Source organism: Streptomyces yangpuensis, from assembly GCF_001005295.1.
GTDB classification, from domain to species: domain Bacteria; phylum Actinomycetota; class Actinomycetes; order Streptomycetales; family Streptomycetaceae; genus Streptomyces; species Streptomyces yangpuensis.
The window spans coordinates 227406-319057 of sequence record NZ_LBMK01000008.1; the positions used below are offsets into that span (position 1 = coordinate 227406).

Annotated in this window: 88 protein-coding genes, 2 pseudogenes and 1 riboswitch (1 of these 91 only partly in view); of the genes and pseudogenes, 58 read left to right on the plus strand and 32 right to left on the minus strand. The window is 72.7% G+C overall.

Annotated features, from left to right (window positions below; all coding sequences use genetic code 11):
* The 3 genes from AAT21_RS30205 to AAT21_RS30215 all read left to right on the plus strand — a co-directional run.
* Positions 1–312: the 3' portion of a cofilin family protein gene (locus AAT21_RS30205; RefSeq protein WP_046780129.1), read on the plus strand. It extends 93 nt beyond the left edge of the window; 312 of the gene's 405 nt are visible here — the last part of the coding sequence; its start codon lies off the left edge, out of view; it ends in the stop codon at positions 310–312.
* Positions 313–388: 76 nt separating this feature from the next.
* Positions 389–724 (plus strand): divalent-cation tolerance protein CutA, encoded by a 336-nt coding sequence (gene cutA / locus AAT21_RS38500; protein WP_046780130.1) that lies wholly within the window; start codon positions 389–391, stop codon positions 722–724.
* The gene (locus AAT21_RS30215) at positions 721–1386 is read left to right on the plus strand and encodes a class I SAM-dependent DNA methyltransferase (RefSeq protein WP_046780131.1); all 666 of its coding nucleotides are present in this window, start codon (positions 721–723) and stop codon (positions 1384–1386) included. Before cutA ends, AAT21_RS30215 begins: the two co-directional genes overlap by 4 nt.
* A gap of 237 nt (positions 1387–1623) precedes the next feature.
* Here the strand turns inward: AAT21_RS30215 and AAT21_RS30220 are convergent, their stop codons facing one another.
* Positions 1624–2415: an SDR family NAD(P)-dependent oxidoreductase gene (locus AAT21_RS30220; protein WP_046780132.1), complete on the minus strand. Its 792-nt coding sequence runs from the start codon at positions 2413–2415 to the stop codon at positions 1624–1626.
* A 178-nt stretch (positions 2416–2593) separates the two neighbouring features.
* Between AAT21_RS30220 and AAT21_RS30225 the strand changes: the two genes are divergently transcribed.
* The gene (locus AAT21_RS30225; protein ID WP_046780248.1) at positions 2594–3169 is read left to right on the plus strand and encodes a TetR/AcrR family transcriptional regulator; all 576 of its coding nucleotides are present in this window, start codon (positions 2594–2596) and stop codon (positions 3167–3169) included.
* A gap of 34 nt (positions 3170–3203) precedes the next feature.
* Here AAT21_RS30225 and AAT21_RS30230 read toward each other — a convergent pair whose 3' ends face one another.
* Together AAT21_RS30230 and AAT21_RS30235 are read right to left on the minus strand one after the other, a co-directional pair.
* Positions 3204–3839, minus strand: coding sequence for a VOC family protein (locus AAT21_RS30230; RefSeq protein ID WP_046780133.1), 636 nt, complete (start codon positions 3837–3839; stop codon positions 3204–3206).
* A 139-nt stretch (positions 3840–3978) separates the two neighbouring features.
* Positions 3979–4515, minus strand: coding sequence for an NUDIX hydrolase family protein (locus AAT21_RS30235; protein WP_107081430.1), 537 nt, complete (start codon positions 4513–4515; stop codon positions 3979–3981).
* Positions 4516–4725: 210 nt separating this feature from the next.
* Here AAT21_RS30235 and AAT21_RS30240 point away from each other — a divergent pair, with 210 nt between their 5' ends.
* Complete coding sequence (locus AAT21_RS30240; RefSeq protein WP_046780135.1) at positions 4726–5946, plus strand: cytochrome P450 family protein; 1221 nt, start codon at positions 4726–4728, stop codon at positions 5944–5946.
* A gap of 103 nt (positions 5947–6049) precedes the next feature.
* Positions 6050–7012 carry a helix-turn-helix transcriptional regulator gene (locus AAT21_RS30245; protein ID WP_046780136.1) on the plus strand — a complete coding sequence of 321 codons (963 nt, stop codon included), beginning with the start codon at positions 6050–6052 and terminating at the stop codon, positions 7010–7012.
* 28 nt (positions 7013–7040) lie between these two features.
* Here AAT21_RS30245 and AAT21_RS30250 read toward each other — a convergent pair whose 3' ends face one another.
* The 4 genes from AAT21_RS30250 to AAT21_RS35025 form a co-directional block, all read right to left on the minus strand.
* Positions 7041–7415 (minus strand): STAS domain-containing protein, encoded by a 375-nt coding sequence (locus AAT21_RS30250; protein ID WP_052758061.1) that lies wholly within the window; start codon positions 7413–7415, stop codon positions 7041–7043.
* Positions 7416–7937: 522 nt separating this feature from the next.
* Positions 7938–8747 carry a peptidoglycan recognition protein family protein gene (locus AAT21_RS30255; RefSeq protein WP_046780137.1) on the minus strand — a complete coding sequence of 270 codons (810 nt, stop codon included), beginning with the start codon at positions 8745–8747 and terminating at the stop codon, positions 7938–7940.
* Between the two features lie 824 nt (positions 8748–9571).
* Positions 9572–10024, minus strand: a complete 453-nt coding sequence (locus AAT21_RS30260) for a hypothetical protein (RefSeq protein ID WP_235439277.1) — start codon at positions 10022–10024, stop codon at positions 9572–9574.
* Between the two features lie 593 nt (positions 10025–10617).
* Positions 10618–11367 carry an ASCH domain-containing protein gene (locus tag AAT21_RS35025; RefSeq protein WP_063838163.1) on the minus strand — a complete coding sequence of 250 codons (750 nt, stop codon included), beginning with the start codon at positions 11365–11367 and terminating at the stop codon, positions 10618–10620.
* Between the two features lie 429 nt (positions 11368–11796).
* On the opposite strand from AAT21_RS35025, the gene AAT21_RS30270 reads away from it, so the two are divergent.
* From AAT21_RS30270 to AAT21_RS30295, 6 genes and pseudogenes are all read left to right on the plus strand, one after another.
* Positions 11797–12378, plus strand: a complete 582-nt coding sequence (locus tag AAT21_RS30270) for a dihydrofolate reductase family protein (RefSeq protein WP_046780138.1) — start codon at positions 11797–11799, stop codon at positions 12376–12378.
* Positions 12379–12702: 324 nt separating this feature from the next.
* Positions 12703–13167: a DUF2199 domain-containing protein gene (locus AAT21_RS30275; protein ID WP_046780139.1), complete on the plus strand. Its 465-nt coding sequence runs from the start codon at positions 12703–12705 to the stop codon at positions 13165–13167.
* 192 nt (positions 13168–13359) lie between these two features.
* A pseudogene (locus tag AAT21_RS40105) lies at positions 13360–13871 on the plus strand (NUDIX domain-containing protein).
* A 436-nt stretch (positions 13872–14307) separates the two neighbouring features.
* The gene (locus AAT21_RS30285) at positions 14308–15006 is read left to right on the plus strand and encodes a helix-turn-helix transcriptional regulator (RefSeq protein WP_046780140.1); all 699 of its coding nucleotides are present in this window, start codon (positions 14308–14310) and stop codon (positions 15004–15006) included.
* Between the two features lie 32 nt (positions 15007–15038).
* Positions 15039–15575, plus strand: coding sequence for a DUF3291 domain-containing protein (locus AAT21_RS30290; protein ID WP_046780141.1), 537 nt, complete (start codon positions 15039–15041; stop codon positions 15573–15575).
* Positions 15576–15634: 59 nt separating this feature from the next.
* Positions 15635–16051 carry a response regulator transcription factor gene (locus tag AAT21_RS30295; protein ID WP_157879819.1) on the plus strand — a complete coding sequence of 139 codons (417 nt, stop codon included), beginning with the start codon at positions 15635–15637 and terminating at the stop codon, positions 16049–16051.
* Between the two features lie 144 nt (positions 16052–16195).
* Here AAT21_RS30295 and AAT21_RS30300 read toward each other — a convergent pair whose 3' ends face one another.
* Positions 16196–17320 carry a nucleotide disphospho-sugar-binding domain-containing protein gene (locus AAT21_RS30300; RefSeq protein ID WP_046780143.1) on the minus strand — a complete coding sequence of 375 codons (1125 nt, stop codon included), beginning with the start codon at positions 17318–17320 and terminating at the stop codon, positions 16196–16198.
* A gap of 385 nt (positions 17321–17705) precedes the next feature.
* Between AAT21_RS30300 and AAT21_RS30305 the strand changes: the two genes are divergently transcribed.
* The 7 genes from AAT21_RS30305 (at position 17706) to AAT21_RS30335 (ending at position 23255) form a co-directional block, all read left to right on the plus strand.
* Positions 17706–17951, plus strand: a complete 246-nt coding sequence (locus AAT21_RS30305; protein ID WP_030959959.1) for a protealysin inhibitor emfourin — start codon at positions 17706–17708, stop codon at positions 17949–17951.
* A 174-nt stretch (positions 17952–18125) separates the two neighbouring features.
* Positions 18126–19613: an RNB domain-containing ribonuclease gene (locus tag AAT21_RS30310; protein ID WP_046780144.1), complete on the plus strand. Its 1488-nt coding sequence runs from the start codon at positions 18126–18128 to the stop codon at positions 19611–19613.
* Positions 19614–19671: 58 nt separating this feature from the next.
* Complete coding sequence (locus tag AAT21_RS30315; protein WP_046780145.1) at positions 19672–20532, plus strand: hypothetical protein; 861 nt, start codon at positions 19672–19674, stop codon at positions 20530–20532.
* A gap of 141 nt (positions 20533–20673) precedes the next feature.
* Positions 20674–21039, plus strand: a complete 366-nt coding sequence (locus tag AAT21_RS30320; RefSeq protein ID WP_079026062.1) for a hypothetical protein — start codon at positions 20674–20676, stop codon at positions 21037–21039.
* A gap of 232 nt (positions 21040–21271) precedes the next feature.
* Positions 21272–21730, plus strand: coding sequence for a nuclear transport factor 2 family protein (locus tag AAT21_RS30325; protein WP_235439278.1), 459 nt, complete (start codon positions 21272–21274; stop codon positions 21728–21730).
* Positions 21727–22626: an NmrA family NAD(P)-binding protein gene (locus AAT21_RS30330; RefSeq protein ID WP_046780146.1), complete on the plus strand. Its 900-nt coding sequence runs from the start codon at positions 21727–21729 to the stop codon at positions 22624–22626. The genes AAT21_RS30325 and AAT21_RS30330 overlap by 4 nt, the downstream gene beginning before the upstream one ends.
* A gap of 14 nt (positions 22627–22640) precedes the next feature.
* Complete coding sequence (locus AAT21_RS30335; protein WP_046780147.1) at positions 22641–23255, plus strand: TetR/AcrR family transcriptional regulator; 615 nt, start codon at positions 22641–22643, stop codon at positions 23253–23255.
* Between the two features lie 31 nt (positions 23256–23286).
* On the opposite strand, the gene AAT21_RS39475 is transcribed toward AAT21_RS30335, so the two are convergent.
* Both AAT21_RS39475 and AAT21_RS30345 read right to left on the minus strand, forming a co-directional pair.
* The gene (locus AAT21_RS39475; RefSeq protein WP_052758063.1) at positions 23287–25458 is read right to left on the minus strand and encodes an amidohydrolase family protein; all 2172 of its coding nucleotides are present in this window, start codon (positions 25456–25458) and stop codon (positions 23287–23289) included.
* An 84-nt stretch (positions 25459–25542) separates the two neighbouring features.
* Positions 25543–26319, minus strand: coding sequence for a type 1 glutamine amidotransferase domain-containing protein (locus AAT21_RS30345; protein WP_046780148.1), 777 nt, complete (start codon positions 26317–26319; stop codon positions 25543–25545).
* 203 nt (positions 26320–26522) lie between these two features.
* On the opposite strand from AAT21_RS30345, the gene AAT21_RS30350 reads away from it, so the two are divergent.
* The 17 genes from AAT21_RS30350 (at position 26523) to AAT21_RS30430 (ending at position 48694) form a co-directional block, all read left to right on the plus strand.
* Positions 26523–27524, plus strand: coding sequence for an AraC family transcriptional regulator (locus AAT21_RS30350; protein ID WP_046780149.1), 1002 nt, complete (start codon positions 26523–26525; stop codon positions 27522–27524).
* 169 nt (positions 27525–27693) lie between these two features.
* A riboswitch (guanidine-III (ykkC-III) riboswitch) is annotated at positions 27694–27757 on the plus strand.
* 226 nt (positions 27758–27983) lie between these two features.
* Positions 27984–28274, plus strand: a complete 291-nt coding sequence (locus AAT21_RS36255) for a WhiB family transcriptional regulator (protein WP_235439279.1) — start codon at positions 27984–27986, stop codon at positions 28272–28274.
* Positions 28275–28300: 26 nt separating this feature from the next.
* Positions 28301–29083, plus strand: a complete 783-nt coding sequence (locus tag AAT21_RS30360; RefSeq protein WP_157879820.1) for a hypothetical protein — start codon at positions 28301–28303, stop codon at positions 29081–29083.
* A gap of 403 nt (positions 29084–29486) precedes the next feature.
* Positions 29487–30971, plus strand: coding sequence for an aldehyde dehydrogenase family protein (locus tag AAT21_RS30365; RefSeq protein WP_046780151.1), 1485 nt, complete (start codon positions 29487–29489; stop codon positions 30969–30971).
* 14 nt (positions 30972–30985) lie between these two features.
* Entirely contained in the window at positions 30986–32545 is a 1560-nt protein-coding gene (locus AAT21_RS30370; protein ID WP_046780152.1) for a GMC family oxidoreductase, read from the plus strand.
* Positions 32542–33705 carry a quaternary amine ABC transporter ATP-binding protein gene (locus AAT21_RS30375; RefSeq protein WP_079026064.1) on the plus strand — a complete coding sequence of 388 codons (1164 nt, stop codon included), beginning with the start codon at positions 32542–32544 and terminating at the stop codon, positions 33703–33705. The genes AAT21_RS30370 and AAT21_RS30375 overlap by 4 nt, the downstream gene beginning before the upstream one ends.
* A gap of 52 nt (positions 33706–33757) precedes the next feature.
* Positions 33758–35821 (plus strand): ABC transporter permease subunit, encoded by a 2064-nt coding sequence (locus AAT21_RS30380; RefSeq protein ID WP_046780153.1) that lies wholly within the window; start codon positions 33758–33760, stop codon positions 35819–35821.
* Position 35822: 1 nt separating this feature from the next.
* Positions 35823–36809, plus strand: a complete 987-nt coding sequence (locus AAT21_RS30385; protein ID WP_046780154.1) for an ABC transporter substrate-binding protein — start codon at positions 35823–35825, stop codon at positions 36807–36809.
* A 322-nt stretch (positions 36810–37131) separates the two neighbouring features.
* Complete coding sequence (locus AAT21_RS30390) at positions 37132–37737, plus strand: hypothetical protein (protein WP_046780155.1); 606 nt, start codon at positions 37132–37134, stop codon at positions 37735–37737.
* A 240-nt stretch (positions 37738–37977) separates the two neighbouring features.
* On the plus strand, positions 37978–38706 hold the full coding sequence (locus tag AAT21_RS30395) for a hypothetical protein (protein WP_046780156.1): 729 nt from the start codon (positions 37978–37980) through the stop codon (positions 38704–38706).
* Between the two features lie 176 nt (positions 38707–38882).
* Complete coding sequence (locus AAT21_RS30400; protein WP_046780157.1) at positions 38883–40004, plus strand: LLM class flavin-dependent oxidoreductase; 1122 nt, start codon at positions 38883–38885, stop codon at positions 40002–40004.
* Positions 40001–40663, plus strand: coding sequence for a CE1759 family FMN reductase (locus AAT21_RS30405; RefSeq protein WP_046780158.1), 663 nt, complete (start codon positions 40001–40003; stop codon positions 40661–40663). The genes AAT21_RS30400 and AAT21_RS30405 overlap by 4 nt, the downstream gene beginning before the upstream one ends.
* A 136-nt stretch (positions 40664–40799) precedes the next feature.
* The gene (locus AAT21_RS30410; RefSeq protein ID WP_046780159.1) at positions 40800–44354 is read left to right on the plus strand and encodes a hypothetical protein; all 3555 of its coding nucleotides are present in this window, start codon (positions 40800–40802) and stop codon (positions 44352–44354) included.
* Between the two features lie 174 nt (positions 44355–44528).
* The gene (locus AAT21_RS30415) at positions 44529–46088 is read left to right on the plus strand and encodes an MFS transporter (RefSeq protein ID WP_052758064.1); all 1560 of its coding nucleotides are present in this window, start codon (positions 44529–44531) and stop codon (positions 46086–46088) included.
* A 46-nt stretch (positions 46089–46134) separates the two neighbouring features.
* Entirely contained in the window at positions 46135–46575 is a 441-nt protein-coding gene (locus AAT21_RS30420) for an SRPBCC family protein (RefSeq protein WP_046780160.1), read from the plus strand.
* A gap of 113 nt (positions 46576–46688) precedes the next feature.
* Positions 46689–47321: a hypothetical protein gene (locus tag AAT21_RS30425; RefSeq protein WP_046780161.1), complete on the plus strand. Its 633-nt coding sequence runs from the start codon at positions 46689–46691 to the stop codon at positions 47319–47321.
* Positions 47322–47446: 125 nt separating this feature from the next.
* Positions 47447–48694: a M20 metallopeptidase family protein gene (locus AAT21_RS30430; protein ID WP_046780162.1), complete on the plus strand. Its 1248-nt coding sequence runs from the start codon at positions 47447–47449 to the stop codon at positions 48692–48694.
* A gap of 61 nt (positions 48695–48755) precedes the next feature.
* On the opposite strand, the gene AAT21_RS30435 is transcribed toward AAT21_RS30430, so the two are convergent.
* Positions 48756–49970: a hypothetical protein gene (locus AAT21_RS30435; protein ID WP_046780163.1), complete on the minus strand. Its 1215-nt coding sequence runs from the start codon at positions 49968–49970 to the stop codon at positions 48756–48758.
* 204 nt (positions 49971–50174) lie between these two features.
* Here AAT21_RS30435 and AAT21_RS30440 point away from each other — a divergent pair, with 204 nt between their 5' ends.
* The 6 genes from AAT21_RS30440 to AAT21_RS30465 all read left to right on the plus strand — a co-directional run bounded on the left by AAT21_RS30440 (position 50175) and on the right by AAT21_RS30465 (position 56731).
* A complete protein-coding gene (locus AAT21_RS30440; protein WP_046780164.1) occupies positions 50175–52754 on the plus strand; it encodes a molybdopterin-dependent oxidoreductase in 2580 nt (859 codons plus the stop codon).
* Positions 52751–53722, plus strand: coding sequence for an FAD binding domain-containing protein (locus AAT21_RS30445; RefSeq protein WP_046780165.1), 972 nt, complete (start codon positions 52751–52753; stop codon positions 53720–53722). The genes AAT21_RS30440 and AAT21_RS30445 overlap by 4 nt, the downstream gene beginning before the upstream one ends.
* 237 nt (positions 53723–53959) lie before the next feature.
* The gene (locus AAT21_RS30450; RefSeq protein ID WP_235439280.1) at positions 53960–54589 is read left to right on the plus strand and encodes a ribosome-inactivating family protein; all 630 of its coding nucleotides are present in this window, start codon (positions 53960–53962) and stop codon (positions 54587–54589) included.
* Between the two features lie 82 nt (positions 54590–54671).
* Complete coding sequence (locus tag AAT21_RS30455) at positions 54672–55502, plus strand: hypothetical protein (protein ID WP_046780167.1); 831 nt, start codon at positions 54672–54674, stop codon at positions 55500–55502.
* A complete protein-coding gene (locus AAT21_RS30460; RefSeq protein WP_235439281.1) occupies positions 55499–56275 on the plus strand; it encodes a class F sortase in 777 nt (258 codons plus the stop codon). The genes AAT21_RS30455 and AAT21_RS30460 overlap by 4 nt, the downstream gene beginning before the upstream one ends.
* 162 nt (positions 56276–56437) lie before the next feature.
* Positions 56438–56731, plus strand: a complete 294-nt coding sequence (locus tag AAT21_RS30465; RefSeq protein WP_046780168.1) for a WhiB family transcriptional regulator — start codon at positions 56438–56440, stop codon at positions 56729–56731.
* Between the two features lie 56 nt (positions 56732–56787).
* Here the strand turns inward: AAT21_RS30465 and AAT21_RS30470 are convergent, their stop codons facing one another.
* On the minus strand, positions 56788–57078 hold the full coding sequence (locus tag AAT21_RS30470) for a hypothetical protein (protein WP_046780169.1): 291 nt from the start codon (positions 57076–57078) through the stop codon (positions 56788–56790).
* Positions 57079–57722: 644 nt separating this feature from the next.
* On the opposite strand from AAT21_RS30470, the gene AAT21_RS30475 reads away from it, so the two are divergent.
* The 3 genes from AAT21_RS30475 to AAT21_RS40110 are packed head-to-tail and all read left to right on the plus strand — an operon-like array spanning position 57723 to position 59252.
* Positions 57723–58250, plus strand: a complete 528-nt coding sequence (locus AAT21_RS30475; protein ID WP_046780258.1) for a DoxX family protein — start codon at positions 57723–57725, stop codon at positions 58248–58250.
* A 26-nt stretch (positions 58251–58276) separates the two neighbouring features.
* Complete coding sequence (locus AAT21_RS30480) at positions 58277–58879, plus strand: TIGR03086 family metal-binding protein (RefSeq protein ID WP_046780259.1); 603 nt, start codon at positions 58277–58279, stop codon at positions 58877–58879.
* 37 nt (positions 58880–58916) lie between these two features.
* The gene (locus tag AAT21_RS40110; RefSeq protein WP_046780170.1) at positions 58917–59252 is read left to right on the plus strand and encodes a DUF2716 domain-containing protein; all 336 of its coding nucleotides are present in this window, start codon (positions 58917–58919) and stop codon (positions 59250–59252) included.
* Here the strand turns inward: AAT21_RS40110 and AAT21_RS30490 are convergent.
* Entirely contained in the window at positions 59242–60372 is a 1131-nt protein-coding gene (locus AAT21_RS30490) for an NADH:flavin oxidoreductase (RefSeq protein ID WP_046780171.1), read from the minus strand. The genes AAT21_RS40110 and AAT21_RS30490 overlap by 11 nt on opposite strands.
* Positions 60373–60569: 197 nt before the next feature.
* Here AAT21_RS30490 and AAT21_RS30495 point away from each other — a divergent pair, with 197 nt between their 5' ends.
* Complete coding sequence (locus tag AAT21_RS30495; protein ID WP_235439288.1) at positions 60570–61037, plus strand: MarR family winged helix-turn-helix transcriptional regulator; 468 nt, start codon at positions 60570–60572, stop codon at positions 61035–61037.
* 149 nt (positions 61038–61186) lie between these two features.
* Here AAT21_RS30495 and AAT21_RS37830 read toward each other — a convergent pair whose 3' ends face one another.
* Positions 61187–61399, minus strand: coding sequence for a hypothetical protein (locus AAT21_RS37830; protein WP_157879821.1), 213 nt, complete (start codon positions 61397–61399; stop codon positions 61187–61189).
* A gap of 390 nt (positions 61400–61789) precedes the next feature.
* On the opposite strand from AAT21_RS37830, the gene AAT21_RS30500 reads away from it, so the two are divergent.
* Both AAT21_RS30500 and AAT21_RS30505 read left to right on the plus strand, forming a co-directional pair.
* Positions 61790–62122 (plus strand): hypothetical protein, encoded by a 333-nt coding sequence (locus tag AAT21_RS30500; protein ID WP_046780172.1) that lies wholly within the window; start codon positions 61790–61792, stop codon positions 62120–62122.
* A 76-nt stretch (positions 62123–62198) separates the two neighbouring features.
* Positions 62199–66557 carry a CHAT domain-containing protein gene (locus AAT21_RS30505; protein ID WP_046780173.1) on the plus strand — a complete coding sequence of 1453 codons (4359 nt, stop codon included), beginning with the start codon at positions 62199–62201 and terminating at the stop codon, positions 66555–66557.
* Between the two features lie 103 nt (positions 66558–66660).
* On the opposite strand, the gene AAT21_RS30510 is transcribed toward AAT21_RS30505, so the two are convergent.
* Positions 66661–67671 carry a helix-turn-helix transcriptional regulator gene (locus tag AAT21_RS30510; protein ID WP_046780174.1) on the minus strand — a complete coding sequence of 337 codons (1011 nt, stop codon included), beginning with the start codon at positions 67669–67671 and terminating at the stop codon, positions 66661–66663.
* Between the two features lie 93 nt (positions 67672–67764).
* Here AAT21_RS30510 and AAT21_RS30515 point away from each other — a divergent pair, with 93 nt between their 5' ends.
* Positions 67765–68163 carry a VOC family protein gene (locus AAT21_RS30515; RefSeq protein WP_046780175.1) on the plus strand — a complete coding sequence of 133 codons (399 nt, stop codon included), beginning with the start codon at positions 67765–67767 and terminating at the stop codon, positions 68161–68163.
* Positions 68164–68509: 346 nt separating this feature from the next.
* On the opposite strand, the gene AAT21_RS30520 is transcribed toward AAT21_RS30515, so the two are convergent.
* Complete coding sequence (locus AAT21_RS30520; protein WP_046780176.1) at positions 68510–68926, minus strand: hypothetical protein; 417 nt, start codon at positions 68924–68926, stop codon at positions 68510–68512.
* Between the two features lie 474 nt (positions 68927–69400).
* A complete protein-coding gene (locus AAT21_RS30525; protein ID WP_235439282.1) occupies positions 69401–69676 on the minus strand; it encodes a pentapeptide repeat-containing protein in 276 nt (91 codons plus the stop codon).
* A 591-nt stretch (positions 69677–70267) separates the two neighbouring features.
* On the opposite strand from AAT21_RS30525, the gene AAT21_RS30530 reads away from it, so the two are divergent.
* Positions 70268–70594, plus strand: a complete 327-nt coding sequence (locus AAT21_RS30530; protein ID WP_046780178.1) for a GYD domain-containing protein — start codon at positions 70268–70270, stop codon at positions 70592–70594.
* Positions 70595–71037: 443 nt separating this feature from the next.
* Here the strand turns inward: AAT21_RS30530 and AAT21_RS30535 are convergent, their stop codons facing one another.
* Complete coding sequence (locus tag AAT21_RS30535; protein ID WP_046780179.1) at positions 71038–71763, minus strand: dienelactone hydrolase family protein; 726 nt, start codon at positions 71761–71763, stop codon at positions 71038–71040.
* A 324-nt stretch (positions 71764–72087) separates the two neighbouring features.
* Here AAT21_RS30535 and AAT21_RS30540 point away from each other — a divergent pair, with 324 nt between their 5' ends.
* The gene (locus AAT21_RS30540) at positions 72088–73542 is read left to right on the plus strand and encodes an RNB domain-containing ribonuclease (protein WP_046780180.1); all 1455 of its coding nucleotides are present in this window, start codon (positions 72088–72090) and stop codon (positions 73540–73542) included.
* 61 nt (positions 73543–73603) lie between these two features.
* Here AAT21_RS30540 and AAT21_RS38505 read toward each other — a convergent pair whose 3' ends face one another.
* Positions 73604–74110, minus strand: coding sequence for a pyridoxamine 5'-phosphate oxidase family protein (locus AAT21_RS38505; RefSeq protein WP_046780261.1), 507 nt, complete (start codon positions 74108–74110; stop codon positions 73604–73606).
* Positions 74087–74698, minus strand: a pseudogene (locus AAT21_RS39920) (VOC family protein); the annotation flags it as partial. The pseudogene AAT21_RS39920 and the gene AAT21_RS38505, both read right to left, overlap by 24 nt.
* Between AAT21_RS39920 and AAT21_RS30550 the strand changes: the two are divergent.
* On the plus strand, positions 74601–77543 hold the full coding sequence (locus AAT21_RS30550; protein WP_046780181.1) for an ATP-binding protein: 2943 nt from the start codon (positions 74601–74603) through the stop codon (positions 77541–77543). The pseudogene AAT21_RS39920 and the gene AAT21_RS30550 sit on opposite strands and share 98 nt — an antisense overlap.
* Before the next feature lie 75 nt (positions 77544–77618).
* Here the strand turns inward: AAT21_RS30550 and AAT21_RS30555 are convergent, their stop codons facing one another.
* The 8 genes from AAT21_RS30555 to rpmG all read right to left on the minus strand — a co-directional run bounded on the left by AAT21_RS30555 (position 77619) and on the right by rpmG (position 81651).
* Positions 77619–78074: an iron chaperone gene (locus tag AAT21_RS30555; protein WP_046780182.1), complete on the minus strand. Its 456-nt coding sequence runs from the start codon at positions 78072–78074 to the stop codon at positions 77619–77621.
* A gap of 290 nt (positions 78075–78364) precedes the next feature.
* Entirely contained in the window at positions 78365–78658 is a 294-nt protein-coding gene (locus AAT21_RS30560; protein WP_052758065.1) for a hypothetical protein, read from the minus strand.
* A 228-nt stretch (positions 78659–78886) separates the two neighbouring features.
* The gene (locus AAT21_RS30565) at positions 78887–79291 is read right to left on the minus strand and encodes a type II toxin-antitoxin system PemK/MazF family toxin (RefSeq protein WP_046780183.1); all 405 of its coding nucleotides are present in this window, start codon (positions 79289–79291) and stop codon (positions 78887–78889) included.
* A 69-nt stretch (positions 79292–79360) separates the two neighbouring features.
* Positions 79361–79636: a hypothetical protein gene (locus tag AAT21_RS30570; RefSeq protein ID WP_046780184.1), complete on the minus strand. Its 276-nt coding sequence runs from the start codon at positions 79634–79636 to the stop codon at positions 79361–79363.
* A 79-nt stretch (positions 79637–79715) separates the two neighbouring features.
* Complete coding sequence (gene rpsR, locus AAT21_RS30575) at positions 79716–79952, minus strand: 30S ribosomal protein S18 (protein WP_030965497.1); 237 nt, start codon at positions 79950–79952, stop codon at positions 79716–79718.
* A 102-nt stretch (positions 79953–80054) separates the two neighbouring features.
* Positions 80055–81197 carry a CobW family GTP-binding protein gene (locus AAT21_RS30580; protein WP_046780185.1) on the minus strand — a complete coding sequence of 381 codons (1143 nt, stop codon included), beginning with the start codon at positions 81195–81197 and terminating at the stop codon, positions 80055–80057.
* On the minus strand, positions 81194–81442 hold the full coding sequence (locus AAT21_RS30585) for a type B 50S ribosomal protein L31 (protein ID WP_046780186.1): 249 nt from the start codon (positions 81440–81442) through the stop codon (positions 81194–81196). Before AAT21_RS30585 ends, AAT21_RS30580 begins: the two co-directional genes overlap by 4 nt.
* 44 nt (positions 81443–81486) lie before the next feature.
* Complete coding sequence (gene rpmG / locus AAT21_RS30590; RefSeq protein ID WP_030772340.1) at positions 81487–81651, minus strand: 50S ribosomal protein L33; 165 nt, start codon at positions 81649–81651, stop codon at positions 81487–81489.
* 67 nt (positions 81652–81718) lie between these two features.
* On the opposite strand from rpmG, the gene rpmB reads away from it, so the two are divergent.
* Both rpmB and rpsN read left to right on the plus strand, forming a co-directional pair.
* On the plus strand, positions 81719–81955 hold the full coding sequence (rpmB, locus tag AAT21_RS30595) for a 50S ribosomal protein L28 (RefSeq protein ID WP_046780187.1): 237 nt from the start codon (positions 81719–81721) through the stop codon (positions 81953–81955).
* Positions 81955–82260, plus strand: coding sequence for a 30S ribosomal protein S14 (gene rpsN / locus AAT21_RS30600; RefSeq protein ID WP_046780188.1), 306 nt, complete (start codon positions 81955–81957; stop codon positions 82258–82260). Before rpmB ends, rpsN begins: the two co-directional genes overlap by 1 nt.
* Before the next feature lie 531 nt (positions 82261–82791).
* On the opposite strand, the gene AAT21_RS30605 is transcribed toward rpsN, so the two are convergent.
* Entirely contained in the window at positions 82792–83373 is a 582-nt protein-coding gene (locus AAT21_RS30605) for a hypothetical protein (protein ID WP_157879822.1), read from the minus strand.
* A 446-nt stretch (positions 83374–83819) separates the two neighbouring features.
* Here AAT21_RS30605 and AAT21_RS30610 point away from each other — a divergent pair, with 446 nt between their 5' ends.
* Positions 83820–84752, plus strand: coding sequence for a class I SAM-dependent methyltransferase (locus AAT21_RS30610; RefSeq protein WP_046780190.1), 933 nt, complete (start codon positions 83820–83822; stop codon positions 84750–84752).
* Between the two features lie 106 nt (positions 84753–84858).
* Here AAT21_RS30610 and AAT21_RS37835 read toward each other — a convergent pair whose 3' ends face one another.
* Positions 84859–85155 carry a hypothetical protein gene (locus AAT21_RS37835; RefSeq protein ID WP_157879823.1) on the minus strand — a complete coding sequence of 99 codons (297 nt, stop codon included), beginning with the start codon at positions 85153–85155 and terminating at the stop codon, positions 84859–84861.
* Positions 85156–85565: 410 nt separating this feature from the next.
* On the minus strand, positions 85566–86198 hold the full coding sequence (locus AAT21_RS30615; RefSeq protein WP_157879824.1) for a hypothetical protein: 633 nt from the start codon (positions 86196–86198) through the stop codon (positions 85566–85568).
* A gap of 465 nt (positions 86199–86663) precedes the next feature.
* On the opposite strand from AAT21_RS30615, the gene AAT21_RS30620 reads away from it, so the two are divergent.
* Both AAT21_RS30620 and AAT21_RS30625 read left to right on the plus strand, forming a co-directional pair.
* Positions 86664–88004, plus strand: coding sequence for a DUF4241 domain-containing protein (locus AAT21_RS30620; protein WP_046780192.1), 1341 nt, complete (start codon positions 86664–86666; stop codon positions 88002–88004).
* A gap of 424 nt (positions 88005–88428) precedes the next feature.
* Positions 88429–88911, plus strand: a complete 483-nt coding sequence (locus tag AAT21_RS30625) for an RICIN domain-containing protein (protein WP_157879825.1) — start codon at positions 88429–88431, stop codon at positions 88909–88911.
* Between the two features lie 258 nt (positions 88912–89169).
* Here AAT21_RS30625 and AAT21_RS30630 read toward each other — a convergent pair whose 3' ends face one another.
* Entirely contained in the window at positions 89170–89913 is a 744-nt protein-coding gene (locus AAT21_RS30630; protein ID WP_046780263.1) for an ATP-grasp domain-containing protein, read from the minus strand.
* 219 nt (positions 89914–90132) lie between these two features.
* Between AAT21_RS30630 and AAT21_RS30635 the strand changes: the two genes are divergently transcribed.
* Positions 90133–91578, plus strand: a complete 1446-nt coding sequence (locus tag AAT21_RS30635) for an SDR family NAD(P)-dependent oxidoreductase (RefSeq protein WP_046780194.1) — start codon at positions 90133–90135, stop codon at positions 91576–91578.
* The last annotated feature ends 74 nt before the right edge of the window (positions 91579–91652 follow it).

Genomic DNA, 91652 nt, shown 5'->3' on the forward strand with positions numbered 1-91652 from the left:
CCGGACTCCCCGGATGCCGACCTGTTCCCGGAGCTGGAGGGCAACCTGACCCATGACGAGCTGGTGCAGGCACTGCCCTCCGACGAGCCCCGGCTGGTCGTCCACGTGCTGTCCTTCGCCAGCCCGGAAGGCACCCGGAGGAACGAGCTCCTGCTGATCTTCTGGATGCCGCCGGCGGCCGGTGAGCTGGAGGAGGCCTACGCGGCCGGCTTCTCCACCCTGAAGGAGCAGCTCGCCGACGTCCACGTCCACCTCACCGCCAGGCGCGCGGACCAGCTGGCGTACCGAAGGCTGGTGGCCCTGGCCGGCTGAGAGACCCGCTGAATGCCGTGCTGCGCAGGCGAGTTCCGGCAGTAGGGTGGGGGCCTACCGATCGAGGAGGACCGGCGTGGCGGGCATAGTGATCGCGCGGACGACCGTGAACGACGAGGCGAAGGCCTACGAGATCGCGCAGGGCGCGGTGGAGGCCAGGCTGTCGGCCGCCGCCGACGTCGAGGCGCGGATGACGCTCTTTCACTGGGACAACGGGACTCTGCGACACGAACGCGGCTACCGGGTCTCCTTCACGACGGCCACGGAGCGGGTCGCGGACCTTGAGGCATGGGTGCACGAGCGGCACCCGTACCGCGTGCCCCAGTGGATCGTGCTCCCCGCCGCCGGGACCACGGAGGGATACCTCGCCCGGGTGGTGAAGGAGACCGCCTCGGGCCGGTACTCCTCGTGACCGAACGCCCCGCGCACCTCCGGGCGACGTCCGACGCCTACGACGCGGTCGTCGCCCTCTACGCGGATCTCGCCCGCGACTGGCTCGACGGCGTCCCGCTGGACCGCTCGGTCATCGCCGCGTTCGCCGACCTCGCGCGGACCGGCGGCGGGCCCGTGGCCGAGCTGGGATGCGGTCCGGGATACGTCACGGCGCACCTGCGCGACCTGGGGCTCGACGTCTTCGGCGTCGACCTCTCGCCCGGCATGGTCGACTTCGCCCGCGCGACCCACCCCGGCCTGCGCTTTCGCATCGGGTCGATGGACGCCCTGGATCTGGCCGACGGCGCGCTCGGCGGCATCGTGTCCTGGTACTCGGTGATCCACGCCCCACCGGCGGAACTGCCCGCCTACTTCGCGGAGTTCCGCCGGGTGCTGGCCCCGGGAGGGACGCTCCTGCTGGCTTTCTTCGAGGCCGAGGGCGGTCCGGTGACGGCGTTCGACCACAAGGTCACGACCGCCTACCGATGGCCGGTCGACGACCTCGCGGAGATGGCCCGCGAGGCCGGGTTCGCGGAGATCGGGCGGATGCTCCGGGAGCCCGGCAGTGAGGAGCGCTTCCGCCGCGGCCACCTCCTGATGCGGGCGGGGGACCCCGGTACCGGCGACCGGACGCGAGCCTGAGCCAGGCCGCGCGCGCGGCCGTGCCCCGCGGCCTCCGGGCGGTGGGCCGGTGAAAACCACGGGCCCCGGCGGGCCCGGCCCCGTACCCGTTGCTCGGACCGTGTTCGCCCGGCACAGCAGTGCTCTCCGTTTGCGGGGGGACGGCATGGAGGCGCGGGGGCCGGCGGCGGGGCCACGGGTGAGTGCCGTCCAGCGGTGTCCTGTCCGGCCGGGGGGATCCCGGCCGGACAGGCACCCCTACCGGCGTGAGCGCTGGGCGTCGACGATCTGCCGCACGGAGCCGTCGACGTCCATCCGGGCCTGGATCCGCTCGGCGAAGCCGGGGAACTGCCCGGCTATGGCGCTGAGTACCCGCAGTTCCGGCGGCGCGACGTTGACCTCGCACAGGTCCCGGCGGACCGCCCGGACGACGCCGTCGGCCACCTGGCTCGGCGTGACCGTCCGGATGCCGTTCGGGGTGGTGGCACCGGTGGCCGCGAACATCCCGGCGTCGCGGACGAAGCCGGGCTGGACCAGGGACACCCCCACGCCCGTGCCCCTGAGCTCCTGGCGCAGGGCGAGGGCGAACCCGCGCAGCCCGAACTTCGTGGCGTTGTACAGGGAGGTCGACTTGGTCGCCGCCTTGCCGGAGATGGAGCCGACCAGCACGATGTGGCCGCGGCCGCGGGCCACCATGTGTTCGGCGAGCAGCCGGGACAGCAGCACGGGCGCCCGCAGGTTCACGTCGAGGGCGCGGTCGAGTTGCTCCTCCGTGTAGTCCAGGAGGTCGCCGCTGGCGGGCAGGGCGGCGTTCGCGACGAGGACGTCCGTGTCGGCGCAGGTCTCGGCGAGACGTACGACGTCGGACCGGACGGCCAGGTCGGCGACCACGGCCCGGGCCCCGCAGGCGTCCGCGGCGGCCGTGAGGGCGGCTTCCTGCCGGCCGGTGACGGTGAGACGTGTCCCCTCCGCGGTCAGGCGTCCGGCCAGGGCGGAGCCGATACCTCCGGTGGCTCCGGTCAGCAGAACGTTCGATCCGGACATCTTCACGACGACTCCCGTACGGCGTAGCGGCGTTGCGACGGTCTTCACCTGTTCGTTCGAACGAACAGTATCGAACAGTAGGGACCGCCGCGTTGCTTGTCCACACCCCGGCCGGCTCCGGCCGGCCCCGGCCACCGGGGCCCCGCAGGGGAGAACACGGAGGTCCATGGGGCAGAATGCGAACATGCCCGACGCATCCGCCACCCGCCAGAGCATTATCGACGCCGTACTGCGGATCATCGGGCAGGACGGCATCGCGGCCGTCACCAACCGGCGGATCGCCAAGGAGGCCGAGGTCTCCCTCGGCTCCGTCACCTACCACTTCGCCACCCAGCACGAGCTGCTGCGCGAGAGCCTGCTGCACTTCGTGGCCGAGGAGACCCGGCACTTCACGGCGCTCGCCGACGAATGCTCCGGCGAGCACTTCGACATCGGCCAGGCGGCCGAGGTGGTGGCGCAGGTCGCGGGCGGCAACGCCTTCGACAGCCGCCACATCGCGCCCTTCGAGCTGTACGTCCAGGCCGGCCGTGACGAACGGCTGCGGACCGCCGCAGCCGAGTGCTTCGCCGCCTACGACCTGCTGGCCGCCCGGATCCTGACCCAACTGGGCGTGCCGGACCCCGAACGCCTGGCCGGCGTGGCCGTGGCCCTCGTCTTCGGCCAGCAGTTGCGCCGACTGGCCACCGGCGCCCCCGCCGAGGAACTCGTCGACACCCTGCTGATCCTCACCACGTTCACCCCGGCGTCGCCCCAGGCGTGAAGCGTGCCGCTCCGGTGGCGCGGCCGTGCCCCGGTCAGATCGTGACCGGGCCCTTGGCGGTGGCGAACTCGACTGCGACCAGGCCGGGTTCCTCGTCCTCGACCCAGGTGACGTCGATCTGGTCGAGGGGGTGGTCGGCCGGTTCGCCGAGGAATTCCGCGATGGAGGCGGCGTCGCCGGCGATCGAGACCCCGTGGATGGTGGTGGAGGTGCGCGGGTCGGCGCTCGGGCGCTCCTCGTCGGGGACCAGCCACTGCAGGAAGTAGGGCAGTTGCGGGTCCTCCATCAGCTCCAGCAGGCCGATCTGCTTCCACCTCAGGTCGAATCCGTCGGGACGGACACGGTGGCCCTCGGACGAGGTGCGGCCGAGGCGGGCCTCGACCGGGGTGATGTCGTCGACGGAGACCACCCAGCCGAGCCAGCCGCCGCCCTCGGCGGCGCGGCGGGCGACCGCCCGGCCGAAGGGTGCGCGGTCGGCGGCGGGGTGGTCGAGTGTGGTGACGACCTCGACGTAGGTGCCGCCGCTCAGCGGGAGGATGAAATTACGGGTGCCGAATCGCGGGTGCACGCCCCCGTCCACGAACCCGGCACCGAGGGCCGACCCGATCCACTGGACGGTCGAGACGAAGCTGTCGCGGGCCACGGCATAGGACACATGATCAAGTCGCACCGCGCCATCATTACCCGGCAACCCGCACAGATCGCTGCGCCACGCCCGCCGCGGCCGTACCGGCCGTGCCCGCGCAGCCCCGCGGGCCACCGTCCTCGTGCGGACGGCGGCCCGGCCGGACCACCGGCGCGGGACGTTCTCAGAACGTGTGCCCCACGTGCGCCAGGGCCTGCTTCAGCAGCACCGCGTGGCCGCCCGGCATCTCGCCCTGCACGGCGGCCGAGGCCGCTTCCTGCGGACTGAACCAGACCAGGTCCAGAGCGTCCTGCCGGGGACGGCAGTCACCCGTCACCGGGACCACGTAGGCCAGGGACACCGCGTGCTGGCGGGGGTCGTGGAACGGCGTGATGCCGGCCGTCGGGAAGTACTCGGCCACCGTGAAAGGCTGCAGGGAGGCCGGGACCAGGGGCAGGGCCACCGGGCCCAGATCCTTCTCCAGGTGGCGCAGCAGCGCGTCACGGATCCGTTCGTGGTGCATGACGCGGCCGGACACCAACGTCCGGTTGATCGTCCCGTCCGTGCCGATCCGCAGGAGCAGTCCGATGCTGGTGACCTCGCCGGTTTCGTTCACGCGCACGGGAACTGCCTCGACATACAGGATCGGCATCTGGGCCCTGGCCATGTCCAGCTCGTCACTGGTCAGCCAGCCGGGCGTAGTTTCGGTCATGTCAGCCATTTCTTGATCATACTTTCCGGAGCGGGCCTTGGCCCAGATCACGTGTCCCTCGGAAATGGACCGGCCGTCAGGCCGGTGTCGGAGCGGGCGGTTGACGAGCTGTCATGCAGGACCACGGGTCGTCCGCCATGACCGAAAAGCTGCATTCGTGGAGACTGGGGCGCATATCCTCACTTCCCATGGCTACGGCGACGTATTCCTGGAGGCACGATGAGTGAGCGGCCCGTCCTTCTCCCCTACGCCGACCCGGCTTTCCTCGCGAACCCCTTCCCGCTGTACCGGAAACTGCGCGAGGAGGGCCCCGTACGTCGCGTCGTCATCGCGGGCGGCCTCGACGCCTGGCTCGTCACCCGCTACGAGGACGCCCTCGCGGCCCTGTCCGACACCCGTCTCAGCAGCGACGTACGCGACGCCTCCGACCCCCGGCTCCTGGCCCAGCTCCCCCAGACCGAGCGCGAGTCGATGCTGAGCAACATGCTCCGCAGCGACCCGCCCGACCACACCCGGCTGCGCCGACTGGTCTCCAAGGCATTCACCGCCCGAAGGGTCGCGGAACTACGGCCCCGCGTCCAGGCCATCACCGACCGGCTGCTGGACCGCATCGCTCCGGCCGGACACGCCGACCTCGTCGCGGACTTCGCCCTGCCGCTTCCCGTCACCGTCATCGGCGAACTGCTCGGCGTTCCGGCCGACGACCGGCACGACTTCCAGCGCTGGACCGACCGCATGATCATGCGGGGCGCCGAGCCACCGGACCCCGCCGTGGTGAACGAGGCCTGGCAGCACATGCGCGCCTACGTCACCGACCTCATCCGGGCCAAACGGGCCCAGCCCGGCGACGACCTGCTCAGCGGCCTGATCACCGCCCGCGACGAGCAGCGGCGGCTCAGCGAGGACGAGCTCATCGCCATGGTGTTCCTGCTGCTGGCCGCCGGCTACATCACCACGGTCAACCTGATCGGCGGCGGCATCGCCATGCTGCTCGCCCACCCCGCACAGCTCGACCTCCTCCGGGCCGACCCCGGGCTCCTGGGCGACGCCGTCGAGGAGTTCCTCCGCTACGACGGCCCGGTCAGCCCCGGCATCGCCCGCTTCGCCCGCGAGGACGTCGACATCGCGGGCGTGAGCGTCCCGCGCGGCGCGACCGTCCTGATCGCCTCGGCCATCGCCGACCGCGACCCGGCACGCTTCCCCGACCCCGACCGCCTGGACATCACCCGGCAGGACAACGCGCACCTCGCGTTCGGACACGGCGTGCACTACTGCCTGGGCGCGCCGCTCGCCCGGCTGGAGGGCCACATCGCCATCGGCAGCGCGCTGCGCCGGCTTCCCGGACTCGCGCTCGCCGTGGCCCCCGACGAGATCCCCTGGCGCCCGGGCGGACTGCGCGGCCCCCTGAGCCTCCCGGTCACCTTCGACGCCGGCACCTAGCCGGTAGCCGGGGACCGGCCACGGCATACTGGAGGCGCTGGAAGTGCTGGAGGCGGCGACATCCGACGGCAGGCCGTGCCGGGGGCCGGCGAGGGAGGGCACGATGGCGAACCTCTTCTTCGAGAGCGGCAACCTGGAGGCCACGGAGGCGTTCCTGTCCGCCGCGTACACCCCCATGCAGATCGGCGGCCGCCCCGCGGACAGCCGGGCGCGGATCGCCCGTACCGAAGCCGGCGGACTGAGCGTGGACCGCCTCTCGTTCGGCTACACGATGGGCTACGACGCGGGCTGCCTGGGCAAGGTGTGCCTGGTGTCGATGCACAGCGGCACCATCGTGGACACCACCGACGGCCGCGAGGAGGTCTACGGGCCCGGCGAGACCTTCCTCCTCGCCCCCCACGACCGGCCGTACGCGGGGCAGGTGCGCGAGGCCCGGTACACCATCACGATGTTCGACCCCCGCCTGCTGGCCCGGGTCGCCCCCGGCTCCGGCGGCGGCGACGTACGGATCACCGGAGCCCGGGCCGTCGGCCCGGCGGAGAACCGGCGGCTCGGCGCTGCCGTCGCCTACCTCCGCGACCACGTCCTCGACGAGAGCGCCGTGGCCGACGGCCCCGACCGGCTGCTGCTCTCGACGGCCGCCCAGCACCTGGCGGCCACGGTCCTGCACACGCTGCCGAACACCGCCCGCGGGGACGCGGCCGCCCCGCGGGACACGCGCGACGCACACAGCGACACCCTGCGCCGCGCCGTCTCGTTCATCGAGGCCAACGCTCACCGCGACATCACCCTGGCCGACATCGCCGCCTCCGTCCCGGTCACGCCGCGCGCGGTGCAGTACGCCTTCACCCGGCACGCCGGTACGACCCCGCTCGGCCACCTCCGCCGGGTCCGGCTGGCGCGGGCCCACGCCGAGCTCCGGTCGGCGGACCCGGCGGATCCGTCCGGCACCGCCACCGTCGCCGGTATCGCCGGACGCTGGGGCTTCGCCCACCAGGGCCGCTTCGCCGCCGTCTACCGGCAGGAGTACGGCGTGGCGCCCTCCGTCACGCTCAGGTCGGGCTGAGCGGCGACGCTCACCGCACTCACCGCACTCACCGTGCGCCGCCCGCCGGCCCATAGGAGTCCCCGGACACGGAGAGGTCGAACAGCCGGTCGGTGCCCGTGATGCACAGCAGACGGTGGAACTGCGGGCCGGGATCGGTGAGCGTCAGGGTCCGCCGGTTCGACTCGCACAGCGCCCGCGCGTGGAGCAGGGCATTGAGTCCCGCGGAGTCGCAGAAGTCGAGGCGCGCGAGGTCGACGACCACCCGCGGCGGAGCACCGGGAGTGGCGCACGCCTCCACGAGCGCCGTGCGCAGGGGTCCGACGTGGTCGAGGTCCATGTCCCCGGTGAGGGTGATGACGCTGCGGTCGGCGCGTGTGGCCAGCGTGACGCTGTGCGGACCGCGGGCGGCCAAGGGGTTCATCTCGTCCTGCCTTCGGGTACGCGGGCGGACCTCGGCAGTGGCCACCCGCCCCGACGTTATTCGCCCCGGTGGCCGAGCACAGCCCCGTGAACGAAGGGACGGAGGTGTTCGCTCAGTGGACAGGCGGCGGACGGCCGGGTAGGCAGGTGGCGGACGGGCGGGGTAGGCCGTGTACTCGGCGCGTGCCCTCAGCGGGTGTCGTCAGCGCCTGTGGTCAGGGCCTGCCATTGACCGTGGCCCGCACCTCGGTGAGCCGCTGCGCCCGCACCGGTGGCGCGCATCGCACCGGCCAGGTCCGCGCGGCGCTGTATGCCGGCCGTCCGCGGACAGGGTCCGGCACGCCGGCACGCCGGCACGCCGGCACGCCGTTCGCTTCCGGTCGGGGAAGCCTCGCCGGTGAGAGGGGGCGAAGCCGGTCCGGGCGCCGCCTGCGCGCAGTGCGTCCTGGGCCAGGGGGACGAGCCGGGTGGCACCGACGACGGTCCGGGCCGGGGCCCGGACCTCGCACGGGGAGGCGTCCCGTCAGGGCAGCAGACCGGCCGGGAGGTACTCACCGAGTGTCGCGGCCGGGGGCCGGCCGGTGGTCTGGCGGACCAGGTCCCACACCGGATCCTCGTCGGGGTTGGGCTCCGGTTCCGACAGGGGCGTGCCGAGGCGGGTGGCCACGTCCCGGCGAAGGGCCGGCAGCAGGGCGTACAGGCGGTCACCGGGGCAGGCGGTGGAGTTGAAGTCGCGGTGGCCGTAGATCTCCGACGCGGGCAGGCCATAGTGGTCGCAGATATGGGCGCACAGGTCGGCGAGCGCCGCGTACTGCGCCGCGGGCGGGGCCTGCGAGGTGTAGGTGCCCTCGTTCTCGATCCCGATCGACACCGTGTTCTGCCCGACGCAGTGCGCCGCGCGTACCTGACGCCGGCCGGAGTTCAGTTCGGCCAGGCTGTTGTGGCGGCCCTCCAGCACGAACGCCCCGCGGCTGACGGTGAAGTGCTGCCCGGTGTCGATCCAGCCCTGCGCGTCCATGTGGTACGTCTGGATGGCCCGGGCGAGGGCGATGGCGCGCTGCCTCGAATAGTCCGTCACGTTCGCTGTCGCCGTGTGATGGACGATGATCCGCTCCGGGCGGTTGGCGAGGACGACGACGGGCTCGGACGCGGCCCGCGCCCCCCAGGCGGCGCAGCCGATGATCTCCGGGCCGGCGGCCGAGTACGCGCGCCCGGCCGCGGCGACGGGCAGCGCCGCAGCGGTGGCCAGGGCGAAGGCGCCCGTGAGGACGGACCGGCGGGTGTACCGGCTCGCGGCGGTCGCCGGTGGCTGGTGCGATGCGGGGAGGGTCATACGGTGCCCGTTTCCGTAGGAGGCTGCCCATTCAAGGGAGCCCGGCCGCCCGGGGCGTGCAGACACACCGAACGCCCCCCGGACTCACCCCGACCGGCCGCCGTCGCGCACCGGGCACCCCCCTGCGCCCTGGCGGCCCCAGCGGGCCCAGCGGCCCGATCGGTGCCGCGCGGTTCGGCCTCGGGGCGCCGACGCCACCCCCCGGCCGAACGCCCGCACCTCCAACTCGCCTCCTCTGCCCGGGACAACGCCATGGACAGCCGAACGGCCCGCGCACCCGCCGCACCTGCGCAGGAGGTGGTGGAGCTCCCCCTGGAGGCGCGACGGAAACGGTGTTCTTCAGCACCGACACGGGCTCGCGCGGACTGCTGCGCCGTCCGGCAGCGCGCGGCCCGGTGAGGGGTGGCTCGTACGGTGTGCCGTACGGCGTGTCCAACGCCGCCCGACGGGGACGGCCCGGCCCGGCTGGCCACCGTGACCGTATGAGCAGACATCCATCGGTGCCGTTGGGCGGGTACGGCATCCGCTCCGCCCGGCCCGCCGAGTCGGGCGCCGTCGCCGCGCTGCCGGCCCGGGCCTTCGCCGAGGACCCGGTCATGGTGTGGATGGTCCCGGCCGCCGACCGCGAAGGCAGGATCGCCCGCTGTTTCCGGCTGGCCCAGCGTCAGCAGCGGCCGCGCGCCGGCGCCCTCCGCGTGGCGGCGACCCGAGACGGGCGGCTCTTGGCCGCCGCGCTGTGGTCGGGGCCCGGCTGCTGGAAGACCTCCGCGGTGCGGGAGCCGGCGGCGCTGGCCCCGTACGCACGCGTTTCCGCCCGCGCGCGCTCAGGTCTGGCACTGCCTGGTCGCCGCCGCGGACCAGCCGCTCCAGGCGGCGCCGCCGGCCCGGGCGTGCACGCGGATCTCGACCTTCACGGGGCCGCACACCCGGGTGCTGCTCCCCACTTCGAGAGGGCCGACGGACTCGCCGGCGCGGACGTGGGTGCGACCACTGCCCAGCTTCTCCCAGTGACCGCCGTCGACGACGCGGAAGAAGGCTTCATAGGCGACGTCGACCCCCTTCGTCCCGGTGTTGCGCGCCTTGATGTACGCCGTGATCTCGCGCGTGGGGAACCTGCCGACGGAGCCGCGCTCGGCGCTGACGCACCCGTTGAGGGCCACCCGGCCGGTCGAGGTCCCGCCGCCGCAGGCGATCGCCGCGGCGTCGGCGGTGGCGGGGACCGCCAGTACGGTCAGCGCGGCTGCGGCCAGGATCGTTCCGATGCGCCTCAGCTGCAATGTTCCGTGCCCTTCTTCGAGTCTGCTCTCCCTGTACAGACCGTGGCTCGTCCCCGGGCGAGAGCGGCAGGGCCCGTTGGATCTTCCCCCCCGAACGGGTGCAGGCCCCGTCAGGCCGCCTGGCGCCCGCCCCGCCCCGCGCGACGAGGGGCAGCCCGACGGAGCTCGACGCCACCGTCCCGCCACCCGGTGGGGGCCGTCCAGTGGGGATGGGAATGCAATCGGCAGGACAAAACGATCAGCCGCCGCCGCAGCGCGGTGACGCCACCCCCGGCAGGCACCTGCGCGAGCGAGGCGTACGTACGCAGCCACGCCTCCTGCAGGTCGACGAGGTCATCGGGGAAACGGCACGAGGGCAGGCGGCGACCGGCGGTGGCGGGAACGACCGCTTGGAGCGTGCGCGGCCCACTTGACGGGCAGCCGGCCGCTCCTCGGCGCCACCGGGACGGGCACCGGCACCGGCAGGGGCAGCGGCATCGAGGAGCTGGCGGAGGGTGCTTGCCTGAGGTGGGGCTGCCTGAAGCGGCGGGGACTCCGTGCTCCTCGTCACCCTGCGGTCCAGCCTTCGCAGGTGCCTCCGCGGGGCGAGTGGTTCAAGCGGCGTCTGCCTCGTTGATCTGGAAGGTGATGACGTCGACTTCGTCCGTTCCCGCCAGATCGGGGTAGTGGCCCTTGAGGCATTCCCGGAGTTCGGCTGCGGTCGTCAGCCCCTCGGCTCGGGCGTCCTGGTGGGTGAGGTCGCTGACCAGGCAGTGCCTGATGTCGGTCACCTCGGCCGACAGGACGACTTCGGGGTCGCTCTCGAACACCAGCCGTGCCGGCCCGAGCTGGGCCGGGTCCCGGAAGCGGGTGGTCTTGGTCTTGGCGCCGGAGCGGACGGCTTCGAGGTAGCGGGGGTTGAACCGGATGATCGGGGGACCGGCCGTCTCGGGGTCTTGGCAGAGCGACGGGTCGAGACCGTTCATGCCGTCCCAGGTCCATTGCTGAGACAGCGGCACCAGGTCGGCGGCGAGAACGGACCTGAGCCCCGCGGGTGTGGGCACGATGACGCGCATGGTGGGGTAGTAGTCGACGAAGACCTGCCGATCGCGCCCGCACGGGCCTATGACCCCGCGCCCGTGGTTTCCCACGGCAACGATGCAGCGCATCTGGCGGGCGCCCTGGGCTCGTGCGGCTCCCAGAGCCACGAGTTCGGCGCAGGGGCCGCCGGTGAAATGGTAGAGGTTCACGCCGGCGAACATCCGGTAGTCGGCGGCCATGACCGCGGCGCCCATCGTGTGGATCCCGTCTTCGTCGGGCCCGGCGTCGGTATGCGCGTCTATGGTGCGGCGTGCCAGCTCCACGAGCTCACGCTCGTCATCATCGAGAGCTCGCGCGGAGGGCGGTACGTACACGGTCTGAGCCTTTTTCTTCCGTCAGCAGTCGCCGAAAAGCATTCCACGCCACGCAGCTGAGCTCCACGGGATTTCGGCAGCGGCGGTGTTCTGGGCGCCCGCAGCATCGGGGGATGTGAGGTCCAGCAGCCGCAGACCCTGATCCGGCAGCCCGGCCAGTCCGCCCCGCCCGTTCTTGCTTTTGTGTCCGGCTCCGACCGCAGCCGCGCAGCGACCGGCCCGTACAAGAGATCGTCTGCATTTCCTGGACCGGCCGGTGAGCAGCCGTGCTTGGGTCCGTCGGGCCGATTCCGAACCGGGATGTGCCCGCCGATGGATTTACAGGAGGGGCGGCTCACGACTCGCTAATTTGGGGCCCCCGAAGCAGAGGAGAGGCCCGTGGGCAAGGTGGTCATGTACAGCTCGGTGTCGGTGGACGGCTTCGTCGCCGACGAGAATGACCAGCCCGGACCGCTGTTCGACTGGTTGGTCAGCGGTGACGTCCCGTTGGACGAGAGCGGCGCGCTGAAGGTGTCGCAGACGTCATTCGACTACACCCGGCCGTACTGGGACCAGGTCGGGGTCACGATCGCCGGCCGCCGCGTCTTCGACCTGACGGACGGTTGGGACGGAAAACCGCCGAGCGGGATCGATCACGTGGTCGTCGTGTCGCACCGGCCCATGCCCGAGGGCTGGGACCCCAAGGCGCCGTTCCACTTCGTCGACGGCGTCGAGGCAGCCGTCGCCAAGGCACAGGAGCTTGCGGGCGATCGCATCGTCGAGGTCGCCGCTGGCGACGTCGGTGGCCAGGTGCTTGCCGCGGGCCTGGTCGACGAGGTGCGCATGGACGTCGTACCCGTCGTGTTCGGGTCCGGCAGGCGCTACTTCGGGTCGGTCCACGCGCAGCACCTGTTGGAGGATCCTGACGTGGTGATTCAGGGCAACCGGGTACTTCACCTGCGCTATCAGGTGCGCCGTTGACCGCTCTGAGCGGGTACGGGGAACACACCACCGCGAACGGTGACACAAGCCGGGGCCTCCGGCGCCGGCGCGCATCGCTGTCCCCGGACGGGCAGCCGACGCCGATTGCCGAGTGACCCGAGGACGGCATGTGCGGCCAACTTCACGGTCAACGCCTTCCCGGACGGAAGCGCCGCATCGGCGACGCCGATGGCACAGGACAACTGAGCGCGAGAGTCGGCCTGCAGGGAGGTGGGAGCGGAGCCGTCGCTAGGCTCCAGCACTATGACCAGTGATCGCGGATTCGCCTGCGCTTGTTGCGGGGCTCACCACCCTGAGCTGCCGATGAACTACACCGCCGAGGCCCCGGCCGTGTGGGATCCGTCCTTCGCCGAGGCCGACGACTGTCTGCTGTCCTCGGACCAGTGCATCATCCGCGGGCAGCATTACTTCGTCAAAGGCATGATCGAGATACCGGTCATCGGCAGCGGCGAGGTGTTCTCCTGGGGCGTCTGGGTCTCGCTCAGTCGCGAGAACTTCTCCCGGGCGGCAGATCTGTGGGACACCCCCGGCCGCGAGGCCGAAGAGCCCTCCTTCGGCTGGCTCACCACCGATCTGCCGGTCTACCCGACCACGACCCTCAACCTGAAGACGCTCGTCCACACGCGCCCTGTCGGCGAGCGCCCCTTCGTGGAGCTCGAGCCCACCGATCACCCTCTCGCCGTCGAGCAGCGTACGGGGATCACCCTGGACCGGGTGCGGGAGATCGCCGCAGCCGTACTCCACGCCGGCGACGGCGAGCGGCGGTGAGGACCGACAGGGCGGAATCGCCCATCCCGGTCGGGCCCGCCGGGCTGTGCCGCAGAGCCCAGCGGTTCGTTGAAGCGGAGGGCATCCGCCTCCACAGGCAGGACATACGCTTGCGTTTTGCAGTTCTACCGTGATGCGAGGTTGCACAGGGCGGTTGGATCTGGCATTCGGCTGCCTGCGATCGTGAAGTGCATGAATGAGTTCGTGGAGCACGTTGACGAGCAGGACCGGGTCCTGGCGGTCGTCAGCCGCGGTGATGCCGTTCGTCACGGCTGGTTGCATCGCATCGCTGTGACGGTGTACAGGGATCGCGCGGGGAGGGTCCTCGTGCATCGCCGCTCCGAAGGGGTGTCACGGTTCCCAGGGCACTACGAGGTGGTGGCCGGCGGCGCTGTCACCGCAGGCGAGTCCTATCAGGAGGCCGCGGCCCGTGAACTGGCCGAGGAGCTCGGCATCCGGGTACCGGTCCGCTTCATCGTGAGTTCCTGAACCACGGGGGCCTCAGCCCCCACTGGCTCGCGGTCCATGAGGCCGTCGTACTCGCCGACCTGAAACCCGACCCGGACGAGATCATGTGGCACAGCTGGCTGTCGGAGTCCGAACTCCGCCAGTTCATGCGGCAGCACCCGTTCACTCCGGACAGCCTCGAAACTCTGAGCCGCTATCTCACCGCCGTGTCCGGGGCCGTCGAAGATGCGGAGTAGGTAGGCGCTGCTGTGCCGCCAGTAGCGCAGGAAGACCTTTCGCGTCGCTGGTGACGATCACGGACGGGCGCAGCTTCCAACTGCACTGGGCATCCATGAGATCCGAACACACCAGCCCTTTGAGCTGCAACTTCGAGTTGGCGGTGGCTCAGTGCGCCAGCCCGTAACGTCGCGTTCCAGGCCGCGAGTCGGGCGGGGTTGCGGTGGTGGAGGAGGCGGCCGAGCAGTACGGCGTTCAGTGCCCCGGGCAGGGTGCAAGCGGCTGCCGCGAGCGCCACCCAGACGGCGCGGTCAGCGGCCGGCGCCAGTTCGATCGCCAGCCAGCCAGCCAGCCAGCCGACCGCCACCACGGCCATGCCGTCACCCAGCGCGGAGACGGCGAAGCCCGGTAGCACCGATTTCTATCTCCAATCTGCGTTGTTTCTAGAATGGCTGCATGAAGGACATCGACGTGATCGCGGTGCTGCAGGATCCGGTGCGCCGTCGGCTGTACGAGTACGTGGCGGCTCAGGGACGCGAGGTCGGCCGCAACGAGGCCGCCGAGGCGGTCGGGGTGGCGCGGACGCTCGCCGCGCACCACCTGGACCGGCTGGCCGAGGCGGGGCTGCTGGAGAGCGGTAGTCGGCGCCTGACCGGACGCTCGGGGCCGGGGGCGGGCCGTCCGGCCAAGGTGTACACGCGGGCCCTGGTCGAGCGGTCGGTCTCGCTGCCCGCCCGTGACTACCGCACCGCCGCCGAGCTGCTCGCCGAGGTCGCGGAGGAGGCCGGACTGGATGCCGGGCTCTGCGCTGCCGCGCGTCGCCGGGGCGAGGCCCTTCGTGGCGCGGCGGCGCCCTGCGGGGACCTTGCGGAAGCCATGGGGCTGCTGGCCGCCCGCGGCTACGAGCCGCACATCGAAGCCGGCGAGGAAGGCGAGGGCGGTGAGGGCGGTGAGGGCGGCCTCGGGGGTGTCGTGCGGATGCGCAACTGCCCGTTCCACACCGTCGCCGAGCGCTTCCCGCCGCTCGTCTGCGGTATGAACCTCGCCCTGCTGGAAGGGCTGATCGGTACCGACGGCCCGGTCCGTGCCCGCATGGACGCCCGGCCGGGGGAGTGCTGCGTGGTGGTGGAGGTTTCTAAAACCAATGAACATTGACATAGAAATGGACGGCGTGCTGGGATGAGGTCATGACCAAACCCACGCGGGCCGCCCACCTCGCCCAGCTGAACGTCGCCACGCTCCTCCACCCCATCGACGACCCGCGCATCGCGCCGTTCGTGGAGGCGCTCGACCCGGTCAACGCCGCCGCCGACGGAGCGCCCGGCTTCGTATGGCGCCTCGTCGGGGAGGGGGAGAGCGACGCCACCGGCCTGCGCCCGGCGGGCGAGGACGTCATCGTCAATCTGTCCGTGTGGGAGAGCCAGGAGGCGCTGTGGGACTTCGCCTACCGCAGTGGGCACCTGGAGGTGATGCGGCGGCGCCGCGAATGGTTCGAGCGGCACGTCGAGGCGCACATGGTGCTGTGGTGGGTGCCCGCCGGCCATCTGCCGACCGTCGGTGAGGCGCTGGACCGGCTGGCCGAGCTGCGGGAGCACGGGCCGTCCCCCCGCGCCTTCACCTTCGCCTCCTCGTACACCGCCACCGAGGCCGCCCGGCACCTTCCGCCCGCGCAGACCGTACGGAGCCTGCGTCCGGAGCCGGCCGACGAGTCGGCGGCGGTCTGAGTCAGGGCTCCCGCCCCTCCCGGGTCGCCCCGCGGTACGCGGGACAGCACCATGGGAGGGTGATGACCGTCCTGGTGGTCGGCGTGCCCGACGGCGAGCAGCTGGAGCTGCTGCGCTCGGGCATCCAGCGCAACCCGCACTTCCAGGTCGTGTCGCACGCCGACGACCCCGCGGTCGCTCTCGCGCACGCCCGCGTCCTGCTCCCCGACATCACCGTCCTGGCCCTGCCCGCCGGGCTCGACAGCATCGACTCGGACGCGGGGGTCCTGCGGGTGTTCCGGGGAGTGAGGGATCTGGACCCGCCCAGCGGGGTGGTGCTGCGGACCGCCGCCACCCGGGTGCCCCGTGCGGTGTCGGGCCTGATGGTGGAGGGAGCCGTGCACATCGTGCGCGAGGGGGACCACGAGGCCCTGATGCGGGCCCTTCGTACGATCGGGCTGCGCCGGGCCAGCTGTGACCCCGACGAGATGCCCTGACCCGGCCACGCGACGCCTCCTGACCTGGCAGCCGCCTCCTCGTCACCGGCGCGGCGCCGTCGGCCTGGGCCCGGGCAGGGGAGCACCTGCCCGGGCCTCGTCATCAGCCCTCCGGGATTCCGTGGCGTCGCGGAGGGCGGCGCCTCAGGCGGAGGTCAGGGCCTCCAGGGCGGGGACCGTTTCGGCCGGGGTCGGCAGGGCGGCGTTCTCCGCGCGGAGGCGGTCGGCGCCCTCGCGCAGGGCCGGGTCGGATATGAGCCGGGTGAGGAGTGCGGTATCGACCTCGTCAGAGGCGGAACGCAGGGCGGCGCCGGTCGCGGTGAGGGCGTCGGCGTTGATGAAGTGGTCGGCGCCCTGCGGGAGCAGGAGCTGGGGCAGGCCGGCCTGGAGGGCGGTGAGCAGGGTGCCGGAGCCGCCGTGGTGGACCAGTGCGTCCGAGGCGGTCAGCAGCTCGGCGAGCGGGACCCAGGGCAGCGCGCGCACGTTGTCCGGGAGGGTGCCCAGCGGCGTGATGTCGGCGTCGCCCACGGCGAGCAGGAACTCGGCGTCCACCGACGCGGCGGCCTCGATCAGACGGACGATGGCGTTGACGCCGTCCATCTCGGTGAGCACCGTGCCCAGGGTGACGGCCACGCGCGGACGCGTGCCGCGGCGGAGCAGTCCGACGGGGACGAAACCGCCGCCGTTGTACGGGAGGTAGCGCATCCGCAGGCCGCCCGGGTCGCCGCCGAGTGAGGCGGGGACGATGTTCAGCGCGGTGGGCTCGGCCGGGCCGTCCACGCCGAACGTCTCGTACGCCTCGGTGAAGTTGGCGGCGAGCCGGCCGACCATGTCCTGGCCGGAGGTCACGCCGAAGTTCTGGATCACCGACGGGATCTTGAGCTTGGCCGCGACCAGCGGGGCCGACGCCTGGAAGGAGTCGTAGACCAGCAGGTCGGCGCCCCAGCTGTCGGCGACCTCCAGCAGACCGTCCACGGTGGACCGGGACAGGAGGGCGAAACCGTGAGCCGCCCTGTCGAGGATCTGGTCGGAGGTCAGGTCGGGCGCGACGTAACGTACTTCCTCGCCCTTGTTCTGCTGCTCGAACGCCTCCTGGATGGTGCGGCCGTCGCCTATCTCGACGATCGGGAAACCTGCCTGGCGCAACTGGTGCAGTGGCGGCGAGCCCGCGAACAGTACTTCGTGCCCGGCGGCACGTAAGGCCTGCGCGGTCGGGATCATCGGAAAGAGGTGCCCGGCCGAGGCCGGGCCGGTGAAGAGGATGCGCACGGTGTCTCCTTGCCCATGGATCTGCCCGGTCGGGGACGAGCCGTGCGGGCCCGCCCCCCGGTTCCACCCGATGAACTGATGGGAGGGCAGCCGGTGTTCCCCGTCGGTGATCGATATTCGGACGTTCCCGGAAAGGACAGTGTGAGTGACGGCCTCCGGATGCCTCACATGGCTTGAAGAGGGTGGTCAGCACTGGCGTCTGCCGCGCGGGACGCGGCCCGAGAGCGAGCGCTCGCGCTGAGGCGTCGGCCGCCGCACGGCGCTTTCCGGCCGTTCCCCCGGACCGGCGCCCGCCGGGTGACAGCGCGCCGGTGTTCGGGGCATGCGCGGCAGTGGCTGCGATGCGCAGACCGTACGACTCACCAGCGAACAGGAAGGAACGGCCATGCTGATAACGGTCACCCGCTCCGGAGGCTTCGCCGGCGGCCTGGAGAAGCTCAGCGCACTCGACACGTCCGGGCGCCCGGACGCGGCGGATCTGGAGGAGCTCGCCCAGCGGGCCGTCGCCCCCGCGCCCGACGGCTACCGCTACCGGATCACCGTCGACGACGAGGTGCTCGACCTCCAGGACCCCTGCCTGTCCGACGCCCAGCGGACCTTGATCCGTACCGTCCTCGGCGTGGGCGCCTGACCCGACGACGAGGGCCGGGCCGCCACCCCGCACCGAGCAGCGACCGGCCGCCCCGCCGGGACCCCCGGACGCCCGACGCGTCGTGTCCGGCCGACGCGCGGTGTGCCCGGCCCTGCTGCACCCGGACGGGTCGCCCGCCGTGCCGGCGGGCGACCTCCGCCCTACGCTCGGGGCATGCCACGCCGCCCGATGCGCATGTCCGAAGCGGCCAAGGCCGCGCTGGCCACCGCCTTGAAGAAGCTGCGGACCGACCTGCAGGCCCCCTCGGTCTTCCCCGATCCCGTGCTCGCAGCGGCCCAAGCCGCCGCCCGAGCGCCCCGGCTGCCCGACAAGGACGCCACCGACCTGCCGCTCTTCACGATCGACCCGCCCGGCTCGAAGGACCTCGACCAGGCCATGTACCTGGAGCGACGGCCTGGTGGAGGGTTCCGCGTGTACTACGCCATCGCCGACGTGGCCGCCTTCGTCACCGCGGGCGACGCACTGGACGCCGAGGCCCGCAAACGGATCGTCACCCTCTACTTCCCCGACGGCAAGGTGCCGCTGCACCCGCCCGTCCTCTCCGAGGGCGCGGCCAGCCTGCTGCCGAACCAGAAGGTCCCCGCCCTGCTGTGGCAGCACGACCTCGACGCCCACGGCGAAGTGATCACGTCGTCCGTGAGCCGCGCCCTGGTGCGCAGTACGGCCAAACTCGACTACGCGGCCGTCCAGCAGGCCATCGACGCCGGCACCGCCGCCGAGTCCGTTGCCCTGCTGCGCGACATCGGAACCCTGCGCGAGGCCGTCGAGGCCGAGCGGGGCGGCATCTCGCTCAGCCTGCCGGACCAGGAGGTCACCGTCGAGGACGGATCGTTCCGGCTGAGCTACCGGGCCGCACTGCCCGTGGACGGCTGGAACGAGCAGATCTCCCTCATGACCGGTATGGCCGCGGCCAGGATGATGCTGGACGGCGGCGGCCCCGGAATCCTGCGGACCCAGGAGCAGGCCCCGACCCACGAGGTCACGCGACTGCGCCACATCGCCCAGGGTCTCGGCATCGACTGGCCGCACCACGTCTCGTACGCCGAACTGATCCGCTCCCTCGATCCGCACCAGCACCGGCACGCGGCCTTCCTCCACGAGGCGGCCGGTGCCCTGTTGCTGAAATCGGTCTACAAGTCCTTCCGCGACCACGAGCACATCCCCGCACAGACCGTCCATGCGGCGATCGCGGCACCGTACACGCACTGCACGGCGCCGCTGCGGCGGTTGGTCGACCGGTACGCCGGTGAACTGTGCGTGGCCGCGAGCGCGGACCGGGAGCCGCCCGAATGGGTGCTCGCCGCCCTGGCCGACCTGCCGGGCCGGATGGAGAAGGCCAAAGGGAACGCGGCGGACCGGCAATCGGTGGATCTGGTGGAGGCGGCGCTGCTCATGGACCGGGTGGGGAGTACCTTCGACGCGGTGGTGATCGACACGGACGCGGAACTGGCGCAGCCGAACCCCCGGGAGGGCCAGGTGCAGCTGGCGGAGCCCGCCGTGCTGGGCAGGGTCGCCTCGGCTGCCGTCGACCTCGAACTCGGCGCGACCGTCCGGGTCCGGCTCGAACGGGCCGACCCTGCCTTCCCCGACAAGAACAAGCGGGTGCTCTTCAGCCTGGCCCAGGCCCAGGCCCAGGACTGACCGTCCGCCCGGAGACCCTCGGCGGCGCCCGCGCGCGGGGCTGTCGTAGCGTTCGGGCATGAGTACGCCCCCGCCCCAGCAGAACCCCGGCCCGTACGGGTCCCCGCAGCCCCCGGCCCCGTACGGCGGCCTGCCGTACGCCGCGCAACCCCCGCAGCCGCAGCCCCACCCCGGGCACCCCTACCCGGGGCACCAGCCCTACCCGGGGCACCAGCCCTACCCGCCGCAGCAGCCGTACCCCGGCCAAGGCGCCTGGGGGCAGCCCCCGATGGGTCCGCCGCAGCGCAGGAACCGGACGGGCCTGGTGATCGGGATCGTCGCGGCCTCGCTGGTGGCGCTCGGCGTCCTCGGTTTCGGGGCGAGCCTGCTGACCGGAGGCGGGGGCGGCTTCCCCGAGGCCACCCACAAGCTCGTCGTCCCCAAGACCCTTCTGGACGGCAAGTACACGCTGGACCAGGACCTTTCGGCCACTGCGGGCGAGGATGCCCTCAAGGGCACCTACGACTCGAAGATCCGCGACCCGAAGCCGGTCGTCGGCCAGTACAGCGCCAAGTCCCCACAGGGCACGGGCGCGCTGGTCGTCTCGGGGATGTACGGCCGGTTCAAGGACCCGGCCGGGGCCCGCAGGAAGATGCTGGCCGGCGCCGGTGACGCCGAAGGCGCGACCGTGGCCGTCCCTGCGAAGGACATCACCCCGAACGGTTCCGACATCACCCTGTCCTGCCAGGTGCTGACCATGAAGCAGGGCGCAGCGGGTGGCTCCCTGCCCATATGCGCCTGGGCGGACGAGAACACCGGTGCCTCGGTCGGTTTCGTGACGCCGGAGACCGCGCAGCAGGAGCCCGCTGCCATCGACCTCGCGAAGTTCGCCGAGGCCACCCTCAAGGTGCGCGCCGAGGCGCGGCAGCCGATCGGCTGACACCGGCGCTAAACGATCGCAGAGTTATGCCCAAAAGGTGACTTTCTGGAGCCTCGGCGGGTCGGATAGCAATGACGCGGCGCCTGGTACGGCCTGCCGACGGTCGGCGGCGATCCCAGTGCACCGAGGAAGGAACGTCCCGTGATCCGCACCCGTTACGCCGTTGCCCTGGCCACCATGGCCGTCACCGCCCTGGCCGTCACCGCAAGTCCCGCCTCCGCGGCGCCCGGTGACACGGTCAACATGTGCGCCAGCGCGCTCACCCCGGACGGCTGGGTGGACGTCCAGTGGTGGAACAGCGCCGGGTGCGGCTCCGGCTTCACGCCCAACATGAAGCAGATCAAGGACCTGAGAGGCTACCCCGTCGGCACCCAGGTCAACGCCTGCGCGTCGACCTGGCCGCCCGCAGGCTGGACCATCGTCAGTACCTACTACTCGAGCGGCTGTCGCTACTCCGCCGTTCCCAGCTTCAACCCCAACACCTGGACGCTGAAGCGCACTTCCTGAGCCCGCCGAAGGCCGTGGCCGACCCGCTCCCCGGGTCGGCCACGGCCTTTTCCGTGCCCAGTCCGTCCTCTTCCCGTCCCCTCCTCCACTGTCGGCGGTGTCGCTGTGCTTGCTAAGCGGACCGACGGTCCGTAAGGTCTTGGTCATGCGGACTGGCGGTCCGCTTGGGATTCCCGCGGGCCGCCACGCCGAGCAGAAATCGCCGCCACGCCGACGGAACGGAAGCCCCCTCATGACGACCCCCACGGAGCCCATGGAGCCCGCGGAGCCCATGGAGCCCGCGGAGCTGTACCGCCACGGCCTGCGCCTGCTGCTGGAGAAGGACGTCCCCGCCTGGGTCGACCTGTGGGACGCCCGCGGTGTCCTCGAATTCCCCTTCGCCCCGGCCGGTTGGCCGACCCGCCTCGAAGGCAAGGCCGCGGTCGGCGCGTACATGCGCGACTACCCCGACCACATCGACCTGCACGACTTCCCGGACGTGACGATCCATCAGACCATCGTCCCCGAGACGATCGTGGTCGAGATGCGGGGCGTCGGACGCCTGGTCAGGACCGACACCCCCTACGACATGACCTACGTCGCCGTGGTCACGGTCGAGAACGGGCTCATCACTTCCTACCGCGACTACTGGAACCCCCTCGCCGCATCCCTGACCGGCGTCGGCGCCGCCCTCACCGGAGAGAACCGATGACGACCACCCACGCCACGCTGGTCATCGGGGCCACCGGCACCACCGGCCGCCGCGTCACCGCCGGACTGATCGCCGCAGGACGCCGCGTCAAGGCCGCCAGCCGGAACGCCACCCCACTGGCGGGCGCCGACGGCGTCCGCTTCGACTGGCACGACCCGGCGACCTGGGCCGGAGCCCTGGACGGGGCCGACCGCGCCTACCTCGTCCCGCCCACCGGTTCTCCCGACCCCGCCGCGGTCATGCTGCCCTTCCTCCACCGGGCCCGTACCGCCGGCGTATGCCGCGTCGTGCTGCTCAGCTCCTCGGCGATCCCTTCCGGCGGCCCGGCCGTCGGCCGGGTGCACGAGCAACTGCCCGCCCTGTTCGAGGAGTGGGCGGTGCTGCGGCCGTCCTGGTTCATGCAGAACTTCACCGGCGCCGCCCCTCACGCGCGCACCATCCGCGACGACGGCGCCATCCTCACGGCGTCGGGGGACGGCCGTGTCGGATTCGTCGACGCCGAGGACATCGCCGCCGTCGCCGTACACGCCCTGACCGCCGAACAGGCTCCGAACACCGACCTGATCCTCACCGGGCCGCAGGCGCTCAGCTACGCCGACGTCGCCACGGTCATCACCGAGGTCACCGGCCACACCGTCGTGCACCGGCAGCTGACCTTCGAGCAGCTGCGCGACCGCTGGGCGGCCGAGATCCCGCTGGAGTTCGCCACTCTGCTCGCGGCCATGGACCGCGCCATCGCCGCAGGCGCGGAGGACCGCACCTCGGACACCGTCGAGCGCCTCACCGGGCGCCCCCCGGGCACCCTCCGCGCCTTCGTCGAACGGGAGGTGCAGCCGGCCATGGGCCGCCCGCACGCACCGGCCGAATATCATTCCCGAGGGCCGGAGCGGCCGTAGACCGAGGAGGACCCGTGGCCCCACGAGCGGAGCGTACGGAGCGTACGGAGCGCGCGGACGCCCAGCGCAACCGAGAAGCCGTCCTGGCGGCCGCCGACGCCCTCTTCGCCGCGAGCAGCAGCCCCCACAGCGTGTCGATGGACGACATCGCCGCAGCCGCCGGCGTGGGCAAGGGCACCCTCTTCCGCCGCTTCGGCGACCGGGCCGGCCTGATCGCCGCCGTGATCACCTCCCGCCTCGAACCGCTGCAGCGCGCGGTGCGGGAGGTACAGGAACAGACCGGTTACGCCCCGCGGCAGCAGGTGCTCGACCTCCTCGACACCGCCCTGACGTTCAAGATCGAGAACCGGAACCTCATGTCCGCCGCGGAGGACGCCGGGATCAGCAGCCCATACCGGGCCGGGCACTACGGATGGTGGCACGAAACGCTGCGCGCGGCGCTCGACCGGGTACCGGGCGTCCACGACCCGGACTTCACCGCCCACGCCCTGCTGGCCGCGATCCGCGCCGACCTGGTGACGCACCTGATCGACGAACGGCAGATGTCCCCCGACGGCTTGCGCTCCGCACTCGCCGCCCATGTCGCCGACGTCCTCGGCGGCAGCCCACCGGAGCCCGGCCGTTCTTGAGGACAGTCCGGGGTCCGGTGGGTGACCGCCGTCAGCCGGTGCCGGGCCCGGCAGCCGGCATGACGTGGCCGAGCAGACCCTCCCGCACGTACGGCCCCTCGCAGTCGGCCCGGTTGGAGACGAAGTGGTCGAAGACGGACGGTATGTAGCACCGGTAGAGGGGGACCGAGCCCGGCACCGCCTTCGTGTACACGTACCCGACCGCGCCCAGGGGCTGTTGACCCTCGCAGCCCGGGTCCGGCGTCAGCAGCGAGTGGTTCGCCGCCTTGCACTCGTAGATCCGGACCGCGCCCGGTGCCGGGTCCCGCAGCACCTTCCAGACCGCCTCATGGGTGAAGCCCGCGGGCAGCGCCCGTGAGGAGGCCAGATGCCCGGCGTGCGGGCGGTAGCCGCGGACCAGGGGCTCGTAGGGGGTGGCGTGGTCGCTCGTACGCTCCCACATGCGCAGATAGCCCTCGGCGCCCCGCATCAGCTCGTCCACCACGTCCTGGCCGCCCGTGACCCGGATGTCCTCGATCCAGTCCGGCACGAGACCGTAATGCGCGCCGCCGCCGTCCGTGTTGACGTCCCAGACGCGCGAGCCGGTGACCTGCCGGTCGAGGACCGAGTCGCCGTCGGCACTGCGGAACGGATAGCGGACGGGATCGCCCGCCGCGGCCCGTGGACCGGGCAGCCAGGCGAAGCCGTTCATGTCGGTGCCGATGCCGTAGCCGGCACCGTACCGGGCGCGCAGGGCGGCATGCTCCCGCGCCTCCGCGGCGAACGCGGGGGCCTCGTACATGTGGCCGGTGATGAAGCCGCCCAGACGGTAGACCCGCTCGGTCCAGTTCTCGTCCATCCAGCCGTGGGTGGACAGGACACCGGAATAGCGCTCGGCTTCGAGAATCCGCAGAGCCTGGCCGGCGGCCTTCACGCTCATGTGGTCGATCTCCAGCATCATGCTGCGCTTCATCATGCCCAGCACCGCGTACTCGCCCAGCGCCGTCAGGCCCCGGCGGTTGCACTGGGCCTGCGCCGCCTGCAAGGAGGCACCGTACTCCGGGAGTTCCACCCCTTCCGGCAACGCGCCGCGGATCCTTGCCCGCGCCGCGGCGTCCGCCTCCGCGTCGCCCTCTGCGCCCACCGTGCCCGCTGTGCCCGCCGCGTGTGCGTGCGACGCGCCGGCGTCCGCCGGGTGCTCGGCCTGTGCTGCGGCGAGGCCGAACCCGATCGGATTGTCGTGTTCAGGGCCCGGGCAGGGCTCCGTGCTCCAGAAGGTGCCCGTCGACAGGAACTGGCCGACGTTGATGGCCATGCCCTGGGTGCCCGAGTCGAACCGGACACCGCACAGGGCGTTGTCGAACTTGTGGCACAGGAACATGCTGCGCACACCCAGGCCGTGCAGCTCGTCGAGGCCGCGGTCGATGTCGGCCATGGTGCAGCGGGCGCCGTCCAGCACCTGCTTGCAGCCGAACGGTTCCGAGGTCTCCACCCCGAGGACGACGGCGAGCTTGCCCTCCTGGATGACCCTGCGTGCCTGGTCGGGTTCGGTGACGACCCGGAACCAGCCCTTGCCCGGGCCGCCGTACATGGCGTCGACGTAGTCCTGCAGCTCGTACGTCTTGCGGATCTGGAGCCTGATCGCGGTCATCTCGTCACAGCCGCGGTCCTTGAAGAAGTACAGCGAGCAGATGACCCCGTTGGTGACCATGTCGTTCACCAGGATCCGCTGCCCTCCCCGCCAGGCCCGCTCCACCCACGCGTAGTACGTCTGCTGGTGGGTGGAGGAGTCGTGGCCCGGCCAGTCGCGGAAGGTCGGCCAGCCGTTCGGGTCGTGCCGGCCGTCACCACCCTTGGTGATCATGTCGAAGAGGGCGAGGACACCGTTCGGGTAGTGCTCGGGGCAGTCCTTGAGGGCGTCCGCCGCACCGCCCGTGGAGAAGACCTTCCCGCAGACCAGCCGTCCGCCGAAACCCTCGTCGGACATCAGGTGAACGTGCCCGTCGACATATCCGCGGACGCGGCCCTGCGCGTCGGTCCCGGTGAACGGCTCCCCGGTGACGTTGACCTGCGAGTCCGGGGCCGGGCGCGCCACGGGCTCCCACCACCGCGAGCCGGCCGAGCCACCGGCCGCCGTCGCGGGGCCGAGCGCCAGCGCGACCAGCGCGAGGACCAGGCCGATCAGAAGGTACCGGCCTCGTCCCGATGCTCTTCGTCCAGTCATCCCCATCTCATCCCCATCCCTTTCACGAAGCGTGCCCGACACTGCGGAGATGGTCTTGGGCGGCTGTCCGGGCCCCGGCAGGGCTCAACCCGCGCGGTCCGCCGTTCCCGCCGCCGCGTGCGCGCGGACCAGCGCGCGGTAGTCCGCCGCGAGGCGGTGGCAGTCACCCGGCCACCGCGCCGAGACGTAGTTGCCGTCCGTGACGGTGAAGCCGCGCCCGGGCCGGGCGGCGGTGTCGCGCAGGGGCAGCGGCGGACCGGCGAGGAAGTGCCGCGGATCGGCGAGCGCCGCCGTGACCTCCTGCTGCACGGTGGTCCGGTACGTGCGGTAGTAGCGCCCCAGCCACAGGCGGGTGAGGTTCCACCCCGTCAACTCCAGCAAGGACGTAAGGGCCGTCGTCCGCCTGCCGTGGAGGACCGAGCGCCCCGTCGCGGGATCCTTGGCCCGGGCGGCGAGCAGCACCCCGTGGCAGACGGCTCCCACCGGCAGCCCCCGGACGAAGATCCCGGCGAACAACCGCTGGGCGGTGGCGTCCTCGAGGAGCGTCCGCATGCCCGGTGCGTGACCACCGGGGACGAAGAGGCCCGTGACGGCGGCCGGATCGACGTCCGCGTACGAGCAGGGGGCGAGGAACGACGGGTCCTCGGTGAGGCGCCGGTATGCGGCCAGCTCGGCCCGGCGGGTCATCAGCCAGGGCGACAGCCAGGCGAAACCGAGGTCCGTGAGCCGGGGATCGGCGAGCGCGACCTTTCCGTCAGGGGTCGCGAAGCGCACCTCGAAGCCGGCGTCCCGCAACGCGGCCCAGGGCACCGCCGCCTCGGTGGGGTCGTAGTCGCCCGCGGGGAGCAGGAAGAGAATCACGGCGTACTCCTCTGGTGTCCGAAGGACGACGCTAAGAGCGGCCCGCCGCGCCGTCATTGACCCCCACGGCCAAGGCGTTGACTCCCCGGACCGGCCCCTCCACGTCCCTCCCCGTGTCTTTCTGTCCCTCCCCGTGTCTTCCCGCGCCGGACGGCCCGCGGACACTCTTGACGGGGGTGGTGCGCACGCATTGACTGACGGCCGTGTCCACCGCCGAGCCGCCCTCCGTCACAGCGTCCTACGCCCACGCCGTCCTGAGCGCGTCGGCCGGGGGCGGCGGCGGGTCCGGCCCCTGGGCCCTGCCCACGGACCGGCTGGAGTACGGCGAGATGCGCGCCCTGTGGGACGGGGTGCTCGCCTCCGGGGACGCGGGCCCCCACACCGGCCTGCTGGTCGGCGACCGCATCCGGCCCGACGGCCTGCACATCCTCGGCCACCTCGTCCTCACCTGCGCCAGCCTCGCGGAGGCCGCGGAGGCGGCCGAGCGCTACCACCCGCTGGTGAGCCAGGCGGGCACGGTGACCCTGGAGCGCCAGGGCGGCGTCGGCCGGATCGGCTACCGGCCGACCGTCGGACCGTCCGCCATGCACCCCCAGCAGGTGGAAGCGGTCGTCAGCAGCATGGTGCGGGCGGCCCGCTGGATCGTGGGCGACGACTGGACACCCCTGGCCGTGTCGTTCGCGCACCCCCGCGCGGGGGCCGCCGAGCCGTACGCGCGGGTGTTCGGCTGCGCCGTCGCCTTCGACGCCGCGGAGAACGCGATCACGGTCACGGACGAGGACCTCGACCGGCGCCGCCCCGTCCACGACCCGGTACTCAACGCCCTGCACCGGGCCTACGCCGACCGTCTCCTCGCGCGGCTGTCCGCGGCCGGGACGGTAGCCGGGGGCGTCCGGCGATGGCTCGACCGGGCCGCGCTGGAGTGCGCGAGCCCCGAGGGCCCGGCCCAGCAGCTCAACCTCAGTGTCCGCAGCCTGCGCAGGGCCCTGCACACCGAGGGCACGTCGTGGCGCGCCCTCCTCGATGCCGCCCGCCGCGCCCGGGCCCGACGGCTCCTGGAGACCACCGACCTGCCGCTGGACCGGATCGCCCCGCTCGTCGGGCTGAGCGGTGCGACGGCCCTGGTCCGGGCCTTCACCCGGTGGGAGGGCCTGCCGCCGGGGGCGTACCGCAGCCGGTTCCGGGCCGACACCCCGCGGTGCTAGTGCTGTGACCGGAAAGGTTCACCGGGGCACGGCGCCCGGCACGGCACCTCGCCGCGTTGTCGGACCACGCAAGTACGTCCNCCAGTACGAGACGTGGCCCTCCGCCTTGCGATGCACCGCACCGGACACCGCGACCCGGCAAACCTTTCCGGTCACAGCACTAGATTGTGCGGCGGCCGGATCCCAGGCCCCGGACGAGATGCGCCGTACCCGGTTACGCACGACGACGCGCGAGGTGCTGCCGCACGAGCGGCACCGCCCGCTGTCCGCACCCGGGCAGCGTCCTCGTCGAGCAAGACGGGCCGTACGGCCGGCACGTGGTGCGCGTCGACTCCCGGGCAGGTACGTACTGGCGCCTGTGACCCGGGGAACCGACGGCGCATGGACGCGCTCGTTCCGGTGATACGCGCCGGAACAAGGCGGTCACGACGGACCGCCCCTGCCGGAAGGAACCCGGGCGTGACCGACAACTCCCGTACGGACGTACTCCTCGACCCGCGGCTCCTCGACCCCCGGCACGACGCACCACTCGACGGACCGTGCCGCTCCGGGGCGCGGGATGTCTTCGAGCCGGCCGTGAACGAGAGGGCCGAGGCCGTCCGGGAGCGCGAAGAGGCCGCCAAGGCGGTCTGCCGCCGGTGCCCGGTCCGGCTCCCGTGCCGCCGCCACGCCCTGGCCGACCGGATCCCGCACGGCGTGCGCGGTGGCCTCACCCCGGACGAGCGCCACCTCCTGCTGGTGAACACCTGAGGCGTGTCCGGCCGTACGATCGGCGGATGCCCCGACGACCATCCTCGTCCCGCCCCTCCGTATGCGTCGACGTGCCCGACGGGCACGGGGTGATCGAGGTCGTCGGCGACGAAGGCGGCAGCCTGCTCCTCCTCGCGGGGGATCCGGCGGTCCTGGAGGCCAACGACGGCTGCGGCAGCCTGGGTTGGCTGGCCGCCCGCGCGGGAACCGGGGGCCCCGGGATCTCCGAGGTCAAGTACCTCACCGAGTGGCTGGGCGCCCCCGGCCTCGTGCCCGACCCGCGCACCGGCCGGGCCGAGCCGCCGGATCCGGAGTGCCTGCGCCCGCTGCTGTCCCTGCTCGTCCCCGGGCGGTACGTGGTGAGCGCCGGGCTCGCCCCGCACGACCTGAGGGTGGTCCACCCGCGGGCCCGCCGGGTCGAGACCTGGTACGCCGAGGAGGACCTGGCACTGGTGACCACGGACGCGTGGCCGCCGCGCGACCACCGGGCGGTACGGGCCTACGGCGACCGCATCCGCGCCGGGGAGGCCGCCGGGGGTGCCACCGCGGGCGGCCTACCGGCCCTGGTCGCGCTGTTCCCCACTGCCGGGAGCACCGTGGGATATCTCCTCGACGGGCACCACAAGCTCGCCGCGTACGAGCGGGCGGGCACGCCTGCGCTGGTCATCCGTCTGACCCCGCAGCAGCCGCGGCCCGTCCGGCAGGACGACCTCGACCGTGTCCGGGCGGCTTTCACCGACGGCATGCCCCGAGCCGGGGGCGACGCGCTGGGCGCTGTCCTCTCCGCCCTGTGGGCCGGGGCCGCCTGACGGTGGGCCGTCCACCCGTCCGGTCCGCGCGGAGGCCCTGACGGGGGCGCCGTCGGCCCCTGCGTACTGCCCTGGCCGCTGCCGCCGAGTCCCTGGCCGTCGCGGAGACCGTCGGCCCACCATGGCCGGCCGGGCTGCGAAGGGCCGGGCGAAGGGGAGAGCGTGCCCCGCCCCTCCCGGGCCGGCCGCCCCGGCCGCCCCCGGCGGTCCCAGGGCCTCGGCCGTCCCGGCCCGGGAGGGGTGACGCAGGCTCCGCGGCCCATCTCTCCGCGGAGCCACGGGGAGTGACTCCCGTCACTTCCAGTGACCGTTGGGACATGTCTTCCGAGGAGCGGGGCAAGCGCGCCCGAGCAGCACCACCGCGGGGAAGCCGCGGTGGCCGGAATCGGAGGTACAGCGCGTCGTGTCCGAGCAGACGACCATCCACATCGCGGGAACGTGGCGTTCCGCGATCTCAGGAGCCACCCGAGAGGTCCTCGACCCGGCGGACGGCACAGTCCTCGCCGTCGTCGCCGAGGGCGGCACCGCGGACACCGACGCGGCCGTCAGCGCCGCCCGCTCCGCCTTCGACGGCGGGGAGTGGCCCCGGACCCCCGTCCTGGAACGGGCGGCCGTCCTGCGCCGCACCGCCGTCCTGCTCCACCGCGACCGCGAACGCCTCGCCCTGCTGGAGAGCCGCGACGCGGGCAAGACCCTGGAAGAGGGCCGGGTGGACGTGAACTGCGTCGCCGACGCCTTCCTCTACTTCGCCGACCTCGTCTCCGGCGAGAGCGCGGGCCGCGTCGTGGACGCGGGCACCCCGGACGTACACAGCGTCGTCGTACACGAACCCGTCGGGGTCTGCGCGCTCATCACCCCCTGGAACTACCCGCTCCTCCAGGCCTCCTGGAAAATCGCCCCCGCCCTCGCCGCGGGCAACACCTTCGTGCTCAAGCCCAGCGAGATCACCCCGCTGTCCACCGCGGCCCTCATCGGCCTGCTGGTCGAGGCCGGCCTGCCGGCCGGCGTCGCGAACCTGGTCACCGGCCCCGGCGACCCCGTCGGCGCGCGCCTCGCCGCCCACCCCGACGTCGACCTCGTCTCCTTCACCGGCGGTCTCACCAGCGGCACGAAGGTGATGCGCGCGGCCGCCGACTCCGTCAAGAAGGTCGCCCTCGAACTCGGAGGCAAGAACCCCAACGTCGTCTTCGCCGACGCCTGCGCCACCGAGGAAGGCTTCGACACCGCCGTCGACCAGGCCCTCAACGCCGCCTTCATGCACAGCGGCCAGGTCTGCTCCGCGGGCTCCCGGCTCATCGTCGAGGAGGGCGTCGCCGGGCGTTTCGTCGCCGAACTCGCCCGCCGCGCCGACCGGATCCGCCTCGGCCGCGGCACCGACCCCGGCGTCGAGTGCGGTCCGCTGGTCTCCGCCGCCCAGCGCGAACGCACCGAGGAGTACGTGGCCTCCGCCCTCGCCGAAGGAGCCGTGCTCCGATCCGGCGGCGTACGCCCCGACGGCCCCGGCTACTTCTACCGGCCTACCGTGCTCGACCGCTGCCACCGCGGGATGCGCGTCGTACGGGAGGAGGTCTTCGGGCCCGTCCTGACCGTCGAGACCTTCCGCACCGAGGCCGAGGCCATCGCCCTCGCCAACGACACCGAGTACGGCCTCGCCGGAGCCGTCTGGACCTCCGACCCCGGCCGCGGCCGCCGCGTCGCGGGCCGGCTGCGCCACGGCACCGTCTGGATCAACGACTTCCACCCCTACCTCCCGCAAGCGGAGTGGGGCGGTTTCGGCAAGTCCGGCACCGGACGCGAACTGGGCCCCTCGGGCCTGGCCGAGTACCGCGAGACCAAGCACGTGTACCAGAACCTCGCCCCGCGCCCCGTGCGCTGGTTCGCGGGCTGAAAGAGGAGCACAGCATGACCACCCCCACACACCACCCCACCCCCGCGGAGCACGAGTACGACTACGTCGTCGTCGGAGGCGGCACCGCCGGCTCGGTGATCGCCTCCCGCCTGACCGAGGACCCCGACGTCACCGTCGCCGTCATCGAGGGCGGGCCCAGCGACGTCGACCGTCCCGACGTGCTCACCCTGCGCCGCTGGATGGGCCTGCTCGGCGGCGAACTCGACTACGACTACCCCACCACCGAGCAGCCCCGCGGCAATTCGCACATCCGCCACAGCCGCGCCCGCGTCCTCGGCGGCTGCTCCTCGCACAACACCCTGATCTCCTTCAAGCCGCTCCCGTCCGACTGGGACGAATGGGCCCAGGCGGGGGCCGAGGGCTGGCACGCGGCCGCCATGGACCCGTACTTCGACAAGCTCCTCAACAACATCGTTCCGGTGGCCGAGAAGGACCGCAACGCCATCGCCCGCGACTTCGTCGACTCCGCCCAGAGCGCCCTGGGCGTCCCGCGCGTCGAGGGCTTCAACCGCAAGCCCTTCCACGAGGGCGTCGGCTTCTTCGACCTCGCCTACCACCCCGAGGACAACAAGCGCTCCTCCGCGTCGGTGGCCTACCTCCACCCCGTCATGGACGAACGCCCCAACCTCCACATCCTCCTGGAGACCTGGGCCCACCGGATCGAACTCGACGGCACCCGGGCGCGCGGAGTCCGCGTACGCGCCGCCGACGGTACGGAGTCCCTGGTCACCGCAGGCCGTGAGGTACTGGTGTGCGCCGGCGCCGTGGACACCCCACGCCTGCTGCTGCACTCCGGCATCGGCCCGCGCGCCGACCTGGAGGCCCTCGGCATCCCGCCGGTCCACGACCTGCCCGGGGTGGGGGAGAACCTCCTGGACCACCCCGAGTCGGTGATCGTCTGGGAGACCGACGGCCCGATCCCGGAGAACTCCGCGATGGACAGCGACGCGGGGCTCTTCGTCCGCCGCGACCCCGAATCCGCGGGACCGGACCTGATGTTCCACTTCTACCAGGTCCCCTTCACCGACAATCCTGAGCGCATCGGCTACGAACGGCCCGCACACGGAGTGTCGATGACCCCCAACATCCCCAAGCCGCGCAGCCGCGGCCGCCTCTACCTCACCAGCGCGGACCCCGAGGTCAAACCGGCCCTGGACTTCCGCTACTTCACGGACGAGGACGACTACGACGGCCAAACCCTGGTGGACGGCATCAAGCTGGCCCGGAAGATCGCCGCGACCGAGCCGCTCGCCGGCTGGCTGGGCCGCGAGGTGTGCCCCGGGCCGGAGATCACCGGCGACGAGGAGCTGAGCGCGTACGCCCGTTCCGTCGCGCACACCGTCTACCACCCGGCCGGCACCTGCCGGATGGGCGCCGCCGACGACCCCGGCGCCGTCGTCGGCCCGGACCTGAAGATCCGCGGCCTCGAGGGCATCCGCATCGCAGACGCCTCCGTCTTCCCGACGATGCCAGCCGTCAACCCGATGATCGGAGTGCTCATGGTGGGAGAGAAAGCCGCCGAACTGCTGGCCCGGGACGGTGGTACCCGATGAACACCACCCCCGGCACCACCCCCGGCACGAGCTCCGCCCCCACCCCCGGCACCACTCCTGCCCCGTCCGTCACCGCCCCCGCCGGTGAGTCCGCCGGCGCCCCGGCCGGGTCCACCGTCTTCTCCGTGGACGGCCTCTGGAAGGTCTTCGGCCCCGACAAGGCCGCCGCGAAGGTCCCCGGCTCCGCCGACGCCGACCTCCCGGCCGCCGACCTGCGCGAGCGCACCGGCTGCACCGCGGCCGTCCGGGACGTCAGCTTCGACGTCCGCAAGGGCGAGGTCTTCGTCGTGATGGGCCTGTCCGGATCCGGCAAGTCCACCCTCGTACGCTGTCTCACCCGCCTCATCGAGCCGACCTCCGGAAGCCTGACCATCGACGGCGAGGACGTCCTGGCCATGGACGCCACCCGGCTGCGCGCCCTGCGCCGCCACCGCGCCGCCATGGTCTTCCAGCACTTCGGCCTGCTCCCGCACCGCACCGTCCTCGACAACGTGGCGTACGGACTGGAGATCCAGGGCGTCGGCCGCGGGGACCGCCGGACCAGGGCCGCCGAGCTCGTCGCCAAGGTCGGCCTGGACGGACTGGAGGACCGGCGCCCCGGCCAGCTCTCCGGCGGCCAGCAGCAGCGCGTGGGCCTGGCCCGCGCCCTCGCCGCCGATCCCGAGGTGCTGCTGTTCGACGAGCCGTTCAGCGCCCTCGACCCCCTCATCCGACGGGAGATGCAGGAGGAGGTCGCCCGGCTCCACCACGAGGAGGGCCGCACCATGGTCTTCATCACCCACGACCTCGCCGAGGCACTGCGCCTGGGGGACCGGATCGCCCTGATGCGCGACGGCCGCATCGTCCAGCTCGGCACGCCCGAGGAGATCGTCGGCTCCCCGGCCGACGACTACGTACGGGACTTCGTCCGCGACGTCCCGCGCGAGCAGGTGCTCACCGTCCGCACCGCGATGCGCCCCGCCGTCGCGGGCGAGGCCGAACAGGGCCCCGCACTGGGCCCCGCCACCACCGTGGTCGAGGCCATCCAGGCCGTCGCCCGCAGCGGCGGACCGGCCCGTGTCGTCGACCACGGCCGCTGCCTGGGCGTCGTGGACGACGCCGGGCTGCTCGCCGTCGTGGCCGGGCTCCCGGCCACGCCCGGACGGGGGGTGGCGGCATGACCCGCGCCGGCCGTCCCCCGACCCCTGTCCCCGACGCCCGGAGGTGGTGCGCATGACCGCGTCCCCGACCCACACCCAGGCCGGCTCCCGGGCCGCGGTCCCCGCGCAGACCCGGAGGTCCGCCGCACGACCCGCCGGCCCGGCTCCCTCCCGTACCGCGCCCGCCGCCGCGGCCCGGCCCCGCAGAGCATGGCGCGGCCCGGTCGCGAGCCGCGCGTTCCTGGTGCCGATGGGCGTCGCCGTCGCCCTGCTGATCCCGCTCGCCGTGGCCTTCCCCGGGGCCGGCAGCTGGCCCGCGGCCCTGGCCGTGGACCTCTCCGGCCCGCTCGGCCGCGCCGGCGACTGGATCATCGACCACCGCGACAGCCACCCGCTGTTCCTGTACCTCTTCGGCCACGTCAGCAACGCCGTCGTGGTGTCCGTCCGCGCCGTGTACGTGCTCCTCCTCGCCGCCGGCTGGACCGGGGTCACCGCCCTGGCCGCCCTGGTCGCCTGGCGCCTCGCCGGTACCCGGCTCGCCCTGACCTGCGCCGCCGCCTTCGCCGCCTGCGGGCTGCTCGGCATGTGGGTGCCGACCATGCAGACCCTCGCGCTGATGGTCGTCGCCGTCGGCGCCTCCGTCGTGCTCGGCGCCCTGCTGGGCCTCGCCGCGGGCCTCTCCCCGCGCGCCCACCGCCTGCTGCGCCCCGTACTGGACACCATGCAGATCCTGCCGGCCTTCGCCTATCTGCTGCCGATGGTGCTGGTCTTCGGCATCGGCGTGCCCGCCGCCGTCCTCGCCACCGTGGTCTACGCCGCCCCGCCGATGGCCCGCCTCACCGCCCTCGGCCTGCGCGAGGCCGACGCGGGCGTCATGGAGGCCACCGCCTCGCTCGGCGCCACCGGCCGCCAGCGGCTGCTCACCGCCCGCCTCCCGCTGGCGCGCCCGCAGCTCCTCCTCGGCGTCAACCAGGCCATCATGACCGGCCTCTCCATGGCCGTCATCGCCTCCGTGATCGGCGCGGGCGGCCTCGGCGACCGCGTCTACCAGGCCCTCGCCTCCGTGGACGTCGGCGCCGCCCTCGCCGCCGGCATCCCGATCGTGCTGCTCGCCGTCGTCCTCGACCGCACCGCCGACGCCGCGGGCCGCCGGCTCGGCGCCGAACCCGTACCCGTCAGCGAACAGCACCTGCTGCGGCGGGTGTTCTCGGGCTGGTACGGCCGCCTCCTCACCCTCCTCGCGGCGGTGGCCGTCGCCGTCGTCGGCCGGATGGCCGGCACCTCCCTATGGCCGGAATCCTGGACCGTCTCCCTGGCCGAGCCGGTGAACTCCGCCGTCGCCTGGATGACCGGCCACCTCTACTCCGGTGTGCCCGTCGTCGGCGGCACCGCCGACTGGGCCGCCCGCTTCACCGGCTGGGTCCTCGACCCGCTGCGCGCCGGGCTCCAGGCCGCCCCCTGGTGGCTGCTCCTGCTCCTGGCCGGCGCGCTCGCCCTGCTCGCCGGCACCTGGCGTACCGCGCTCACCGCGGTTCTGGCCCTCGCCGCCGTCGGGGTGCTCGGCGTGTGGGAAGCCTCCCTGGACACGCTCTCCCAGGTCCTGGCCGCCGTGACCGTGACCCTCGTCCTCGGCTTCGCGATCGCCGTGGGAGCCGCCCGCAGCGCCCGGGCCGAGCGGCTGCTGCGGCCGGTCCTGGACGTCTGCCAGACCCTGCCGCAGTTCGTCTACCTCATCCCCGTGGTCGCGCTCTTCGGCGTCGGCCGCGCCCCGGCCGCCGCGGCCGCGATCGTGTACGCCCTGCCCGCCGTCGTCCGGATCACCGTCCAGGGCCTGCGCGAGGTGGACCCGGCCGTCGTGGAATCCGCCCGCTCGCTCGGCGCGACCCGCTCCCAGCTGCTGCGCCAGGTCCAGCTGCCGCTCGCCCGGCCCGCGCTGCTGCTGGCCGTCAACCAGGCCGTGGTGCTGGTGCTCGCCGTCGTCATCATCGGCGGCCTCGTCGGCGGTGGCGCGCTCGGCTACGACGTCGTCCTCGGCCTCGCGCAGGGCGACCTCGCCACCGGCCTGGTGGCCGGCGCCGCGATCGTCTGCCTCGGCCTGCTCCTCGACCGTGTCACCCAGCCCGCGAAGGAGGCCTGACATGCGCGACACGCACCACGGGCGGCCGCTGCGCCGCCGCCGCGGCGCGGCCCTCCTCGCCGCCGCGACCGGACTCGCCGTCCTCACCGGCTGCGGGGCCGCGGACATGACCCGCCAGACCTCCCCGTACGCGGCGGCACAGGGCGCGAAGACCGTCACCCTCTCCGTCCAGTCGTGGGTCGGCGCCCAGGCGAACACCGCCGTCGCCTCCTACCTCCTCGAACACGAGCTGGGCTACCGGGTCGACACCGTCCAGGTCGACGAGGTGCCCGCCTGGGACGCCCTCAGCCAGGGGCGCGTCGACGCGATCCTGGAGGACTGGGGCCACCCCGAACAGGAGAAGCGGTACGTCGAGGGCAAGAAGACCATCACCCGCGGCGGGGACCTGGGGGTCACGGGCCACATCGGCTGGTTCGTCCCCACGTACTTCGCCGAGGCCCATCCCGACGTCACCGACTGGAAGAACCTCGACAAGTACGCCGACCGGCTGCGCACACCGGAGAGCCGCGGCAAGGGCCAGCTGCTGGACGGCTCCCCGTCCTACATCACCAACGACAAGGCGCTGGTGAAGAACCTGGACCTGGACTTCGAAGTGGTCTTCGCGGGCTCCGAGGCCGCCCAGATCACCCAGATCAAGCAGTTCGCCAAGGAGCGCAAGCCCTTCCTGACGTACTGGTACGAGCCGCAGTGGCTCTTCGAGCGCGTCCCGATGACCGAGGTGAAGCTGCCCGAATACACCGAGGGCTGCGCCGACGACCCCGAGAAGGTGGCCTGCGCGTACCCGCACACGCCGCTGCAGAAGTACCTCAACACGCGCTTCGCGGAGTCGGGAGGCAAGGCGGCCGACTTCCTGAAGAAGTTCCACTGGACGAAGGACCAGCAGAACGAGGTTTCCCTGATGATCGCGGAGGAGAAACTGTCGCCCCAGCAGGCGGCGAAGAAGTGGGTGGAGCGCAACGAGAACGTCTGGAAGCCCTGGCTGACCTGACCACCCCGAGCCGTCCCTCCCCCGGAGGCAGGGCACACCCCGCCCGCCGGCGAGGCGCGGCAGGCGGAGGTCCGGCTCGCCCGCCCCGTCGGGCCGCCTACGCCATGCCCTGAGCACCCCCACAGCCCCTGCCGGCGCTTCGCCCGCGGGGGCTGTGCGCTGCGCCAAGTCGGCAACGTCTTGTGGAACGGGCCGGGGGACACCCGGGGACGGGGCGGGGGCGAAGTACGGTCGAGCGACCGGCCGGGCCACGCCCTCGGCAGTCGACGGCTCCGGCCGGGGCCGGCCCTCTGCGATGCCGTGACCGGAACAGGAGCAGCCGTTGCTTCTCTACGCCCAGACGCCCGCGCGCCGGAACCGCCAGATCCTCGCGGACCTGATCGCGGTACTCCTGATCGCCGTCGCGGTGAGGTTCGCCCTGGCCGTCCACGAGGCGATCATGCTGCTGGCCGAGCCGGGCCGGAAGGTGGAGAGTTCCGGGGACAGCCTGGCCGCGGCCCTGGACGACGCCGGGGAGACGGCCTCACGGGTGCCGCTCGTCGGCGACCTCCTGAAGACACCGTTCCGGTCCGCGTCCGACGCCGGCAGCGGCCTCGCCGACGCCGGTGAGTCGCTGCAGGACATCGTCGGACAGGTGGCGTTCCTGGCCGCGCTCGGCCTGATCGTCGTCCCCGTGGCCTTCGTGCTCCTGCTGTGGCTTCCCCTCCGGCTGCGCTGGATCCGTCGCACCGCCGCCATCCGCCGCCTCCTCGACGCTCCCGGCGGCGCGGACCTGCTCGCCCTGCGTGCCCTCACCGGGCCGCCGGGCAACCTCGCCTCGATCCCCGCCCCGCCCGGCGGCCTCGCCGATGCCTGGCGCCGCGGCGACCGGCAGGCCATCTCCGCTCTGTCCGAGATCACCCTCAGGCGGGCGGGCCTGCGTCCCTGACGGCCGCGGCGGCCGGGCGCGGCCCCGGTCCGGCCCGCGGCCGCCGGGGCCGTCCGCAGGGCGTGAGGCAGCGCCGTCGGCCGTCTGGAAGGATCACCGGCTACGGTGCCCTTGATCGCCGTTCTCCCGGCCGCCCGGGCTGCGCCGCCGCGGGGAGCACGGTCCGGCCGTCGCGCGTTGCACGGTCGAAGGGTGCGATGCGTCGTACCCACCGCACCACCGAGCGACGAGGAGGATCTGATGAGCGTGGCCGACGGGGGGCGGCAGTGGCCGGACGAGGTCAGCGTCGAGAACGCGAGGGCGACGCTGCTGCAGCTCCTGGCCCGGGCGGGGGTCCCGTCCGATGACGCACGGCAACTGATCGGGCTCCTGGAGGCGGGCGCGCTGGCTCTCGCGCACGAGGAGCTGAGCGGCGGCCGGATCGCCGCGGGGGAGAAGGACGAGCCCTACGAGTCGGGCCGGCTCGACGGTGCCCGGGACGTCCTGGAGGAGCTCGGAGCCGTCGCCGAGCGGACCCTGGTACGGGCCGTCGGAGCGGCAGGGGAGCAGGGCACGGCGGGGGAGCGCCCTCGGGCCAGACGCATGGAGGTGGAACGGGCCCGGGTGGCGGTCACACCGCTGTACCTGTCGTTCACCGAGGTCTCGGAGCTGGATCCGGAGGTGACGGACGAGGTCCTCGCCGCCGTCCTCGGCACGATGAGCCCCCGGCAGCGGGCGGGATACGCCGGCCGGCTGACGGATTTCGCCGCGGACCACCAGGCCCGGCTGGAGCGGATGTTCGCCGGCTACGGACCGGGGAGCGCCATCACGATGCACGGCCGCTATTCGCTGCTCCACTCCGCCACGAGCATCGCCGTGCTGGAGCGGCTCGCCGCCGCGCCGCGGGAGCTGCGCGAGGAGTGGGACGCCGTGGAGCTGCCGCCTGCGTGGCTGGACGGGCTGACGACCGCCTGGAACGCCCCCGCCTGACCCGCCACCTGACCGCCGTCGCGTCGCGGCGAACGCGGTCGTCGTCACCAGCCGCCCGGGCCGTCCCGCCGGGCGGCTTCTCGTTGTGCCGGGCCGTTGGGCCGTCGGGAATACCTCGGCCGCACCCCCCGTTCCCGGGTATAGTTGAATCGTAAACAATCTTGGGAAGGGGAGCCATGCGGTTCGGGATCTTCACAGTCGGTGACGTCACGGCCGATCCGACGACCGGACGCGTGCCCAGCGAGCACGAACGCATCAAGGCGATGCTCGCCATCGCGCAGAAGGCCGAGGAGGTCGGCCTCGACGTCTTCGCCACCGGCGAGCACCACAACCCGCCGTTCGTCCCCTCCTCGCCGACCACGATGCTCGGCTACATCGCCGCACGCACCGAGAACCTGATCCTGTCCACGTCGACGACGCTGATCACCACGAACGACCCGGTGAAGATCGCCGAGGACTTCGCGATGCTCCAGCACGTCGCGGACGGCCGCGTCGACGTGATGACGGGCCGCGGCAACACCGGACCGGTCTACCCCTGGTTCGGCAAGGACATCCGCGACGGCATCGACCTCGCCATCGAGAACTACGCCCTGCTGCGCCGCCTCTGGGACGAGGACGTCGTCACCTGGAAGGGCAAGTTCCGCACGCCGCTGCAGTCCTTCACCTCCACCCCCCGCCCCCTCGACGGCGTCGCGCCCTTCGTATGGCACGGCTCCATCCGCTCGCCCGAGATCGCCGAACAGGCCGCGTACTACGGCGACGGCTTCTTCCACAACAACATCTTCTGGCCGGCCTCCCACACCGAGCAGATGGTGAACCTCTACCGGCAGCGCTACGCCCACTACGGACACGGCACCCCCGAACAGGCCATCGTCGGCCTCGGCGGCCAGGTATTCATGCGCAAGAACTCGCAGGACGCGGTGCGCGAGTTCCGTCCGTACTTCGACAACGCGCCCGTCTACGGCCACGGCCCGTCCCTGGAGGAGTTCACCTCCCAGACGCCGCTGACCGTCGGCTCCCCGCAGGAGGTCATCGAGCGGACGCTCTCCTTCCGGGACTACGTCGGCGACTACCAGCGCCAGCTGTTCCTGATGGACCACGCGGGCCTGCCTCTGAAGACCGTCCTGGAGCAGCTCGACCTGCTGGGCGAGGAGGTCGTCCCGGTGCTGCGCAAGGAGTTCGCGAACATGCGCCGGGCCGGCGTACCCGACGCGCCGACGCACTCGGCCCGGGTCGCGGCCGCCGCCCAGGAGACCACGCAGGACGCGAAGGACATGAAGGAGGAGACGCAGGCATGAAGATCGTCGTCGTATCGGCCGGGCTGAGCTCACCCTCCTCCACCCGGCTGCTCGCCGACCGGCTCGCGGCCGCGACCCTGCAGCACGTGGACGCCGAGACCGAAGTGATCGAACTACGGGAGCTGGCGACGGAGATCGCCCAGCACTTCGTCACCGGGTTCCCGCCCGCCAGGCTGGCCGCCGCGCTCGACGCGGTGGCCGCCGCGGACGGTCTGATCGCCGTGACGCCGGTGTTCGCGGCCTCCTACAGCGGCCTGTTCAAGTCCTTCTTCGACCTCATCGACAAGGACGCCCTCACCGGCAAACCGGTGCTCCTCGGCGCGACCGGCGGCACGGCCCGGCATTCCCTGGTCACCGAACACGCCCTGCGCCCGCTCTTCACCTACCTGCGAGCGCTCGTCCTGCCGACCGCCGTCTACGCGGCCTCGGAGGACTGGGGCGAGGAGGGACTGGCGCAGCGGATCGCGCGTGCGGGCGCCGAACTGGCACGGTTCACCGCCCCCGCCGCGGTTCCCGGCGCGGGCACCGCCCCCGACGTCGACACTGCCGCCGCGATCGCGCCGCGTTCGCCGACCGGGGCGATCACGTCGGTGGATCCGGCGGACGGCTTCGTGACCGTGCCGTTCGAAGAGCGGCTGGCCGCGCTGCGCGTCCCGTAACCGCCGCAGCCCCTCCTCACCGCTGCCCGCTGCCCGCCGCCCGCCGAACCCGGGCGGTGGGCAGCGGGCGGACCGGGGCCGGGTGCCCCGAAATTCGATGGGGCCGAGGCCACCCCGTCGGGCACAATGCCCAGCGATGATCTCGACCGCAGACGAACTGCTCGCCGCCCTCGCACCCCTGCCGCACGCCGCCCGGCTCCGGTACACCGCCGTCACCGCCCACCGGCTGGCAGCCCGGAACGGAGCCCTGCGGGACCTCCTCACCGCCCTGGACGCGCGCGGCCCCTACGAGCGCCGCCTCGCCGCACTGGCCGCCCTCACCGGCGGTGAACTCGGGCACCTCGCCGCCCGGCTCGGCGACAGCGACCCCGTCGTCCGCCGGTACGCGCTGCGCGGCGCCCGCCGACTGCCCGTCCCGGACGCCGCCGTCGAGGCCGCGTACGACGACGCGCCCGCCGCGGTCCGGGCGGACCTGGCACGACTGCTGCGCGACGGACGACGCACCCGGCTCGCGGAGCGGCTGGCCCTCAGGGCGCGCACCGCGTACGGCGACCGGGACGCCGCCCGCCTCCTGCCGGGCTGCTCGCCGCAGTTCGCGGCCGCGCTGCTGCCCGAACTCGCCGGGGCGCTCGCCTTCGAGGACTGGGGCGTACTGGCCGCCCGCCACCCCGCCGCCGTCCTCGACCACGCGGAACGCGAACTCGCCGGGCTTCCCGCGCAGTTGCGTGAAGTCTGGTGGAAGCAGCACGCCACTGCCCTCGCTGCCGCCCTGCCCGCCGCCCCGGAGCGGGTCCTGGACCTGCTGGAACGCCACGGCCCGGACAACCTGCCCGATCCCGTGCACGGCGGGTTGGGCCACCTCGTCGCGGTGGACGCCGAGCGCGTCGCACGCTGGTACGCCGACCCCGCGCGGGCGGGGGCACGGTGGGAACGGACACCCGGCCCGGCCGTCATGCGGCAGCTGGTGAAGGCCGACCCGCCGTCCCTGAACCGGCTCGGGGCGCGGTGGTTCCACCGGGGCGCCTTCACCACCCTCCTGCGGTCGATGCCCCCGGCACGCCGCCCCGCCTTCGTGGACGCCGTCGTCGCCGCGGCCGGTCCCCGCCCGAACGTCCACGTGCACGAGGAGGTACTCGCCCTCCTGCCGGCCGCCGAGCGGCACGCCCGGGCCCGCGCGGCGATCGAGGGGCTCGGCACCGGAGGCGACAGAGGCTGGGGCCTGTGGGGTCCGCTCTCCCTGCTGCCGCCCGCCGAGGCCCGCCCAGGACTGCTGGCCGCCCTCGGTACCTGCGACGCGGACGACCGCGGCTCCCTCTGGGCGCAGCTGAGCCTCAACGCCGGCTACACCCGCGACCCGGAAGAGGTGGCCGAGATCCTCGCGCTGGCTGCGGGCCGGCTGGTCAACGAGCGCGACCCCGTACGCCACGATGCCCTCGCCGCCTTCGCCGATCTGCCCGCACCGCTGCTCGTACGCGCCCTCGGGGCCGGCGCACCCGCCGCCGGCCGCAGCGGGGCCGCGTCGCTCGAACGACTGTGCCTGGACGCCCTGCGGGCCCGGGACTGCTCCGAGGGAACCCGGAACACCCTCCGGACCCTGGCCGTGACCCTGCTCGGCACCGCCCCCGGTACGCCGGCCGGTTCCGCCGCCCTGCGGAGCGCCGTACGCATGCTGGAGGCGCTGACCGCGCACACCGGCACCGTGGACCTCGGACCTGAGGGCAGCATCGCGCGCACCGGCGCGATCCGCGCGGCCCTCGACGCCCTCGGCCCGTGGCTGGACCGTGCCACCGCCCAGGGGGACATCGCGCCGCTGCTCGCGTTCGTCACGGCCTGCGGCCGCCGTGCGCACCGGATCCCCGAACTCCGGCACCGCCTCGAACAGGCCCTCCGGACGTGCCCGGACACCCACTTCGGCGACGTCGCCGAGGCCTGGCTGGCCGACCCGGCGACCCGCGGCGCCCGCGTCACCGAGCTGCTGGCGCGGGAGCCCTCCGTGGTGTTCCTGCCCGCGGTGCTCGCCGTACTGGCGGCCGAGCGCACCGACCTGCTGGACTGCGCTCTGCCCGAGGCCCCGCCCCCGGGCGGCCGATTCCCGGCGGCCGGCACCGCCCGGCCGCTGCCCCCCTTCCGGTACGCCGACCGGTGGCTGCCCCGGCAGCAGGAGGCCGCGGTCCGGCTGGCCGCGGCCGTCGTGGCCGACACCGGCCGCGGTCTCGACGAACGGGCCGCGCTGCTGCGTGCGGTGGCGCCGGTGCCGGAGTACGGGCGTGCCCTGCTCCAGCGGTACATCGGCCAGGCCGGCCACTCCGCCTCCGGCCGCTCCGAGTCCGGCGCTGCCGAGTCCCGCCACTCCGCCTCCGGCCGCTCCGGGTCCGTCGCCGCAGACCCTGCCGACGCCACGTCCCTCGATGCCGAGTCCGCGCCGACGGCCCTGACAGCAGTCCTGACGGCAGCGGCCCTGGACGCCTCCGCCCACCTGCACGACCCGGCCTCCGTCCTCGGCGCCCTGCTCGACCACGCGGGGGACGACAGGGCGGCGGCCGCCTGGTCCGCAGCCGGCCGTGCGGCCGCCCACGCCCGTCCCAGCCGCGTCGAGGCCGTGCTCCGTGACGTCCTGACCCGCGAGAGCGGGGTGAAGGTGACCGTGCGGAAGGCGGCTGCCCGGCTCGCCGTCGGACACCTCGCCCCGGGCGCCTCCTCCGCGCTCCTGTCCACCGTCGCCCGTACCCCGGGCGTCCATCAGGATGTGCACGCCACGGTCGTCGGCCTGGCCCCGGCGCTCCTGCCGGACGAGGACATGTGGGCGCTCCTGGAGTCGGCGGCCGCCCACGGGCCCGACGTCGCCCGGCGCGCGCTCCTGGACCGGGGCCCGACGGCCCTCGCGCCGGCCCACCGGTCCCGCTACGGGGAACTCGTCGCCCGACTGCCCCTGGTCGCCGAGGAATGCACGGCGAACGCAGCCCTGGGCGTTCTCGAGTACTGGGCGCCCTACGCACCCGCGGCCGGCAGAGTGCTGGCGGACGTCTACACCGACCTCGCATCGCCCCTGAGCGAATGGCGGGCGCGGTCCGGACTGACGCAGCTCGCCCAGTCCGAACTGCCGCACCCGCTGGGTGGCGTGGCTCCGGGCAGCCTCCTCCACGGCGTGGTGGAACGGCTGCTGGCCCTCATCGCGGCCGGAGAGCCGGAGGGCGGCGGACCCGGTGGTGACCTGCCGGCCCGCCGTCGCCTGGACTCCCTGCTCGCCTCATGGATCCGCGACCACCGGATGTGCGCGGCCCTGGCCCGCCGGCTGGCGAACGAACCGCAACTCACCGCCACCCGCACCGCCCTGCTCGTCCGGGCCGTCGACCTGGCGGGGCCCGAGCCGGACATCCTCCTCGCGCTCCGCGAGCTGGCCGCGGCCATCGGGGACCGCCCGGTCCTCGCGGGCCGGGTGGCGGAGGACCTCAAGTCCGCACACCGGTACGGCGAACCGCTCGCCGCTCCCGCCGCCGCCCTCGCCGCGACCGGTTCCCTGGGCGGCGACGGCGGACTCGTCGAAGGCCTCCTCGCCGTCGGCCTGGCCACGGCACTCGGCATCCGCCACAACTGGCCGGAGACCTGCCGCGCCACCGTCGTCGCGCTGCGCCGCCACCCCGAACCGGAGGTCAGGGAGACGGCGTACGCCACGGTCCTCGACGGCCACTGAACCCGCGTCGACCGGCGTCGACCGGCGTCGACCGGCGTCGCCCGCCGCGGCAGGCGGGCCGTCGGCGCCGGCGGGTGCCGCCTCAGGCCGGTGCACAGGTGCGGACAGGAGTGGACAGTCACCGCCCCGGCCGGGCATGGAAAGTGGACACCGCCCGCCGTGAGGCTGTGCGCCATGAACCTTGGACGTACGAAGGACACCCCGGCCGCCCCGCCCCGCCCGGGGCCCGCACTCGCGGCGCTGGCCGCCGCGCAGTTCACCGTCATGCTCGCGACCTCGATCGTGAACGTGGCCCTGCCGCAGATCCGGGCCGGGGTGGGACTGTCGGACGGCGGCACCACGTGGGTGGTCAACGCCTACGGGCTGGCGTTCGGGGCGCTGCTCCTCGCCGGGGGCCGGGCGGCCGACCTCCTCGGCCGCCGCCGGGTGCTGATCGCAGGCCTCGCCCTGTTCGCCGGGGCCTCGCTGGCGGCGGGACTCGCCGCCACGCCGACGCTGATGATCACCGCCCGCGCCGTGCAGGGTCTCGGCGCCGCCGTCATCGCCCCGGCCGCGCTCGCCCTGGCGATGGACCTGTTCCCGCCCGGCCCCGCCCGGGGGAGGGCCCTGGGGGTGTGGGGAGCGGTCTCCGGTGCGGGAGGCGCGGTCGGTGTCCTGCTGGGCGGCGTACTCACCCAGGCGTGGGGCTGGCCATGGGTCTTCCACATCGCCGCTGTGGGAGCGCTGCTGGTTCTGGCCGCGGTGGCGGTGTCCGTGCCGCGGGGAACCGGCCGGGGGACCGGGCGGTTCGACCTCCCGGGGACGGTCACCGTCACCCTCGCCCTGACCTGCCTGGTCTGGGCGCTGACCAGCGCACGCGCCCTCGGCTGGACGAACGCCGGAGTGCTCGGCTCCCTCCTCGCCGCCGCCGTACTGTTCGTGGCCTTCGCCGTCGTCGAACGCCGCCGGCCGGACGCGCTGATCCCGCCGAGGCTGTTCGCCACCGGCCAGGTCGCCGCGGGCAATGTCCTGATGGCGCTGCTGGGGTCCGTGTGGATCGCGCTGTTCTTCTTCCTTCCGCTCTACCAGCAACAGGTCCTCGGGATGAGCCCCCTGACGACCGGCGCCGGCCAACTTCCCCTCGCCGTGGCCAACATGCTCGGCGCCGTCGCGGCACCCCGGATCTCCCGGCGCATCGGCGCGACCGCCACCGTGGTCGCGGCCCTGCTCACCGAGGCCGCCGGAATGCTGTGGCTGTCCCGGATGACCGCCGAGGGGACCTACCTCGTCGACATCCTCGGCCCGAGCGTCCTGGTCGGTCTGGGCCTGAGCGTCGCCTTCGTCCAGCTCACCGCACTCGCCGTGGACGGCGTCGCCCGGCAGGACGCGGGCCTGGCGGGCGGCCTGGTGAACACCACCCGGCAGGTCGGCGGCGCGATCGGCCTCGCCGCCCTCGCCACCCTGGCCGGCTCCGTCACCGCCCACGCGTCCGGCCACCAGCCCCCGCTCGAAGCCCTCACCGCCGGCTACCGGACCGCCTTCGCGGTCTCCGCCGCGATCCTGGCGGCCTCCGCGCTCCTCGCCCTGCCACTCACCCTCACCCGCCAGGCCCGCAGCGCCCGCTGTGCGCTCGTCCCGTGCCGCACGCCCGCAGCCGCGCCGCCGCCCCCACAGGGCGGGACGCCCCAACCTGCTTCAGGCCCCGCTCCCACCCCCGCTCCCACCCCCGGGCCGGCCTCCGCTCCGGCCCTCTGACCCGGAGCCCGAAGACCCCGCCCGTTCCCGAAAGACAGGACACCGCATGCACTCCATCGACACCACCGCCCCCGTCGTCGTCGGCCTCAGCACGCTGGTCGACGCCCCCCTCGCCACCGTCTGGTCGCTGCACACCGCCGTCGACGACTGGCCGGCCTGGAACGCCGGCATCGAGCGGGCGCACCTCGACGGCCCGTTGGCGGTCGGCACCCGCTTCACCTGGCTGACCCACGGCATGACCATCACCTCCACCATCCGCGACATCGTCCCCGGAAGGCGGATCGTCTGGGACGGGACCGTTCAGGGCATCGTCGGCATCCACGTCTGGACCTTCGAACCGACCGACGCCGGTGTGGTCGTCCACACCGAGGAGTCCTGGAGCGGCGACCCCGTCGACACCGCCGTCGATGAACTCACCATGGCCCTCCGGACGTCCCTGCAGAGCTGGCTCGACTGCCTCAAGGCACGCGCCGAACATCCCGCATGACGCCTCCACACCTGCCGACCGCGAAACCGCCGGGCACCCGACGCGCTCCAGGAAACCAAGGCCAAGGCCCCGACCCCGCGCACATCCGTTCCTCACCCCCGGAGAACTCCACCGTGACCACTACCGCCCCCGCCACCCTCCCGCCGGCCGAAGCCGGCACCACCGCGACCAGCCGAGCGGGCGAGGTCGACAGCCGCGCCGCGTACGCCGGCTTCGGACTCGCCTATGTGCTGGGCCACGGCGCGGCCGCCGCCTCCCACGGCGATTCGCCCCTGCTCGGCCTGCCCGACTGGCTCCCCATGACACTGCTCGGGGCAGGGCTCGTCACCGGCATCGTCCAGGCCACCCTGGCCGCACTCCGCGCCCAACGCGGAGCCCCCGCCCCCGACGTCCTCGCCGGCAAACTGCTCGGCACCGCCTGGATCGCCGCCTTCACCGCCCTGGCCCTCGCCATCGCCGGCCTGACCTCCGTACTCGACGCGCCGGAACTCCGGTCCGTCCTGTGGCCCGCCGGATCAGGCATCGTCGTCGGCCTGCTCTACCTCGCCGAAGGAGCCGTACGCCGCAACGTGCTGCACTACGGCCTCGGCATCTGGCTCGCGCTGACCTCCGGCGCGGTGCTCTCGCTCGACGCACCCGGCTTCTACTGGGCCCTCGCGGGCACGGGCGGCGGCGCCTACGCCCTCGCCACGGTGCTCGAAGCCCGCCGCCTCCGCTCCCTCACCCGTCCCGGGACTCACGACTGACACCGCGCGTACGCCCCCGGCGCGCCGGACGCGGTGCGCCGGCGTGGCGGGCGGATGGCGGGGCACCATGGCAGACGTCCCGAAAATCCATCACGTTCTTCGTGCGTTCCCGCGGAGGAGACGCCGTGCCCGTCCCGCCGGAAGCCTTCCAAGGGCTGCTCGCCGAAGCACACGCCGCCCTGCCCGGGATCGTGGCACTGCGCCGCAGCATCCACCGCCTCCCCGAGACCGGCACGCACCTGCCCCGCACCCAGCAGGCCGTCCTGGAAGCACTGGACGGGCTCGGGCTGGACCTGGCCACCGGCTCGCACCTGAGTTCCGTCACCGCACGACTCGAAGGCGCCCGGCCCGGCCCGACGGTCCTGCTGCGCGCCGACATGGACGCCCTGCCCATGACCGAGGAGACCGGTCTCGACTTCGCCTCCACCGTGCCGGGCGCCATGCACGCCTGCGGACACGACACCCACACCGCCATGCTCGTCGGAGCGGCCCGGCTGCTCGCGGCCCGCCGCGCCCTGCTGGCGGGCCGCGTCGTCTTCATGTTCCAGCCCGCGGAGGAATCCGGCGGCGGCGCCCGCCACATGATCGACGAGGGGGTACTGGAGACCGCCGAGGGCGGCGTCGCGGCCGCCTTCGCCCTGCACGTCACCACCCGGTTCGAAAGCGGCACCCTCCATCTGCGGCCCGGTCCCACCTTCGCCGCATCCGACGGGCTGCACGTGACCGTACACGGCCGCGGCGGCCACGCCTCGACCCCGCACCGGGCCCTCGACCCCGTTCCCGTCGCCTGCGAGATCGTCCAGGCCCTGCAGTCCATGGTCACGCGCACCGTCGACGTGTTCGATCCGGCCGTGGTCACCGTGGCCTCGGTCCACGCCGGTACGACGAGCAACGTCATCCCCGAGACAGCCGAGATCCGCGGCACCTTCCGCACCCTCACCCCCGCCACCCGGCAGCTGGTGCGCGACGGCATCACCCGCGTCGCCCACCATGTCGCCGCCGCCCACGGGGCGCACGCCGAGGTCAATCTCACCGAGGGCTACCCGCCCGTCGTCAACGACCCCGCCCGTACGGCCGCCCTCCACGACGCGGCCGCCGCACTCCTCGGCCCCGGCCGGGTCCACCACCTGGCCGAGCCGTTCATGGGCGCCGAAGACTTCTCGTACGTCCTGCAACGGGTGCCGGGCGCGATGGCGTTCCTCGGCGCGTGTCCGCCCGGCGTGCCCCCGGCGCAGGCCCCCGACTGCCACTCCAACCGTGTCGTCTTCGAGGAGGACGCCCTGGCCGTCGGCGCCGCCGTCCACGCGGCCGCGGCCCTGCGGGCCGGCGTCCTTCCCGAGCACGCCGACCCGGACGCGGTCCCACGCACCTGACGGCACCACGGCACCACCGCGCCGCGGCAGGGTGTGGCGCGGGCCCGCCCGGCAGCTCCGCTCAGTCCTGCCAGTAGAACAGCAGCGTGCTGACGTCGAGCGGCTCGCGCGCCCCGAAGCAGTAGACGCCGAGGCCGGTGACCCGCACCGCCCCCGTGGTCCCGTCGATCCAGCGGAAGCCCGCCGCCTCCAGGGCCGCCCGGGCGGCCGGGTCGTCCTCGTGGTCTCCGGCGAACGGCCCCAGCGTGCTGATGAAGACCTCGTTCCCGCCATCCTCCCCGTACCCGATCACGTGGTACGTCCCGTTCCCCTGGCGGTGGGCCTCGCCGCAGGAGAGCGGGGTACGGGGCGCCAGCCCGGCCGCGGCCAGCGCCGCCGTCGCCAGGGCCAGTTGCCGCTCCTGGTCCGGTGGCTGCGGGGGCTCCGTGCACAGGACCTCGATCCGCCAGCGCGGGTCGCTCTGCTTCTCGCACTCGTCCGCGTACTCGTGGACGATCACCCGGCGCAGCTCCTCGTCCAGGCCCGCCACCTCCACCCTCGGGCGTCCCAGCGACTCGTACACGGCGCGGGTCCGGGCCGCGTCGCCGGTCAGCCGGTGCAGGGCGTAGGCGGCCCACAGCGCGGCGTCGGCCGTCGGAGCCCCGGCCAGGTAGGCGCGGATCCGGTCAGGGACGGTCAGCAGCGACTGCGCGTAGTGGGCCACCCCCGGGTCGGGATCGGCGAGCGCGTCGATGACGTCCTCGCCCCGGCGGTCGCGCATGCGCACGATCGCCGCTCGGTCCTCCGGCCGCCCGCCCGCGAGTTCGGCCAGCACCGTCTGCGCCCCGTACCGGTCCACGAGCGTGTCCAGTCCGGCCTCACCGGCCGCCCGCCGGGTCCTCCAGTGACTGAACGCGAAGGTCGCCAGCTCGGCCGCCGCCGTCAGGTCTCCGAGACCCGCACGTGCCCGGAGGACCTCCTCCTTCATGCCGTACGCCTCCTCGTTCCGCCGCTCCTCGTGCCGGAGCCAGGGCAGGAGCTCGCCCCGGTCCGCGACGAGACCGAGCAGGGCCTTGCGCACCGACCCGGTGTCCCCGGTGTCCCGGACGCAGGCGAGCAGTTCACCCACCCGGGCCTGCGGCACCCGGCCCGTCAGCGCGTCCACGCAGGCCATCCGGCGCCACCACGGCTGCGCCGGGTCGACGGCGCACCGCGCGACCCGGTCGGCGTCGTAAGCCCGCAGCCCGGCGGTGTCGATCCGTCCGGCCTCGGGAGTCAAGGTCTCGATGTTCGCCATCCCGGGATGCTAGTGCTGTGACCGGAGCAACGGCCGACCCGTACCGCTCCGCGGCCCGGGCCCCGCAGCCCCGTCCCGCGGCATCGGGCCCGGGCGCGATCGGGCCCGCGCCGCACTGCGCCGGCCCCGACACCGGGATATCAAGGAGGCTGACGGCGAGCGTGGCCCAGGCGGCCACCATCCCACGGCGGAGGAGTACGTCTCGTGGAGTTCGAGGTCAATGGCGTCCGGCGGACGGTCGACGTGGACGGCGACCCCGCCGCCGTGGACGTGGTCCGCGACCGGCTGGGCCTGACCGGCACCAAGCTGGTCTGCGCCGGCGGCGTGTGCGGGGCCTGCACCATCCAGGTCGACGGGGAACCCCGGGTGTCCTGCCTGACCCCGGCGGCCCGGCTGGCCGGGCGGCGGGTGACGACGGCGGAGGGCCTGTCCGGCCATCCCGTGGCACGGGCCTTCGCCGCCGAGGACGCCCTCCAGTGCGGGTACTGCACCCCGGGCTTCGTCGTCGAGGCGGCCGCCTTCGTCGAGCGCCGGCGCGCCCTGCACGGCACCGCCCGGCCGGGACGCGAGCAGATCGCGGAGGCCCTGGCCGGCCATCTGTGCCGCTGCGGCGCCTACGAGGGGATCTTCAGGGCGGTGGCCGCGGCCTGCGCCGGCGACCACGACACGGCACCGACCGGCTCGGCGCCCAGCGGCGCGGGGGCAGCGGCGGTGCCGCGCGTCGAAGCTCCGGAGAAGACCGACGGATCCGCCCGCTACACCACCGACCTGCACCCCGACGGGCTGCTGGAGGGAGTGATCATCCGCTCCCCGCACGCGCACGCCCACGTACGCTCCCTGGAGGCCGGCGACCTGCCGTTGGTGCCCCTGCTGCCGCCCGACGGCGTGGTGCGCTACGTCGGGCAGCCGGTCGCCGCCGTCGCCGGGACCGACCGGGCCGGGGCACGGGCGGCGGCCGCCCGCGTCACCGTGGACTACGAGGTACTGCCCGCGGCCCTGGACGCACGCCTGGCCCGCACCGGCGAGGGCCCGCCGGTCTACGAGGACAAGGCGTCCCGCAAGCGGGCTCCCGGATCCGGGGAGACCCCCCAGCTGGTCCCCGCCCGCTGGCGCGGCAACCTGCGCGGCCCGTCCGCCATGAGCAAACGCCCCGCCGTCGCCGTACGCCGCATCCAGGAGGCCCGTACCAAGTACCCCGAAAGGGTCGTCGAAGGCGTGTTCACCACCGCCGCGCAGACCCACACCCCGCTCGAACCGCACGCCTGCCTCGCTCATTGGGCCGACGGCACCCTCCACCTCCAGGTGTCCACGCAGTCCGTGAAAGCCGTCGCCGAACTCGCCGCCGAACGCTTCGGCCTGCCCGCCGAACGGGTGGTGGCGCGGGCCGTCCACGTCGGCGGCGGCTTCGGCTGCAAGATGGGGCTGACCACCGACGTCGTCGCCGCGGCGGAGCTGGCCCGGCTGCACGGCGCCCCCGTCCGGGTCGTGCTCGACCGGGACGAGGAACTCACCGACGGCGGATACCGGCCCGCGAGCCGGATCCGGCTCGCGATGACCGTCGACGCGGCCGGCGACCTGAGCGCGCTGGCGATGGACGCGGACAGCGACGGCGGGGTCTCGGTGGGCGGCACCGTGGCGGCCCTTGCCCGGTTCATGTACGGCAAAGCCCCGCGTCGGCTCCGGGACTTCGACACCGTCACCCACCGGCCCCCGGGCGCCCCCTTCCGCGGCCCCGGCGGCCCCACCATGTGCTGGGCCCTCGAACAGGCCGTCGACGAGATGGCCCACCGGCTCGGCCAGGACCCGATCGCCCTGCGCCGCCGCTGGGACGGCAACCCCAAACGGCACGCCCTCTACGACCACGCCGCCGCACTGCCGCTCTGGTCGGGCCGCCGCGGCGGCACCGGACGCTTCCGCCGAGGCGTCGGCGTCGCGGCGGCCAACTGGCTCTACCTCCTCGACCCCGTCACCGAGGTCGAACTCGCCGTCGAGGACGGGATCGTCGTCGCCCGCTGCGCCGTACAGGACATGGGCACCGGCTCGCGGACCGTGCTGCGCCGCGCCGTCGCCGACGCACTCGGCCTCCACGAGGCGCGGGTGCGCGCCGAGATCGGCCACAGCGACACCGTCCACGGTCCCACCTCCGGCGGCAGCCGCACCACCCCCTCCCTCGTACCCGCGGCCGCGGACGCCGCCGCCCGGCTGCGCGAAGCGCTCGGCGGCTCCGACGTCGCCGCCCGGCTCGACGCCGCCCACGGCGTACGGGTGACAGGGCGACGCCCCCGCGACCACCGGGGCTTCGCCCTCCCCTTCACCCTGGGCGGCGTGGCGGTCGGCCGCGGCTTCACCGGCTCGGTGCAGGTCGCCGAGGTCGAGGTGGACACGCGGCTCGGCCGGATCCGCCCGCTGCGCGTCTGGAGCGGTATCGCCGCGGGCCGCATCCACGAGGACCGGCTGGCCCGCAGCCAGTGCGAGGGCGCCGTCGTCCAGGGCATCGGCTACGCCCTCTACGAGGAGCGGCGCACCGACCCGGTCACCGGCCGGGTGCTGACCGACAACCTGGAGGACTACCGCATCCCCGGGATCGGCGACACCCCGGAGATCACCGTCCACTTCCACCAGGAGGGCTTCGACCACGTCCCCGGCGGCGGCGTCGGCCTCGGTGAGATCGCCACCCTGCCCACCGCGGCGTGCCTGGCCAACGCGGTCCACGACGCGACCGGCTGGCGCCCGTACGACATGCCGATCCGCCCCGACCGGCTCCTGGAAGGACTGGGTACGTGAGCACCGAACGGCCCGACCTCACCGACCTCACCGACCTCTCGGCCGCCGTACGGGCCCGCGGCGGGGAACTGCGGGCCGGCGGCACCGACACCGGCGCCCGGCAGCGCAGCGGCGTCTCCACCGGGCCGTTCACCGATCTCGACGGTGTGGCGGACCTGCGCGGCACCGAGCCGCTGCCCGGCGGCGGCCTGCGCATCGGAGCCCTGACCACCCTCGCCGAGCTGGCCGCCGATCCCCGGGTGCGCGCCGGCTGGCCGGCCCTCGCCCTGGCGGCCGGGACCGCGGCCACCCCGCAGATTCGGGCCGCCGGCACCCTGGGCGGCAACCTGCTGCAGCGCAACCGCTGTTGGTACTTCCGCAACCCGCACATCAGCTGCCTGCAGAAGGGCGGCGCGGGCTGCCCCGCGCGCGAGGGCGACCACCACTTCGGCGTGGTCTGCGGAGGCGGTCCCTGCATCACCCCGCATCCGTCCACCCTGGCGACGGCCCTGCTCACCTACGACGCCGAGGCCGAGATCCACGACGAAGCGCCGCGCAGCGTCGCCGACCTGTACGGCGACGGCGACCGCCTCCACCACGCCGACCACCTGCTGCTGCCGTACCGCGTCCTGACCGCAGTCCGGCTTCCCGCGCCGCTGCCGGGTGAACGCGCCGCCTACCACCGGGCCATCAGCCGGGCCCACGCCGAGTGGCCCCTGGTCGAGGCCACCGCCCGGCTCGCGCTCGACGGCGCCACCGTCACGCACGCCGCCGTCGCGGCCGGCGGGGTGGCACGCGTCCCGCTGCGCCTGCCCGAGGTGGAAACCGTGCTGATCGGCCGCGAGGCCACCCCCGGGACCCTCGCCGCGGCGGCCGCGACCGTACTGACCCGCTGCCGGCCCCTGCCGCAGACCGGCTACAAGACCACGCTGTTCCGCGACACCGTCCTGGAGGCGCTGGAACAGGCACTGGACGGGGCGGCGCGCTGATTTTTTGGCATCACAGGCCAACTATTCGCCCGGCCGCCGCCAGGAGGACTACAAAGGTCGAGACCGAACCGAAACCGAATCCGGAACCGGGGAAGGGGGCCACCCCTCCCGTCGGTGACCGGAACGATGTATAAGGCGGTGGATGCGCGTGCGTGAGTACAGCAAGGTCGAACCGAATCCGTTCAGATTACTGACGAGGAGTCCGGCCCCCGGCTCCTCCACCTGATGCAGGCGGCCATGCTGAAACCCGTGTCGTTTTCCTCGGCGTACGCATCGGTGGACGAGTATCGGCTCCTGACGTCGACCATCCGGTCGAGAGCCGCAGATGCTCACGGTATTTTCAGCATGGCCGGCCCGGGGGACCGGGGTAGATCCCAGCTCCCGCTCCGTATTCAGCTCAGTGGTTTGTTCATCGAGCTCTACGTCGAGCTCCGCCTGCCCGGCGCAGGCCCTCGCATCATCGGATTCCGCAACACTTTCGAGAACGGCCAGGCCCCGCCGGAGGCGTACGTCCGCCACGTGCGGGACTCGCCTGCGCCGCCCGGCATCAGCCGTACGCAGGCACTGCCGTTCGGCGGCCGCCGCAGGGACCTTGAGGCGGCCGCGGGCGTGCGGCTCCCGGGGCTCCTCCTGGGACGCCGCCCCCTGGGCGACGCGGTCATGCGGCTGCACCGCAACCGTGATCCGAAATCCACCGCGCACGGAATGCTCGTGCTCTCGGTGATGCTCTGCGAGGCGGCCCGATTCCCCGCCCTGGCCGATGCGATGTCACGCATCTGGATGACCGGGGGAAGGCTGCCGGACGCAGTGGGCGCCGAAAAATCTTCAAAAAGGCACCCATCCACAGGCGTTGGGGCGCCGAAGTAGGAACGAGACCCTTTCCGGGGCTCGATTCCACCCCGTACGATCTGCGATTCCCGTCCTGGGGATCCACGGAACAGGAGCGAATGTGATAGTCAAGCGCGCCGGTCGCCACGTGGTTCTCGCCGCCGTACCCGCCGCCGTGTTCCTGACCCTCGGTCTTTCCGGACCAGCGCTCGCGGAGGGCGGAAAGGCGTACCAGATCGATTTGGCGCAGCTGAACAATTCGGGCTCCCGAGGCACGGTCATGCTCAGTCTCAAGGGAAATCAGCTGACCGTACAGATCGAGTCCGAGGGCATGGTGCCCGGTTCGCCCTCGGCCCAGCACCTCCACGGCTCGACGAAGGGGCACGACTTCAAGTGCCCGGACGCGAGCGACGACACCGACCGCGACGGCATCCTCAACAACACCGAGGCCACGCACGACTACGGCGACATCAACATCTCGCTCACGACGACCGGTGACACCAAGCCCGCCAGCGGCCTGGCCGTGGATCGCATGCCCGTCGCCGACAAGAAGGGGAAGATCTCCTACAAGCGGACCATCACGGTCGGCCAGGACGTCGTCGACCACATCAAGGACCTGCACGTCGTACAGCACGGTATCGACCGCAACAAGAACGGCAAGTACGACTTCGAGGGAGCCGGCAAGAGCGAGCTCGACCCGAAGCTGCCCCAGGAGGCCACGGCCCCGACCAACTGCGGAGAGGTCAAGGGCGCGGCCGTCGGATCCCTCCCCGTCGGAGCCATCGAGACCGGCGGCGGCACCCCGGAGAGCGCCTCCGTGCCGGTGACGGTCCGCGACGGCGTGGCGATCACCGTGCTCGCCGCGGCGGCCGGCGCGGTGGCGCTGTCGCGCAAGCGGGCCTCCGCGGTCCCCGTCCCCGTCCGCCGGGAGAACACCGGGGGCGGCGCGTGAGGCCGACCCCCGAACCCGGCACGGCGCCCGTACCCGGCGCGACCGCCACGGCCACCGGGTGGAGCCGCCGCCGCACCGTACGCCCCCTCGCCGCCGCCGCTCTCGCCGCGCTGCTCCTCGCGGGCTGCGGAGGCCAGAACGCGGCGCAGCCCGCCGCCCCGGACGGGCAGGCCGGACAGGGGCAGGCCGCACAGGGCGCGGCACCCGATGCCGCGGGCGCAGCCCCCAGCGGGAAGCCCGCCGACGCGTCGAAGAACGGTACGGACGCAGGCTCGGCCACAGGCGGCGGGACGGGAGCGGGCCGGGCCCAGCCCGCCCTCGCCCGCTCGGAGCCGCAGAAGATCACGATCCCGTCGCTGGGCGTGACCAGCACCCTGGAAACGCTGAAGCAGAACGGCGACGGCACCATGCAGACCCCGAAGGACCCCGCGCTCGCGGGCTGGTACGAGCCGGGCCCGACGCCCGGCTCCGAGGGACCGGCCGTGATCGCAGGGCACGTCACATGGAACGGAGCGGCAGCGGTGTTCGAGAAGCTGAAGACGATGAAGGGCGGTGACACCATCAAGGTGACGCGCAAGGACGGCAAGACGGTCACGTTCACGGTGGACAAGGTCAGCGAGTACCCGAAGGCCGAGTTCCCCACACTGGAGGTCTACAAGAACCTCGACCACGCGGGCCTGCGCCTGGTCACCTGCGGCGGAGAGTTCGACCCCAAGAAGCACTACTACAACAGCAACGTGGTCGTCTTCGCCCGGATGACGGGCGCCGCATAGCCGCATAGCCAGCCCGGCAGGGCCGTGAAGACGCCCGTCGGCCGCAGCCCCCCACTGCGGCCGACGGGCTCCCGCCGTCGACCGCGTCACCCCGGACGTTTCATCCGGCGGATCGTGAGCAGGCGAGCCTTCGTCATCACCATCCCACGGAAGGAGCAAGCAATGTCCGACGTGTCGCGACTCCCGGGCCTGGCCGAGCACCACTGGGCGTGGCAGGCGGAAGCGGCCTGCCGGGGCCTGGGCTCGCGCCGGTTCTTCCACCCGGCGGGAGAGCGCGGTGAGGACCGCGCCGCCCGTGACGAGGCGGCCAAGGAGGTCTGCGCCCGGTGCCCGGTGCGGGAGGCGTGCCTGCGGCACGCGCTGCGCACCGGTGAGGCGTACGGGGTGTGGGGCGGGCTCACCGAGGAGGAACGCCGCCAGCACGCTGCCCGCCGGAGCGTGGGCGCGGCCGCCTGACGGGCGGTACCGCACGGCACCGCCCGGCAGCACCGGCTCGCACTGAGGATCGCGGTTCAGGGCAGACCGGCGCTGAGCGGCAGGGTCGCTCCGGCACGTACGGAATTGATGACCGCGTCGTGCAGGGCGCGGCTCGCCTCCTCACTGGGGCACGGGACGGGACTTCCCGCAAGGGGAAGCCAGTCGGAGGCCCCGCTGTACTGCACCGTGACGTGCGCCATGCCCTCGACCTCGGTCCATGTGGTGTGGATGTCGAGCTCACCGGTGAGGACGGGTCCCGCTTCGCCGGTCATGACTCCGTTCCGGCCGGCGAAGATCCCGCGAGTGGTCCATGATGCCCAGCTCATCCGGCCTCCTTGCCGCACTGCGCGCAGTGCACTGCACTCTTCGTCCTGCCAGTGTGAACGCGTCGGCCCTCCCGCGCCCTGTGGACGCGACGGCGCCCTGCCGCGACACCGGATCGGGTGTGGAATACCGGTGTGCGACGGCGGCCGAGGCACACCGAGGGTCGCCCTGCGGCCCGATGCGCGGCGCTGTCGCATCGTGGCTCCGGACGGGCCGACGGGTATGGACCTGCTCCTTTCACCGCTGGCCACGCCGCCACGGTGGCCGGCCGGCCCACCTCGGCCGACGAGGTCGTCAGGTGGTGCGGACGGCAGGAGTGCCCCCTGTCCCCGCGGACGGTCACCGGCTGGCACCGGGATGCCGACGTCCGGGCCCACGTCCTCGTCGAGGCCGGGGCGGTCGTGGGCTATGGAGAGCTGTGGCTCGACGACGAGGAGGACGAGGCCGAACTGGCCCGGCTCATCGTCACGCGTCCGGCAGCACCGGCCCGCGCCCGGCCGGGCTGCCGCCCGTTCGGCGGACTTGCGGGGCGGCGCGGGGTCGTTGCGGCCCCGACGGGATACGAATGTCGTCACCGACCGATCACCGACCGATCACCGACCGACCCGACACGACGGCCGGGCCCGCCGCCTCCAGGGAGACCTCCATGAGCTGCATCAACCGACGCGACCTCGCCCTGCTGGCGCTGCGGGCCGGGACCGGAGCCGTACTCATGGCGCACGGCACGCAGAAGCTCTTCGGATGGTTCGGCGGCGCCGGCCTCGACAAGACGGCCGCCGCGATGGAGCACATGGGCTACACCCCCGGCCGGCAGAGCGCCCTCGCCGCAGGCCTGGGGGAGACCGGCGGCGGGGCGCTCCTCGTGCTGGGTCTCGCCACGCCGGCGGCCGGCGCCGCGGCCGCGGGAGCCATGGCCGGAGCCGTGGCCGTCCACGCCCCGGCCGGCTTCTTCGCCCAGGGCGGAGGGTTCGAGTACCCGGCCTTCCTCGGCTTCACCGCCGCCACCATCGGCCTCGCCGGGGCGGGCCGCTACTCCCTCGACCACGCCACCGGCCACACCTTCGACCAGCGGTGGATGCTCGCCCTGGCCTTCGCCACGACTGCCGTCGCGGCGGCAGCCGTGGTCACGAGGCGCGCACGCAACCAGTCGGACGACGGCGCCGAGGAGGAATGAGGAGAGTGCCCCCGGAGGAGCAGACGATGACCGGTACGCCGTCCGTCGATCTCGCGGAGCAGACCCGGATCGTGTCCCGCCTCGCTGCGGAGGTGCCGGACACCGGGCTGGCCGGCCCGACGCCGTGCCCCGAGTACACGGTGGGAGGCCTGTTGGGCCACCTCACGGGCCTCGCCGTCGCGTTCCGTGACGCCGGCCGCAAGGACCTCGGCCCGACGACCGACACGGCACCGGACCCGGCCGGAGTGTCCCTGCCCGCCGCCTGGCGCGAGGAACTGCCCCGGGTCCTCGGCGAGCTGGCCGAGGCCTGGCAGGACCCGGCGGCCTGGACCGGCATGACCCGGGCGGGCGGCGTGGACCTCCCGGGCGAGGTCGCGGGTGCGGTGGCCGTGGACGAGCTGGTGATCCACGGCTGGGACCTGGCCCGGGCGACGGGCCAGGAGTACGTGCCCGACGGGGCCGCGTTGCGGCTCTCGCACGCCTTCCTCCTCGCCGCAGCAGAAGAAGGGGACCGCGGCGGGGGCATCTTCGGCCCGGTCGTACCTGTCCCGGACGACGCCCCGCTGCTGGACCAGGCGGTGGGACTGTCGGGACGGCACCCCGGCTGGGTACCTCCGACGGCGCCGTGACCGGCTGCTGGAGGCCGGCTTCACCCCGGCCACCACCGTGCGTTCCTGTCACTGGCACCCGCCGGGCGTCCCCGAACCCGTCCGCCCCGCGCAGTTCCACGACTGGCTCCACGACTGGCTCCACGACAACGAGCCGCTGTGGGACCGCTTCCCCGCAGCCTTCGACTTCAGGCCCAGTGCCGCGCACCGGCCGGCGATCACCGAGCCCGCCCCGTCGGCCCTCTGGCACCTGCACTCCCGCCACCGGGTCGTTTCCGACCTCCCGCGGAACTCGACACGATCGTCGAACGCCCCGCGTTGCCGGCGTACCGACGTCGCGGGGCGTTCGAGGGCCGACGCTCAGGACGGCCACCGGCCACCGGCTACCGGCTGAGCGACTTGAGCGCAGCGGCATCGTACGGCTTCAGCTCGTCGAAGCGGTTGCCCAGGACCTTCGCCGCCCACTGCGGGTCCTGGAGCAGCGCCCGGCCGACGGCCACCATGTCGAACTCCTCGCGCTCCATACGGTCCAGGAGGTTGTCGATGTCGCCCAGCGCGGCGCCCTCGCCGACGAAAGAGCGGAGGAAGTCGCCATCCAGGCCGACCGAGCCGACGGTGATGGTCGGGCGGCCGGTGAGCTTCTTGGTCCAGCCCGCGAGGTTGAGGTCCGAGCCCTCGAACTCCGGGAGCCAGTAGCGCCGGGTGGAGGCGTGGAACACGTCGACACCCGCCGCCGCCAGCGGCGCCAGAATCGCCTCCAGCTCCCCCGGGGTCTGCGCGAGCCGGGCGTCGTAGGCCTCCTGCTTCCACTGCGAGTAGCGGAAGATCACCGGGAAGTCGGCCGGTACGCGTTCGCGGACCGCCGCCACGATCTCCGCGGCGAACTTCGTGCGGGCGACCGCGTCGCCGCCGTACGCGTCGGTGCGGCGGTTGGTCCGCTCCCACAGGAACTGGTCGAGCAGGTAGCCGTGAGCGCCGTGCAGTTCGACACCGTCGAAGCCGGTCCGCACGGCGTCCGCGGCGGCGTCGGCGAACGCGCCGATGACGTCGTCGAGATCGGCGGCGGTCATCGCCTTGCCGGTCCCCTCGGTGCCGTCCACGCGGATGCCGGAGGGGCCGACGGCGGGCGCGTCGGCGTACGGCGCCTCGCCCTGCTTGCGCACCATGCCGATGTGCCACAGCTGCGGCACGATCGTGCCGCCCGCCTCGTGCACGGCCGCGGCGACCTTCGCCCACCCCGCCAGCTGCTCCTCGCCGTGGAACCGCGGCACCCGGTCGCTCTGCCCGGCGGAGTCGTGACCGACGTAGGTGCCCTCGGTGACGATCAGGCCCACGCCGGCGGCGGCCCGGCTCGCGTAGTACGCCTGCACGTCCTCGCCGGGCACGCCGCCGGGGGAGAACATCCGCGTCATCGGCGCCATGGCGATGCGGTTGGGGACGCTCAGGCCGTTCAGGGTGACCGGACGGGACAGGATCTCGGCCGCGCGGGAGGCGGTGGACGTGGTGACGGTCATGAAGGTCCTCCGGGTTGAGGCTGTGGCTCGTCGGGGCGCGACGAGAAATGCATGATACACATGCTGTGTATCATGCATATTGCGGCCCGTGGGTGGCAGCTCGCGGCAGGAGGAGCCCCGCCGGTCCACGGGGCGGCGATAATGGAGCGCCGAAGGGAGCGGGAGGCGCAGTGCTGGAGAAACTGGAACGGGAGCTGATGCTGCTCTCGCGGCACCAGGTGCTGGCCCGCCGTGAGCGCGACCCCGAGCGCCTGGAGCGGTCCGCGTATCTGCTGCTCAGCCGGATCGACACCCAAGGTCCCATGTCCATCGGGCAGTTGGCGGAGGCCTTCGGGCTCGACACCTCGACCGTGAACCGCCAGACGGCGGCGCTGCTGCGCTGCGGACTGGCCGAGCGCGTCGCGGATCCGGACGGCGGGATGGCCCGCAAGCTGCGCATCACCGCCGAAGGCGGTCGCCGGCTCGCCGCCGACCGTGAGGTCAACCGTTCCTGCCTTGCCCGGGTGGTCGCCGACTGGTCTCCCGAGGAGGTGCGGGAGCTGGAGGACGTCTTGGTCCGCCTCAACCGCAGCGCCGAGTCCCTCGAAGGACGGTTCTGGCCGCGCACGGAGGCCTACGACACCTGCCCGTCCGACCCCCGGCCGACCGCACCACGAGCCACGTAGCGACCGCCGGTGTCCGGTGGGGAACGGGCGGCGCCCCGGGCGGCCGGCTGGACCGCTGAGGTCCGTTCCCGGGGCGCCGACGCCGGCGCGGCCGTACCGTGCGGGTCCTGCCGGTGGATCAGTGCAGGTCGACCTGGTCGGCCCTCGGGTCACACCGTCACGTGGCCGCCGCTGTTGGCCTTGCCGGCAGGCCGGACGGTGCGCTCGGCGGCGCTCGTGAACGTGCCGGCGTTCGGTGCTGTTGCGGCCTGGCCGAGGTCCGCGTCCGGCACGCTCACCCCGTGCGCGTTGGGGGCCGGGTCGTCGGCTCGGGTCGCACCGGGTACGAGACCTGCACTGCTGCGGAAGCTACGCGCCGACAACTGCCGAACCGTTGATCGCACGGGTATCGGCTCCTGTCTCGCGGGGGAGGGGAACGGCGGGACCGGTCGGCCACCGACGCGCCGGTGATGCGGTGCACGCGTAGCGGCTCGGGCCGGTACAGGGCACTGGCACGGGCCGCCCGGACGGGAGCGTTGTCGCAGGTGCGGGCTGGCCCAGGGCACTGCCCGTGTCAGGGGAACCAACCTGGTCCCATGGCCCGGGCGGTGGCGGCCGAACCGCCGACACTGCCAAGGCTGACGTTCAACCCCTGTACCCGTACGAAGGGTTGATTCACCAGAGCCCGCGTGGCGGGGGTCCGATCCGGCTACGGTGGTGGCCGGTACCGGGGCGTACGCGGGATGCCCCGACGAACAGGGAAGGCACGCGCCGTGAACGAACACGACGAGGCGGCAAGGCTCCTCGGGCTGGACGAGGACGAGCTGCTGGGTGAACTCGGCGCGATCCTCTCCGGTCAGCCCACCCGGGACGGTGGCGAATCCGATGCCCGTGAGGGCGGGCGGAACTGGTTTGCCGTCAACAAGGCGCAGCTCCAGCGCCTCGTGTGCGGCAATCCGGCAGCCCGGAGCCTTCGCGCCGACACCGGCGGCGTGCTCGTCCTGGCCGAGATCCTCGGCGAACTGCTGGGCCTCCCGGCGGCACTCGCCGCCGCGACCTACCTCCTCAAGCGCGGTCTGCACCGGCTCTGCCCCGATGTCCCCTGACACTGCCCCGGCTATGGCGAGCGAGCCCGGCAATCCCGGACATGCGGACAGCAGTTCCGGACTCAGCGCAACGGACATGAACCTCACCAGTGCCAGTGCCAGTGCCAGTGCCCGGGCAGAGGCGGACGGTGGCGGCGAAGCACCGGCACTGGCAGCGGAACCGGCCCCGACCGAAGCCGTACCGCGGGCCCGCGCGGAGGACGCGTCGTCCACCTTCCGGCTGGTGGTCGCGGGTTCGCTGGAGCCGGAGCACTCCGGTCCCACCATCGCCCTCACCCTTGCCGAGGACATCGACCGGCTCCTCGCCGCCGACTGGGACACCAGACAACGGATGCTGGCCGAGCAGCCCCGGCTCGTGCACCCCCGCGTCGCCGCCGCCTGCGCCCCGCGCGAACCGTTCCTCGCCCTGGTCATCGACCGGGCCGCGGAAGCCGGACTGGAGCGGGCCGTGGCCGAACTGCCCGCCGGTGCATCGCTCCAGGCCTGCCTCGATGCGCCCGAACCCCCGCCCCTGGAACGCGCGGAGGCCGCCACCCGGCTGGCCACCGGGCCGGTGACCGCCCACGGCGCCCGCTGGCTGGCCAGTCTGACCGTCGAACTTGCGGAACGCCTCACGGCCGAGCCCGACCTGCCCGACGTGCCCGTCGCATCAGGCTCCGGGGCCGGCGCCGGGCCCATGACCTCCACGGCCGTCGGCGCCCCGCACAACACGGGCGGTGAGGACGACGGCGACTCCACTCCCACCCTTGAGGATCCCGACGAGCCGGTCGGCGTCGCCGGTTCGCCCGGCCTCCGGCAGGACGTCCTCACCGCCCTGGCCGTCCTGTTCGACGTGGACCGCGGCTGCCTCAAAGAGGCGGGACGGCTGACGGATACCGACTGGGAAGAGGTCTGGGCCGAGCTGGCGCACCTCCCTGCGGACCCGCTCGAACTCGCCCAGGCGGCCGAGGTGTGGGTCCAGTACCTCGCTCTCTTCGCACCGCAGGCCCCTGAGGCCGGCTGGGCCGCCGACCTGCGCGACCTGCTGCGCGCCACCGCCCACCGCGGGCCGGAACGGGCCGTCGAGGAGCACCGGCTCGTCCTCGCGGCACAGGACGCCTGGAGCGACGAGGACCATGGCTCCCCGCAGTGGCTCTCCGGCGCCGCCGACACGGCGAACACCCTGCTCGGCCACTGGTCCCGGTACGGGGCGGACTGGGTTCTGGGCCACGCCGTCGCCCTCTCCCGCGACGTGGTCGCCGCCGCACCCGCGGACCACCGGGAACGCGCCGATCTCGTCGCCGACCTCGGCAGCGCCATCGCCGAACAGGTTCAGGCCGGCCTCGCCCCCGTCGGCGACCTGGAGGAATCCCTGGACCACGCGCTCGAGGCGGTGCGGCTGACCCCGCCCGAAGCGCCGGGTTGGGGGACCTTCGCGGCCAACCTCGGCTACCGGATCAGCCTCGCCGTCGATGCCGGCCTGCGACCCGCCTCCGCGCTGCGCGATGCCGTCCAATGGCAGCGCAAGGCGCTGGCCGCGGCGCCCGCCCCGGACGAACGACGTCCCCTGCGGGCCTCCATGCTGGCCAGCCGGATCTCCGAGGCCGTCCGTGCGGGTGAGGGCACACCGGCAGACCTGCAGGAAGCCATCGTTCACGCGGAGGAGGCAGTCACCCTCTCGGCCGCCCTCTCCGCCATCCACTCGGCGAAGGCGACCGTCACAGCCTCCGCCGAATCCGCCGAATCATCCGAGCCCGCCGAATCCGCAGACACCACCGGCACCACCGGCACCGCAGATACCACAGGCACCGCTGACAGCGTGGACTCGGCCGAGGGCCCCGACCGTAGCGGCACGTCCGGCCGGGCCATGTACGAGATCAACCTGGCTCTGGTGCTCGCCGAAGCCGTCGAGGTGGGAGCCCGCACCACGGACGACCTGCCGCGCGCCGTCGCCCTCGCCCGCTCCGCGCTCGACCGGCTCCCCCCGTGGCATCCCGACCGCCCCGGATACCTCGCCAGCGCTGCGACCGTGCTGGGCGAAGCCGTCAACGCAGACGCCGAGGCCGCCGAGAGCCTGGAGGAGGCCCTCGCCTGGCAGCGGGAGTCCGTCGACGCCACCCCCGAGGATCACCCCCACTACGCGTCCCGGGTGAGCGGCCTGAGCAACCGCATCGCCCACGCCGTGCTCGCGGGTCTACGGCCGGCCGCCGGATACGCAGAGGCGGTACGACTGGCCAGGATCGCCCTGGAGCACACCCCGCCGGGCCACCCCGACCGCCCCTCTTTCGCATCCAACCTGGGTGCCGTCGTCGAGGAGGCGGTGCAGTTCGGGGCGCTCCCCGACTCCGCGATGGACGAGGCCCGGGAAGCGGCCCGCGAGGCGTACGACTCGGCCCCCGAAAGCGCACCGGCCCGCATCGGCCACGCGTCCAACCTGGCCACCCTGCTGGCCGCCGGACGCCGCCCCGAGGACTACGACGAGGCCCTGGCGCTGGCCAGGTACTGCGTGGCGCACGTACCCGAAGGCCACCCCGCCCGCCCCACGCACCTGTCCAACCTCAGCTCCCTCATCGCCGACCTCGTGCGCGAGGGCGTGGTCGAGCCGAACGACCTCCCGAAGGCCCTGGCGGAGGCGATCGAGACGGGTGAGCAGGCCCTGGCGGGTACGTCGGAGGCCAATCCGCGCCGCGCCGCCCACGAGTCGAACCTCGCGACAGCGCTGGGGCTGGCCGTACGGCGCGGCGTCGCCCCGCCCGAGCGGCTCACCGACGTACTGCGGCTGGCGGCGGCAGCCACCGACCGGACTCCGGCCTCCCACCCGGACCGGGCCGTGTACCTCACCAACCTCATGCTGGCGCTCGAAGAAGCGGTCAAGGCCGACGTGCTGACGGGCCGGGAGGCAGCGGACCGTGCCAAGGCAGTGATCACCGACTTCCGGCAACTGGTGCTGTACACCGTCTCCAGCCCGGTGCAGCGCGAAGCGGTCCTGCGGACCTGTGAGGGCCTGGTCGCCGTGGCGACCCCGCTGGTCACGGCCGGCGCCGGGGCTGCCGAGGGGATCCGGGTCGCCGAGGGCGTACGGAACCTGGCGGTCGGCGCCGACCGGATCCCCGACCTCCCGGCCGGTACGGTGCCGCCCGAACTGTCCGCCCGCCACCGGGCGGCGGTCGAGGCGCACCGCAGCGCACAGCAACGGTTCGCCGCGGGCCTGGACGACTTGGCGGGCACGGCAGGGCCCCAGGAGGAACTGACCGCCGTACTCGCCGAGATCCGCCGGAGCCTCCCGGACGGCGGCCCGCCCCAGCCCGGTGACCTCCCGACGCTCGCGGAACTCGCCGCCCACCTGCCGAAGGCCTCCACGGCCGTCTACCTGGTGCCCGGCGCGGAGGACACCGACGGACGGGCACTGCTGCTCGACCGGGCCGGGGCCGTACGGCAGATTCCGCTGCCGGGGCTGTCGGAGGAGCGGGTGGGCGGCTGGGTGAACCGGCTGCTGGAAGGGCCGCACCACGCGCTCGCCGTCCAGGGACTGCTGTGGGAGGTGGCGATGGAGCCCCTGCTGCGCGCCGTCGGCACGGCACCCGGCGAGGTAGGCGGCGCGGCACCCGGCGAGCCCGACGGCACGGCCGACTGGATCCTCGTACCGGTGGGGCACCTGAGCATGCTGCCGGTCCACGCGGCCGGGACCCCCGAGGAGTGGTTCGACGACCGCGTGGCCGTACGCGTGGTGCCCTCCCTCACCCAACTCGCCCCACCGGCCGCGCCACCGGCGTCGGGTGCGCCCCTCGTCGCGACGAGCGGCGCGGCGGACCTGCCCTTCCTCCCGGCCGACCGGGCCGTGGCCGAACACCTCCTGCCGCCGGCCACCGGGCCCGCCGCGGTCGTACGGGCCCGGACCCGCGACGACGCCCTGACTGGGCTGGCCGAGGCGCCGTCGGCCGTGCTCGGAGGTCACGCGCGGCACAGCCTCCGCGACGGGGCCGGCCTGGACCTCGACGACGGCCCGGTCACCGCGGAGCACCTGTGGCGCCTGCCCGTGCGCGACCGGGACGTCGCCTTCGTCACCGGCTGTTCGTCGGCGCAGGTCGCCGGGACGCTCGTGGACGAGGTCGTCGGGCTGCCCAGCGCACTCCTGCGAGCGGGCTTCCGTGGGGTCTTCGCGACGCTGTGGCCGGTGTCCGACGCCACCGCGTTCGTCACCCTGGCGCACCTGCTCCAACTGCGCCGGGACCGGCCCGACCTGGCTCCGCACCTGGTGCTGCACGAGGTCCGGCGCACCCTGAGGACCCTCACCACCCGCGAACTGCGAGCATGGTTCACGGAGTTGGGATCGCAGCTGCCGGTACCGCCGGACACGACCGCACGTCTCGAGGCCTTTCTCGCCCCCTACGGCAGAGGCGCCACCCCGCTGGCGGACCCCAAGGACTGGGCGGCGTTCGCCTACGTGGGCCGCTGACGGCGCGACCGTGGAGCCTGCCGGCGCGGGGCGGGGCTCCGCGCAGCCCACCACCAGACCTCTCGACGGCGTCGACCTGATGGCACAGTCCCCCTGTGCCATCTCATGACAGCGGTTCCTCGCGGTCATGCTCGGCGGCGTAGGACGTGAGGCGATCGGCGAGCGCGATGACGAGGTCGCGGAGTTCACCGGGGCGCTCGATGACGAACGGCCGGTCGAGTGAGGCGAGTACCGGGGGCAACCAGTCGAGCCGCTCCGCCCGCAGCTCTACGCGCAGCCAGCGCTCGGTCGCGCGGTCCACGCCGGCCGCGGACTCGTCCTCCTCCAGGCTCGCGACGCCGGCCGGAAGGTGGGCGCGGATCTGCTCGACCGTCCCGTGGATCCGCAAGGTCACCTCATGCCGGTATTCGGCGGTGGCGAACCCTGACAACACGCGCTGTGCCGGACCGGGACCCACCGGCGCTTCGAATGAGCCGGGCAGGGTCCGCGCATCTGCGATGCGGTCGAGCCGGAAGGTCCGGTCCTCGCCGATCTGGGCGGCCTTGCCAGTGACGTACCACCGGCCCGCATGGGTGACGATCCCGTACGCGTGCAGCGTGCGTTCGCTGCGCCGTCCGTCACGGTCGGTGTAGCGGATCGATACCGGTCGGTGGTGGCGCACCGCATCGGCGATCGTGAGCAGGACCCCAGCGTCCGGGGTGTCGAACTCGCCGGGCCGGTCCGTGAAGGCGAGCGTTTCCAGGAGGGTGTCGAGCCGACGGGCGATGCGCTTGGGCAGCACCCGCCGGATCTTCGCCGACGCCGTCTCGCTTGCCGTGCGCTCCGTCGTCGTCAGCCCTGCTCGGCGGCCCGCGACCAGGCCGAGAAGCACGGCCAGCGCCTCGTCGTCGCTGAGCATGAGGGGAGGCAAGCGGTACCCGGGAGCCAGCCGGTATCCGCCGTAGCGGCCGCGCACCGATTCCACGGGCACGTCGAGGTCGATCAGCTGGTTCACATACCGGCGCACGGTGCGTCCTTCGACGCCGAGCCGGTCGGCGAGTTCGGCCACCGTCCGGGTGCCGCCCGACTGCAGCAGCTCCAGGAGTGTCAGCACGCGGCTGGTCGGTCGAGGCATGTTGGCAGCCTAGCGCGAATACAGGACCGATTCTGTCCCCTATTTCTCCTAGCCTGCGACGAGCAAGCCTCCAGCACAGCCAAGGAGATTCCCATGGACTTCGTCTCGATCCGCATCATCACCAGCGACGTCGCACGCCTCGTCGACTTCTACGAGCGAGCCACAGGGGCGCGGGCGACGTGGGCCACCGAGGACTTCGCCGAACTCCGGACCGCGGGTGCCACCCTGGCGATCGCCGGCACCCGCACCGTCCCGCTGTTCGCCCCGGGCTCTGCCCGGCCGGCGGACAACCACAGCGTGATCACCGAGTTCCTCGTCGACGACGTGGACCGCGTTCACCAGAATCTGGCCGGCTTCGTCGCCGACTTCGTCACCGAGCCCACCACGATGCCCTGGGGCAACCGGTCGTTGCTGTTCCGCGACCCCGACGGCAACCTCGTCAACTTCTTCACCCCCGTCACCCCGACGGCCATCGCAAAGTTCGCACGCTGACGCCACGCACAGCCGCTCACGCGGGAGCCCTGAGATCCCAGGGCTCCCGGTGAACGCGGTCGACCCCCGAGAATTGAGCTCGGAGCGGGAGGTGCTGGGTCCGTGCGGGGCGGTGTGATCACGCCCGAGGGCCCGAACCCGGGAGCCGACGGGTTGCGCGAGGCCATCCGGGGCGTCCTCGCGGAGTCGACCAGCAGACTGCCCTCGGGGTCGATGCGCGGTGGTCGCTCTTCCGCCTCCAGGGGCGGGCCTCCGGTGGAGCGGGAGAAGCCCCAGTAGGAGGCGATGCTGACGCTCAGTGTGGCTTCGAGGAGCTTCGGACGTATCCCTTCCAAAGCCCGGCGAGCTATTCCGAGGTCTCGCCGGTCGTGCGGTGAAGAACGTGCTTGTCGAGGACGATGGTGTTGCTGCTCCGGACGGCGCCGTGGAGGTCGGCGAGATTGCCGTCGAGGTGGATGGTCTTTCCCTCGGTGCGGTATGTGCCCGTGTTCACGCCGATCCTGAACGCGGGACAATCGTCCAGGTTGCAGATCACGTTGTTGATCTGCTCGAAACGGCCGTCCGCGGTGAAGGTCAGCTTCTGGATATAGAAGGTGATTCCCGGGCGGCTCTTGTCGACGGGCTCGGTCCATTGCCCTGTCAGCCGGGCATGGTCTGCCGCCGGTGCGTCGGCCCCCGCCTCCTGGGCGGCAGCAGAGCCACTGGTGGCCGTCATGGCGGCCAGGAGAACGGCGCCCAAGGCTAACTGGATGGTCGTCTTCATCTGTGCGTTCATTCCTTGTTCGTCAAGTCCGTGGTCCGGAGGGGATGCAGCACGGGCGGCTCGCGTGACTGGGGCCAACACCCCGCTTCGATGCATGCCGCTGGACGGATCCGTACTGAGTGTCTCGGCGTTGGCCGGCACGACCGTATCTGTTCAGGTGCCGGCCCCGTTCTGCCTCGACAGCGACTACGTCTCGTTCTGGGTCCTCTCCGGACGCAGTGAAGACTCCACGCCGGCCGCAGGTGCAAGAGTGACCGGACCCCGTGCATCATCCGACGTGGGGAACACCCGCGGTCACTGAATGGCTGAGAGTCACAAGCTGTACGGGGCACACCCCGCCTCGGCGGGGCTTGCCCGAGGTAACTGGCACACCTCCCCGAAGGACTCCGTCCCCTCCAGGTGGGCGCGCCCGGCCATCGGCCGGGCGCGTCGTGTCACGCGGTCGTTGTGCGATGTTCGTGGGCGGTGGCCCTCTCAGTTGCCGATGCCGGCGGTGCCGATGCCCGAGTTGCCGATGCCGTGGCTGCCGATTCCCGTGTTGGCGATGCCCGCGTTGCCCAGTCCCCAGTTGGCGATGCCGGCGTTGCCCACGCCATGGTTGAAGGCGCCGGCGTTTCCGATGCCGTCGTTGAAGGCACCGGCGTTTCCGACGCCATGGTTGCCGATGCCTGCGCTGCCCACGCCGTCGGCGCTTGCCACGCCGCTGCCGACGGCGGCCAGCATGGCCGCGCTGCCCAGCACGGTCGCCACACGAAGAAGAGTCGTGCGCATTGCCACATACCTCCTACTTGACGGATCGTTCCGCTTATATCCCTAACATGCTGTCAGGTCGGATGCGTGGAGAAATGCTCGAATCTGACGTGCCGCCGGGAAGCTTCGCCCGACGGTGTCTCCCGGGCGCAGCCCGATGGCCCAAAGGAAAGGCTCTGCTCCTCGGCGAGGCGCTCCGCGCGGTTCAGGCCCGCCGGCGCCGCGAGGCCCAAGGCCGACGGGCACAGCGGCTGCCCAGGTTGGCGGACGCCGCTGGTCTGCGAGCCGACGTCGGGTCGGTCGAGGAACGCCGTACACGGGCAGCGCCCGGCCGGACGCGACAGCGGGAGCCACCGCACGGGGGACAGCTCTGCGGGTGGCTCAGTGGCGGACCCCGCTCATGTTCGGGAGAACCGGACATCGCCGTTCCGGGGCGCAGAGGATGCCACCGGTCGTCGCGGAGGGCACACGGAGGCCGGCACTGCATGAGCCGGGACGGTCATCCGTCGGCTCGCAAGGGGGATGTGCGATGGCGCCGCCACGCTTCCGGCTTGCGGCTCGGGCACCCTGCGGGGGATGAAAGGGGAAGCTATGCCGCTCTATCTTTCGAGGTTCAGCTACACGCCGGAAACCTGGGCGAGGCTGACCAGCCACCCCGAGGACCGTTCCGAGGCCGCCCGGGAGTACATCGAGTCCGTCGGTGGGCGGCTCCACGGCTTCTGGTACGCCTTCGGCACACACGACGGCTACAACCTGTGGGAGGCGCCGGACAACGTGTCGATGGCTGCAGTGGCGCTGGCGATCAGCCGCGGTGGCGCGCTTCGCTCGTTCGAGACCACCGTCCTGCTCACTGTCGAGGAAACCCTGACGGCCCTCAACAAGGTGGACCAGGTCGGATACCGGCCTCCCGGCGCCTAAGTGGTCGGCTCCGTAAGGCCTTCGGGGGTTGATCACGCTGCGAGCGAGGCGGAGGATTCTTCGTGCCGGCCCGCGGTGGCTGGTCGAGCCTGGCCGGCAGGCCGTCCAGGTCGGAGGTGGTGGACCTCCACTGGAACGGCCGGCCTTGGCGTTGCAGCGGTATCCGAATTCTCGGAGCCGCTCCCTGAGCTGCCCCGCCGGGGCGGCGTCGCGGGCCGGTTCCGGGCACGACCAGCGATGTAGCGGCACTCCGCTCTCGGCGGGCAGCAGGTAGGCCGGCGCCTTTGACCTCGACGGCCTGCAGCGGTGTGAACGAGGCCGGGCCGCCGCAGCGTTGACGGTCTTCGAGCCCAGCGCGGGCAAGCCTTGTTCGGCGAACCGGCAGCGTCGGCGGCGCACGGGGTCCAGGTGCAGCCCCGTCCGACGACCGATCACTGACCCGATCAGTCCGTCACGGGCAGGCACTCTGCGAGCAGGTCGACGACGTCGTGCCAGGCTCGCTGCGCGTGCCGTGGGTGGTAGCCGACGCCGGGGACCACGGGATGGTCGACCGGCGGGTGGTGGAAGGCGTGCAAGGCGCCGCCGTAGACCGTGAGGCGCCAGTCGACGCCCGCGGCCTGCATCTCGGCGGTGAACGCGTTGCGTTGCGCGGGCGGCATGATCGGGTCTTCCGACCCGACCCCGGCCCACACCGGGCAGCGGATGCGCGCAGCCTCACCCGGTCGGCCTGTGGTCAGTGCGTTGACTGTCCCGATCGCGCGCAGGTCGACGCCGTCGCGCCCGAGTTCCAGCCCGATGGCGCCCCCGGTGCCGTAGCCGATGGCGGCGATCCGGTCGGGGTCGCTCCGCGGTTCGGCGCGCAGCACGTTGAGCGCCGCGTGGCCGATGCTCCGCATCCGGTCAGGGTCGGCGAGCAGCGGCATGCAGCGGGCCAGCATCTCCTCAGGGTCGCTCACATAGCGCCCGCCGTGAATGTCGAAGGCCAGCGCTACGTATCCGAGCTCGGCGAGCGCATCGGCCCGGCGGCGTTCGACGTTGCTGAGCCCCGGGCCCTCCGGTCCGAGCAGCACCGCGGGCCGGCGGTCGCCGCCGGCCGGGAGCGCGAGGTGCCCGATCATCGTCAGACCGTCGGCCGGGTACCGGACCGCGTGCGTGGTGATCGTCGTCATGCGACTGGACGGTAGTGATCGTCAAGCCCGGTCGGGCCGGGGTTCACCGCCGGCAGAACAGGGCTGGTCTCCTTCCCAATGCGGCGCCGGCCCGCAAGATCCGTCACAAACCTGTTCCCACGGCAGCCCTGTCAGATCACCAACCCTGGCCGCAGTGCTGGAGAATGCCCCCGCAGCAGGCTTCTGGCCTGCTGCGAACGGCCCCCCGCCACCCGCCGCCTCGCCCGTCCCGTACGGCCGCAACGCCCTGCGCCCCGTGCGGCCGCTCCGCCACCCGGACCCGTTCGCCGCGCCGGTCCGTGACCGTCGCCCTACGCTCGGGGCATGCGACGCCGCCCCATGCACATGTCCGGCGAGGCCCTGGACGCCCTGCGTTCCGCGCTGGTGGAGCTCCGTACGGAGCTGAAGATCCCGCTGGCCTTTCCCAAGCGCGTACTCAAAGCAGCCGACAGGGCAGCAGCCCGACCGGACCTGGATCACGAGGACGCCACCCACCTGCCGTTCTTCACGATCGACCCGTCGACCTCCACGGACCTCGACCAGGCCATGCATCTGGAACGGCGGTCAGGCGGCGGCTTCCGCGTGTACTACGCCATCGCCGACGTGGCCGCGTTCGTCAGGCCCGGCAGCCCCCTGGAGGCCGAGGCGCGCGACCGGATCGAGACCCTCTACTTCCCCGACCTCAAAGTGCCCCTGCACCCACCCGTGCTCTCCGAGGACAAGGCCAGCCTGCTGCCGTGCAAGGACCGCCCGGCCCTCCTGTGGCAGCACGACCTCGACGCCGACGGCAACGTCACCGAATCGACCGTGACCCGGGCCATGGTCCGCAGCCGGGCCAAATACAGCTACCAGTGCGTCCAGCAGGACATCGAGAACGGCACAGCCGAGGAGTCCGTCGCACTGCTGCGCGAGATCGGCAAGCTGCGGGAGAACGTCGAGATCACGCGCGGGGGCATCTCGGTACACCTGCCGAATCAGGAGGTCGCCTTCGAAGGAGGGTCGTTCCGGCTGAGCTACGCGGCGACGCTGCCGGTGGAGGGCTGGAACGAACAGATCTCCCTCATGACCGGAATGGCCGCGGCCCAGATCATGATCGACAGCGGTACGGGGATCCTGCGCACCCAGAAGGAGCAGACCGACCCACAGGTGGTGGAGCGTCTGCACAAGATCGCCAAGTGTCTGGGGATCGTCTGGGACCCAGGTGTCCCGTACGCCGCGCTGGTCCGCACGCTGGATCCGAAGAACAGGAAGCACATGGCCTTCCTCACCGAGGCCACCACAACGATGCCCAAGGCGCAGTACACGACCTTCCGAGACCACCAGACGCCGCAACACACGATGCACGCGGCGATCGCGGCCCCCTACGCCCATTGCACGGCCCCGCTGCGCCGCCTGGTCGACCGGTACACCGGTGCGCTGTGCGTGGCGGCATGCGCGGACGAAGACCCGCCGGAGTGGGTGCTCGATGCCCTGCATTGCCTGCCGTGCGACATGGCACGGGGGAAGGGGGGTGTTGCGGACCGGCAGACCGTGGACCTGGCCGAGGCGGCGGTCCTCATGCACCGCGTGGGCGAGGTGTTCGACGCCGCGGTCGTCGACACCGACGCCGAGTGGGACAGGCCCCGCATGGGCAAGGTGTACCTGGCCGACCCCGCCGTGCTGGCCAAGGTCACCTCGACCGACGGCGAGGACCTCTGTCTCGGAGCGAGCGTCCGGGCCAGGCTGAAGGTCGCGGACCCCTGCTCGGACGGCGACAAGGTCCTCTTCACCGTGCCCTGAGTCCCGGCGTGGACCGCCCAGCGCAACGTACCAGGGCTCGGTGGGCCTGTCGGGAGTGACGTCAGGCGAGCCAGCGGCCGTCCCGCATCAGTTCGCGGTCGGCCAGCTCGTCCTCCTCGCGCCAGGCCTGGATGCGGTGCGGGGTGATGTGGAACCAGCGGTAGGCCGTGGTGAGTGTGCGCGGGTCGAAGCCGGTGCGTTCGGCGAAGCGGTCACCCTGTTCCTGCGAGAGGGCATCGAGGCCGAGGACCTCCACCGTGCCGTCGATCATGGTGACGTCGCGGGTGGGGCCCAGCGCGAGGCGGGCCGTCCCGGCAGCGGCCAGGTTCCTGCCGGTGGGGCTGTCCGCCGGGGTGGCCACCCGCAGTGTCCGGCCGTCCCAGTCGAAGGACAGCGGCACCAGGTACGGCGCGCCGTCGGCCGAAGCGGTCGCCACCCATACGTCGACATCGTGGGCGAGCCGGTGCTCGGTGTCGAGACGGCGCTGCGCGCGGGAGCGGGGCCCGCTGCCCGCCTGGTCCTGGAGGACGCCGAGGACGTTGCCGTCGGGGTCGGCGACCGTGGCCACCAGCCGACCCCCGCCGACGTCATGCGCGGGCTCGGTCACGGTCGCACCCGCCGCCGTCGCCGCGGCCAGCGTCGCCCCGATGTCCGTCACGTGCCAGTACGCCACCGGTGAAGTCATCGCCTGCGGTCCGCCGCCCGGCACCAGCCCGACGTGCTGTCCTGCGGTCTCGAAGCCGGCGTAGTACGGAGATTCGTTGCTCGGCGCCACGCCGAGCAGGGCCGCATACACCCCCTTCGCCTTGTCCAGATCGGACACCGGGTGGAGCACGGTCCTGATCCCCGAGGTGGACGAGGCGGGCGAGGTGGACGAGGCGGACGGGGTGGGCGAGCTGGACATGGCGCTCCTTGAAGTCATGAGCCGCGAACGGCCTGTTCCGTACCGATCCGTGCGAGTCACAGCGTCTCGCCCGGCACGGTCGGCCGGCATCCGTGGTGACCACGGAGACGAGCACGGAGCGGGAGTACGGATACGCGTGCGACAGAATGGGGCCATGGGAGAAGCAGCGGACATCTCGCCTCGCGAGGCCGAGGTGCTGGAACTGGTCGGAGACCATCTCAGCAACGCCGAGATCGGGGCCCGGCTGTACATCTCGGTGCGCACCGTGGAGACCCATGTCTCCTCGCTGCTGCGCAAGTTGGATGTATCCGACCGGCGGGCACTGGCCCGGTGCGCGACCGAACGGACGAGGTCTGACCGGCACCGCCCCGCGCCGGCGCTGCCGATGCGCCTGACCTCGTTCATCGGCCGGGAGAGCGAACGGGCCGCGCTGGCCACGATGCTCAAGGAGCACCGACAGGTGACCGCCGTCGGCCCCGGCGGGGTGGGCAAGACCCGGCTCGCGCTGGCGGTGGCCGCGGACGCCGCCGACGACTTCGCCGACGGGGTGTGGTTCGTCGACCTGGTGCCGGTCACCGACCCCGGCATGATCGCCACCGCGGTCGCCGAGGCGCTCGGCCTCGGTGAGCAACCGGGCCACGACATGGCCGAGTCCGTGGCCGCCGCACTGGCCGACCGCCACGCCCTGCTGGTGCTGGACAACTGCGAGCAGGTCGTCGACGGGGCGGCGCTCTTCCTCGAACGCTTGTTGGCCGCCTGCGCGCAGGTGCGCGTGCTGGTGACCAGCCGCTCCCGGCTGATGGTGCCGTTCGAGCGGGTGTACCCGGTCCCGCCCCTGTCCCTGTCCCTGTCGTCGGCCGATGATGGTGAGGGCGGCGACGACAGTGATGACAGCCGTGACCGCCGTGACAGCAAGGGCAGTGTCGTCGGCGGGTCGGACGCGGTCGCGTTGTTCATCGACAGGGCGATATCGGTGGGCCGGCCCCTCGATCCCGCCCAGTACGACCGGGTCGCCGAGATCTGCGCACGGCTGGACGGCATGGCACTGGCGATCGAGCTGGCCGCCGCCCGGTACGCCACTCTCGGCCTGGACGGCATCTCCGCCGCCCTGGCCCATCCGTTGCGCATGCTCACCGGAGGCTCCCGCGCGCAGGACCGGCACCGCTCGGTCCGGGCGGCGCTCGACTGGAGCCACAACCTGCTCGATCCGGCCGACCGGGCGCTGCTGCGCCGGGTGTCGGTGTTCGTGACACCGTTCACCGCCCCGGCGGCGGCACAGGTCACCGGACTCGACGCGGCGACCGTCGTCGACGGGCTGGCCCGACTCGCCGAACAGAGCCTGCTGGCCGTCACGTTCGCCCCGGACGGAACCCGCTATCGGGCGCTGGAAACCCTGCGCCAGTACGGGGCCGACCGCCTCACCGAGGCCGGCGAACTCCACGACACCCAGGCCCGGCACCTCCACTGGTGCCTCGCCCGAAGTGCCGAACTGGCGGCGCCACGAGAGGACTGGCGGGCCCGGTTCGACCGGGCGGCCGATGAACTGCGGGCCGCCCTCGCGTGGGCGGAGAGCCGTACGGAGCAGCGCGCGGACGCCTACCGCCTCGCGCGCGCCATGGCGGAACTGGCCTTCACCCGCCATCTGATCGCAGAGTCCCAGCAGCGGTACGAACAGGCCGCGGCGCTCGCGATCACCCCGGCCGATGCGGCGGCGATGTTCCGGCATGCCGCAGCCGTGGCCGCCTGCCGCCTGCACGGTGATGACATGCACCGCCTCAACCTCGCGGCCGCGGACGTCGCACGCCGGGCGGGCGACACCGTCGCAGCCGCCCGCGACCTGGCGGCCGCCGCCAGCAACGCGTACCGGTTCTCCAGCAAGTTCGTCACCCAGCTCCGGCCCGAGGAAGCCGACGCGCTCATCGCCGATGCCCGGGCACTGGCCGGCACCGACCCTTCCGCCCGGGCCGCGGTCGCTCTGGCCGAGGCCGGACGAGCCCTCACCCACGCGATCGGCACTACCGGCACCACCGAGGCTTCTGACGCAGCGACGCACACGGCCGGCAGCAGCCCTGGCAGCCCTGACAGCCCCGGCGGTCCAGCGGTCGAGGAGGCCATCGCGTCCGCCGAACGAGCGGTCCAATTCGCCCGCCTCGAAAAGGACCCGCTCGCGGAGTCCGCGGCGCTCGACACCCTTGCCGGTGCGCTGAGCTGGGCCGGGGACGCATTCGCGGCAGCGGCGACGGCGCGGCGCCGGGCCGAGCTGCTCGTATCTGAACCGGACGGCTCGGACGCACCGTACGGCCCGGCCGGCACCCACGAGCTGATCGAGGCGCTCGGCGAGGCCACCGAGGCCGCGCTCGGCGTAGGGGACCTGCCGGGCGCCCGCCAGTGGGCGCGGCGACTCGCGGAACACCCGCAGCTGGCCGAGGTCGGCCACCGTGCCACGGGCTGGCTCCTCGTCGCCGACACACTGGCGGGCGATACCGAACAGGTGCTCACCACCGGCCTGCGGTTCCGCGACGCGTGGCAGCGGGCCGGCAGCCCCGCCCGAGCGGTCCTCGGTCCGCCCGCGGCAGCGATGGCGACGATCCACGGTTTGCGCGACGACCAGGAAGCCAGGCGCGACTGGAGGGCGTTGCTCGCGCAGGTCGACCCTTCGCCGTGGAACACCCACGGGTACGGGGCGGTCTTCGACGCGATCCTCATGCTCCACCAGGGGCGGCCCGAGGCAGCCCTGGAACGAACGGCCCCCGAACCGGGCCAGGTGCGGCAGTGGACCACCTGGATCTGGCTCCACTGGTACGTGGCACTACGCGCCGAAGCCTCCGTACTCGCCGGGGCCCCCGAGGCCGCTGCCCGTCTGGCGAAGGCCCGGACCGCGGTGGCCGGCAACCCGGTCGCCACCGCCCTCGTGGAACGTGCGACGGCACTGCTCGACGCCGACACGGAACGGCTGATCGCCACCGCGAGCGCGTTCGACGCCGCAGGCTGCCGCTACCAGTCGGCCCGGACCCTGGCCCTTGCGGGCGGCGACCACGCCGCCCGCGGCGCCCGTGCCCTCACCGACCTCGGTCTCGCCCCGTTGATCACCCGGTAGAACCACAGCGCGACTCGGCCGGCCCGGGCCCCGCCGGCCCGGGCCCCGGGCGGGCGTTCATGGGCGTCGCGCGCCTCACACCGCGCGCTTGACGAGTTCGGTGATCCGTGTCTCGACCTCGGGCGTGACTTCGGTGAGGGCGAAGCCGGCGCCCCACATGGGGCCGTCGTCGAGCTTGGCGAGGTCGCTGAAGCCGAGGGTGGCGTAGCGGGCCTTGAACTTCTCCGCGCTCTGGAAGAAGCAGACGACCTTGCCGTCCAGGGCGTAGGAGGGCATGCCGTACCAGAGCCTGGGGGCGAGGGCCGGGGCGTTGGCGGTGACGATGGCGTGGACGCGTTCGGCCAGGGCCCGGTCGGAGTCCTGCATTTCGGCGATCTTCGCCAGTACGTCGCGTTCCGCCTCCGCTGCCTTCTCCGCGGCCGAGCCACGGCGTGCGGCCTTCTTCTGCTCCAGGGCGTGTGCCTTCATCGCGGCCCGCTCCTCGACGCTGAAACCCTCGTACGTGCTGTTGCTGGTGGTGGTGCCGGCCATGGTCGCTCCCTCAGTTGCTGGTGCTGATCGGCCCGGTCTGTTGCCGGGCCGATCGCCGTGATCACAGATTGCCCCGGCCAGGGCGCGTACCGCCTCCGTGCCGGCCACGGAGAACACCACGGACCCACGACCCGGTGCCGACCCACGACGGCTCCCCGGAGCCCCGGCGGGACCGGGGAGAGCCCGGGGCGTACAGGGCCCGGCACCCCTCGGGGCCGTTCACCACCGCGCCCGCTGGTACGGGAGCGTGTCGAGCCCGCTCAGGAGGTGAGCCACATGAGGCCTGGTGGTCAGGTACTGCTCGATACCGCAGTACGGGCCAACTCCTGGATGGAGTGGATCTGGTCGGCGGTGAGCGGACCATCGGGGAGTTCGGTGATCAGGTGCTGGACTGCCGGGTGCGGACCGTGGCCTGCGCGGGTGAACAGGCTGATGACCAGGTCGAACTCGTCACCTGCCACAGCTGGCTGAAGGCGGCCGGTGCCGTCGGTCCAGACATGTCCGCCCATCCAGAGTCCTGGGCTGATCTCGCTCCAGGGCTCGTCGGGCTCAGGGACATCGGGATTCTTCTGACGGGTCTTCACTTCGCTCCTTTTCGGAGACAACGGTGTCGTCAGGCAGTCGTGTTCCCGGCGTCACCCGCCAGGGCCGGTACTTCCTGATCGCCGAGGCGCGCCCGGGTTCCTGCGAAAGGCGAAAGAACGTTGCTGCGGAAGGTGCATAGGCGTGAGCGCAGCAGCCGGGTCACCGCGACGCCCTTTGGGCGGAGGCCGCCGACCCCCGCACCTGGCGGTCTGCCCCTTCCGTTCCGCCTACCCAAGGCCCCCGCGGCGGAGGGCGTCCCTCATCTCGCTGAGCTTCGCGGTCGTCTCCGGGGTCTCCTCCCGCGCTTCTTCGGCCAGGCGGAGCGCCTCCTCGATCTCATGGAGCTTCGCGGAGGGCAGGACGCCCGCCCGTTCGAGCAAGTCATCCTGGGACACAGTGGTCAGCCACGTACAGGGGGTGAAGCCCGGGCGCCGGAACGCGAACCGCAGTACACCGTCACAGGGCAGTCCCTCCTCGGCACCCACGGCCACTTCGACGCCCAGGCCGCTGATGTCGACGCCCGCCGGGGCGACGACCTGCACCACCCGGATCCCGGACGCGCTGCCTCCCGACAGGACTACGGCCAGACGACGTTCGCCGAAATCGACCCACCAGACTTCACCACGTCGCACGAGTCCTCCTGATCCGCACCAGCTGATCCGTACGATACGGCGGCAAGCGAACGCGGGCGGGCGCCGAGGTCAGCCCGGGGCGAGCCAGCGGATGCCGAGCCGTTCGGCCTGTACGGCCTCCGCTGCGTTCAGCGGCTCCCGGCCGGTGGCCATGCGCAGGAAACGCGTCCGACTCCACCCCAGATCGTCGAGCGCCGTGGCGTGATCCGTGCCGAGGAGCAGCTCCGTCACGGCGTCGCCGACGGCCGGGGTCAGCCAGGGCTTGCGTCCGAGTGTGTCGGCGTGGTCGAGACCGTGGACAGCGACCTCGACCACGCGGGTCAGGAGGAACTCCGGCAGGAGCATGGCGTCACCATGACGCGCCCGTACGGCCCGGCCGGCGCCGCGGTCCCGCGCGGCCCGTGCGAGCACGCGGCCGTGAGCGCTAGCGGCTGCCGGCGTAGGGGAGCAGGGCCATTTCGCGGGCGTTCTTGATCGCCGCGGCGAGCTGTCGCTGCTGCTGCGCCGTGACCCGGGTGACGCGTCGGCTGCGGATCTTGCCGCGGTCGGAGATGAACTTCCGCAGCAGGTCGGTGTCCTTGTAGTCGATGTACGTGATCCGGGCCGTGTCGAGCGGGTTGGGGCGGGGCTTCAGCGGCTTGGGGGTCTGACGACGGGCCATGAGAACTCCTTGGGCTGGAGGATGCAGAGGTGCGGGACGGGGACGGGGACGGGTACGGGGGACGGGGACGGGGACCTGTACGGGAGTGGCACAGGGAAGGCGTCAGGAGACAGGGTCGAGGAGAGAGTCGAAGGCTGCCGGCAGCCTTCGCCACGCCTCACGCCCCGCCGCGTACTCGGCGTCGGTGAGCAGGCAGGAATCCAGGAGTCGTTCCAGCCCGTCTCGATCGAGTCCGGGGGAGGTGAAGACGAGGTGCTGGCAGCAGTCACCGTGTTCGGGATGCCAGTCGAGTGCGGCGGCGGCCCTGCGCATCGGCGGCACCATCTCCCACGCGGCGTCGGGCAGGGAGGCCAGCCAGGGTCCGGTGTTCTCCACGCAGAGGGCGCCGCCGGCGGCGTCCCAGGCCAGCAGGGTGTCGGGACGGTCGGCGAGCCAGAACCGGCCCCGGCTGCGGGCGGCGGCACAGGAGAGGTCTTCCAGGGCGTCGAAGAGGCGCTCGGGGTGGAACGGCCGGCGCCGCTGCCAGACGAAGGTGGTGACTCCCGCCTCGTCGGCCTCCTGGGGAAGCCGGGCGCAGGCGGGGTGCTGCGCCGCCGCTGCCGTTTCCACGTCGAAGCCGGCGAACGCCAGACGGGCCAGTTCTCCGGACCCGGCCGCCACCTGGCGGGCGGTCGGGTGGAGTTGGGAGAGGAGGGCGCGGTCCTCGTCGTCGGCGTCCTCACTCTCCACGAGGGCGAGCACGGGGGCGTACTCGAGCTGCCGGGCCCAGGTGTCTCCCACCGTCCGCCGGTCGGAGGCGGCCGCAGCGAGTCCGACGTCGGCCAGGTCGTCGCCGTTGGCGAGGCAGGGCAGTACGAGGGAGGGATCCACCGCGGTGATCACGCTGGTGAGGTCGAGTGCCGGGCGGCCGTGTCCGGCGATGACCTCGGCCATGGCCTTGGGTTCGACGGAGTCCCACAGTTCGACGACGGCCAGGCGTGCGCTACCGCTGTCGGCCAGCCGTAGCAGCTCGGGGACCAGGTCCTCGCGCAGAGCGCAGCAGGCGCAGTCGTTGGCGAGCGGCGTCTGCGTGCGGGAGAGCTCGCCCGAGGCGTCCCTCACCACGCGCAGCACAGTGCCGGTGGGTGCAGCGGCCAGGTCGTGGTGGAGCGCGACGCTGCCGGGTACGGAGTGCAGCAGCCGCTCCACCACCTCCTTGCGGGCGTCGGAGTGGAGCCCGCACACGATGGCGACGGGCAGGGTCACGGCTTGCTCCCGTAGCGGCGCTCGAAGCGCTCGACCCGGCCGGCGGTGTCCAGGACGCGGGCGGTGCCGGTGTAGAAGGGGTGGCTCTGCGAGGAGATCTCCACGTCGATCACGGGGTAGACCTGGCCGTCCTCCCATTCGATCGTCTTGTCGCTGGTGGCGGTGGAACGGGTGAGGAAGGCGAAGTCGGCGGCCTTGTCGCGGAAGACGACAGGGCCGTAGGCGGGGTGGATTCCGGGCTTCATGGTGCTGTCCTTCTGGGATGGAGTGGACTGGCCGGTGGTGCGGTTCAGCGCTCTTCGCGGAAGTCGACGTGCCGGCGGATCACCGGGTCGAACTTCCGCAGCACCATCCGGTCCGGATCGTTTCTCCGGTTCTTGCGGGTGACGTAGGTGTAGCCGGTGCCCGCCGTGGAGCGCAGCTTGATGACCGGGCGTACTTCGTTGCGTGCCATGGCGCTACTATATGGGAATGATTTCCATTATCGATACCGCCTCCGCGGTGGAGAGGCAGGCCAGCCCGTGTCCGCACACTGCCAACTGACCGGAGCCAAGCCGGGATTCGGCAACAACATCTCCCACTCGCACCGGCGTACGTCCCGCCGCTTCGACCCCAACATCCAGAGCAAGAGGTACTGGCTGCCCAGCGAGGGCCGGCACATCCGGCTCACGCTCAGCGCCAAGGCCATCAAGACCGTTGACAGCATCGGCATCGAGGCCGCGGTGGCACGGATCCGCGCACGTGGGACGAAGGTCTGATGGCCAAAGCGAGCAAGATCGGGCAGAACGAGAAGCGCAAGGCCACCGTCGAGCGGTACGCCGCTCGGCGGGCGGAGCTGAAGGAGATCATCCGGAAGCCCTCCGCCACCGGGGCCGAACGCGAAGCGGCCATGGCCGAACTGCGCAAGCAACCGCGCAACGCGAGCGCGACCAGGGTCCGTAACAGGGACAGCGTCGACGGGCGGCCCCGCGGGTACTTCCGGAAGTTCGGCCTGTCCCGGGTGAGGCTGCGGCAGCAGGCGCACGCCGGATTCCTCCCCGGAGTGACCAAGTCGTCCTGGTAGCAGGCGCGTCAACAGAGCGACACCGAAACGGCCCACACCCGCGCCAGGGTGTGGGCCGCGTGCCACCGCGCACACCGGGTGGCTCGGCTGTGCCGCACGTCCCGGGAGCAGCCCCGCCGTTGCTGCCGATGGTGGCTCTGTATCGGTGGGCCGGCCGGCTCCCGGGCAGCCCGGCCATGGCCCGCCGCACCCCATGTTCGGTGGGGGTGCGGTGAGCCGTCGTCGGGTTCTGCCCGGCGGACGAACGGTGCTGGTGAGTCCGCAGCAGCCGCCCGCCCCCAGCCGGGTCCGTCGCCGCTGCGACCCAAGGCTGGTACGCGCGGCTCGGCCTCCAACGCGGCCGCGTCCGCCCCGTCGGCCTGGGCACCTGCGCGCCACCTTCGCCACGGGTACGCAGGCATGCTTGAGGTGGGCCTCACTGGCGACCACGGCACGGCCCTGGCGCGGGCTGCCGCCGGAGCCTGAGTCTGCGTACTCCAGCAGTCCTCGCGCTTCAGCAGTCCTCGCGGCCGGCCGGCCCTGATCGAGAGGTCAGCCGATGCGGACGGTGATCTCGGGGAGGGGGATGTCGGCGAGGTCGAGCTGGAGCCCGGTCACGGTCAGGTAGGTCTGCGAGTCGGTCAAGCCGGAGGTGGTGGAGGGCGTCTGGGGCTTACCGCGCGTGCTCACCAGCAGGTACCAGCCCCCGCGCTTGTAGCTGCGGGAGGCGTTGGGCCGGTCGCCGTTCGGGTTCAGCGTCCAGCCCTGGCGCTCCAGATCCGCGCAGATCGCGTCCATCTCCGACTGCGCTGCGGCTTTCTCGCGGACGGCCACCCAGCTCGTCCTGCTCATGTTGGCGCCGGCTGCGATGGCCGGGCGGCCCTGCTCCGCGTCGAGTCCCGCCGCGCCGACCGCGGTCCGGATCACCTCGTCCACGGCCTCCCGCGTGAGGGGCGGTGACGTGGCCTCCGGCGTGGGCGCCGCCGCGGACGGGGACGGAGTGGGTGCGGGCGCCCCGAGGTGGATGCGCCCGTCGTCCGCCATCTGGATGTGGTCCGGCAGGACCACCGCGGCGAGACTCGCGACCAACGTCGCGGCCATCCCGATCCACACTCTCTTCAACAGCTCGTTCAACGCGAAAATCCCCCCGAGTGATCATTCAGAGGGAGTTTCACACATACCGCTCGGCACGCGGGGCCCTTTAGGGGTGGGACCGGCGGCCGGGGCTCTGGGCGAGCGGACGCTGCACACGGGCATCACCCGCGGCGAGCCCGGTCCGCCGAGCCGCTCACCGAGTCGGCGGACGGATCCCAGGGCGCCGCCGTCCCACGGCTGGCCGGCTACGAGGCGCCGTAGTACCTGCCGGCAACCGCCGCCACCCCCACCGGGCGCGTCCGGAACACCGCTGCCGATCGGCGGCGCCGCCGGACCGACGTCTGAGCACACGAGGTGCACAGACCGCAAATCACAGGCAGATCTCGCTCACATCTCGTCACACGTCCATTCAGGGCTTAGGGTGCCGTTACCCGGCCGGGTATCAGAGTGAAAACCGATGCCACTCCGCTGGAGGATGACTCTCCGTGTCGCACGTTTCACAAGCTTCCGTCACCACCCCCGACGGTGAGCCGGCCCCGCTCGTCCCCACCGCGTACAGCGAGGTCAAAGGGTGGTTCTCGGCGTATGACCAGGTGCTCTTCGACTGGTTCCTGACACGTCAGAACAGCGATGAGGGGCAGCCGGGCGACCTGCTGGAACTCGGTGCCTTCATGGGGAAGAGCGCGATCTTCCTCGGACGGTACCTCCGGCCCGGCGAGGAGTTCACCGTCTGTGACCTCTTCGACTCGCCCGCGACGGACGACTTCAACATCGCGGAGAACCGCAGCTCCTACCCCACGCTCACGCGGCGCGGCTTCGAGACGAACTACCTGGCCTTCCACGAGGCGCTGCCTACGCTGATCCAAGCCCCCACCTCGGTCGTCGCCGACGAGGTCAAGCCGACGAGCTGCCGATTCGTGCACGTCGACGCCTCGCACCTCTACGAGCATGTCGTCACGGACATAGCGTCCTCGCGTCTCGTAGCGTGCCCGGATGCAGTCGTGGTCTTCGACGACTACCGCTCCGAGCACTGCCCCGGCGTCGCAGCCGCCGTCTGGACCGCCGTCGTCACGGGCGACCTGCACCCCATCTGCGTCTCGGGCTCGAAGCTCTACGCGACCTGGGGCGACCCGGAGCCCCACCAGGCGGCACTGCTCGCGTGGCTGGAGGAGCGCTCCGACCTCTGGCACGGCGTGGACGTGATCGACGGCCGCCCCCTCGTACGCATCGGGGACCAGGGCGTGGTCGCGCCGACGCCCCCGCAGCCGCTGCACCCCGCGCCGCCGGCGGAACCGGCGCCGGTCCCCGCTGCCGACCCGCGCAGGCCCGGTGCCCGCTGGCGCAAGCTGGCCAAGGACCTGCTCCCGCCCGTAATCACCCGCGCGATCGTCGCCCGGAACCGCCGCCGCAGGGGCTGACACCGAAGGCCGGCACGGCACCCTCCGGACCGAATCCGGTCCGAAGGGTGCGGTGCGGCGCATGCGTGTCACCAGTCCCGCGAGGTAAGTCCCGGGCCGCTCGCCTCTACCAGGCATTCCAGAGCACACCATGACGGTGACGGACCGGCGGCATGTCTGCGTCGTCAAGCTCGTGGCCGGCGCGGTGCAGTCCGCGGAACCGTTGGGCGTCGAGTCGGTCCTGGAGTCGAGCGCGGCGCTTGGCCGTTGCGATCTCGGCGGGAAACGAGCCTGTCCTGCAGTAGAGCACCATCCACTGCCAAGAGGTGACCCGACGCAGCGTCTTCGCCGGGGCGGGACGACGGCCTTCGCGGGCGGCTCGCGCCAGTTCGGCATGCGCATAGCGCAGGTCGTACAGCGACATGGACTCCGATGAGCCCGCTTGGACGCGGAGTCGCATGGGAGTCGTTCGGACAGTTCGGGACATCGAGAGCCTCCGTATGGCCCTCCGGGCTTTCCAGAGGCACCTACGGCGGGTGCGCAGTGGTCAGCACAGCTCAGCTCCCTTCGCTGTCCGCGACGATCCACCAACGGCACAGTAGTAGCGCGCAGACGCGGAGGCCAAGAGTTTCTCCTCGCCCCTGGTGCGAGGCTGAGGCGACCCGCGACCCGCGACCCGCGACCCGCGACCCGCGACCCGGCCCCGCCATGCCGCAGGGACCGGGGTCGAACACAAGCCTGTGGAGAGCGACCCCTGAGCACCGCCGCCGGGCGGGCGCCCTTCCCGCAGCCGCCCCTGTGCCCGCCCGGCGACTTCCAACGCTCGCCTCGGCCTCAGCGGGCCAGCTTGGGGATCAGGGTCTGAAGGAGCTGCTGCATGGCCGCGAACGAGCCGTCGACCTCGGCATCGGTCAGCGGGGGCTCCGGCTCGGCCTCGACCTTGCAGTCGAGGTTGCGGACACGGGCCTTCATCCCGAGAGTGGGATGGTTCGACCCGCGGTAGCGGTAGGCCTGGTCCCCGAGACCGGATACCGCCTCGGGAGGGCCGTAGGGTGCTGCCCGGCCGAGCTCGAACCTCTCGATGGCCTTGGCAATGTCCTGCCACGCGCTGCAGAGGACGGTGACCTCGACCGTGCCCGTACCACCGCGAGACATGGACTGCTCGCACATGGAGCCGGAGACCACCTCGGGCTCAAGACCGGTGTTGTAGCCATCGCGCACACCTTGAAGCTGGAACACCCCCGCGAATTCCTGGAAGTCGAGGTGCTCGCAGAGAGACCTGGGCGGGGGATGGTCCCCCGGGTTGACCGTCACCGCACCGCCGCCGCCCTCGGACGGCCGGCTCGCAATCGGTGTGGGCGAAGCGTGGGAGCCACCCATGGCGATCGCCAACCTGATCAGCAGGCCGACGGCGACGAACGAGGCTCCGATCACCGCCCAGACCTTGTTACGGCTTGTACCCGCCATGACGCCCCGTCCCCCCCCGCTGTCCCCCNTTTCCCCCCGCCATGACGCCCCGTCCCCCTCCGCTGTCCCCCGACACCCGAACGCTGCCCAGCACTGACATGGCATCAGCCGGCAGCGCACGGACTCACCCACCCGTGGCGGAACCCCACGGGGCATCATGGGGGACGGCAGATCGTGCCCCGGCAGTTCCCGCCCGGCCAGGCCCCCCCGTAGGCGCAGAGATCGCGGACAACGACGACACCGCAGGCGCCCCAGTCACCGCCGCGCTGCAGCCCCGCACCTCACCTCTGTAGGCCACTCCACCAGGGAGCACCCGCGCGCCCGGTGCCCGGCCGACGCGACGAGCGGCTGGCCGACCGGCCTCACCCCCCGGCCCGGAAGGGCCGTTGTCGTAGCGGGCGGTTACCTTGCAGATCAGGAACACAATCAAGGCGAAGCGCAGGGGCGCAGGAGTGGGGCGCGGCAATGGTCGTCGAGGTGGGGTACGCGCAGGCGTGGGACCTGGAGGCGCGTGCGCCCTGGCGGCCGATCTCCGTCGAGGAGGCCCGGGAGCGGGATGCCACCGGACTTCCGTATGCGGTGGTGTACCGGGAGCCCGGCCGGGAGGCTCCGCTGGAGGTCCGCCTCGTCTCGTGGCGGGACCATTACGTCGGGCTGTGGGTCTACGACGCCCAGGGCCGCCGCGCTTACGACCTGGACATGCGGCTGCTGGACGAACCGTCGCGGCTGTTGCGCCGGTACACCGTCGCCTGGCACTACAGCGACCCGGAGATGCCGGAGTTCGACGAGAAGTGCCCGCGCACCACCGTGGACCTCTTCCCGGACGGGAGAGGCCGACGAACGCAGGAAACCCAGGGGAAGGACGGGGGCGCATACGTCACCTCCCCGACCGCAGGTGACGACGAGCGCTGGATGGACCGCCCGGCATTCGGGGAGTGGCCGCTCCTCTCGGCCCAGGCTCACGGGCTCGCCGAACCACCGACCTTCGCGGCGGCTGATCCGGGCACGGGCAAGGGCACGGGCGGGGGAGAGGCGTTCGAGCCCGGTGACGGAGAGGCTCCCGTCACGTGCTGGCGTGCGCCGCGCCCCGCACAGCCCGGGCCGATCAACGAGCTGTTCCGCCCCGGGGTGCGCGTGACCGACGGGTACCACCCCGAGATGACCGTCGTGGAACCGCGCCGGGTCGCAGGCCTGCGCGTACCCAGCGGGCTGCTGGCCGTCTCCGGCCCGGACGCCGACGAAGGCGACGGGCCGCGCATCACGGTCCCGGTCCCGCCCGGGGAGTACGTACTCGATGAGGCGTGCGTCCGCTACAGCTACCACTGCGAGTGGCGGAACGCCGAGGTCACGACCACGTCCCGCACGGCCGTCCGTCTCCTCGTCAGCGAGACCCCCGCCGCGGCCTGGGAGATGGCCCTCGCCGCGGACGACGATCCCCGGTTGTTCATCGAGAACCAGATAGCCGGCTTCGACACCGACGGCGCCACCGGCTGCTTCGCCGACGCCGGGGCCTGGGAGCCACTCGTCGCGCTCTACGAGCGGGGGCTGATCCAGGGAGAGCCGGACCTGGACGGGTACGAGGACCTCGACGACGGTTCCCTCTTCATGCAGCACACCTGGGACGAGGCCTCCGGTGGCGACCTCATGGCCTTCGCCACGACCGGGGACGGCATCTACCCCGTGTGGGTCGGCCGTTCCGACGTCGGGGAGGTGGTCGCGGTCGTGGTGCTGCTGGAAGGAATGCCGGAGGTGCTCGCGGAGCGGGACGGAGCCGACGCCAGCGCCGATGCCGATGCCGACGCCTGACACGGTGTACGTGACGCTCGACGAGGCCTGGGACGCGGCGTCCCGTACGGGGGTCGCGCCCCGTCCCGCGAGGAGACGCGCGCCCGGGACGCCACCGGCCTTCCGTACGCGGCGATCTATCACGTGCCGGCCGTGAAGTCCCGCTCGGGGCGCGGTTGGTGGCATGGTATGCCGTCTCCTGGACAGCTGGACTTCTGTGCAGCGGGCACCACAGCGCCTTCGCTTTCAGGCTGATCGTCTGGTGTGCGCTCGACGTGATTCGGTCATCGCCTCCAGGAATGGCACCCGGGACCGTCCGCCCGCTTTAGCCTTCGATTGAGTGCTGCTTGTGCAGCGTGTGTGACGAGATGGGGAGAGTTCTGACATGGGATCCGTGTATTCGTTAGTCCTTCGCGCCGGTGTTGCCGTCGGCGCGGCACTGTCGATGGCAGGCTTGGTAACCGTGCCCGCCCAGGCCGCCCCCGGGAACTCCGGCACCGCGGTGTCCGTCGCCACGCAGAACAAGTGGGCGAACATCGGCACCGGCAAGTGCCTGGACGTGAGGGCCGGATCCCTCAGCGATTCCGCGATCATTCAGCAATTCAGCTGCAAAAACGAGCTGCACCAGAAGTTCTGGACCGAGCCTCTCCTCGGCGAGCCGTACACCTTCATCACCCCGGGGCACGCGGCGCTGATGTGCGTTCAGCCGACGACCCTCGACTCCCACGGGGTGATCGTCCAGCGGAGCTGCACCCACACCGACGGCCAGAAGTGGGAATTCGTCTGGCAGAACGGCGGAGCCCTGATCAAGAACAAGGTCAGCGGACTCTGTCTCGCGGACGCCGGCATGCCCAACGGCAGCCGACGCGAGGTCCGGCAGCTGCCCTGCACCGGAGAAGCCGGGCAGCTCTGGCTCAACCGGTCCTAGCTCCTAGCTCCCAGCTGCTGGCCGGCGCGGACGCAGTCGCCCTCACCCGCGGCTGAGCCACGCCGATCCCGCACGCAGAGCCCGGCCGAGACCGTACTCACCTCGGCCGCGCTCCGTACGGGGCGGCGCGCCCATCGTTGAGTACGTGACCGGCTGATCCGAACCGCGGCTTCCGGATTCTGCCGTGCGGCTGCCGCTCACGCCGCTCAGCCAGGGGACGGGCCCGCTCCGCCAGGCACTGCCGCGCATGGGGAGTCCTCAGTGCCGCACGAACGGTAGATCCTGCGGCCGCGCCCGGTCACGAGGCCCTGCCGCCTGCAGCACCACGTCCAGCACCCGCGCCGGGTCCGCTGCGTACGCATGGGAGAACCACGCCATGTTGGGCTCCACCACAGCCCACTTGTGGCCGGGGCGGTACGGATCGAGCAGCTGGCCGACGTCCACAACGACGGCGCTCGGCAGGGCCACCCCGGACGAAGCGACCAGACGGTCGACGAACTCGGCAATCTCCGCGGCAATGACCCCGGTCCTGTCGAGCGGGAGCGGGTCGAGTCGGCCGAACACCGCGTAGCGACTGCCTGCAACGATCTGCCCGTCAAGCAGGAACAAGCGGTACTCGGCAGCGAAGGTCACCACCTCTGAAAGCAACGCCGGCGTCGAGGGGTCCAGATCGGCGGGCAACCGGGAGCCATCGCCGTAGACAGCAGCCGGGAAGGACTTGTCGCGTGGTGGTTTGACGAATGTCGGCCGCTCGACAGCCCGCGCGTCCGCGATCGTCCCGACCCGCACCTCCCGCCCCGTGAACTCCTGCGGCAACCGGACAAGCCAATCATCCGCCGGTTCGAGCAACGCGAGCCCAAGCCGTCCGGCCAACCGTGCCCCCGCCACCGGGCCGCCGTACCAGTAGGCCGGTCCCCGTGTCGGCTCCGCCGCCGTACTCATTTCCTCCGCCGTACGGATCGTCATCCCGCGCCTCGCGGCTTCAAGAGCCAACAGCTCCATCGTCGACGTCCGCCGCCCAGGCATGACCAGCACCCGTAACCCTCCTCCACGACGTGCGAAGCCGCCAGGCTAGATGCCTCTGCTCCCGGCCGCACCCGAGTATCCGGCGCCGTGGCGCGCAGGAACGTGCCAGGCCAAGTCCGGTGCGCGATCGCGCACCCAGACCGAGGCGTCCGCACAGTTCATGTTGAGAATGGGCAGGTGAATTCGAAGACGTGTATGGACAGCGAGTCGGTGGAGAACCTGCTGGCCCTGCTGGAGCAGGCCGCCGAACTGCCGGCGCAAGACGCTCAGCGGCGCCGGATCGAGGGAGCCGCCAAAAACCTGCTCCGGCGCGGCCGTCGCGACCGTAGGGCCCAAGCACGCGTACGCGACCGGGAGATCGACGCTGCACTCCTCGCCGCCACCGCAACCGGAGCTCGCGACCGGACCATGGACACAGCCCTGTCCACGCACTCGACCGGCCCGCAGCCCCTGACAGAAGCCGGACGCAACCCCGAGCAGTCGCCCGCAGACGGGCCGCCAAGGTTCGCCGCGCGGAATCCGGCGGCGGCCCTCGGAACCCTGCGCCGCGGGCAGCGCTGCTACATCTGCAAAGATCACTACCGGGAAGTGCATCCCTTCTACCACCAACTCTGCATGTCCTGTGCCACCACCAACCTCGAACAGCGCAGCGCACGTACCGACCTCACCGGACGTCGCGCCCTGCTGACCGGCGGCCGCGTCAAGATCGGCCACGAACTCGCCTTGATGCTGTTGCGTGATGGCGCCGACCTGACGGTCACCACCCGCTTCCCGCGTGACGCCGCTGCCCGCTTCGCCGCCGCCCCGGACCGTGAACTCTGGTGGAATCGACTGACCATAGCCGCGCTCGACCTGCGGGACCCGCGTCAGGTACTGGCCTTCACCGACCAGGAGCTGGACCGAGGCCGCCCGTTGGACATCCTCATCAACAACGCCGCGCAGACCCTGCGCCGTGCACCCGAGGCATACGCGGCCCTGGCCGCCACCGAGGCTGCCGGGCTCCCGGCGGCACGTCACTGGGTGGCTCCGGGATTCGTCGTGCCAGGCAGTCCGAACCTGGCCCTGACTGCGGGCGGCCCCCCGGCCCCGACTGCACTTGACGTACCTGTCGGCGTCGACGGTGTGGTCGATGCGGCAGGGCTGCTGCCGGACACGGCCCCGAAGAACTCCTGGACCCTTCAGCTGGGCCAGATCAGTGCCGCGGAACTCATCGAAGTGCAACTCGTCAACGTGGTCGCCCCGTTCCTGCTGGCGGACCGGCTGCTGCCGCTGATGGAGGCTTCGCTCCATCCGACCCGCTACCTGATCAATGTGTCCGCGGTGGAGGGGCAGTTCGGCGCCCTGAACAAGTCGCCCGACCATCCGCACACCAACATGGCCAAGGCCGCGCTGAACATGCTCACCCGCACCAGCGCCGCTGCTCTCGCCGCGCGAGGAATCCACTGTTGCTCCGTCGACACCGGCTGGGTCACGGACGAGAAGCCCGCAGCGGCTCGCGCGCGACACGCGGCGACCGGATGGCGGCCGCCGCTGGACGTCGTCGACGGCGCGGCGCGTGTTTATCACCCCATTCGTGAGGGTGAGGCGGGTCGGCCTCTGCATGCGGTTTTCCTGAAGGATTACGGCTCTGCCGCCTGGTAGGTGTACGGGGCATCAGTGGGCCGTTGGGGGAGCCGCGGTTGTGGGGCGGCGTCCTGTGGAAACCGATGGCGGGG

Coding starts and splice junctions, on each gene's coding strand:
- AAT21_RS30225 (WP_046780248.1), top strand. CDS start 2,594: ATGCCCGACGCATCCGCCACCCGCCAGAGCATTATCGACGCCGTACTG.
- AAT21_RS30235 (WP_107081430.1), bottom strand. CDS start 4,515: ATGGCTGACATGACCGAAACTACGCCCGGCTGGCTGACCAGTGACGAG.
- AAT21_RS30240 (WP_046780135.1), top strand. CDS start 4,726: ATGAGTGAGCGGCCCGTCCTTCTCCCCTACGCCGACCCGGCTTTCCTC.
- AAT21_RS30245 (WP_046780136.1), top strand. CDS start 6,050: ATGGCGAACCTCTTCTTCGAGAGCGGCAACCTGGAGGCCACGGAGGCG.
- AAT21_RS30250 (WP_052758061.1), bottom strand. CDS start 7,415: ATGAACCCCTTGGCCGCCCGCGGTCCGCACAGCGTCACGCTGGCCACA.
- AAT21_RS30255 (WP_046780137.1), bottom strand. CDS start 8,747: ATGACCCTCCCCGCATCGCACCAGCCACCGGCGACCGCCGCGAGCCGG.
- AAT21_RS30275 (WP_046780139.1), top strand. CDS start 12,703: ATGAACTACACCGCCGAGGCCCCGGCCGTGTGGGATCCGTCCTTCGCC.
- AAT21_RS30285 (WP_046780140.1), top strand. CDS start 14,308: ATGAAGGACATCGACGTGATCGCGGTGCTGCAGGATCCGGTGCGCCGT.
- AAT21_RS30290 (WP_046780141.1), top strand. CDS start 15,039: ATGACCAAACCCACGCGGGCCGCCCACCTCGCCCAGCTGAACGTCGCC.
- AAT21_RS30305 (WP_030959959.1), top strand. CDS start 17,706: ATGCTGATAACGGTCACCCGCTCCGGAGGCTTCGCCGGCGGCCTGGAG.
- AAT21_RS30310 (WP_046780144.1), top strand. CDS start 18,126: ATGCCACGCCGCCCGATGCGCATGTCCGAAGCGGCCAAGGCCGCGCTG.
- AAT21_RS30315 (WP_046780145.1), top strand. CDS start 19,672: ATGAGTACGCCCCCGCCCCAGCAGAACCCCGGCCCGTACGGGTCCCCG.
- AAT21_RS30325 (WP_235439278.1), top strand. CDS start 21,272: ATGACGACCCCCACGGAGCCCATGGAGCCCGCGGAGCCCATGGAGCCC.
- AAT21_RS30330 (WP_046780146.1), top strand. CDS start 21,727: ATGACGACCACCCACGCCACGCTGGTCATCGGGGCCACCGGCACCACC.
- AAT21_RS39475 (WP_052758063.1), bottom strand. CDS start 25,458: ATGACTGGACGAAGAGCATCGGGACGAGGCCGGTACCTTCTGATCGGC.
- AAT21_RS30360 (WP_157879820.1), top strand. CDS start 28,301: ATGCCCCGACGACCATCCTCGTCCCGCCCCTCCGTATGCGTCGACGTG.
- AAT21_RS30370 (WP_046780152.1), top strand. CDS start 30,986: ATGACCACCCCCACACACCACCCCACCCCCGCGGAGCACGAGTACGAC.
- AAT21_RS30375 (WP_079026064.1), top strand. CDS start 32,542: ATGAACACCACCCCCGGCACCACCCCCGGCACGAGCTCCGCCCCCACC.
- AAT21_RS30380 (WP_046780153.1), top strand. CDS start 33,758: ATGACCGCGTCCCCGACCCACACCCAGGCCGGCTCCCGGGCCGCGGTC.
- AAT21_RS30385 (WP_046780154.1), top strand. CDS start 35,823: ATGCGCGACACGCACCACGGGCGGCCGCTGCGCCGCCGCCGCGGCGCG.
- AAT21_RS30395 (WP_046780156.1), top strand. CDS start 37,978: ATGAGCGTGGCCGACGGGGGGCGGCAGTGGCCGGACGAGGTCAGCGTC.
- AAT21_RS30400 (WP_046780157.1), top strand. CDS start 38,883: ATGCGGTTCGGGATCTTCACAGTCGGTGACGTCACGGCCGATCCGACG.
- AAT21_RS30405 (WP_046780158.1), top strand. CDS start 40,001: ATGAAGATCGTCGTCGTATCGGCCGGGCTGAGCTCACCCTCCTCCACC.
- AAT21_RS30410 (WP_046780159.1), top strand. CDS start 40,800: ATGATCTCGACCGCAGACGAACTGCTCGCCGCCCTCGCACCCCTGCCG.
- AAT21_RS30415 (WP_052758064.1), top strand. CDS start 44,529: ATGAACCTTGGACGTACGAAGGACACCCCGGCCGCCCCGCCCCGCCCG.
- AAT21_RS30420 (WP_046780160.1), top strand. CDS start 46,135: ATGCACTCCATCGACACCACCGCCCCCGTCGTCGTCGGCCTCAGCACG.
- AAT21_RS30435 (WP_046780163.1), bottom strand. CDS start 49,970: ATGGCGAACATCGAGACCTTGACTCCCGAGGCCGGACGGATCGACACC.
- AAT21_RS30450 (WP_235439280.1), top strand. CDS start 53,960: ATGCTGAAACCCGTGTCGTTTTCCTCGGCGTACGCATCGGTGGACGAG.
- AAT21_RS30465 (WP_046780168.1), top strand. CDS start 56,438: ATGTCCGACGTGTCGCGACTCCCGGGCCTGGCCGAGCACCACTGGGCG.
- AAT21_RS30470 (WP_046780169.1), bottom strand. CDS start 57,078: ATGAGCTGGGCATCATGGACCACTCGCGGGATCTTCGCCGGCCGGAAC.
- AAT21_RS30475 (WP_046780258.1), top strand. CDS start 57,723: ATGAGCTGCATCAACCGACGCGACCTCGCCCTGCTGGCGCTGCGGGCC.
- AAT21_RS30480 (WP_046780259.1), top strand. CDS start 58,277: ATGACCGGTACGCCGTCCGTCGATCTCGCGGAGCAGACCCGGATCGTG.
- AAT21_RS30490 (WP_046780171.1), bottom strand. CDS start 60,372: ATGACCGTCACCACGTCCACCGCCTCCCGCGCGGCCGAGATCCTGTCC.
- AAT21_RS30495 (WP_235439288.1), top strand. CDS start 60,570: ATGCTGCTCTCGCGGCACCAGGTGCTGGCCCGCCGTGAGCGCGACCCC.
- AAT21_RS30505 (WP_046780173.1), top strand. CDS start 62,199: ATGAACCTCACCAGTGCCAGTGCCAGTGCCAGTGCCCGGGCAGAGGCG.
- AAT21_RS30510 (WP_046780174.1), bottom strand. CDS start 67,671: ATGCCTCGACCGACCAGCCGCGTGCTGACACTCCTGGAGCTGCTGCAG.
- AAT21_RS30515 (WP_046780175.1), top strand. CDS start 67,765: ATGGACTTCGTCTCGATCCGCATCATCACCAGCGACGTCGCACGCCTC.
- AAT21_RS30520 (WP_046780176.1), bottom strand. CDS start 68,926: ATGAAGACGACCATCCAGTTAGCCTTGGGCGCCGTTCTCCTGGCCGCC.
- AAT21_RS30530 (WP_046780178.1), top strand. CDS start 70,268: ATGCCGCTCTATCTTTCGAGGTTCAGCTACACGCCGGAAACCTGGGCG.
- AAT21_RS30535 (WP_046780179.1), bottom strand. CDS start 71,763: ATGACGACGATCACCACGCACGCGGTCCGGTACCCGGCCGACGGTCTG.
- AAT21_RS30540 (WP_046780180.1), top strand. CDS start 72,088: ATGCGACGCCGCCCCATGCACATGTCCGGCGAGGCCCTGGACGCCCTG.
- AAT21_RS30550 (WP_046780181.1), top strand. CDS start 74,601: ATGGGAGAAGCAGCGGACATCTCGCCTCGCGAGGCCGAGGTGCTGGAA.
- AAT21_RS30555 (WP_046780182.1), bottom strand. CDS start 78,074: ATGGCCGGCACCACCACCAGCAACAGCACGTACGAGGGTTTCAGCGTC.
- AAT21_RS30570 (WP_046780184.1), bottom strand. CDS start 79,636: ATGCTCCTGCCGGAGTTCCTCCTGACCCGCGTGGTCGAGGTCGCTGTC.
- rpsR (WP_030965497.1), bottom strand. CDS start 79,952: ATGGCCCGTCGTCAGACCCCCAAGCCGCTGAAGCCCCGCCCCAACCCG.
- AAT21_RS30585 (WP_046780186.1), bottom strand. CDS start 81,442: ATGAAGCCCGGAATCCACCCCGCCTACGGCCCTGTCGTCTTCCGCGAC.
- rpmG (WP_030772340.1), bottom strand. CDS start 81,651: ATGGCACGCAACGAAGTACGCCCGGTCATCAAGCTGCGCTCCACGGCG.
- rpsN (WP_046780188.1), top strand. CDS start 81,955: ATGGCCAAAGCGAGCAAGATCGGGCAGAACGAGAAGCGCAAGGCCACC.
- AAT21_RS37835 (WP_157879823.1), bottom strand. CDS start 85,155: ATGTCGCTGTACGACCTGCGCTATGCGCATGCCGAACTGGCGCGAGCC.
- AAT21_RS30615 (WP_157879824.1), bottom strand. CDS start 86,198: ATGGCGGGTACAAGCCGTAACAAGGTCTGGGCGGTGATCGGAGCCTCG.
- AAT21_RS30620 (WP_046780192.1), top strand. CDS start 86,664: ATGGTCGTCGAGGTGGGGTACGCGCAGGCGTGGGACCTGGAGGCGCGT.
- AAT21_RS30625 (WP_157879825.1), top strand. CDS start 88,429: ATGGCAGGCTTGGTAACCGTGCCCGCCCAGGCCGCCCCCGGGAACTCC.
- AAT21_RS30630 (WP_046780263.1), bottom strand. CDS start 89,913: ATGGAGCTGTTGGCTCTTGAAGCCGCGAGGCGCGGGATGACGATCCGT.
- AAT21_RS30635 (WP_046780194.1), top strand. CDS start 90,133: ATGGACAGCGAGTCGGTGGAGAACCTGCTGGCCCTGCTGGAGCAGGCC.